General features: G+C 38.1%; 119 protein-coding genes and 2 tRNA genes (2 of these 121 running past the window's edge). 54 read left to right on the top strand and 67 right to left on the bottom strand.

All coding sequences use genetic code 11. The features are described 5' to 3' along the window. The 5 genes from IW16_RS02880 to IW16_RS02900 all read right to left on the bottom strand — a co-directional run. Nucleotides 1-382 carry the start of an efflux transporter outer membrane subunit gene (locus IW16_RS02880; RefSeq protein WP_034740520.1) on the bottom strand. Its footprint begins 1,034 nt before the window's first position, so only the first 382 of its 1,416 coding nucleotides appear in the window; it begins with the start codon at nt 380-382; its stop codon lies beyond the left edge, outside the window. Continuing rightward, the gene (locus IW16_RS02885) at nt 369-3,527 is read right to left on the bottom strand and encodes an efflux RND transporter permease subunit (RefSeq protein WP_034739501.1); all 3,159 of its coding nucleotides are present in this window, start codon (nt 3,525-3,527) and stop codon (nt 369-371) included. The genes IW16_RS02880 and IW16_RS02885 overlap by 14 nt, the downstream gene beginning before the upstream one ends. Before the next feature lie 32 nt (nt 3,528-3,559). Continuing rightward, on the bottom strand, nt 3,560-4,666 hold the full coding sequence (locus IW16_RS02890; protein WP_034739503.1) for an efflux RND transporter periplasmic adaptor subunit: 1,107 nt from the start codon (nt 4,664-4,666) through the stop codon (nt 3,560-3,562). Between the two features lie 261 nt (nt 4,667-4,927). After that, complete coding sequence (locus IW16_RS02895; protein ID WP_034739505.1) at nt 4,928-5,695, bottom strand: LytR/AlgR family response regulator transcription factor; 768 nt, start codon at nt 5,693-5,695, stop codon at nt 4,928-4,930. Then, nucleotides 5,692-6,810 carry a sensor histidine kinase gene (locus IW16_RS02900; protein WP_034739506.1) on the bottom strand — a complete coding sequence of 373 codons (1,119 nt, stop codon included), beginning with the start codon at nt 6,808-6,810 and terminating at the stop codon, nt 5,692-5,694. Before IW16_RS02900 ends, IW16_RS02895 begins: the two co-directional genes overlap by 4 nt. A 230-nt stretch (nt 6,811-7,040) precedes the next feature. Here IW16_RS02900 and IW16_RS02905 point away from each other — a divergent pair, with 230 nt between their 5' ends. Beyond that, nucleotides 7,041-7,865, top strand: coding sequence for a universal stress protein (locus IW16_RS02905; protein ID WP_034739507.1), 825 nt, complete (start codon nt 7,041-7,043; stop codon nt 7,863-7,865). A 173-nt stretch (nt 7,866-8,038) separates the two neighbouring features. Here the strand turns inward: IW16_RS02905 and IW16_RS02910 are convergent, their stop codons facing one another. Further along, nucleotides 8,039-9,127: an SMP-30/gluconolactonase/LRE family protein gene (locus IW16_RS02910; protein ID WP_165571948.1), complete on the bottom strand. Its 1,089-nt coding sequence runs from the start codon at nt 9,125-9,127 to the stop codon at nt 8,039-8,041. Nucleotides 9,128-9,229: 102 nt separating this feature from the next. Between IW16_RS02910 and IW16_RS02915 the strand changes: the two genes are divergently transcribed. After that, nucleotides 9,230-10,066: a helix-turn-helix domain-containing protein gene (locus IW16_RS02915; RefSeq protein WP_034739509.1), complete on the top strand. Its 837-nt coding sequence runs from the start codon at nt 9,230-9,232 to the stop codon at nt 10,064-10,066. Between the two features lie 79 nt (nt 10,067-10,145). Here IW16_RS02915 and IW16_RS02920 read toward each other — a convergent pair whose 3' ends face one another. Next, nucleotides 10,146-11,606, bottom strand: a complete 1,461-nt coding sequence (locus tag IW16_RS02920) for a RagB/SusD family nutrient uptake outer membrane protein (protein WP_034739510.1) — start codon at nt 11,604-11,606, stop codon at nt 10,146-10,148. A gap of 9 nt (nt 11,607-11,615) precedes the next feature. Then, entirely contained in the window at nt 11,616-14,570 is a 2,955-nt protein-coding gene (locus IW16_RS02925) for a SusC/RagA family TonB-linked outer membrane protein (RefSeq protein WP_034739511.1), read from the bottom strand. Nucleotides 14,571-15,305: 735 nt separating this feature from the next. Between IW16_RS02925 and IW16_RS02930 the strand changes: the two genes are divergently transcribed. From IW16_RS02930 to IW16_RS02955, 6 genes are all read left to right on the top strand, one after another. Further along, nucleotides 15,306-15,869, top strand: coding sequence for a hypothetical protein (locus IW16_RS02930; RefSeq protein ID WP_131327830.1), 564 nt, complete (start codon nt 15,306-15,308; stop codon nt 15,867-15,869). Between the two features lie 11 nt (nt 15,870-15,880). Continuing rightward, on the top strand, nt 15,881-16,525 hold the full coding sequence (locus tag IW16_RS02935; protein WP_034739513.1) for a hypothetical protein: 645 nt from the start codon (nt 15,881-15,883) through the stop codon (nt 16,523-16,525). Between the two features lie 14 nt (nt 16,526-16,539). Further along, on the top strand, nt 16,540-17,310 hold the full coding sequence (locus IW16_RS02940; protein WP_034739516.1) for a sensor histidine kinase: 771 nt from the start codon (nt 16,540-16,542) through the stop codon (nt 17,308-17,310). Beyond that, nucleotides 17,307-17,951, top strand: a complete 645-nt coding sequence (locus IW16_RS02945; RefSeq protein ID WP_034739518.1) for a response regulator transcription factor — start codon at nt 17,307-17,309, stop codon at nt 17,949-17,951. The genes IW16_RS02940 and IW16_RS02945 overlap by 4 nt, the downstream gene beginning before the upstream one ends. Nucleotides 17,952-18,225: 274 nt before the next feature. Then, nucleotides 18,226-19,071, top strand: a complete 846-nt coding sequence (locus IW16_RS02950) for a caspase family protein (protein WP_034739521.1) — start codon at nt 18,226-18,228, stop codon at nt 19,069-19,071. A gap of 66 nt (nt 19,072-19,137) precedes the next feature. Next, nucleotides 19,138-20,148, top strand: a complete 1,011-nt coding sequence (locus IW16_RS02955; RefSeq protein WP_034739523.1) for a trypsin-like serine peptidase — start codon at nt 19,138-19,140, stop codon at nt 20,146-20,148. 209 nt (nt 20,149-20,357) lie between these two features. Here IW16_RS02955 and IW16_RS02960 read toward each other — a convergent pair whose 3' ends face one another. Then, nucleotides 20,358-20,879, bottom strand: coding sequence for a hypothetical protein (locus tag IW16_RS02960; protein WP_034739526.1), 522 nt, complete (start codon nt 20,877-20,879; stop codon nt 20,358-20,360). Between the two features lie 220 nt (nt 20,880-21,099). Further along, nucleotides 21,100-21,561 (bottom strand): hypothetical protein, encoded by a 462-nt coding sequence (locus tag IW16_RS02965; protein ID WP_034739527.1) that lies wholly within the window; start codon nt 21,559-21,561, stop codon nt 21,100-21,102. Between the two features lie 232 nt (nt 21,562-21,793). On the opposite strand from IW16_RS02965, the gene IW16_RS02970 reads away from it, so the two are divergent. From IW16_RS02970 to IW16_RS02985, 4 genes are read left to right on the top strand one after another with little or no spacing between them, the layout of a single operon-like run. Further along, the gene (locus IW16_RS02970; protein ID WP_034739529.1) at nt 21,794-22,303 is read left to right on the top strand and encodes a hypothetical protein; all 510 of its coding nucleotides are present in this window, start codon (nt 21,794-21,796) and stop codon (nt 22,301-22,303) included. Further along, nucleotides 22,300-22,647 (top strand): tRNA-binding protein, encoded by a 348-nt coding sequence (locus tag IW16_RS02975; protein ID WP_034739531.1) that lies wholly within the window; start codon nt 22,300-22,302, stop codon nt 22,645-22,647. Before IW16_RS02970 ends, IW16_RS02975 begins: the two co-directional genes overlap by 4 nt. Before the next feature lie 12 nt (nt 22,648-22,659). Continuing rightward, nucleotides 22,660-23,361 (top strand): 3'-5' exonuclease, encoded by a 702-nt coding sequence (locus tag IW16_RS02980; protein ID WP_034739533.1) that lies wholly within the window; start codon nt 22,660-22,662, stop codon nt 23,359-23,361. A gap of 3 nt (nt 23,362-23,364) precedes the next feature. After that, on the top strand, nt 23,365-23,691 hold the full coding sequence (locus IW16_RS02985; protein WP_034739534.1) for an SUF system Fe-S cluster assembly protein: 327 nt from the start codon (nt 23,365-23,367) through the stop codon (nt 23,689-23,691). Between the two features lie 52 nt (nt 23,692-23,743). Here IW16_RS02985 and IW16_RS02990 read toward each other — a convergent pair whose 3' ends face one another. From IW16_RS02990 to IW16_RS03050, 13 genes are all read right to left on the bottom strand, one after another. Continuing rightward, nucleotides 23,744-24,580, bottom strand: coding sequence for a sulfurtransferase (locus IW16_RS02990; RefSeq protein ID WP_034739537.1), 837 nt, complete (start codon nt 24,578-24,580; stop codon nt 23,744-23,746). Between the two features lie 188 nt (nt 24,581-24,768). After that, nucleotides 24,769-25,617, bottom strand: coding sequence for a hydroxymethylglutaryl-CoA lyase (locus IW16_RS02995; RefSeq protein ID WP_034739538.1), 849 nt, complete (start codon nt 25,615-25,617; stop codon nt 24,769-24,771). Between the two features lie 191 nt (nt 25,618-25,808). Then, nucleotides 25,809-27,335, bottom strand: coding sequence for a TSUP family transporter (locus IW16_RS03000; RefSeq protein ID WP_034739540.1), 1,527 nt, complete (start codon nt 27,333-27,335; stop codon nt 25,809-25,811). 5 nt (nt 27,336-27,340) lie between these two features. After that, the gene (locus IW16_RS03005; protein ID WP_051889866.1) at nt 27,341-30,217 is read right to left on the bottom strand and encodes a TonB-dependent receptor; all 2,877 of its coding nucleotides are present in this window, start codon (nt 30,215-30,217) and stop codon (nt 27,341-27,343) included. 135 nt (nt 30,218-30,352) lie between these two features. Continuing rightward, a complete protein-coding gene (locus IW16_RS03010; protein ID WP_034739542.1) occupies nt 30,353-32,026 on the bottom strand; it encodes an NADPH-dependent assimilatory sulfite reductase hemoprotein subunit in 1,674 nt (557 codons plus the stop codon). Nucleotides 32,027-32,044: 18 nt separating this feature from the next. Then, nucleotides 32,045-33,754 carry a diflavin oxidoreductase gene (locus tag IW16_RS03015; RefSeq protein WP_034739544.1) on the bottom strand — a complete coding sequence of 570 codons (1,710 nt, stop codon included), beginning with the start codon at nt 33,752-33,754 and terminating at the stop codon, nt 32,045-32,047. Next, nucleotides 33,744-34,589: a uroporphyrinogen-III C-methyltransferase gene (gene cobA / locus IW16_RS03020; protein ID WP_034739546.1), complete on the bottom strand. Its 846-nt coding sequence runs from the start codon at nt 34,587-34,589 to the stop codon at nt 33,744-33,746. Before cobA ends, IW16_RS03015 begins: the two co-directional genes overlap by 11 nt. Nucleotides 34,590-34,612: 23 nt before the next feature. Next, nucleotides 34,613-35,524 (bottom strand): cysteine synthase A, encoded by a 912-nt coding sequence (gene cysK, locus IW16_RS03025; RefSeq protein ID WP_034739548.1) that lies wholly within the window; start codon nt 35,522-35,524, stop codon nt 34,613-34,615. 34 nt (nt 35,525-35,558) lie between these two features. After that, nucleotides 35,559-36,389 carry a serine O-acetyltransferase EpsC gene (gene epsC, locus IW16_RS03030; protein ID WP_034739550.1) on the bottom strand — a complete coding sequence of 277 codons (831 nt, stop codon included), beginning with the start codon at nt 36,387-36,389 and terminating at the stop codon, nt 35,559-35,561. A 3-nt stretch (nt 36,390-36,392) separates the two neighbouring features. Then, nucleotides 36,393-37,631 carry a sulfate adenylyltransferase subunit 1 gene (locus IW16_RS03035; RefSeq protein WP_034739558.1) on the bottom strand — a complete coding sequence of 413 codons (1,239 nt, stop codon included), beginning with the start codon at nt 37,629-37,631 and terminating at the stop codon, nt 36,393-36,395. Between the two features lie 89 nt (nt 37,632-37,720). Then, nucleotides 37,721-38,629 carry a sulfate adenylyltransferase subunit CysD gene (gene cysD, locus IW16_RS03040; protein ID WP_034739561.1) on the bottom strand — a complete coding sequence of 303 codons (909 nt, stop codon included), beginning with the start codon at nt 38,627-38,629 and terminating at the stop codon, nt 37,721-37,723. Nucleotides 38,630-38,641: 12 nt separating this feature from the next. Then, nucleotides 38,642-39,355, bottom strand: coding sequence for a phosphoadenylyl-sulfate reductase (locus tag IW16_RS03045; RefSeq protein ID WP_034739565.1), 714 nt, complete (start codon nt 39,353-39,355; stop codon nt 38,642-38,644). Nucleotides 39,356-39,439: 84 nt separating this feature from the next. Further along, complete coding sequence (locus IW16_RS03050) at nt 39,440-39,856, bottom strand: RrF2 family transcriptional regulator (protein ID WP_072924434.1); 417 nt, start codon at nt 39,854-39,856, stop codon at nt 39,440-39,442. A 146-nt stretch (nt 39,857-40,002) separates the two neighbouring features. On the opposite strand from IW16_RS03050, the gene pepT reads away from it, so the two are divergent. The 6 genes from pepT to IW16_RS03080 all read left to right on the top strand — a co-directional run bounded on the left by pepT (nt 40,003) and on the right by IW16_RS03080 (nt 44,852). Then, entirely contained in the window at nt 40,003-41,250 is a 1,248-nt protein-coding gene (gene pepT / locus IW16_RS03055) for a peptidase T (protein ID WP_034739570.1), read from the top strand. A 5-nt stretch (nt 41,251-41,255) separates the two neighbouring features. Beyond that, nucleotides 41,256-41,825, top strand: a complete 570-nt coding sequence (locus tag IW16_RS03060) for a hypothetical protein (RefSeq protein ID WP_034739572.1) — start codon at nt 41,256-41,258, stop codon at nt 41,823-41,825. Nucleotides 41,826-41,994: 169 nt separating this feature from the next. Next, entirely contained in the window at nt 41,995-42,243 is a 249-nt protein-coding gene (locus IW16_RS03065) for a hypothetical protein (protein WP_034739574.1), read from the top strand. A gap of 148 nt (nt 42,244-42,391) precedes the next feature. Further along, a complete protein-coding gene (locus IW16_RS03070; protein ID WP_034739576.1) occupies nt 42,392-42,988 on the top strand; it encodes a porin family protein in 597 nt (198 codons plus the stop codon). Between the two features lie 78 nt (nt 42,989-43,066). Next, entirely contained in the window at nt 43,067-44,128 is a 1,062-nt protein-coding gene (locus tag IW16_RS03075; protein WP_034739578.1) for a sensor histidine kinase, read from the top strand. Next, nucleotides 44,118-44,852, top strand: a complete 735-nt coding sequence (locus IW16_RS03080; protein ID WP_034739580.1) for a LytR/AlgR family response regulator transcription factor — start codon at nt 44,118-44,120, stop codon at nt 44,850-44,852. Before IW16_RS03075 ends, IW16_RS03080 begins: the two co-directional genes overlap by 11 nt. 183 nt (nt 44,853-45,035) lie before the next feature. On the opposite strand, the gene IW16_RS03085 is transcribed toward IW16_RS03080, so the two are convergent. The 6 genes from IW16_RS03085 to IW16_RS03110 all read right to left on the bottom strand — a co-directional run bounded on the left by IW16_RS03085 (nt 45,036) and on the right by IW16_RS03110 (nt 50,428). Beyond that, nucleotides 45,036-45,938 carry a DUF6268 family outer membrane beta-barrel protein gene (locus IW16_RS03085; protein WP_034739582.1) on the bottom strand — a complete coding sequence of 301 codons (903 nt, stop codon included), beginning with the start codon at nt 45,936-45,938 and terminating at the stop codon, nt 45,036-45,038. A 122-nt stretch (nt 45,939-46,060) separates the two neighbouring features. Beyond that, nucleotides 46,061-47,251, bottom strand: a complete 1,191-nt coding sequence (locus IW16_RS03090; RefSeq protein ID WP_051889868.1) for a multidrug effflux MFS transporter — start codon at nt 47,249-47,251, stop codon at nt 46,061-46,063. A 180-nt stretch (nt 47,252-47,431) separates the two neighbouring features. Then, the gene (locus tag IW16_RS03095) at nt 47,432-48,250 is read right to left on the bottom strand and encodes a helix-turn-helix domain-containing protein (RefSeq protein ID WP_034739584.1); all 819 of its coding nucleotides are present in this window, start codon (nt 48,248-48,250) and stop codon (nt 47,432-47,434) included. Between the two features lie 3 nt (nt 48,251-48,253). After that, entirely contained in the window at nt 48,254-48,700 is a 447-nt protein-coding gene (locus IW16_RS03100; protein ID WP_034739585.1) for a hypothetical protein, read from the bottom strand. Between the two features lie 95 nt (nt 48,701-48,795). Continuing rightward, entirely contained in the window at nt 48,796-49,860 is a 1,065-nt protein-coding gene (thiL, locus tag IW16_RS03105) for a thiamine-phosphate kinase (protein ID WP_034739588.1), read from the bottom strand. 73 nt (nt 49,861-49,933) lie between these two features. Next, nucleotides 49,934-50,428: an acyl-CoA thioesterase gene (locus tag IW16_RS03110; RefSeq protein ID WP_034739589.1), complete on the bottom strand. Its 495-nt coding sequence runs from the start codon at nt 50,426-50,428 to the stop codon at nt 49,934-49,936. A 257-nt stretch (nt 50,429-50,685) separates the two neighbouring features. Between IW16_RS03110 and IW16_RS03115 the strand changes: the two genes are divergently transcribed. From IW16_RS03115 to IW16_RS03130, 4 genes are read left to right on the top strand one after another with little or no spacing between them, the layout of a single operon-like run. Then, entirely contained in the window at nt 50,686-51,888 is a 1,203-nt protein-coding gene (locus tag IW16_RS03115; RefSeq protein WP_034739591.1) for a BaiN/RdsA family NAD(P)/FAD-dependent oxidoreductase, read from the top strand. Nucleotide 51,889: 1 nt separating this feature from the next. Beyond that, a complete protein-coding gene (locus IW16_RS03120; RefSeq protein ID WP_051889876.1) occupies nt 51,890-52,303 on the top strand; it encodes an energy transducer TonB in 414 nt (137 codons plus the stop codon). Nucleotides 52,304-52,308: 5 nt separating this feature from the next. Further along, on the top strand, nt 52,309-52,947 hold the full coding sequence (locus tag IW16_RS03125) for a DUF2306 domain-containing protein (protein ID WP_034739594.1): 639 nt from the start codon (nt 52,309-52,311) through the stop codon (nt 52,945-52,947). Next, entirely contained in the window at nt 52,944-53,861 is a 918-nt protein-coding gene (locus tag IW16_RS03130) for a YARHG domain-containing protein (RefSeq protein WP_034739596.1), read from the top strand. Before IW16_RS03125 ends, IW16_RS03130 begins: the two co-directional genes overlap by 4 nt. 26 nt (nt 53,862-53,887) lie before the next feature. Here IW16_RS03130 and IW16_RS03135 read toward each other — a convergent pair whose 3' ends face one another. The 3 genes from IW16_RS03135 to IW16_RS03145 form a co-directional block, all read right to left on the bottom strand. Beyond that, nucleotides 53,888-54,268 carry a ribosomal maturation YjgA family protein gene (locus tag IW16_RS03135; RefSeq protein ID WP_175550351.1) on the bottom strand — a complete coding sequence of 127 codons (381 nt, stop codon included), beginning with the start codon at nt 54,266-54,268 and terminating at the stop codon, nt 53,888-53,890. A 159-nt stretch (nt 54,269-54,427) separates the two neighbouring features. After that, entirely contained in the window at nt 54,428-55,087 is a 660-nt protein-coding gene (locus tag IW16_RS03140; protein WP_034739600.1) for a redoxin domain-containing protein, read from the bottom strand. 7 nt (nt 55,088-55,094) lie between these two features. Then, nucleotides 55,095-55,583, bottom strand: a complete 489-nt coding sequence (locus IW16_RS03145) for a TlpA family protein disulfide reductase (RefSeq protein ID WP_034739602.1) — start codon at nt 55,581-55,583, stop codon at nt 55,095-55,097. 58 nt (nt 55,584-55,641) lie between these two features. Here IW16_RS03145 and IW16_RS03150 point away from each other — a divergent pair, with 58 nt between their 5' ends. The 4 genes from IW16_RS03150 to IW16_RS26260 all read left to right on the top strand — a co-directional run bounded on the left by IW16_RS03150 (nt 55,642) and on the right by IW16_RS26260 (nt 57,006). After that, nucleotides 55,642-56,142 (top strand): hypothetical protein, encoded by a 501-nt coding sequence (locus tag IW16_RS03150; protein ID WP_034739605.1) that lies wholly within the window; start codon nt 55,642-55,644, stop codon nt 56,140-56,142. A 193-nt stretch (nt 56,143-56,335) separates the two neighbouring features. Then, entirely contained in the window at nt 56,336-56,494 is a 159-nt protein-coding gene (locus IW16_RS26250; protein ID WP_117590617.1) for a bacteriocin, read from the top strand. Nucleotides 56,495-56,655: 161 nt separating this feature from the next. Continuing rightward, entirely contained in the window at nt 56,656-56,820 is a 165-nt protein-coding gene (locus IW16_RS26255) for a bacteriocin (protein WP_117590618.1), read from the top strand. Nucleotides 56,821-56,847: 27 nt separating this feature from the next. Next, nucleotides 56,848-57,006 carry a bacteriocin gene (locus tag IW16_RS26260; protein WP_117590619.1) on the top strand — a complete coding sequence of 53 codons (159 nt, stop codon included), beginning with the start codon at nt 56,848-56,850 and terminating at the stop codon, nt 57,004-57,006. A 93-nt stretch (nt 57,007-57,099) separates the two neighbouring features. Here IW16_RS26260 and mutS read toward each other — a convergent pair whose 3' ends face one another. Beyond that, nucleotides 57,100-59,688, bottom strand: a complete 2,589-nt coding sequence (mutS, locus tag IW16_RS03155) for a DNA mismatch repair protein MutS (RefSeq protein WP_034739607.1) — start codon at nt 59,686-59,688, stop codon at nt 57,100-57,102. Between the two features lie 71 nt (nt 59,689-59,759). Between mutS and IW16_RS03160 the strand changes: the two genes are divergently transcribed. Further along, a complete protein-coding gene (locus tag IW16_RS03160) occupies nt 59,760-60,362 on the top strand; it encodes a GNAT family N-acetyltransferase (protein ID WP_228376900.1) in 603 nt (200 codons plus the stop codon). Nucleotides 60,363-60,368: 6 nt separating this feature from the next. Here the strand turns inward: IW16_RS03160 and IW16_RS03165 are convergent, their stop codons facing one another. After that, nucleotides 60,369-61,247, bottom strand: coding sequence for a cupin-like domain-containing protein (locus tag IW16_RS03165; protein WP_034739610.1), 879 nt, complete (start codon nt 61,245-61,247; stop codon nt 60,369-60,371). Between the two features lie 244 nt (nt 61,248-61,491). Here IW16_RS03165 and IW16_RS03170 point away from each other — a divergent pair, with 244 nt between their 5' ends. Further along, the gene (locus IW16_RS03170; RefSeq protein ID WP_034739612.1) at nt 61,492-62,373 is read left to right on the top strand and encodes a bestrophin family protein; all 882 of its coding nucleotides are present in this window, start codon (nt 61,492-61,494) and stop codon (nt 62,371-62,373) included. 9 nt (nt 62,374-62,382) lie between these two features. Here the strand turns inward: IW16_RS03170 and IW16_RS03175 are convergent, their stop codons facing one another. Next, entirely contained in the window at nt 62,383-62,982 is a 600-nt protein-coding gene (locus IW16_RS03175; protein ID WP_034739615.1) for a hypothetical protein, read from the bottom strand. Nucleotides 62,983-63,052: 70 nt separating this feature from the next. On the opposite strand from IW16_RS03175, the gene IW16_RS03180 reads away from it, so the two are divergent. The 9 genes from IW16_RS03180 to IW16_RS03220 all read left to right on the top strand — a co-directional run bounded on the left by IW16_RS03180 (nt 63,053) and on the right by IW16_RS03220 (nt 70,796). Further along, entirely contained in the window at nt 63,053-63,658 is a 606-nt protein-coding gene (locus IW16_RS03180; RefSeq protein WP_223878106.1) for a toxin-antitoxin system YwqK family antitoxin, read from the top strand. A 5-nt stretch (nt 63,659-63,663) separates the two neighbouring features. After that, nucleotides 63,664-64,194, top strand: a complete 531-nt coding sequence (locus IW16_RS03185) for an RNA methyltransferase (RefSeq protein ID WP_034739619.1) — start codon at nt 63,664-63,666, stop codon at nt 64,192-64,194. 187 nt (nt 64,195-64,381) lie between these two features. Beyond that, a complete protein-coding gene (locus IW16_RS03190; protein ID WP_034739621.1) occupies nt 64,382-65,032 on the top strand; it encodes a CBS domain-containing protein in 651 nt (216 codons plus the stop codon). Nucleotide 65,033: 1 nt separating this feature from the next. Further along, entirely contained in the window at nt 65,034-65,900 is an 867-nt protein-coding gene (locus IW16_RS03195; protein WP_034739623.1) for an NAD kinase, read from the top strand. Nucleotides 65,901-65,971: 71 nt separating this feature from the next. Continuing rightward, the gene (gene fbaA, locus IW16_RS03200) at nt 65,972-67,042 is read left to right on the top strand and encodes a class II fructose-bisphosphate aldolase (RefSeq protein ID WP_034739625.1); all 1,071 of its coding nucleotides are present in this window, start codon (nt 65,972-65,974) and stop codon (nt 67,040-67,042) included. A 90-nt stretch (nt 67,043-67,132) separates the two neighbouring features. Next, nucleotides 67,133-67,987: an acetyl-CoA carboxylase, carboxyltransferase subunit beta gene (gene accD / locus IW16_RS03205; RefSeq protein WP_034739627.1), complete on the top strand. Its 855-nt coding sequence runs from the start codon at nt 67,133-67,135 to the stop codon at nt 67,985-67,987. 54 nt (nt 67,988-68,041) lie between these two features. Beyond that, entirely contained in the window at nt 68,042-68,551 is a 510-nt protein-coding gene (locus IW16_RS03210; protein WP_034739630.1) for a DUF6973 domain-containing protein, read from the top strand. Nucleotides 68,552-68,753: 202 nt separating this feature from the next. Next, nucleotides 68,754-70,157 carry a nucleoside recognition domain-containing protein gene (locus IW16_RS03215; RefSeq protein ID WP_034739633.1) on the top strand — a complete coding sequence of 468 codons (1,404 nt, stop codon included), beginning with the start codon at nt 68,754-68,756 and terminating at the stop codon, nt 70,155-70,157. A 246-nt stretch (nt 70,158-70,403) separates the two neighbouring features. Continuing rightward, on the top strand, nt 70,404-70,796 hold the full coding sequence (locus IW16_RS03220; RefSeq protein WP_034739635.1) for a hypothetical protein: 393 nt from the start codon (nt 70,404-70,406) through the stop codon (nt 70,794-70,796). 14 nt (nt 70,797-70,810) lie between these two features. Here the strand turns inward: IW16_RS03220 and IW16_RS03225 are convergent, their stop codons facing one another. The 4 genes from IW16_RS03225 to IW16_RS03240 all read right to left on the bottom strand — a co-directional run bounded on the left by IW16_RS03225 (nt 70,811) and on the right by IW16_RS03240 (nt 73,562). After that, complete coding sequence (locus IW16_RS03225; RefSeq protein ID WP_034739637.1) at nt 70,811-71,698, bottom strand: energy transducer TonB; 888 nt, start codon at nt 71,696-71,698, stop codon at nt 70,811-70,813. Nucleotides 71,699-71,731: 33 nt separating this feature from the next. Beyond that, complete coding sequence (locus IW16_RS03230; RefSeq protein ID WP_034739639.1) at nt 71,732-72,130, bottom strand: ExbD/TolR family protein; 399 nt, start codon at nt 72,128-72,130, stop codon at nt 71,732-71,734. Nucleotides 72,131-72,225: 95 nt separating this feature from the next. Continuing rightward, nucleotides 72,226-72,930 (bottom strand): MotA/TolQ/ExbB proton channel family protein, encoded by a 705-nt coding sequence (locus tag IW16_RS03235; protein ID WP_034739642.1) that lies wholly within the window; start codon nt 72,928-72,930, stop codon nt 72,226-72,228. Nucleotides 72,931-73,100: 170 nt separating this feature from the next. Next, nucleotides 73,101-73,562, bottom strand: a complete 462-nt coding sequence (locus IW16_RS03240; protein WP_034739645.1) for a hypothetical protein — start codon at nt 73,560-73,562, stop codon at nt 73,101-73,103. Between the two features lie 168 nt (nt 73,563-73,730). On the opposite strand from IW16_RS03240, the gene IW16_RS03245 reads away from it, so the two are divergent. The 3 genes from IW16_RS03245 to IW16_RS03255 all read left to right on the top strand — a co-directional run bounded on the left by IW16_RS03245 (nt 73,731) and on the right by IW16_RS03255 (nt 77,058). Continuing rightward, nucleotides 73,731-75,527: a DUF885 domain-containing protein gene (locus IW16_RS03245; RefSeq protein ID WP_034740528.1), complete on the top strand. Its 1,797-nt coding sequence runs from the start codon at nt 73,731-73,733 to the stop codon at nt 75,525-75,527. A gap of 138 nt (nt 75,528-75,665) precedes the next feature. After that, nucleotides 75,666-76,112, top strand: a complete 447-nt coding sequence (locus IW16_RS03250; protein WP_034739648.1) for a DinB family protein — start codon at nt 75,666-75,668, stop codon at nt 76,110-76,112. A 40-nt stretch (nt 76,113-76,152) separates the two neighbouring features. Then, nucleotides 76,153-77,058 carry a DUF6438 domain-containing protein gene (locus IW16_RS03255; RefSeq protein WP_051889878.1) on the top strand — a complete coding sequence of 302 codons (906 nt, stop codon included), beginning with the start codon at nt 76,153-76,155 and terminating at the stop codon, nt 77,056-77,058. Nucleotides 77,059-77,155: 97 nt separating this feature from the next. On the opposite strand, the gene IW16_RS03260 is transcribed toward IW16_RS03255, so the two are convergent. Next, on the bottom strand, nt 77,156-77,776 hold the full coding sequence (locus IW16_RS03260; protein ID WP_034739650.1) for an endonuclease III domain-containing protein: 621 nt from the start codon (nt 77,774-77,776) through the stop codon (nt 77,156-77,158). A gap of 33 nt (nt 77,777-77,809) precedes the next feature. Here IW16_RS03260 and bcp point away from each other — a divergent pair, with 33 nt between their 5' ends. Then, complete coding sequence (bcp, locus tag IW16_RS03265; protein ID WP_034739653.1) at nt 77,810-78,259, top strand: thioredoxin-dependent thiol peroxidase; 450 nt, start codon at nt 77,810-77,812, stop codon at nt 78,257-78,259. A gap of 90 nt (nt 78,260-78,349) precedes the next feature. On the opposite strand, the gene IW16_RS03270 is transcribed toward bcp, so the two are convergent. Genes IW16_RS03270 through IW16_RS03290 form a run of 5 tightly spaced genes read right to left on the bottom strand, consistent with a single transcriptional unit; the run spans nt 78,350 to nt 82,566 of the window. Continuing rightward, a complete protein-coding gene (locus IW16_RS03270) occupies nt 78,350-78,883 on the bottom strand; it encodes a GNAT family N-acetyltransferase (RefSeq protein WP_051889879.1) in 534 nt (177 codons plus the stop codon). Then, on the bottom strand, nt 78,852-79,514 hold the full coding sequence (locus IW16_RS03275) for a hypothetical protein (protein ID WP_034739655.1): 663 nt from the start codon (nt 79,512-79,514) through the stop codon (nt 78,852-78,854). The genes IW16_RS03270 and IW16_RS03275 overlap by 32 nt, the downstream gene beginning before the upstream one ends. A 34-nt stretch (nt 79,515-79,548) precedes the next feature. Then, entirely contained in the window at nt 79,549-80,631 is a 1,083-nt protein-coding gene (locus IW16_RS03280; RefSeq protein WP_034739657.1) for a mannose-1-phosphate guanylyltransferase, read from the bottom strand. After that, nucleotides 80,625-81,224, bottom strand: coding sequence for a SprT-like domain-containing protein (locus IW16_RS03285; protein WP_034739659.1), 600 nt, complete (start codon nt 81,222-81,224; stop codon nt 80,625-80,627). The genes IW16_RS03280 and IW16_RS03285 overlap by 7 nt, the downstream gene beginning before the upstream one ends. A gap of 1 nt (nt 81,225) precedes the next feature. Next, on the bottom strand, nt 81,226-82,566 hold the full coding sequence (locus tag IW16_RS03290; RefSeq protein WP_034739661.1) for a TolC family protein: 1,341 nt from the start codon (nt 82,564-82,566) through the stop codon (nt 81,226-81,228). 97 nt (nt 82,567-82,663) lie between these two features. On the opposite strand from IW16_RS03290, the gene IW16_RS03295 reads away from it, so the two are divergent. From IW16_RS03295 to IW16_RS03310, 4 genes are all read left to right on the top strand, one after another. Continuing rightward, complete coding sequence (locus IW16_RS03295) at nt 82,664-83,908, top strand: bifunctional folylpolyglutamate synthase/dihydrofolate synthase (RefSeq protein ID WP_034739663.1); 1,245 nt, start codon at nt 82,664-82,666, stop codon at nt 83,906-83,908. Between the two features lie 41 nt (nt 83,909-83,949). After that, a tRNA-Val gene (locus tag IW16_RS03300) sits at nt 83,950-84,024 on the top strand. A 35-nt stretch (nt 84,025-84,059) separates the two neighbouring features. After that, nucleotides 84,060-84,134: transfer RNA gene (locus IW16_RS03305), tRNA-Val, on the top strand. Between the two features lie 95 nt (nt 84,135-84,229). Further along, complete coding sequence (locus IW16_RS03310) at nt 84,230-85,345, top strand: hypothetical protein (protein ID WP_034739664.1); 1,116 nt, start codon at nt 84,230-84,232, stop codon at nt 85,343-85,345. Here IW16_RS03310 and IW16_RS03315 read toward each other — a convergent pair. Genes IW16_RS03315 through IW16_RS03330 form a run of 4 tightly spaced genes read right to left on the bottom strand, consistent with a single transcriptional unit; the run spans nt 85,342 to nt 88,101 of the window. Further along, nucleotides 85,342-86,313, bottom strand: a complete 972-nt coding sequence (locus IW16_RS03315; RefSeq protein WP_034739669.1) for a glycosyltransferase family 9 protein — start codon at nt 86,311-86,313, stop codon at nt 85,342-85,344. The genes IW16_RS03310 and IW16_RS03315 overlap by 4 nt on opposite strands. Nucleotides 86,314-86,315: 2 nt before the next feature. Further along, nucleotides 86,316-86,735: a SufE family protein gene (locus IW16_RS03320; RefSeq protein WP_034739671.1), complete on the bottom strand. Its 420-nt coding sequence runs from the start codon at nt 86,733-86,735 to the stop codon at nt 86,316-86,318. Nucleotides 86,736-86,770: 35 nt separating this feature from the next. After that, nucleotides 86,771-87,877 carry a glycosyltransferase gene (locus tag IW16_RS03325; protein WP_034739674.1) on the bottom strand — a complete coding sequence of 369 codons (1,107 nt, stop codon included), beginning with the start codon at nt 87,875-87,877 and terminating at the stop codon, nt 86,771-86,773. After that, nucleotides 87,877-88,101: a hypothetical protein gene (locus IW16_RS03330; RefSeq protein WP_034739676.1), complete on the bottom strand. Its 225-nt coding sequence runs from the start codon at nt 88,099-88,101 to the stop codon at nt 87,877-87,879. Before IW16_RS03330 ends, IW16_RS03325 begins: the two co-directional genes overlap by 1 nt. A 152-nt stretch (nt 88,102-88,253) precedes the next feature. Here IW16_RS03330 and IW16_RS03335 point away from each other — a divergent pair, with 152 nt between their 5' ends. Beyond that, entirely contained in the window at nt 88,254-90,788 is a 2,535-nt protein-coding gene (locus IW16_RS03335) for an ATP-dependent Clp protease ATP-binding subunit (protein WP_034740533.1), read from the top strand. Nucleotides 90,789-90,899: 111 nt separating this feature from the next. On the opposite strand, the gene IW16_RS03340 is transcribed toward IW16_RS03335, so the two are convergent. Both IW16_RS03340 and IW16_RS03345 read right to left on the bottom strand, forming a co-directional pair. Beyond that, complete coding sequence (locus IW16_RS03340; RefSeq protein WP_034739678.1) at nt 90,900-91,427, bottom strand: hypothetical protein; 528 nt, start codon at nt 91,425-91,427, stop codon at nt 90,900-90,902. Nucleotides 91,428-91,469: 42 nt separating this feature from the next. Then, the gene (locus tag IW16_RS03345) at nt 91,470-92,300 is read right to left on the bottom strand and encodes a hypothetical protein (RefSeq protein ID WP_034739680.1); all 831 of its coding nucleotides are present in this window, start codon (nt 92,298-92,300) and stop codon (nt 91,470-91,472) included. 128 nt (nt 92,301-92,428) lie between these two features. Between IW16_RS03345 and mnmA the strand changes: the two genes are divergently transcribed. Next, the gene (gene mnmA, locus IW16_RS03350; RefSeq protein WP_034739682.1) at nt 92,429-93,616 is read left to right on the top strand and encodes a tRNA 2-thiouridine(34) synthase MnmA; all 1,188 of its coding nucleotides are present in this window, start codon (nt 92,429-92,431) and stop codon (nt 93,614-93,616) included. An 81-nt stretch (nt 93,617-93,697) separates the two neighbouring features. Beyond that, on the top strand, nt 93,698-93,904 hold the full coding sequence (locus IW16_RS03355; protein ID WP_034739684.1) for a hypothetical protein: 207 nt from the start codon (nt 93,698-93,700) through the stop codon (nt 93,902-93,904). A gap of 68 nt (nt 93,905-93,972) precedes the next feature. Here IW16_RS03355 and IW16_RS03360 read toward each other — a convergent pair whose 3' ends face one another. Both IW16_RS03360 and IW16_RS03365 read right to left on the bottom strand, forming a co-directional pair. After that, entirely contained in the window at nt 93,973-94,326 is a 354-nt protein-coding gene (locus IW16_RS03360; RefSeq protein WP_034739687.1) for a hypothetical protein, read from the bottom strand. Nucleotides 94,327-94,337: 11 nt separating this feature from the next. Next, on the bottom strand, nt 94,338-95,096 hold the full coding sequence (locus tag IW16_RS03365) for a glycine-rich domain-containing protein (RefSeq protein ID WP_034739689.1): 759 nt from the start codon (nt 95,094-95,096) through the stop codon (nt 94,338-94,340). 144 nt (nt 95,097-95,240) lie between these two features. On the opposite strand from IW16_RS03365, the gene IW16_RS03370 reads away from it, so the two are divergent. Further along, nucleotides 95,241-96,137, top strand: a complete 897-nt coding sequence (locus IW16_RS03370) for a hypothetical protein (protein ID WP_034739691.1) — start codon at nt 95,241-95,243, stop codon at nt 96,135-96,137. Between the two features lie 173 nt (nt 96,138-96,310). Here IW16_RS03370 and IW16_RS03375 read toward each other — a convergent pair whose 3' ends face one another. The 9 genes from IW16_RS03375 to IW16_RS03415 form a co-directional block, all read right to left on the bottom strand. After that, nucleotides 96,311-97,054 carry a LytR/AlgR family response regulator transcription factor gene (locus IW16_RS03375; protein ID WP_084694485.1) on the bottom strand — a complete coding sequence of 248 codons (744 nt, stop codon included), beginning with the start codon at nt 97,052-97,054 and terminating at the stop codon, nt 96,311-96,313. Nucleotides 97,055-97,109: 55 nt separating this feature from the next. Next, nucleotides 97,110-97,385: a 2TM domain-containing protein gene (locus IW16_RS03380; RefSeq protein ID WP_073170898.1), complete on the bottom strand. Its 276-nt coding sequence runs from the start codon at nt 97,383-97,385 to the stop codon at nt 97,110-97,112. 23 nt (nt 97,386-97,408) lie between these two features. Further along, entirely contained in the window at nt 97,409-97,705 is a 297-nt protein-coding gene (locus IW16_RS03385; RefSeq protein WP_034740537.1) for a 2TM domain-containing protein, read from the bottom strand. A gap of 168 nt (nt 97,706-97,873) precedes the next feature. After that, nucleotides 97,874-98,443 (bottom strand): methyltransferase family protein, encoded by a 570-nt coding sequence (locus IW16_RS03390; RefSeq protein WP_034739695.1) that lies wholly within the window; start codon nt 98,441-98,443, stop codon nt 97,874-97,876. Nucleotides 98,444-98,491: 48 nt separating this feature from the next. Continuing rightward, on the bottom strand, nt 98,492-98,806 hold the full coding sequence (locus IW16_RS03395) for a 2TM domain-containing protein (protein WP_034739698.1): 315 nt from the start codon (nt 98,804-98,806) through the stop codon (nt 98,492-98,494). Continuing rightward, on the bottom strand, nt 98,793-100,124 hold the full coding sequence (locus IW16_RS03400) for a 2TM domain-containing protein (RefSeq protein ID WP_034739701.1): 1,332 nt from the start codon (nt 100,122-100,124) through the stop codon (nt 98,793-98,795). Before IW16_RS03400 ends, IW16_RS03395 begins: the two co-directional genes overlap by 14 nt. Before the next feature lie 128 nt (nt 100,125-100,252). Further along, complete coding sequence (locus IW16_RS03405; RefSeq protein ID WP_034739704.1) at nt 100,253-100,900, bottom strand: hypothetical protein; 648 nt, start codon at nt 100,898-100,900, stop codon at nt 100,253-100,255. An 82-nt stretch (nt 100,901-100,982) separates the two neighbouring features. Next, complete coding sequence (locus IW16_RS03410) at nt 100,983-103,226, bottom strand: TonB-dependent receptor (RefSeq protein ID WP_084694486.1); 2,244 nt, start codon at nt 103,224-103,226, stop codon at nt 100,983-100,985. Between the two features lie 92 nt (nt 103,227-103,318). Beyond that, the gene (locus IW16_RS03415) at nt 103,319-104,221 is read right to left on the bottom strand and encodes an AraC family transcriptional regulator (protein WP_034739706.1); all 903 of its coding nucleotides are present in this window, start codon (nt 104,219-104,221) and stop codon (nt 103,319-103,321) included. 151 nt (nt 104,222-104,372) lie between these two features. On the opposite strand from IW16_RS03415, the gene IW16_RS03420 reads away from it, so the two are divergent. Then, on the top strand, nt 104,373-104,876 hold the full coding sequence (locus tag IW16_RS03420; protein ID WP_034739708.1) for a superoxide dismutase family protein: 504 nt from the start codon (nt 104,373-104,375) through the stop codon (nt 104,874-104,876). Between the two features lie 52 nt (nt 104,877-104,928). Here IW16_RS03420 and IW16_RS03425 read toward each other — a convergent pair whose 3' ends face one another. After that, the gene (locus IW16_RS03425) at nt 104,929-107,058 is read right to left on the bottom strand and encodes a carboxy terminal-processing peptidase (protein ID WP_034739710.1); all 2,130 of its coding nucleotides are present in this window, start codon (nt 107,056-107,058) and stop codon (nt 104,929-104,931) included. Between the two features lie 586 nt (nt 107,059-107,644). Here IW16_RS03425 and surE point away from each other — a divergent pair. From surE to IW16_RS03440, 3 genes are all read left to right on the top strand, one after another. Beyond that, nucleotides 107,645-108,415, top strand: coding sequence for a 5'/3'-nucleotidase SurE (surE, locus tag IW16_RS03430; protein ID WP_034739713.1), 771 nt, complete (start codon nt 107,645-107,647; stop codon nt 108,413-108,415). Continuing rightward, entirely contained in the window at nt 108,415-109,080 is a 666-nt protein-coding gene (locus IW16_RS03435; RefSeq protein WP_034739715.1) for a GNAT family N-acetyltransferase, read from the top strand. Before surE ends, IW16_RS03435 begins: the two co-directional genes overlap by 1 nt. A 227-nt stretch (nt 109,081-109,307) precedes the next feature. After that, nucleotides 109,308-110,348, top strand: a complete 1,041-nt coding sequence (locus tag IW16_RS03440) for a GMP reductase (RefSeq protein WP_034739716.1) — start codon at nt 109,308-109,310, stop codon at nt 110,346-110,348. A 74-nt stretch (nt 110,349-110,422) separates the two neighbouring features. On the opposite strand, the gene fabG is transcribed toward IW16_RS03440, so the two are convergent. The 4 genes from fabG to IW16_RS03460 form a co-directional block, all read right to left on the bottom strand. Next, on the bottom strand, nt 110,423-111,166 hold the full coding sequence (gene fabG, locus IW16_RS03445) for a 3-oxoacyl-[acyl-carrier-protein] reductase (protein ID WP_034740540.1): 744 nt from the start codon (nt 111,164-111,166) through the stop codon (nt 110,423-110,425). A 173-nt stretch (nt 111,167-111,339) separates the two neighbouring features. After that, a complete protein-coding gene (locus IW16_RS03450; RefSeq protein WP_131327831.1) occupies nt 111,340-112,848 on the bottom strand; it encodes a WG repeat-containing protein in 1,509 nt (502 codons plus the stop codon). A gap of 5 nt (nt 112,849-112,853) precedes the next feature. After that, nucleotides 112,854-113,528 carry a 16S rRNA (cytidine(1402)-2'-O)-methyltransferase gene (rsmI, locus tag IW16_RS03455; RefSeq protein ID WP_034739718.1) on the bottom strand — a complete coding sequence of 225 codons (675 nt, stop codon included), beginning with the start codon at nt 113,526-113,528 and terminating at the stop codon, nt 112,854-112,856. A 2-nt stretch (nt 113,529-113,530) separates the two neighbouring features. Further along, on the bottom strand, nt 113,531-115,027 hold the full coding sequence (locus IW16_RS03460; RefSeq protein ID WP_034739725.1) for a hypothetical protein: 1,497 nt from the start codon (nt 115,025-115,027) through the stop codon (nt 113,531-113,533). Between the two features lie 61 nt (nt 115,028-115,088). Here IW16_RS03460 and IW16_RS03465 point away from each other — a divergent pair, with 61 nt between their 5' ends. Beyond that, on the top strand, nt 115,089-115,343 hold the 5' end (the start) of the coding sequence (locus tag IW16_RS03465) for a thymidine kinase (protein ID WP_034739727.1). The gene runs 336 nt beyond the window's last position; 255 of the gene's 591 nt are visible here — the first part of the coding sequence; its start codon is at nt 115,089-115,091; its stop codon lies beyond the right edge, outside the window.

The raw sequence follows: 115,343 nt of genomic DNA on the forward strand, positions 1-115,343 counted from the left end.
CTGTAAACTGTTCGTTAAGTGATCCGTTCAGGCTATTTTTCGAGGCCCAGCTTCTATTGGCTCCTGCACTGAAATCAAGGGTAGGAAGAAGTGCATTTTTTGCCTGTTTATAAGCAAGATCCAGCTGTTCTATATTCTTGATGGCAACGGCTACTTCGTTATTTCTGGTTAAGGCTTTTTCTATTAATTCCTTCAGTTTGGGATCTTTAAAGAAAGTTTTCCAGGGAAGTATGATGGTATCTCCGGTTACCTGCACAGATTCTCTATATGCAGCAGGGGCTTCCATATCAGTTCTTGTATAAGGTTTGCCTACAGTGCAGGACACCATTAAAGTGGCCACTGCTCCTGAAACAAGGATGTTTTTTATATTAAATAGTTTCATTTGATGATTTATTTTCTGGTCCCCCATTGTATTTCTTTGATGAGAACTTTTCATCGAGATATTGAAAAAACATGTACAATACAGGAATTACAAAAACTCCCAGTACGACTCCACTAAGCATTCCCATAGCTGCACTTGTACTGATGGATTTGTTTCCTGAAGCCATTCCGCCTGAAGAGACCATAAGCGGAACCATTCCAACGATGAAAGCGAGTGAGGTCATGATGATTGGCCGCAGCCTTGCTTTAGCTCCATCTAATGCAGACTCTACGATAGACATTCCTGATTTTCGTCTCTGTACTGCAAATTCTACGATAAGAATTGCATTTTTTGCCAGAAGTCCGATAAGCATAATCAGTCCTACCTGCACGTAGATATTATTATCCAGTCCGATTGCTTTTATTCCAAGAAATGCACCTACTACTCCTGTCGGAATGGAAAGCATAACTGCAAGAGGAAGGATGTAGCTCTCATACTGTGCAGCAAGAAGCAGATAAACAAACAGCAGACACAGTCCAAATATGGCAATGGTTTGATTTCCCGCTGATTTTTCTTCAAGACTTAATCCTGTCCATTCGTAACTGTAATCGGAGGGAAGTTTGTCTAATGTTTTTTCAAGTTTCCCCATTAGCTCTCCGTTACTCACACCAGGTTTTGGAGAAACATTAATATTAAGAGAATTATAAAGATTATACCGCTGTACAGATTCTGGTCCGTATACTTTATTCAAAGTGATCATCGTATTGGCAGGAACCATTTCCCCTTTATTATTTTTTACAAAAATGTCATTGAAAGCCTGTTCATCCATTCTGAAAATCCCATCAGCTTTGATATTCACTCTGTAAAATTTTCCAAATCTTGAAAAGTTCTGAGACTGATCTCCTGAAAAATAGGTCTGTACCGTACCCAGCAGATTGGATATGCTTACCCCAAGCTGCTTGGCTTTATCTTCATCCACTTCAAGCTCCATCTGCGGATAATCTGCTCTGAACATAGTATATGCAAATGCTACTTCCGGCACTTTCATCAGCTGTCCAATTACCTCATCGGCTTTTGCCTTCAGTGCCTGAGGATCTCTTCCCATACGGTCCTGAAGTACAATCTCGGCATCATTGGTCATCCCATATCCTTCTACAGGAGGCATTCTGAAGGTCATTACGCTTCCCTCTCTAATGACAGCCAGTTTTTCATTTACTCCATTTAAGATTTCATCAATGTCATGGATCTTTCCTCTTTCTTTTTTAGGTTTCAGCTTTACAAACCCCATGGCATAAGCAGGGCCCGCACTGTTACTTAATAAATTATATCCTGTAATAGATGTATTTTCCTGTATTCCTTCAACCCCTTTTAAAATAGTATTGATCTTAGCGGCAGTTTCCGTTGTTTTTGTCAGTCCCGTTCCCGGAGGCATACTTAGGGTGTACATAAAAAGGCCATCATCTTCCATAGGAACAAAACTTTTGGGTGTTGTAGTCATTAACCATGCTGCAATACCAATCACTCCAATGATCAAACCTCCTGCTATCCATTTTCGCCCGATCAGAAAACGTATACCTTTCACATACCGGTTCGTCATATTATTAAATCCAGCATTGAATGCTACCGCGAATCTCTTTCCAAATCCTTTTGGATGTTCTCCTTCTGCTGAGTGGTTATTTTTCAGGAATACAGCACATAAAGCAGGCGTTAAAGTCAGGGCATTCAGTGCTGAAATAATGATGGCAATAGCCAATGTATAGGCAAACTGCTTATAAAACATTCCTGCTGAACCGGACATAAATCCGATAGGAATAAATACCGCAGACATCACCAGTGTAATAGAAATAACAGCTCCTGTAATTTCGTTCATGGCCTTGTGCGTTGCTTCTCTTCCGGAAAGGTCTGTTCCTTCCATATTGGAGTGAACCGCCTCGACGACTACAATGGCATCATCCACAACAATACCAATGGCCAGTACCAAAGCGAAGAGTGTCAGTACATTAATGGTAAATCCTAATACCAAAAGGAAAAAGAATGTTCCTATAATGGCAACCGGCACCGCTATAGCAGGAATAATGGTAGATCTGAAATCCTGCAGAAAGAGAAAAACCACAATAAAAACGAGAATAAAAGCTTCTATTAAAGTAGACTTCACCTGACCTGTTGCTTCATCCAGCCTCTCTTTTGTACTCATTACCTTGGAATATTTTATTCCGGGAGGAAATGATTTTGAGAGCTGCTCTATGGATTTATTAATACCTACTTCAATAGCGTTGGCATTGGACCCTGTAGTTTGCATAATAGCTACGGTTACGGCATTCTTCCCATTGGAAAGGTTATCTCCACTGTAAGAAAGTGATCCAAATTCTACGCGGGCTACATCTTTAAGACGTATCAGATTGGTTCCGTCATTTTTAATGATGATGTTTTCATACTGCTCCGGTTTATTTTTTTTCCCTTTGTAGCGGATAACATATTCTAATGCCGCATCAGATTCCTCTCCCAGCTTCCCGGGAGCAGATTCTAAACTGTGATCTGCAATTGCATTGGAAACATCGGCAGGTTCAAGACCATACGAAGACATTTTCTGGGGATTCAGCCAGATCCTCATGGAGTAATCTTTGATTCCGAATACCTGGGCCTGCCCTACTCCCTTAACTCTTTTGACCTGCGGAATAAGGTTGATATTGGCATAGTTCTGCAGAAACGTTTCATCGTACTTCCCATTATCATCAGTATAGATGTTGAAAAGCATGACCATGCTGTTCTGTTGTTTTGAGGTTGTAAGTCCCATTCTTACCACTTCCTGAGGAAGTATAGGAGTTGCCTGCTGGACTCTGTTCTGTACATTGACAGCCGCCTGATCTGCATTGACGCCCTGCTTGAAAATGATAGAGATGGAAAAACTTCCGTCATTACTCGCAGTAGATTTCATGTATTCCATATCTTCTACTCCGTTGATCTGCTCTTCCAAAGGGGTCACTACGGAACGTATTACGGTTTCACTGTTTCCGCCGGGATAGGATCCCATCACGGTAATGGTAGGTGGTGAGATGTCCGGGAATCTGGTCACCGCCAGCTGGTTCAGTCCTATGATCCCCAATATGACGATGATCAGAGATATTACCGTTGCCAGTACCGGACGGTCTATTATCTTTTTTAACATGTTAAATTTTCTAAGAATGAATGTTTATCTATTTATTTCACATCTGCGGATACCAATGCTCCATCGGTAAGAACATCGATCCTGTTTACGGCAATTTTGTCCCCGGCTTTCACTCCTGTTTTTACAAAATAATCCTGTGAGGTGCTTCCTGAAATTTCAATCGGGGACATTTTTACTTTATCCTTTCCTTCCAGTTTATAGACGAAAAACTTGTCCTGAATATCTTTTACCGCTGTTTTAGGAAGTTTTACAATCCCATCCAGTGACTGATGCAGTAAAACTCTTGCTGTTCCTCCAGCCCTCAATAATTTATCCGGATTTTGAAATACAGCTTTCATTGGAATACTTCCTGTATTTTTATCAAAATTCCCACTGGCCGTTTCAACTTTTCCGTGGTAGGAATATTTTGATCCATCCGCCAGAATCAGTTCTACGTTGCCTGTATTTTCTCCTGATGCGGCCTTTCTGCTGTAAGCAATAAAATCAGCTTCGTTCATTGAAAAATAGACATTGACCATGTTGATATTGGAAAGCGTTGTCAGTGGTGATGCATCAGAAGGACTGATGAGGTTTCCTACTCTGTTGGGTATTCTTCCGATATAACCACTTACGGGTGCTTTGATGTACGTAAAATTGGCATTGATTTTTGATGAGCCTAATGAAGATCTGGCCTGACCTGCCTGCGCTGCAGCAGCATTATAATTGGCCTGCGCTGTTTTAAGCTGCATATCGGAAACTACTTTTCCTTCTACCAGAGGTTTCAGTTTTTCGACTTCCAGTCTTGCTGTTTCCTGAGCCGCAACGGCTGCTTTTAAGGCTGCTTCATTACTGTTAACCTGTTCGTTGTATACAGAGGGGTTGATTCTGAACAGGGTTTGCCCTTTATTCACATACTGCCCTTCTTTTACATAAACAGCTTCCAGATATCCTGTAACCTGAGCTTTAATATCTACATTGTCCTGTCCTTCCATACTTCCCGGATATCCTGAAGAAACATCCGCATCACCGGATTTCAGCTGAATGAAATCTGTAGGCACCGCCGCCATCTGCTGGACATTTTCCTGACCGTTTCCTGAGCCGCACGAGCTGAGCACGACAGCAGTCAATGACAGCATCCAATATCCTTTTCTATAATTCATAATGATGGATTTTTAAATTTTACACTTGCAAAATAAGCTCACAGAATAAGGATACGGATGAAGAAATCCAGTGAAACGTAATTAATAGCTGATGAAACGTAGACTAAGGAAAATGAAAGGATTTGCTGCTTTTTCATGAGTAAAGCCACCTATTTAAGTATCATAAAATCCCTCATGATAAATATTCATGAGGGGATCTTATGATATGCAACGATATGATTTTTTTCAGATTGAACGGAAGCTTAAGGTTTACTACAGCTTTTAATAATCCATCCACGATTTGAAAATGGAGGCTTTTTCCCTGCTGACGATAACTTCCATATCCGGCTGTTGTTTTCTGAGTTCCAGTTTCAGCTTTCCATTGAAATGATTCAGGACCTGTTTTACAGAATCTATATGGATAATGAACTGCCTGTTTGCGCGGAAAAAGAATTTTGGATCGAGCTGTCTTTCCAATTCTTCAAGGGTTTGCGGAACATTTTCTATGGTCCCTGTATTGAGTACTGCCTTACTCATTCCGAGTTCTGTATAAAAGTATAAAATATCTTCGGCAAGGACTGTTTTATATCCGTCACGATGAGCAAGAAGAAAACGCTTCCTGTAATCTTTAGGCTGGATATAATTCAGCAGTCCTTCAATGGCAGTTCCTACAAAGGGGACGGTTTCTATAAAGGTTTCGTAGCGCCTCAATGCGGTTTCAAGCTCATCTTCTTCTACAGGTTTCAGCAGGTAATCTATGCTGTTATATTTAAAGGCCTGTACAGCATACTCATCATAAGCCGTTGTGAATATCACGGGGCTTCGGATATCAAATTTATTAAAGATCTCAAAGCTGAGACCGTCTGCCAAACGGACATCCATCATGATCATATCAGGAGCCGGATGGTGATTAAGCCATTCCACTGTTGAGGTAATGGAGTCTTCTACGGACACTATTTCCACGTGAGGCCTCAGTTTTAAAAGAAGCCTTTTGAGTCTGTCTGCATTCAATTTTTCATCTTCGATGATTAAAATCTTATTTATCTTCATATCAATGGAAGTTTTACAATGAATTTGTGTTCTGTCTTTTCTATTTCGGGCTTTCCATAGCCTAAGATCTCATATCTTGCTTTAATATTTCTGAGCCCCACTCCTGAAGAATCCGGTTTGTTGATCAATGGCAGAAATGTATTGGCAACCACCAGCTCACCGGCCGGAAGGGTATAGACTTCTATTTCCAGCGGATTTGATTTTGACGTTTGGTTATGTTTAATTGCATTTTCAACCAACAGCTGAAGTGAAAGCGGTACCGTATACATTTTACGGTGTTCTTCACTGATATTAATTTTAAACACGACCCCTCCGCCAATCCTTTTCTCTATCAGGAAGATGTAGGATTCCAAAAATTTAAGTTCCTCTTCTATTGCGATGAGGTCTTTTCGGGAATTGACAAGAAGATAGCGGTATACCCTGGCAAATTTTTCGGAATATTCATAACCCAACTGCTGATCTTCGAGGATCAGTTCAGAAAGCACACTTAGATTATTGAAGATAAAATGTGGATCGATCTGCAGTTTAAGAGCCTGAAGCTCTGCGGCCATGGCGGCCTGCTTATGTTTTGAAGCCCTTAGTTTATGCTGAGCGGCTTCTTCTGCTGTTTTTTTCCAGTTTTCCAGAAGATAATCTACTGTATTGAAGGCGCTGATAATAAGTGATATAATAATATTGGTGGCAACCCATTGCCCTAACAGTGTAAATTCTTTGCGGTAATCGAGTTTGGACAGGTTTTCGGTGGTACTTTCGATAATAAAATTGACTACAATAATGATGAGTACACTTCCTACAATCTGAAGTACACACTGTATGAGCAGTCTTTTGACGGTTCTGTTGCTCCATGGAAGGAGTTTATTAAGCGTTCGGTCTATAAAGATGCTGACTTCTGATAAAAGTATCGAGAAAAGACATACCCACAACAGGTCTTCTGCCATAAGCTGCCAGGGTCCGTTGAGATAATCCATCCAAGCAGGATCAAAGGGATCAATCAGATAGGAAAAAATATAGAAGGTAATGATCGCCACAAGCCAGATCACCAGTCTTCTTTTTGCGGTGGAAATAATCTTCCTGTTTCGGGTTATCTTTTTTTTGAACTTAGCAATCCTGTTCATATTCGGGACTTTGTAAGTGTAAATATAAAAATTGATTCGGTAATACATCTTCCTGTTTTGGACGAGCCCGCGAAAACAGCTGGTGAAACGTAAAATAAGCGGCTTAGAATGCACCTCATCGTTTCATCATCCAAAAAAGACATTTCATCACCCCATTCAGTCAGATCACCCTTTTTTTTATAAAGAAGAGGACCTAGTCTTTATAATTTTGCCGTATTGAATTTGAAAGGATGAAAACAATAATTGTATGTACCGATTTTTCAAGTGAGGCAGAAAACGCTGTACAGTATGCCGCCTCACTTGCTCAGGAAAACAAATACAGACTCATACTTTTTTATCTCCAGCAGATCTCAGTTCATGCATTGAATGCACAGGTTTCAGCTGATTACTTTTACGAACAGACTGTTAAAAATCAGAATAAAATGATTGCTAAGGCTGCAGAACTTTATTCTCAGTATAGCATTGAGTCCGGGTACTATTTAGCGTCAGGAAGCTTTTTTGAAGAACTTGAAAACTGTATTCGTGACCATAGCGGAGACCTTGTGATAATGGGTATGAAGGAAAAGACATTTGAACAAAAACTGTTGGGAGATATTGCTACAAGAGCTATTCACAAAATTAAAAAGCCTTTATTGATTGTTCCTGCACACATACCGTATATGGGAATTAAGAAAATACTATTTGCTTACGACATCCACAAAAATATGACCTGGTCTGCGATGGATGATATTTACAGTTTCATCAACAGGTTTCATGCGGAGATCGAAATTTTTAATGTCAATGACAGACTGGAAGATTTTACACAGGTCATGAATGACATTGATCTCAATTCCGGATATGATATGGAGGATATTAAATACAGTTTTAAGATGATTGAATCTATTGAGGTTATCAAGGCTATAGAAGAGGAGATTATGCTGACCAACCCTGATATCCTGATGATGATTCCTTACCAATACAGCTTTTTAGAAAGTTTATTTCACCAAAGCAAAACAACCAGAATGGCGTCAGAAAATAAGATCCCTTTATTATCAATCCCCCTAAATATAGATTAAGTTCAATAGAAATCTGAAAACATTTGAATTATCCTTTTGCCTTAACCGGCTGAATTTTACACTTAATCTTGTTAGTAAGGCCCGGAAATTTCCGGGCCTTTATTTAATTAAAAACAGTTTTAATGACAGTAGTTTCCTCTCAACGACTCCTATTGATCAAGATTGTATATTAATCATAAAGCTCTTGCCTTAGTTTTGATTCTGAAAATACTTCCCGGTGTAGAAATATACAGTGTACCTTTATCATCATCTCCAAAAACCAAATTGGTACAGGGCTCAGGAACGGCAATCGATCCCAGAACTTTCCCTTCAGGTGATAAAATCCATATTCCACCAGGTCCGGTAGTCCAGATATTTCCTTTACGGTCCACTTTCATTCCATCTGTGATGCCTAACCCTTTTTCTTTACTTAAATCAATTAATAACTTACCATTTTTCACCGTCCCATCAGACTGTATTTCATACCTTCTGATAAAGAGGTCTGAAGATCCATTGGCATATAGATACTTTCCATCCGGAGAAATGGCGACGCCGTTGGTGGATGGAATATCATCAATCACTCTGATCACCTCTCCATTTTCTTTTAGATAGTAAATCCCTTGTTCTTTCAATTCATTGTCCGGGTTATTGTCCGGATTGATCATGCTTCCAAAGGTATCCGAAAAGTAAATCCCTCCTTTTTTATCTATAACCAAATCATTCGGCCCTCCCAATCTTTTCCCTTGGTACCGGTCTGCCAAAATTGTTTTCTTGCCGTCTTTTTCAATTCTCTCTATGGAACGACCTGTCCATGTGGCAATGAGCAGTCTTCCCTGTTTATCTAATGTCATGCCGTCTGAACCTATTAAATTAAATTCTTCATAAGCAGGGTCTTCTTTAGGTTTACTGTTATTAAAGCGCATTCCTACCCTCCATAGATCCTGAAAAGGATAACCTGTATTTTTCATATATGTGGAAACAACCCCATTTTTATCTCTCTTATAAATAACATTGGCCGCCATATCACTAAAGAGAAGATAACTTCCTGCTGACGCATCAATCCAGGTAACCCCTTCGGTAAAACCAAATCCCGAAGCTACCATTTCCAAAGGTTCATCATCATTGATCAGGCTGTTTAAAGAGGAATCTTTTTTAACTACTGCCTGATTAAAATGTTCCAGAAACTTTCCTGTTTCTGCGCTTTTGATTTTAGGGCTTTGCTCTTGCGAAAAAAGACCCGTGAAGCTCAAAGCAAAAGATACTATAAGAATAGATTTTGTCATATTTAATCTGTTGATCATCATTATTTTTTTAATATATCAAAATTAGAACGGTTACGCCTTAAAAATCAGTACAATTTTGATATAATTTTGTACTTTTATGGTATGGTCAAAAAGAATCTCTACAAACCTATAGAAGTTGAATATAAACTGGTGGAGGAGTGCCCGCTTACTAAATCAAACTATACTTTTTTCCAGATCTTATATGTGATTTCAGGAGAAGGATTTGCAATCATCAACGATCATAAAACCACCTATAGGCCGGGAAATCTGCTTTTATTTGTTCCCAATGACCATCATACACTTGATGTTCCGAAGCCATCAGAATTTCTTCTGATAAAATTTAACCGAAATTATCTCAATACCACTAAAACGCCAGAAAATATTAATTCTCTGATTCATTATGCCCCGGATCTTCAGGGATGTATTCTTCAAAATGAAGATGATAAACTGATGGTGAAAAACATATGCAGCCTTATTGTATCGGAGCTAAAAAACGGCACTTATAATCACAACGAACCCATCGTTATGCATTTCCTAAATGCACTGATTTTTATCACCACAAGAAGCATTATCACCAATCAACATGTTCTCCTTACCCAAAACTCAGAAGTCCGTATTCAAAAAATCATCTCCTATGTGCAGGAACATATTCACTTCCCGCAAAAAATAAAGGCTGAAATCATCAGCGAAAAATTTGGCTTATCTAAAAATTATCTGAGTCATTATTTTAAAAATCAAACAGGAGAAACGATAAGCCGTTTCATCATGCAGCATCGGTTAAAACTGATAGAACACAGGCTGATATTCAGCGACATCCGTGTGAATGAGATTGTGGATGAATTTGGATTTGCCGACGAAAGCCACCTTAATAAGTTCTTCAAAAAACATAAGGGCGTCAGCCTCACAGAATTCAGAAAAAAGCAAAACAAGCTTGCTTAAAAATTAAAAACCGGAGCAGACAGGCAACTCCGGTTTTATATTGATCAATCCAATCTAAATTGATCTAGGTATAATTCTATTAATTCTGTATGATCTGCGGATTGTTATTGATCTCCTTGTTTGGGATTTGAAAGATGAACTTATCCGTCGTAAGATTCAGCCTTCCGAAAGTATGATTGGTTCCCGGATATATTCTTTCCAGAGGAGTTCCCAATCTCTTCATATCAAACCACGCATAGCCTTCACCCCAGAGCTCAATTCTTTTCTGAAGGATAATTTCACTGATCAGCTCATTTCCTGTTTTGGCGGATAAAGTATAAGCACTGTTTCTTTTGGAAGTAATTTCATATAAAACCTGTCTGGCTTCAGCTTCTCTTCCCTGTCTCGCAAGTGCTTCCGCTTCTATATAGTACAATGAGGAAGCTCTGATGTAGATGTAATCTCCGTCAAAAAGAGTCGGATCTTTAAATTTCCAGTTCACGTAAGCAGGATAGTTTTTCTTCTTTCCGTTAAAGGTATAAGCAGCAGGCTGACTTCCGTTGAACACTTTTTTTCTGTAATCAGTATCTGCTATTGATTCATACAGACGTTTATCAATCAGCTTATAGATTTTGGCCGCCCCTGCATATCCTTCGTTTGTATTATCAAACATAGAGAAGAATGAAGCATAATAGTTCCCGATACTCATCGTTGATACTGTGTTGTGGAAGCCCCATAACACTTCCGGATTATTGATATTGGAAAATCCGGTTGTGGTATAGTCATTCTCAGTCATCAATGCAATTCCCTGCTTCCCTTCATTGGCATACTTTCCAGCTTTATCGTAATCACCTGTTTCAAGGTATATTTCAGCAGCGATTGCCTTAGCTGTTCGTTGATCAATCTGCGCTCTCGATGGTCGTGCATAGCTATCCAGAAGGACTATTGATTCTTCTATATCTTTGGTAATCTGCTGATAAACATCTGATACCGATGATCTCGAAAGCCCCAGGCTCTGATTACTGGTTGTAAGCACTAATGGCAATCCCGGAGCCGTTTTATTGTCCTTGTAGCTTTTGGCATAAAAACGAACCAAATAAAAATAGGAATACGCTCTCAAAGCAAGTAACTGCCCTTTGATGGCTGTGTTATTTGTTTTTGTATCATTTTTTAAATCATCAAGAAGCTTGTTGATCACAAATATCCTGGCATAAAAAGTTGTCCATACAAATTCTGCTGCCGAATTACTGGCATTGGTTGCTTCATAGTTGTAAAACATACCCAAATGCTGATTGGTGGCCTGTATCACATCATTGGACATCAGATCGGATCCTCCTTTTATGGCCATGATCCCAAAATCTGAGTGTGCCGTTGAACCTCCGGCACCATTGCTGCGCAGATCAAGGTAAATTCCACCTAGAATTTTTTCAGGTTTTGACTGGTCGTTAGCCAGTTGGTCTCCGGATATATCTCCTTCCGGCAGGGTATTTAAATCATTGGCACAACTGCCGGCAATCATACTTATTGATAAAGCAGCTATAAAATATTTTATTGTTTTCATCTGTTCTTTTTAAAAGTTGAATTTAAATCCTAGAGAAACACTGGATAACAGCGAGTATTTGTACGGATCAGACACCCCCGTTAATGAAGCTCGGGGATCATATCCTTTTCTCTTGGACCATAAGTAAAGATTGTTTCCTGTGACATACACTTTCAGCCCTGATAATCCGGCCTGCTGGGCAAAACCATCCGGCAGCTGATAAGACAGGGTAACATCCTGAAGGCTTATATAATCTGACTTGATCAGATAAAGCGTAGAATGTCCATTCTGATTGGTGGAGGTAAGATCTACCCTTGGCAATTCTGCATTTGGGTTTTCCGGTGTCCAGGTTTTACTTAAATCAGTTGAATAATTGGAAGCATAGGTATCTGAATGGAATAAAGATCTGTAGATATCATCATACCCATATCCTCCAAACTGGTAGGCAAAGTTCACCGCAAGGCTGATCCCTTTATACGTGAAATCTGTCCCGAACCCACCATATACCTTCGGAATCGCTGATTTTCCGGTATTGTAATCCGTTGCTTCCTTATAATTAGCTGTAATAGTGGTTTCCTCCTTTTGCGTATCTGGATTGACCGCGGTTCTGTACCATTGTGCATCTCCGTTTTCAGGATTTACTCCTGCAAATTTTTTCAGATAGTAGGTATATCGGTCGCCTCCCTCGGACAGAATAAACAAACCACTCACAAGACCTGTACTTCTTTGCTCGGCAGGCAGCCTGGTAATTTCGTTTTTATAATGGGTTGCATTTCCATACACATTCCACTTGAACTGGTCTGCACGGAGAATCTCTACATTCAGATTAGCCTGAACTCCTTTATTGATCATATCTCCGATATTCCCATATTTTACAAACGAACCGGCGTTGGATGGAGGTAATGGCAGTGCATAGATCATATCTGATACTTTTCTTTCAAAGTAATCTGCATTCAGGTTGATTCTGTTTTGGAAAAGTGCAATTTCGAAACCTGCATTCAGGTTTTTGGAAGTTTCCCATTTCAGGTCTTTATTTCCCTGTTTTTTTAGAGAGAGAACTGGTTTGTCATCTCCAAAATTGTTGATTCCATAGATATCCTGATACGCATAATAGTCTCTTGTAGAGCCATCCAACAGAATATTGTCATTTCCCTGCTGACCGTAAGAAGCTTTTAACCTCAAGGAATTAATGACCGTGTTGTCTTTAAGGAAGTCTTCCTTAGCTACATTCCAGGCCACTCCTAAACCATAAAAATTCCCCCATCTACTCTCCGGAGAAAATACAGAGGAGCCATCTCTCCGGATATTGGCATTAAAGAAATATTTACCGTCGTAGTTATAGAGCAACCTTGTGAAATACCCTTCTACAGCATATTCATAGCCATTTCCTGACAGATCTGTTATTCTCACCGCATTATCAAATGATAAAGAATTGGGGAGTAAAAGCTGCTGCTTGGAGCCGGAAAAACCATCGTTTTTTATCTTGTTCAGTTCATGTCCGGCCAGAATATTGAAGCTGTGGTTACCCAATTTCTTTTGATAAGTCAGCAATTGCTGATGGTTTAAAGTATATTTAAAAATGGACCCCATATTAAGATTCCCTCCAACAGACGAAGAAGTACCTCCCAAAGTATTTCCGAACTGGAGATTTTTTGTATTTTCCAGATAGCCTCCGAAATTATAGGTGAAGTCCAGGCCCTTTATGATTTCATAGTTCAAACCCAGGTTTATATTCGTTATATTATTGACGGTCTGAGATTTATCATATTGAAGATTACCAACCGGATTTTCGAAAACAGCATAAGATCTTGTGGCTCCGTTTGGCCCCTGTCCATCACCATAATCGTACAATATCTGTCCTGTAGTATCATAAAGAAGCTGGAAATTATCATCCCTCAGAAAAACAGGATAAAAAGGTGCTATATTTCTGGCAAACTGAAAAGGATTTGAAAATCCGCCCGATTCTCCAAAATCCTGCTTGCTGTAGGTGTAGGACACACTGCTGGTTAGTTTCAATTTTGGAGTAATCGCATAATCCAGATTTGATCTTATTCCAAATCTTTCAAATCCTGAGGCTATAAGATACCCCTCATCATCAAGATAATTCAATGATGTATACGATTTTACCTGATCACTGTTAGCTGTGATTCCAACACTGGCTTCTCTTCTAAATCCGGGTTTAAAAAGCAGCTTTTTCCAGTTATCTTGATACAAAAGTTTAGCTTCCGGATTAAATACTCCATCCTGCCCGATCATTTTGGCAAAAGGTACGCTGTAAGCATTATATCCCAACTTATTCAGGGCTGTAATTCCGACATCGTGAGGGCTCGTTCCGGAAGATACTGCTCCCGGCTGTTTTAATCTTGCCACTTCACCAATTCTTGCACGGTTATAATATGCTGTATAATAATCCTGTGGCGAAGAATACACCGAATAATCCTGAATAGATCTGAAGTTAACTCCTGTTTTCACATCTGCCTCTATATGCAGACCTTTAGATTTACCTCTTTTGGTATTTACGATAATAACCCCGTTAGCTCCTCTTGAACCATACAAAGCATTGGAAGAAGCATCCTCCAGAAAAGAAATACTTTCGATATCCGTTCCGGGAATGCTGTTAAGGTTTCCGTTATAAGGAATGCCGTCCAATACGATCAGCGGGTCGCTTGATGCATTGATGGAGCCTATCCCTCTCATTCTTATCGTGGGCTGTGAGCCGGGCTGCCCGGAAGATATTACCTGTACTCCGGCAACCTTACCTCCAATCCCCTGAAGTATATTTCCATTTTGAAGATTGGCCAGGTCTTTTGTTTTCAGAGACTGTACAGATCCTGTTATTTCTTCTTTTTTCTGCTTCCCAAAAGCTACAACCACCACTTCCTGTATGGAATGCTCTTTGGAAAGACTGTCCTTTTTCTGTGCAAAGCCAAATTCTGCAAATAAAATCATGGCCAATGCACCAATTTTACATTGTTTTCTCCTCATTATACTAATTTTTGTTTTAAAATTGAATTGTGTATTACCGTGATTCCTCCAGTTAAGACATAAAAATCCCCTCCTCCCTTGTCAGGGAGATTATCAGACAGAAAATTTCGAAACAGTCAGGATGGCTATCTGCCTTAAAAAGAATTTGAACTTATTTTAATTTAATTCCTACAGTAATTTTTTTGTTGTCAGAAGTTTATGCATGCATCATCATTTTGCACATCGGAAAGTCAAAACACAGGTTGCGAACCATAAGATCGTGTTGTGAAAGGCAGCCCTCTGCGCAACAGATTTTCTGGGCAGGGATAGCAGCCATAGGGATGCATAAGTAAGAATTGAATGAATTTTTATTCATGAGAATAAATTTTAACTTTTTTTAACTGTGTCAAAAGTATTTAATTATTCACGAATCCAATCATATGGTCACATGAGATAAATCATATAAGTCCACTAAATTAGTAGACTATTAAAAATACCTGAATTTTTTGTGAATTAAACGGTCATGTATTACTCAAAAAAGCAACGAAAAGTTATTTAACTTCTCCAAAACTGTACCGCTATATCCATCATATCCTTTCTAAAGGTGCATTGCATAAGCATTGTGTTCGGTTCATATATCTTACTGAAAGTCAAAACAAATGTTGTAAATTTATTACACGTAAAAACAGTGTTTTCCCCCTTTCGCAGAGTTGAGCAGTTATCTAATTTTGTTTTATAAAATTAAAAACCATAAAAATGAAAACTACTATCCTGTTTAAAAATCTAAGACCGCTCTTTGCGGTACTTATTTTAAGTTTTTGCATGTTAAGCTGCACCCGCTGCTCTGAACCCCCTAAAGAACCTGTAAGTGACAGTTATAAAAAGAAACTGATCAGCTACCGTGAAGGCCGGGTACTTTATGATGAATATTCAAGAACCAACAATGCAATTCTTACAAAATACAGAAACGGAGAACCTGATTCACGTTGGTACTGGTTTTCTGTAGAAGACATGGAGGGATATCTTCACTATGTAAAAGAAACAGCCAGAAAGCAGAAACTGAAAAACCCGGGAATCAGAATTTATATGGGAAAATACCCGATGAATCATCCTAAAGGTAAAATGGCAAAACCAGAATATGCAGGCTATCAGACAATATTTATAGTCCCAACTGCCCAAAACCGAAAAAGCGAAAGCACAACCACAATATCCAGAACCGTAACCTCAACCGATGAGAATAAAAATGTAACGGAAATGGAAGTTCTGAATATGACCAATCTGGCACCTCCCCCAAAAGTGTCGACCGTAGAGAACCCATAAAAGATAAAGCCATGAACTGGAATATAGAAATCGGGAAACAGATATCCATGGTGGTATCCGTCACGGTAATGGCTCTAATGACGGTCAAATACAAAAAAATAGGGCGAGAGAATTTGTTCTTTATTGTTGGATATATCCTGCTTTCACTGATCGATATTTTTTGCTATTTCTATTTCAACGCTACCAACCGGTCTACTGAAACGTTTTATGTGATTGGCTTTTTAATGATTGCTTTTTTTCTGTATCTGCTGTATTATTTTCAATTACTCTACTGGCCGATTTTAAAAAAGATTCAGTGTGTTCTTTTAATCCTGTTCGTTATCAATATTCTGGTGATGTTTTATATAGAGGACGATTTGCTGCATCATTTTTCTTTTAATATGCTGTACGTTGATATTCTTCTGCTCATGTTTTCCATTATTTTATTTTTATATCAGACTTTTAATTCTGACAAAATACTGGAGCTGAACAATTATCTGCCTTTCTGGATCTCGGTTTCTCTGTTAATACTTTTTATCGGGAGTATTCCCATCCTGTATTTCAGGACGACAGTGTCACAGTCTATCTATTTTTTCATCTTATTTATGTTGAATCTTATCAGTAATGGAATACTCATGCTGGGATTAATTTGGAACAAACAGGAAAGACTTAGATAAAGCACCTTAGCATTATGGAAGAAAATAATTTAGTTATTACTTTTACCATTACTTTACTTATTGTTGTTCTCACAATGATCTTTATCTATGTGGTCTTTATCAAAAAGAAAACAACACTTCTGCTTGAGCAGAAAGAAAAAGATATGCGTTTTGAAAAAGAACTGGCTACTTCACAGGTGGAAATAAAGGAGCAGACCCTGAACTATATCGGACAGGAGCTGCATGATGATGTGGGGCAAAAACTATCGGTAGTCCGATTGCGGCAGAATCAACTTATTTCCAAGCTGAAAAACGCAGAAAAAGAAGAACTCAACGAACTCAGTGAACTGCTCGGCGAATGTATTCAGGATATCAGAAATTTATCCAAAACACTGATCACCGAGCAGATCATTCATTTCGGACTGACGGAATCTATAGAAAGAGAGGTCAAAAGGATTCAGAAATTAAAATTGTTAAAAATAGAATTCATTACCCAAAAACAGGATATTGATATCTCGCCCAAACATGGATTAATTCTCTTCCGGATTATTCAGGAAAGCATTAATAACATTTTAAAACATTCCAGGGCCAAAAATGTATCTATAAGGCTGGAAGATGATCAGAATACTTTACGGATCAACATTTCAGACAATGGTAAAGGATTTATTACCACCAAAATACAGGACGGTTCAGGACTTAAAAACATGGAACTGAGAGCTAAACTTATTCATGCCGAATTTTCTATACAGTCGGAACTTAATAAAGGAACGCAGACCTCAATAACCTATTACAAATACATGATATGAAAACGATTCCCATAGCCATAGTAGATGATCATACTTTAATGTCCAAAGCATTGGAAAATATGATCATGGAAAACCCTCAGTACAGCGTGATTATGAATCATCCCAACGGAGAAGATTTTATAGTCGCTATAGAAAAAGCTTCAGAATTACCCGCAGTAGTCCTGATGGACATCAATATGCCTTATAAAAACGGCATAGAAACTACAGAATGGCTGACTGAGCATCATCCCGATATTAAAGTAATCGCCCTCACCATGGAAGATGACGAAAAAGTGCTGATCAAAATGCTGAAGGCAGGAGCAAAAGGCTATCTTCTGAAAGACATGCAGCCATCCATTCTTTTTCAGGCCATTGACACAGTATTCGAAAAAGGTAGTTTTTATACCGATTTTGTCGCCCAGAAACTGTTAAAAGTAAAAACAGAAGACATTAAAACCGCTTCCCTGCTCTCTGAATTAAAAGAAAGGGAAAAAGAATTTATCAAGTGGGCATGCAGCGAACTTACCTATAAGGAAATAGCCGATAAAATGTTTCTGAGCCCGAAAACGATTGATGGCTACAGGGACTCTGTTTTCACCAAACTGGAAATAAAAAACAGGGTTGGCCTGGTACTTTTTGCACTAAAACATGACTTGTACTGATCTTCAATCATCATCGTCCGAAATCATTCATAACTCAATCATTGATCCGGTAGATTTTACAATCTATCGGATTTTTGTTTTCATACGATCCATTAAATCTTTCAAAAATTCCCCAGTTCTTAAATCAGAAAGGGTGTTTTACCTACCACATAATTAGTCTTTTACCTCTGTTTTGGCTGTCTTTAATAATGGAATTTTGTCCTGTCAAACTAAACCATGAAGGCCGAACCCGAAAAGCCGAAACAGAGTAGGGAAAATTTAAAAACTAATCGAAATGAAAAAAGCACTAGTAGTAGGAATCAATGACTATGCCCCCATCGGATCAGGAGGACCAGACTTAAACGGCTGTGTAAATGATGCCAGAGACATGGCCAACACACTCGTCATTTGTGGTTTTGCTCCGGCAAATATTAAAATTCTCACCAATCAGAATGCCAAAAGAAGCAATATATTAAATTACCTTAAAACACTGGTGAACAGCAGTGTAAAAGGAGATTCCCTGGTCTTCTATTATTCAGGACACGGAACAAGAGTGGCTAACATTGGAGCAGATCTGGAAATAGATGGTTTAGACGAAGCCATTTGCCCACATGATTATGCAAGTGCAGGAGTCATCCGTGATGATGATTTCAAAGCTGTACTCAGCAAGCTGAAAGCAGGGGTGAATCTGGAAGTTATTTTTGACTGCTGTCACTCCGGAACAGGAACAAGAAAATTGGATCTGGGACTTGATTTAGAACTTTCTTATGAAGCACCCCGCTTTATTCCGCCTATGCTCGAAGATGAATTCTATATGACCTACGCCAGCGAAATACAGTCCTCCAAAAGTTCAAAAAAGACTACAACAATGACCAAAGCTTTGGTTCCTGTTGTCGGAATGAATCATACATTATGGGCTGCATCCAAAGACAATCAGGTTTCCATGGAAGGAAATATGAGTGGCCAGATAAGGGGTTACTTCACTTATCATTTCTGTAAAATACTGCGGGCAACCAACGGTAATATCGTAAGAAAAACACTCGACAAACAAATCGCGATGGCATTGGCTGCCATGGGCGCTGCCCAAATCAACCAGACAGAAAGCATCACTACGGAGTTTTCTCAAAAAATATTTTCATAAAAATCACTGGCGGAATCCGAAAAGCCATCCAAAGAGTAGGAAAAACAGATTAAAAACCAAATCATCATGTCTAAAACTGAAACTAACAAACCTATGACGGCTGAAGAAGTATCAAGACTTAAAACCGTTAAAGCAAAATCAGCTGAAAAATTGGCGAACGCCGAAAAACTAACTAACCAGGGACCTGCCATGGAAACCATTGACGGACGGTCTTTCCCTAAAGGAATGAAATCAATCGGAATGCCTGCCAACGAAAAATCTGCAGAAGGTAAAGCAATCGAAACCGATCACTTCTATCCTACCCATTCAGATTTTGAATACCAGCCCAAATTAGAGGCTAAAAAAGACCGCAAACCAAAATTCATTGACAGAGAATCTTTCCTAACCACAGAAGGGGTAAAAACTATATTCGGTCCTGATCAGAGAAAAGTATATAATTCTACAGCATACCCATGGCGATGCGTTGGAAAAGTAGAAAGTGCATTAGGCTCAGGAAGCGGAGTGATGATAGGTCCGAGACACCTTCTTACCTGCGCTCATATCGTAGACTGGAAACCTAATAACAGTACAGGCTGGCTAAAATTTACACCAATGTATTATAACGGAAGTGCGCCGTATGGAAGTGCATGGGGAACTCTGACTTATTATAAATACAAAGTGGCGGGACCTACGATCGATTCAACAGAAATTCAATATGATTATGTGGTTATTGTCTTAGACAGACCTATCGGAAACAGCACAGGCTGGATGGGTGCGAAATCCTACACCGATGCATGGGACGGAAAACCTTATTGGACTCATGCGGGTTATCCGGGGGATTTAACGGGTGGACAGAGACCTACTTATCAAACAGACATTGCCTTAGACGGTGATTTCTGGAGTGCTGATGACAATGAAAGCATGAGCCATAAAGCAGATATCTGGCCGGGACAAAGCGGAGGTCCTTTCTGGGGATACTGGGATGGTGCTCCTTACGCTGTAGCTACCCAAAGCGCCCATAACCCGAGTGAAAACTTTGCGAGTGGCGGTTCAGATCTTGTCAACCTTGTTATAAAAGCACGAAACGAACATCCTTAACCAATTTTTTTTCTTTATCATGAAGGGCCCGGCTTTGTGTTGGGCTCTTTTATTAATCGTTTTTTGAGATTGAGTTTTATCTAACGTTTCGGGGTTTTGTGATGGACTGACATCAAAGAACTAATCTTCAATTTTGCACAAAAACTAACAACTACCGTTGAACGTTGCAGGTTCGCGACATTATTGAAAAGCCCTTGTTAGCGTTAGTTTTAGTCAATCTTGATATTGTTTTCTTGTTCAAAACAATCCACTTTGTCCATTATCTTGTTTGCTATCTCTTCTTTAGAAAATCTTGCAATATTTACAATTTCTTTAATCAAATTATAATAATTTACTGCCATAGCCATTTGTTCGAAAGCAAACTTTGTGGCATATAAATATCTGTCAATCCAATCTTCTGTGAATTGGTCTATACGATTTTCATCATATTTTTTCACTTTAATTTGATAATCATAGTTGCCAATAAATTCAATTTCTGTATCGTTTATTGTGTCTATTGATACTGTATTGTCCAAAAAATATTGTTTAATCTTTAAGCATTCGTTGTTTGCATCATTGGGGTTCTCCATCCATAAAATTAATGATACATTGATGTAGTCATATTGATTTTCTGCTGTATTTCGCAAAATATATTTATCTGCCTGTCTAAAAAATAGTAGAATATTTTGCCCACCAATTACATTAGCAGATTTTAAGTAGAATAATTTGTTAGAATCATTTAAAATTTTCATTTCGTAACCTTTTCAATATTAATTTGGTTTTTACAGATCGTTTTTTGAGATGTATTTGTTGTCTATCATACGTTTTGCAGCTACAAAAAGTTGACAATTTATGATTTATTTATTAGATAAATGTAACGATTAGGGCATTCCATTTCTAATCACTACATATAATTAAGCCATTTATTCTCTCGTCCATGTTATAGTACAATAACATGAGGTTCCTCATTACTCAGGTTGTACTTTTAGGCAATGCAATGATCTCAAGAAATCTCAACGCGTCTTCAATAATGTATGGCCTTATACTTTCTTTTGGTTTCCAACCATTATGAAGAAAATATCGAATTAGCTCGGCTATAACAGCCGGCCGATTCAAATTGATCTCATCAGTTTGCTGCTTATTAACTGGGTATGTTTTATTATTAGGTAAATGAGGTTTATACTTATACAACCAAATTACTCCATCATCGGGATAACCTACGCTCCATTTTTCTTTTTTTACATCTGATTTAAGAGTTAAATTATCCTCTTCTCTAAACGAAAGTTGAAGCGGAGATTTTTTATATCCTTCAAGATAAATCACAACCTTTTCAACGCATTTTGAGTATTCATAATTTGTTAAATGAAGATGCAACCTTTTCCATAAGTAAGTCTCATTATCTATTTTAATTTTCCGTAATATATTTTTTCTCATTAACTGTCTTTTTAAAATGCATTATGACTTTCAAATTTAGACATTGCGTCAATCTGATTTATATAACTTTCGTAAAGTTATTTATCCTACTAATATAAAAATTTACTTTGATCGTTTTTTGAGATTATCTGCTTCTTTTGTAATTATAGACAGAATAATCCTATCTAAAATTCTATTTTTAAGAAAGTAGCAGTCCAAATATTTTAATACATTTGTTTTAAACATATTCTGAATGAATTTCGAGCAGATCAATTTACACCTTGAAGCTTACAAAGAACACGACCAGATCCTGGATGCCGCTAAATTTTTAATCCATTCTTTTGAACTGGAACATGAAAACTTTGCCGGCTTTGGTTTTAGGGAAGAACTTTCGCCTAATTCTATGCTTTTAACGGCAGAAGGAGAATTGGGAGGACCTCAAAAAGTAATGATCCCTAGAAATTTATTTGATTTTGATCTGAACCTCGTCCTGAATATGGTTGCCCACGAAATGCTTCATGTACGGCAGAAAGCCCCGGGGCAGGTCGTTGAAGATAAAAACGAACGGGAATTCCAGGCGTACTATGAAATGCTTTTCCATAAAGTTTTTCCGCAGGTGCCGGAAGTTTCGGATTTTCACAAAAAATTCTTTGGAAACAAAGCGCTGGAATATTACAGAAGGATGGGCGAAGGATCAGAACTGCAAAACAAATATGCGGAAGGAAAAACAGAAATAGAACATTTAATCAATTCATTATCATGACCATAAAACCGGAAATATCCTGGACAGACTTTGAAAAAATAGATATAAGATGCGGAACAATAGTCTCCGTAAATGATTTTGAGAAGGCTAGAAATCCTTCTTATCAGCTGGAAATAGACTTCGGAGATCTTGGAATAAAAAAATCTTCTGCACAGATTACTTCCCTTTATACGAAAGAGGAACTGGTAGGAAAACAGATCATGGCAGTCGTTAATTTCCCAAGAAAGCAGATCGCTAATTTTTTCAGCGAATGTCTGGTATTGGGCGTTTATGGAGAAGACCAAAAAGACGTTACCCTTTTAGCACCATCACTTCCCGTAAAAAACGGAATGCAGGTCGGATAAAATACAACACATATGATACAACACATTCCATTAGAAAAAGTTTTATTTATTGATATTGAGACTGTTCCGGGATCAGGATCATGGGAAGAGCTCCCGGAAGCCGAACAGAAGCTTTGGGACAAGAAAACCAGATTTCAGAGAAAAGAAGAAGTGACCGCTGCAGAGTTTTATGAGCGTGCCGGTATTATGGCTGAGTTTGGAAAGATCATCTGCATCACCATTGGAATGGTCGAAAAAAATGATACCTTAAAAATTAAAAGTTTTTCAGGTCATGACGAGAAAAAGATGCTGCAGGAATTTGGAGAGATCTTCAACAGTCCCAGACTGAACAATGTTATATTGTGTGCTCACAACGGAAAAGAATTTGATTTCCCGTGGATTGCCAGACGTTTCCTGATTAATGGTATACAGCCTCCGGTTCCGTTTCAGATGTTTGGGAAAAAGCCCTGGGAAATCCCACATATTGACACCATGGAGCTTTGGAAATTCGGGGACTATAAAAGTTTTGTCTCTCTGGAGCTGCTGGCTCATGTCTTCGGAATTCCCACTCCGAAAGATGATATAGACGGTTCAATGGTTTCATCAATCTACTACATAGAAAAAGACTTGGAGCGAATAGTGACCTATTGTGAAAAAGATGTCTTAACTTTGGCAAATGTTTTCCGGCGTATGCGTCAGGAAGATTTGTTGAAAAGGAATATCAATCTAGATTAAAAAATGAAATTTACAGACGATCAAATTGCTGACATTGGTGAGGAAATCATCAAGGTCTTAAAATCCGTATATGACCCGGAAATTCCGGTAGATATTTACGAGTTAGGGCTGATATATGATGTACAGATTTCCGAAGAAGGCGATGTAAAAATTATAATGACCCTTACTACCCCAAACTGTCCGGTTGCAGAAACACTGCCACAGGAAGTAAAAGACAAGGTAGGAGAAGTAGAAGGTGTAAAAAGCGTAGACCTTGAGCTTACTTTTGAACCAAGCTGGAACAAAGATATGATGAGCGAAGAGGCCAAATTTGAATTGGGAATGCTTTAGTTCTGCATCGAGAAAAAATATAAAACCCGGAGATTTTCCGGGTTTTTTGCATTTAGATTTCTTTGGCTATTTCTTTTCCTTCTCTCCTGCTCCATTCGCTCCATGATCCCACATACAGATCAGCGATAGGGAAGCCTGCATACTCCAGAGCCAAAATAGTGTGACACGCAGTAACACCCGATCCACAATGGATAATAAGGTGTTGAGGCTTATCTTTTAAAAGTTCTGTATACTTTTGTTTTAAAACTTCAGGCTTCAGGAAATTTCCGTTCTCATCGAGGTTCTCCGAAAAAGGAATATTGATCGCTCCCGGAATATGTCCTGCTACCAGATCAATGGGCTCAGACTCTCCCCTGTATCGGTAGGCATCTCTTACATCTACAACCGTCGAAGAATGGTTTATTAATTCATTTTCAACAACTTCCAGCGCCTTAACCGGAAGAAGCCAATTTTCTTTTTTAATGACAGAAGCTTTTTCAAAAGTCTCTTCACCGGAAGAAAATTCTACACCTTCTTTCTCTGCAGACTGAATTCCTCCATCCAGAACCTGAACGTTTTCCAATCCAAAAGATTTCAACATCCACCAGGCTCTTGCTGCTGCATTGGCCCCATTTTTATCATCATATACGACTACATGAGAATTCTCTGAAATTCCAAGATTTGACAATGTTTCTGCAAATTTTTCAATAGCGGGAAGAGGATGTCTTCCACCAAAAGCAGCGTCTGCTCCAAGGTCAGCCAGATCTTTATCCAGATCTATAAAACGGGCTCCTTTGATATGCTTCTCAAGATAATTCTGACGAATATCCTTTCCTGCTCTGGCATCAAGGATAATAAGGTTTTCTCCTGAAAGTTTTTTAAAATCTGATGGTGAAATTATTGGTGACATTTTTTGTGATTTTGGGATTAAATGATCAGTTTTGGCTAAAGCCGAATGAGTACTTAATATAGGAAAGCGGGCTAAAACCCGCTCTTCTTAATTTATTTTGTCCCGGAGATTGCACAGATTTTTTTTGATGCTTCAAAAAAAATTCTATCTGCTTTATCTGTCCGATCTGCGCGAGCTTTATTTTTTATTTAAAAATGAAAAATATCCTTTGCTTTATTGTAGGAACTTTCAAAATTCAGCAGATTCAGTTTATGCTCCACTTTTTCTACGCTCATAAAGTTGATCACCTGTTCTGTAGGCATATTTCCTACAAGATCGTCTTTGGCCATAGGACATCCTCCGATTCCTTTAATGGCACTGTCGAATCTTCTGCAGCCATTATCATAAGCTGCTTTCAGTTTTGAATAGGAATCCTCATAACGGTTATGGAAATGTCCTCCAAAATTGATTTCAGGATATTTTGCAGGGATTTTTTCGAATAAAAGCGCAATGGTTTCAGGTGTTGCAACCCCTGTCGTATCAGAAAGCAGAACATCTTTAATTCCGATTTCAGAAAACCTCTTAGCCCAGAAATCGACATCCTCCCATTTCCACATTTCGCCGTATGGGTTTCCGAAAGCCATTGAAAAATAAATATTCAGCTGTCTGCCTTCACTTTTTACCAGTTCGAGCATTCTAATGATCTCGGCAAAAGCTTCTTCCTGACTTTTATTGGTATTTCTGTGTTGAAAAGTCTCAGAAATAGAAAATGGAAATCCAAGAATATCTACCGACTGATGTTTTAATGCTTTTTCGGCACCTCTGTAATTGGCGATAATTGCAGAAACTTTGGTATTGGATAAAGATTTATCTATATTTTTGGCAACCTCATCAGAATCAGCAAGCTGAGGAATTGACTTTGGAGATACGAAGCTCAGACAATCCAGTATATCATACCCAACTTCCATTAAAGAGTTGATGTAATCTATTTTTTTGTCAGTAGGGATAAATTCTCCCCAACCCTGCATTGCATCTCTCGGACATTCGGTTAGAAACATTGGTACTTTGATTTTCTCAAATATAATAAAAGTTAACAAGTTTATGTTAACCTGTTACAAAGCTAACATATTTTTGATTTTCAACCTTTTATATATAATTTAAAATTTCAATAACTAATATGCAGCTCCAGATAAACTATTCAAGACATGGAAACCTTTGGTTTATGCATTATATTCTTCACCAATATTATTTATATTAATGATTTTACAATCGTGATCAGGCTCATGACAATAACCACCACACCTACGACAGCAAACATTTTTTTCGCAGGAAGACGTGACGCAAACATCGCTGAAAAAGGAGCGGTAAAAACACCTCCCAAAAGAAGCCCCAGCACAATGTTCCAGTGATGAATTCCTATGGTGAAAATAAATGTCAGAGCACTTACAACAGTCAGTAAAAATTTAGCCATCGTGGAACTGCCTACCACATACCGCGGTGTCCTCCCGTCTTTAATCAAAGTTCCGGTCACTAAAGGTCCCCATCCTCCTCCCGCAAAAGAATCAATAAATCCTCCCGCTAATCCTAATATTCTGAGATTGGTTCTCTTTTTCCGTATATTTTTTCCTGATTTCTTATCTTTTCCTTTAAAAGCATTTCTAAGAATATTGAATCCGAGATACAGCGTGTAACAGGCGATTACAGGTTTTACAATATGCGCATAATATTCTCCAAAATAAGACAACGCAAATGCTCCGATAAAAGCACCAGCGGCAGCCACAGGAAATAACACCCAGACCATCTTTTTGTTGATATTTCCTAATTTATAATGGCTGATACTTCCTGCCGCCGAGGTAAATGATTCTGCTGAATGAATGCTTGCACTTACAACCGGTGGTGGAATATTAAGCAGCAGCAGGATGGTCGTACAGATCACTCCATATCCCATACCCATTGATCCTGCAACAATTTCAGCCAAAAAACCAGCCAACAGCATCCAGTAAAAAATATAACCGTCTTTGCTGAGAAAATGATGAATATCTCCAGACAGGTTGAACTGGAAAATGATCATTGCCAGCACGCCAAACAGGATCAGTACCCCCATGATTCCCAGGTAAATATTGGCTCTTCTTTGTGCTGTTTTGGCAATACTGATCAGTTTTTCCATCTCTAGTTTTGCTTCAGCAGGCTGTCTGCTTTTCTCATCCAGATAACTGGTAGTCAATCTGTTCAATTCCTTTACTTTATGGGTAAAATCACCTTTTAACTGATTTCGGATGTTCTGCATATTATCCAGAAGCCCTTCCATTTCCTCATCAGGAATTGTTTCTGTTAAGATCTCCCGTAATCTTTTGGCTACCGTCGGAGATTTTCCATTGGTTGACACTGCAATTTTAAGATTTCCCTTCCGGACAATAGAACCCAAATAAAAATCACAAAGCCCCGGTTTGTCCGCAATATTGACCAGAATATTATGCTGGTGCGCCCGGTTTCGGATCCGCTCTGCCAGACATATGTCATTCACTGCTACAATCGCAAGATCAGCGCTGTTAAAATCATTATCAGTATAGGACCGTTCATGCAGGGTAAGATTGGGATAATTCTGCTTGAGTTCTTTAACCTGGTCGCTGATTTCTTTTGCCACCAGCTTAATACGCGCTCCAGGGGAATTCGCCAGAACAGACTGCAGTTTTTCCAGTGCAATATTTCCGCCGCCAATGATAAGCAATGATAATTCCTCGAGCTTTAAGAATATGGGATATAAAGAGTTACTCATTGTATTTAAAGTTTTAGATCATAGGTAAATGCTACGTAGTACAGCCCTCCGACCTCTGGCCCTGCCGCATACTGGAAGTACCTGCGGTTAAGAAGATTGGTCGCTCCAATTTTTACACTTGCTTTTATTTCCGGAATCCTCCATGTTGCCTGTGCATCAATGGTGTAGTATGAAGGAATGGTTCCGGAAGCTAACGGACTTTCCCATAAGAAACTATCCTGCCATCTTGCGGCTACTGTAAATCCGATATTTTTGATAATCTCTCTGTTTCCAACACTTAGATTGACCGCCCATTTAGGCGTATTAAAAGCTGTAATAAAAAGATCTGAAGTATGGGTTGAGATAAGATCGTTATAAGACACGTTTACATTGACATTATAATTTCTCACGAGGTTGTAGCGTATACCCAAAGAAGTACCAAAGCTTTTGTACTTACTGGTACTGTTGGTATACACTCTATATCGGTCCTGCTTACTTCTGTCCAGCATCGCTAAAACAGCATTGTCGCTTCCGATATTTTCATTTTTAGGCACTGCAACTTCTACCTGTCCCAGGAAGCCTTCATAAACATTGTAATAAAAATCCCAGTCGATAACGAGTCTGCTGTTAAATAAAGCTGATTTATACCCTATTTCAAAAGAAGTCACCTTTTCGGGTTGCAGTTTCGGCAGATTTGCTGGCGTCAAAAGAGCTCTGTTTTTCAATGCTGCCTGATTCTGGTTCGATCCACCATCTACCTCTTTATTTACGGCAGAAATAAACTGGTCTATAGAAGCCAGCGTATAGGAATTTTCAAGATAACCCAGCCCATCATTAGCCTTTGAGAGCCCACCTACTCTTCTTACATTCCCATTATTAACGAATGATAATGCTTCAAATAAAGAAGGAAAACGGTATCCATTTTGGAAAGAGGCTCTGAAATTATGCTCGTTAACAGGAGAATAAACTATGCTCAGCCTAGGGTTCAATTTTGTTTCAAACTCGGGATTTCTGTCTGCACGAAGTGCCAGATTCACTTTTAATTTATCCTGGAAAAAAAGCTTGGTAAGCTGAACAAATGCACCATACTTCTGATAAATGACATTGTTCCCGAAAGTCCCATCGGATAAAGGGATATTTCTTTCGCTGACCGGTCTGTTAAAATCAACAAAGTTATTTCCGTCAGGCGTGATGCTGTAAAGACGGTAATCTGCTCCCGCAAGAAGATTAAAAATCTTTACAAATCGTGTAAAATCATAAGTTATTTCGCCCTGATAAAAACGGGATTTCTGTTCAAGCTTTGCTCCTCCTGTGGCAGGTGCTCCTGCAATTCCGGAATTGGCTGAATCCCAGTTATTAATCCCGATAATGGTATTTTTTAACTGTTCAAACGCTGCTGTGCCCGGAATCACCCGGTTTTTATCTGCTTGCTGTCTGGCTAAAATAAAAGCATCATTCAGATTAACTCCCGAATTGAGCCTGTCCTGCAAAGTAGTCTGAAAAATATTTTTCCAGTTGGTATTGGAAAGATTTGTAAGGTCCAGATTATCAGCCAAAGGCTTCAGATTATAAGAGTCTCCGGTATTCTCTATGGACATATACGCTCTGAATGTCAATTCTTTACCTGTAAGTTCCACTTTATGGTTCTGAACCGTTGCATTCTGAAGACGGATCTTGTTTCCCCGCTGAAAAGTACCATCCAGTAATCCATAGCGGTAGACATACGAGGTTTTCCACTGATCTCCAAAACGGTAGTATAATCCGGCATCAAATTTTATATTCTTCACTTCAGGGCTTATGAGATCCTTTTCATAGTACCCTGTTCTTGCAACATTAAAAGTGGTGGGTTTTCCATTATAATTCACTTTTACCGATGTCCTGTTGTTTCTTTCATCTCCGTATTTGTTCCAGAGATCTTCGGCCGGGTTATCGGAAAGTGAAAAATTGGGATTGGCGGTAATCAGTGAATTGGGATTCTGATCTGTTCGGTTATCCGAGATCCAGTCTACCCCACTGAAATAAGAGGCATTGACTTTCACCGCAAAGTTTTTATTGAGGACTTTGGCAACTCTGAATGCACTTTCGCCAAGGGCAGCCGTTTTGTGATTAACATGATCTACATGATTCACTCCTCCTCTGAAGTAAAGGCTTATCCCTTCCGAAGTAAACGGATCTTTGGTCTGAAGACTCGCCAATCCATTGACAGCATTCATTCCATACAGCGCAGAAGCCGCTCCGGGGGTAATTTCCATAGACTGAATATCCAATTCTGTAGGACCAATGGCATTTCCCAACGGAACTCCCAGCGTGGCAGACTGTACATCTACACCATCCACCAGCTGCATGAAGCGGAAGTTATTCGGAGAATTGAATCCTCTGGAATTGGGAACTTTTAAAGTAAGACTTGAGGTTAAAAGTTGTAATCCCTTCACATTCTCTAATGTTTCATAGAATGAGGCAGCGGGGCTTTCCCGGATGGTTTTAATATCAATTTTTTCAATCGCTATCGGTGATCTCAGAATTTTTTCCGGAACACGCGAAGCGGAAATAACAACCTCATTGATGATGGTGTTCTGAGGATTTAATTCGATAGCTATTTTACTGGACAATGAAAGTATCTCGGCAGTATGGGCCGCGAACCCTTCTTTGGTTACCACTATTCTGAAAGGTATTTTAACCCTTGTTCTCAGGTTGAAATTCCCTTCCTGATCGGTTACTGCAATATCCTGAGTATGTTCTACCCGGATCTGTGCTCCGGCAATGCCTTTATGGCTATCTGTATGTTTGATTATTCCGCTTAGTTCGATAAGCTGCTGTGCCTGTAAAACGGCAGTAAAGGAAAATGTCAGGAATAAGATCAGACTTATTTTCTGTTTAAGATATTTGTGGGATATGGATTTCACTTGTTTAAAATTTTAGGGTTAAAAATGATTTATGCGTCGTCAATTAATGAACAGCACATACACATTCGGATCCCTAAAAGATGATGGTAGTGTTTTCTGGCATTTTTCTGCCGGTAAAGAAGGTTGATCATATTCTTATTTTTGGGTTTGTAAATAGCGGTAAGAGAAATCACCAAATGTTTCTTCCGAATATCTTCCTTTCAGGTAGATTCCGAAAAGTTCATCCAGAGTCTCAAGAATTTCTCCTTCGCCGATGTTTTCTTTAAATTTTGTATTAAGACGCATTCCCAGCCTATCGCCTCCGATATGAAGATTGTATTTTCCGTAAGCCGTTCCTACAAATCCTATTTCGGCATTGGGTGATCTTCCGCATCCATTCGGACAGCCCGTCATTCTGATGGTGATATCTTCGTTTTGAAGTCCGTATTTTTGAAGGAGAGGTTCTATTTTTGTGACTAAAACAGGGAGATAACGCTGACCTTCCGCCAAAGCCAGTGAACAAGTGTTCAGTGCAACACAAGCCACGGAATTTTTACGCAACGCGCTGGCTTCTTCCGTATAAACTGAAATCCCATGTTCTTGAAGGATATTTTCAATTTCCGTTTTATCCTCTTCCCGGATATCGGAAAGAATCAGATTCTGATTACAGGTAAACCGGAAATTCACGTTTCCTGTTTGGGCAATTTTAAACAGCCCGGATTTTAAAGGATAATCTTCTGTATCCAGAACTCTCCCGTGCTCTACAAACAAAGTGTAAAACCATTTTCCTTCGTGATTTCGGGTCCAGCCGTAGCGGTCTTTTCTCTGTTCAAAATTAAATTCTCTGGCAGGTTCTAAACTAAATCCACATCTTTTTTCAACTTCCCTTCTATAGCCTTCGATGCCCAGCTTATCTATTGTATATTTTAATCTTGATAATTTTCTGTCGCTTCTGTTCCCGAAATCACGCTGTACCGTAATAATTTCATAGACTGCTCTCAGTAGTTTTTCTTCCGTGTCTACAAAACCTAAAAGGGAAGCCAGACGTGCATAGGTAGCATCATTTCCGTGGGTAGCACCAAGCCCTCCGCCTGCCGCAATATTGTAACCTACGATTCTGTCATCTTCAACGATGGCAATCAGCGCAATATCATTGATAAAAACATCGACATCATTGTTGGGAGGAATGGCAATTCCTATTTTCAGTTTTCTCGGCAGATATCTCTCCTGATACAATGGATCTTCCTCTGTTTTCCTGTCGATTACCAGCTCATCATCGATCCACAGATCATAATAGGATTTTGTTTTCGGAAGACACATTTCACTGATTTTTCCGGCCAGTTCAAAAACCTCATGATGTAATGGTGATTCGGAAGGATTTGAAGTACAGGTTACATTTCGGTTCACATCACCGCACGCTGCGATAGAATCCAGATGCTGTAAATTGAAATTCTGAATGGTCGGCTTCACATGAGATTTTAAAATTCCATGCAGCTGAATGGTCTGGCGGGTGGTAATTTTGATCACCCCTGTGGAATAGTTTTCTGCGATTTCATGAAGTCCCGCCCACTGTTCAGACGTTAAAAATCCTCCCGGAAGCCTCAATCTGATCATATACGAATACAGCCATTCCAATTTTTTTCCCACTCTTTCTTCGCGTCTGTCCCTGTCATCCTGCTGGTACATTCCATGGAATTTGATGAGGGTTTGGTCATCTTCTCTGATGGCTCCGGTAAAATCGTCCAAAAGGCTTTCCTTTAAGGTTCCCCTGAGTCCATTACTGCCGGTTTTTATCCTTTCTACCGGCGAAAGGTTATTCTTATCTGTCATATCGTATCCATTTATGATTTAATACACATCTTTAACATATCTCCCGTTGAGTTCCAGTTCTTCGAGATAATTCTGAGCCTCTTCCAGGCTGTGTTTTCCCTTATCCTGAATGATATTCAGAATGGTTTTTTCAACGTCTTTACTCATGGGTTCTCTGGCTCCGCAAACGTAAAGAGATGCTCCTGCCTCAAGCCAATGGAAGACTTCCTGTGCTTTTTGCTCCAGTTTGTGCTGAACATATACTTTTTCGGCGGTGTCTCTGGAAAAGGCAAGATCGAGATGGGTCAAAGTCCCTGTTTTTAGAAAATCCTGAAGTTCGGCCTGGTAAAGAAAGTCTGAAACGAAAGTCCGGTCTCCGAAAAAGAGCCAGTTTCTGCCCTCTCCTCCCAGAGCATCTCTTTCGTAGAGAAAAGACCTGAAAGGCGCAATACCCGTTCCCGGACCAATCATTATGACATCTTTTTCCGGCTTGGGAAGTCTGAAATGTTTGGCTTCCTGAATATAAAATTCGATGTCTTCACCTTCTTTAAATTCTGCCAGAAAACCACTGCACAGTCCGTTCTGCTTTTTATCATTGATGAAAAATTCTGATTTAGCGACGGTGATATGAATTACGCTGTCTCCATGGGCTTCCAGTGAGGAAGAAACAGAATACAAACGTGGTGACTGACCTGTTAGAGCAGGGATAAACTGTTCAAATTCATCCGCCCTTTTTACAGGATAAATTCTCAGCAAATCGAGAAGACTTAATCGTACTTCGGGAATAGCGTGGCCTGTGATCTGCGCATATTGAGCGACTGTTGTTTTAAGCAGATAGCTGATATTAAGATGTTTATAAAGCAGTTCTTCTGCTCCGGCCGTCAATTTCACTGTTTTAATCTGCTTTTCGGGATCAATTCCGGTTAAGCTAATAATTTCTTCTACTTCCTCTTTTTTATTAAAAGCTATCACTCCCAATGCATCACCGGGGCTGTACACAAGAGGCTCTTCTGTTTCTATTTCTATATGGTAGGTTTCTTTGTCTGAATCTCTATCATTGAGATTGATGATGGTTGAAATTTTTCCCTGGTATTTTTTTCTCGCTGTTGATGTTTTTAGGGTAACCACGCTTTTCTGGCTGCCTTCTGCTGTTTTATTAACCGTATCAAGAATGTGTTCTGTCCAGCTATACGCATCCTGTTCATAATCGACATCACATTTTTTAAGAGGAATTATTCTCTGAGCTCCCAGTACTTCAAAACGGGAATCGATGTCCTCGCCTGTTTTGCAGAACAGGGGATAACTACTATCTCCCAAGGCAAGTATTCCAAATTTCAGATGACTGATATCCAAATCATTTTCGTGAAGATGATCATAAAATTTTTTGGCAAGAATCGGTGGATCCCCTTCTCCCTGAGTACTGATAATAATGAAGAACAAATCTTCTTTGGCAAGATCTTTCGGCTTGTACTGGGAAAGGTCTGCCAGTTTTACCTGCACGGCTTTTTTCTTGAGAATTCCCGCAAGTTCTACTGCGAGTTTCTTACTGTTTCCGGTTTCAGTGCCATAGGCAAGGGTAATTTTCTTTGGAGAAACGGCGTTGGTATCAGCGCCCGAGGTAATCGGATGCTGTCCCACCGCAGATATTCCGGCAATTCCTGCCAGAAAACCACTGGCCCAAACGGCTTCATCTCTTGAAAAATCTCCTGATATTTCTTTAAGAGCTTTTAATTTAGTTTCAGACAGCATATTCCAGGATATTTTGATGGTTTGAGACTAAGGTTCCGTTGGTTACAGATTTAAAATAAATCCCTTCCTGTATAGGTGATTCCAGCCAGGAAAACTCTTCATGCAGATTCACCACCTTCCCGATCACCACCAGTGATGGAGATACAAAGTCTTTATTTCCAAAGTTTTGCTGAAAATCTTCCAGAGAAGAGGTGTAGACTTTCTGATAAGGTGTCGTTGCCTGTTCTATGATGGCTATTTTCTTACCCTCCGTTTTCCCCAAGGTCAGAAACTTTTCTATCAGGCTGTTCAGATTTCCTTTAGACATATAAAAGACAAGCGTGTCATCGGATGCTCCAAGTTCTTTCCAGTAGGCATCGCTGAGGATTTCTTTTTTATAATAGGTCAGAAAGCGCACAGATGTGGCATATCCTCTGGCTGTTAGCGGTATTCCTGCATAGGCCGCTGCTCCGGATGCTGCTGTGATTCCCGGGATGATTTCAAATGCGATATGATGTTCTTTCAAAGCTTTCAGTTCATCCAAAACATTGGAAAAAAAAGAGATGTCCCCACCTTTGAGTCTTACCACAGTTTTGCCTAGTAAAGCAAACTCTACAATCAGGGTATTGATATGGGACTGTGGGGTAGAAGCTTTTTTACTGCATTCTTTTCCCACGTAGATGATTTCGGAATTCTTATTTGCGTAACGGTCTATAATCTCAGGACTTACGAGACGATCACACAGGATGACATCGGCTGAAGCAATGGCTTTTACGGCCTTTACAGTGATCAGATCAGGGTCGCCGGGTCCTGCACCGACAAGGTAAACCTTTGGTGTGCTGTTGTTTTTTTTCATTTTAAATCTTCTTTTGGATGTGTCTAGAAAAGTCCTTCGATGGACAGATATCTTTCGCCCGTGTCGTAATTCACGGTGAGTACAGTAGATCCTACAGGGATCTGAGGAAGTTTTTTGGCCACTGCTGCTAAGGCGGCTCCAGTAGAAATTCCTACGAAGAGTCCTTCTTTTTTGGCAGCTTCCTTAGTAAACTCAAAAGCTTCATCTTTATTGATCTGTACAATTTCATCCAGCAGTTCTGCATCAAGGATTGAAGGAACAAATCCTGCTCCCAGGCCCTGAAGCGGGTGTGGTGCCGGAGCTCCTCCACTAAGAACAGGGGACAATTCAGGTTCTACAGCAATCACTTTGATGTTGGGAAATTTTTGTTTCAATACCTGGGCAAGTCCGGTGATGTGTCCTCCGGTTCCTACCCCGGTGATCAGGTAATCCAGTCCTTCCGGAAAGTCTTTCAGAATTTCCTGGGCAGTGGTTTCAACATGTACTTTCACATTTGCTGGATTGTCAAACTGTCTTGGAATCCATGAATTTGCAGTTTCATTCGCCAGTTCTTCCGCTTTCTCAATGGCTCCCTTCATTCCTTGCTCTCTTGGAGTCAGAACGAATTGAGCTCCGTAAGATTCCATAATTTTCCGGCGTTCCAAACTCATGCTTTCGGGCATCACTAGAATAAGCTTATAGTTTTTTACCGCAGCAACCAGAGCAAGTCCGATGCCTGTATTTCCGCTTGTAGGTTCTATAATGACACTGTTTTCGTTCAGCAGTCCTTTAGCTTCTGCATCTTCGATCATTGATAAAGCAATCCTGTCTTTGATGCTTCCTCCGGGATTGGCTTTTTCCAGTTTGATCCAGACTTCATGTCCTGTATCGAAGAGCTTATTAATTTTTACGACCGGGGTATTTCCGATGGTTTCTAATGTGTTTTGGAACTTCATACCGATTCAATTTTATGTTGTTTTGTTGTTGATGTTATATCACAAATGTTAAAGATTCAGGAAGTGTTCCGTTATCTTTTATCTTTATTTCACTTTTATTATAAACCAGAGAGCTGGAAGGAACGTTTTGTGTAATCCATACATTTCCTCCGATAATACTGTCTCTGCCGATGGTTGTATTCCCTCCTAAAATGGTGGCTCCGGAATATATAATAACATGGTCTTCAATATTGGGATGCCTTTTCTCATTGGCCTTGTCCTTTGAAACATTTAAAGCTCCCAGTGTTACCCCCTGATACAGCTTTACATGATTTCCAATCTCTGTGGTCTCTCCGATCACGATTCCTGTTCCATGGTCGATAAAGAAATATTTTCCAATAACCGCACCCGGATGGATGTCTATCCCGGTCCTGCTATGCGCATATTCCGAGATCACCCGGGGCAGGATTTTTACCTTTTGAATCCAGAGCTGATGGGAGATCCTGTACACATACGTGGCAAAAAAGCCCGGATATGAGAGGAGTATTTCTTCCAAAGACTCTGTTGCGGGATCAAATTCTAAAATAGATTCAGCGTCCAAAACCAATGTGCTGTAGATATCAGGTAATGCGAAAAAGAACCGGTCTGTCTGCTTTATGGCAAAAACCTCATCCTCTGATGCGTTTATTATCAGATCAAAAAGAATTTTCCGCAAGTTTTTAAATCCGTCATGAAGCTGATCTTCAGTATTTGTTTTTTGTGGAAGAAACATGAGAATATACAGGCCTCTGACAAAATTTTCCATTTTGTTCTTATCAAAGAATCCCTGAGAACTACTCTTTTTCTTTTCAAGGATCTGCTTAATAAAATGTTCTGAAACTTTCATTTTTTACTGAATTATACATGCTGCAACGGTAGCATTAGAGGTTTCATCTACCAGAATAGCCGATCCCGTCTTTTTATTGCTTATAAAATCATCAAAAACCAAAGGCTGCGCTGTCTTAATGACTACTTTTGCGATCTCATTGAGCTTTATTTCTCCTTCTACAGTTTCCTGTTCCAGGGTATTGACATTGATCTTGTAATCTACCTGTTTTACCACGGCCCTGAGCTGTCTGCTGTGATGCTGTATCAGATATTTATTACCCGGCTGCAGGCTTTTATGGTCGAGCCAGCACAGCAGTACCTCTACTTCTTTCTCAACGCTGGGAAGTTCTTCTGCTGATGCAAAGAGGTCTCCTCTGCTGATATCGATGTCTTCTTTAATCTGAATGACAGCAGGCTGTCCTTCAGAGGTTTCCTGAACCTCAGTTCCATTCACTTCTATGGAAGATATTTCAGTAATGATCCCTGCAGGAAGTATTGCGATTTTATCTCCTTTCTGAAAACTTCCGCTGATGATCTGCCCTGCATACCCCCGATAATCATGGAGTTCCTCTGTCTGAGGACGGATCACATACTGTACCTGGAAACGGCTGCCACTGTTGTGCACTTCATCAAGCTGTACTTCTTCCAGATAATCCAGCAGCGAACTTCCCTGATACCAGCCTGTGGTGGATGACAGAGAAACAATATTATCTCCTTTCAGTGCAGAAATCGGAAAATAGGTGACATCATTCAAGCCCAGACCTTCTGCCATCTTTGAATAATCTGCTTTAATGGTTTCAAAAACGTCTTCTGAATAATCCACCATATCCATTTTGTTGATCGCAACCGCCACTTTTTTCAGTTGAAGCAGTGAAGCGATAATAGAATGTCTTCTAGTTTGTTCAATAACTCCTTTCCTTGCATCAATCAGAATCACCATAAGATCTGAATTGGAAGCTCCAGTAATCATATTCCGTGTGTACTGGACATGTCCCGGAGCATCCGCAATGATAAATTTTCTTTTTGACGTCGAAAAATACCGGTAGGCAACATCAATGGTAATTCCCTGTTCTCTTTCTGCACGGAGACCGTCCGTTAAAAGGGCTAGATCTACTCCGTCTTCATTTTTATTTTTGGAATGTTTTTCAAGGACTTCCAGCTGATCCTGCAAAATACTTTTGCTATCGTACAGCAGTCTTCCGATGAGGGTGCTTTTCCCGTCATCTACGCTTCCTGCTGTTATAAATCTTAATATATCCACGTTTGTCTTTTTAAAAATGATTAATGATGAGCGATACATTCGCTGTAGATTATTTTTACTGCGCTATAATACTTATTACTTATAGCTCATTAAAAGTATCCACCCTTCTTTCGGTCTTCCATGGCTGCTTCTGTCACCCGGTCGTCAATTCTGGTTTCTCCTCTTTCTGAAATTCGGGTAGCAGTAATCTCCTCAATGACTTTATCTATTGTCACCGCGTCGGATTCTACAGCTGCTGTACAGGTCATATCCCCAACAGTACGGTAGCGTATCCGTTTTGTAATCACCCTATCATTTTCTTCCAACACAGCAAATTCTGAATTCGCGATCCAGTGTCCGTTAAGGTCCACCACTTCCCTTTCGTGCGAAAAGTAAATAGAAGGCAGATCTATATGCTCTCTCCTGATATAATTCCAGACATCCAGTTCTGTCCAGTTGCTTATCGGGAATACCCTTACGTTTTCTCCTTTATGAATTTTTCCATTGAAAATATTCCACAGCTCAGGTCTTTGAAGTTTGGGATCCCATTGTCCAAACTCATCCCGAACAGAGAATATTCTTTCTTTAGCCCTGGCTTTTTCCTCATCTCTACGGGCTCCGCCGATGCATGCATCAAATTCGAATTCTTCAATTGCATCAAGGAGGGTAAAGGTTTGCAGCCAGTTCCGGCTTGGAAATTTCCCTTTGGGTTCTGTCAGTTTTCTTTTATGAATGGTATCTTCCACTTTTCGTACAACAAGATCTACATTCATCTCTGCCGCCAGGTGATCCCTGAAGTCCAGAACCTCCTGGAAGTTGTGTCCGGTATCTACATGAACAAAGGTAAAAGGTATTTTCCCGTGAGGAAAAGCCTTTGCGGCAAGATGGGCCAGTACAATACTGTCTTTTCCGCCGCTGAACAGTAAAGCAGGACGTTCAAACTGTCCCGCCACCTCCCGTAAAATATAGATGGACTCAGCTTCTAACTGATCTAAATAATTCAAATGATATAATGACATATTTTATTTTTTTTATTGATGAACATGCAGGCCGCATTCTTTCTTATCGGCATCCTCCCACCACCATCGGCCGGCTCTGAAATCTTCTCCTTCCTTAATTGCTCTGGTACAGGGTTCACATCCAATGCTTACAAATCCTTTTTTGTGAAGCTGGTTATAAGGAAGGTGATAGGCTTTTACATAGTCTTGCACCTGTTCTGTGGTCCAGTGCAGGATAGGATGAAACTTAATGACCTGATGATCCGGATCCCATTCCAGCTGTGGCATTTCTTTTCTTCCTGCCGAATGTTCCGACCTTAAGCCTGTGATCCAGACCTTGTATCCCTGAAGTGCCTTTTTTAAAGGAATAACCTTTCGGATATTACAGCAGGCTTTTCTCTTTTCTACCGATTGATAAAAAGAATCCGGTCCGTTTTCTGACACCAACTGCTGCAGAGATTCAGGATCCGGATAATATGCTTTAATTTTTTTTTTGAAGAATGCTCTGGAGGAAGTCCAGGTTTCATAGGTCTGCTCAAAAAGTCTTCCCGTATCCAGCGTAAAAATATCAATATTCAAGTTTTTTATCAGATGAGTTACTACCTGATCTTCATAACTGAAGCTGGTAGAAAAGATGACTTCTCCAGGAAACCTGTTGGCAAGAACTTCTAAAAAACCATCATTGAAAGCACCTACAGAGGCCTTTTCCAGTAATTGATTGAATTCTATTTTCAGGGGATTTTCCATTTTGAATTGAAATTAACTCCTGCAAATATATATAAATCCTATTTATCCTACCAAATTAGTAGGATATAAAAATTAAAAAAAATTTCAGCTGTTTTTTATAAAGGAAGTCAAAGTCGCTTCCATCATGCTTTTCCTTGTTTTTTCTCTTACAATCATCAATTCATTTCTCAGATAACAGGTTGCCTCATCGACACAGTCATCACAAGGTTCGTAAAAGTTCAATGAAATACAGGGTGTTAAGGCAATGGGGCCTTCGAAAATACGATAGATATCCGCCAACGAAACATCGTCAGGAGACTTCAGGAGATAATACCCTCCGGCATTTCCCTGTTTGCTGTTGACTAACTTGGCTCTTTTCAATTCGAGAAGAATCTGCTCTAAAAACTTTTTGGAAATATTCTCATCCTGTGCAATAATAGCAGTCGATAAAAATCCCTGATTGTAGTTTCTTGCCAACCTAACCATTGCTTTCAAAGCATATTTGCAACGTTTGGACATCATAATTGATGCAAGTTATAACAATTTATTTAATTTCCGAAATTGCGGATTGAGATTAGAAAAATCAATTCCTGCTACCCTCTGAAAATATCCCTCAAAGTTCAGATTTGAAAAATTTACATTGTATATTTGTTGGAAATTTATGATCGATGAGTATAATAGAATTCAACCCATTGTGGAAAGAGAAATTACTGAACCGTTTTCTCGCGTATGTAAAAATATATTCAACCAGTGATGCGGAAAGCGAAGCAACCCCTTCTACACCGCGACAGTGGGACATTGCAAAGTATATTGCAGAGGAACTGAAAACGATCGGCCTGGCAGATGTTTCCATTGATGACAACGGGTATATTATGGGATATGTTCCTTCTAACCTGGAGAATGACAACACCCCTACAATAGGATTTATTTCACATTATGATACATCTCCTGATTTCAGCGGAGAAAATGTAAAACCACAAATCTGGGAAAACTATGACGGAGGAGATCTTCTTTTGAATGAAACTACAGGATTCACCCTGTCTTCTTCAAAATTTGAGAGCTTAAAAAAATATATCGGACAAACACTTATCACTACAGACGGGAATACCCTTCTTGGAGCTGATGATAAAGCGGGATGTGCAGAAATTGTAACGGCTGCCGAATACCTTATCGCTCATCCGGAAATCAAACACGGAAGAATTGCTGTAGGATTTACCCCTGATGAAGAAATCGGAAGAGGAGCGCATAAGTTTGATGTTGCCAAATTCGGTGCAGAATGGGCTTATACTATGGATGGAAGTGAAGTTGGAGAATTGGAATATGAAAATTTCAATGCTGCAGGAGCTGTAGTGAAAATCCACGGATTGAGTGTTCACCCAGGTTATGCTTACGGAAAGATGATCAATGCTGCCCTTTTAGCCGCTGAATTTATACAGTTGCTTCCAGCTAATGAAACTCCGGCTACCACTAAAGGTTTTGACGGATTTTATCATTTAATGGATGTTACAGCTGATATTTCTGAAGCTAAGCTTCAATATATTATTCGTGACCATGATGAGGAAAAATATGAAGCCAGAAAAAAATTCATGGAGGAAAAAGTGGCTGAATTCAACCAAAAGCATGGTGAAGGAACCGCTGAAGTTGAAATCAAAGAACAGTACCGTAACATGAAGCAGCAGTTTGAAGGAAAAATGCACATCATCGACCTTGCTGCAAAAGCTATGAAAGAAGCTGATATTGAACCCAAAATCAAAGCCATCAGAGGTGGTACAGACGGCGCTCAGCTATCCTATATGGGACTCCCTTGCCCAAACATTTTTGCCGGAGGAATGAACTTCCACGGTCCTTACGAATATGTAGCTTTGGAAAGCATGGAGAAAGCAGTTGAAGTGATCATTAATATTGTAAAAGCTTAATACTGATGAAAAAACTTTCAGCATTAGCATTTATTTTGATCTTTGCTTTCAGCAGCGCTCAGGTATCTGAATTTCAGAAAGCTGACTCCCGGTATGAAAGAAAAATAAAGTCTCTGTACAAGAAATATCCGAAGCCTAATGATGAAAGAACCAAGCAGGAGTGGCTCCTTACGGAAGCAAAAATATCAGCCTATAAAAATGCTTTAGAAAAGATCTCTGAAGAAGAGAAGAAAATAGCGGCTGATGTCACGTCCCCCGTGACCCCAAAGATTACTAAGGAAGCTGAATATGAATCTGGAAAGGCCTCTTTTCAAAAGTTTTTGAACGAAGCTGTGGATCTTACTTTCCTGAATTTTGCAGTCAATCCTTATAAAATAAATTTAAAATTTACTTTAGACTCTAAGGGAAATATCTATCACGTAAAAGTAAAAGGCAATAACCAGGATGTTAACGCATTTATAGAAGCAGGCTTTTACCGCATCAAAGATAAGGGCAGATGGAAACCGGCAGAATCCAATGGAAAACCGGTATCGTCTGTAGTCAATCTTCCATTACAGTTAAATTTCAGTAAATAAGATAAGTAAACCCGTTACCTGTGTAGCGGGTTTGTTTTTTCCCACCGTCAATTAAACAACCGATATACCAAAATTCCTATCCTTTATTTCCCTTAATGATGAAAACTGTTCGATTTTTTTATTATATTTACTTTAACATCAGACTATTAACTTTAAAAATTAAATCATCATGAGAACAATTAAAAAAATTTCAAGAAAAGATCTGTCAACCATACTTGGTGGCGGAATAGATACCTGCCATATGAATGGCGATTCTGCCTATTGCTATACTGACTGTGAATGTGCTTTCGGAAGAGGATGCGAAATGTATGATGACGGAAATCCAGGAAGATGTATTAGTGTAGGAGGAGGAAATCCTGGTGGAGGCGGTACGGGCGGATGCACTCCTCCAACCATTTGTGTGGAAGAACCTTTTTAAAAGATCCATGTCGGAAGTCATCACTTCCGATTTTTTTGCTTTTTCAGGTAAAAACAGGTCCTTGTCACAGGATTTCTGCCATTCATCAAATAAAGTTTTATTCCGTGACCCATAGTTGTTGTTTTGCATCAAATTATTACAGCAATTTATGAAACAGACGTTTTTAGCACTAAGCACATTTTTATTATGCATGATGGGTTTTATTGAAACCCGTGCGCAGCAGACTCCCGCATTCCACATCGGAATCAAAGGCGGGGCAAATTTTACAAAAACCTCTTCGGAGTCCTCCACCTTGGAAGGGAAATACGGCTTCGGCTATCAGGGAGGAGTCATGACAAGAATGGATATAGGAAGCCTTTATGTACAAGGAGAAGCTTTATTCAACAAAAGAAAAACCTCCTTCGAAAGCAATGACGGAAGCTCAGCAAAATTAAGCTGGAATTCTATTGACATACCTGTCGTAGTTGGTTATAAGATCATCAACACGAAGGATTTTAATGTAAGAGCATTCGCCGGAGGAGTTTACAGCTATGCTTTTAAGAACAATTTATCAACTTCCAAAGCATTGCAGGACGGTTTTAAAAACTTTGACAAATCCAACATAGGAATCACCGGAGGTGTAGGTGTAGACTATAAAAATTTCACGGCAGACCTCAGATATGAAACAGGGCTTTCAAGCATCAGCAAAGATTTCAAATCCAAGCCACATAGCTTTACGCTCGGAATAGGATATTTCTTATTCTAAGAACTTCAATTATCTTTACGCATTAGAAACTGCACCCTGCAGTTTCTAATTTTTTATAAACCTGCTTTATTTTCCTGTATGACAAAACCTTTTATTTTAAGAGAATATATTTTTGTTACGCTGTTCTGGCTGGTTTTTGCAGCTGCTGTGTATATTAACTTTCAGGCCACTTCTGATAAGCAATCCGCTGTATTACAGACCATCGTCCTTGTCATTGTTTCATTTATTTTCACTCACTTTCTCACAACGAGGCTTCTTCCTAATGCACTGCGGGCCAAAAAGATGAAGTTATTTCTGATTCATGCAACCGGAGTGATCCTTTTATTGAGCTTTATCTACTCTTTGATTTTCACTTATATTGAAGTCAACGCAAAAAACATGCTTCCTGAACATTTTTCGGGCCATCTTCCTTTTTTATGGAAAGGGTTTTATCTTGCCCTTCCCGCTTCTTTTCTGATTAACGGATCTGCATGCGGTATCAAGTTTTATCAGGAACACGGCAGAATAGAACGTGATCATATCCTTCTTCAACAGGCCCATTTAGAGAATCAACTGAAATTATTACAGGATCAGATCAATCCTCATGTCGTCTTTAATATTCTGAACCACATCCATATTCTGATGAAAACGGATACTCAGCTTGCGGATTATCTACTGCTGAAGTTTTCAGATATTTTGCGCTATCAGCTTTATCACTGCAGCCAAAATCTCGTCCCTCTGCCCCAGGATATTGAACATCTTCAAAATCTGGTAGAGGTCGAAAAATTAAGGTGGGGTAATGAGCTTGAAGTGAATACAGACTGGAATATCGGAAATAAGAAATCATTCATTGCGCCTCTCCTGCTTGTTCCATTTATTGAAAATGCATTTAAATATGTCTGCAGGCTTCCGGGACATAAAGGCTATGTAAAGATATCCTGTATGGAGAAAGGCGGTTTTCTTTCCTTTTATGTTGAAAACTGCTATTCTGATATTGCAAGCTATAAAAAGAAAGAAGGCTCCGGCGGAATAGGTCTTCAAAATGTACAGAAGCGTTTAAAATTACAATATCCAAACGCTCATGAGCTTAAAATCGAGTCTGCCAATAATGTGTACAAAATAACTTTAACCTTAGAATTGTCTGATAATAATGAGCAGTAATATCCCAAAAATGAAATGTCTGATTATAGATGATGAGCCCCTGGCAAGATTTCACCTTAAAGCACTGGCAGACCAAATTGATTTTTTATCTGTTGAGGGTACCTGTGCCACGGCACTTGAAGCAGATGCAATCGTGAAGGAAAGAGAAATCGATCTTCTTTTTCTGGATATCAATATGCCTTATTTAACGGGTCTTGAATTTTTGGAACAGCTGGAAAATCCACCTTTATGTATTCTCACAACCGCCTATTCGGAATATGCTCTGGAAGGGTACAGGCTTCAGGTGGTGGATTATCTTCTGAAGCCTATTGCGTTCAACCGCTTTTATCAGGCTGTCAATAAAGCGCAGCAGCAATTTATTGTCTCTGAAAAACTGAAAAAGAACTCTCCTTTTGACGATCCCTTTCTTTATGTAAGACAGTCTGACAGTTTTATAAAGGTTTCATGGGTAGATATTTTATATATCGAAAGTATGCAGAATTACACCAAACTTCATTTTAAAGATAAATCTCTGGTGATCCATCAGACGATGAAGGCAATCGAAGAATCGCTGCCTTCAGAACATTTTTTCAGAATTCACAAATCATTCCTGATCAATATTACCCATATTGATATGATCTCAGGCGGACGTCTGTTTATCAATAAAACAGAACTTCCTATTTCACGTACAAGAAAGGAAGAACTGCTTAATCAGGTAGTTTATAAGAAACTTATTAGTAAATAAATTGATAAGAAAATCGGGACTGAAAAATAAATAGCTTTTTTAAAATATAAAAAACGAAGAAAGAAGGGAGACGGAGCGTTGAAAGTGAGCAACAATCATATCTGTTTCTCTTCTTTTTCATTTAAATCTGTGCAAATTGAAAATCACACAGGACCGGCATCTCTCCTCTCCCATCTAACATCTTTATGGCAAATTCCACCTCAGCGACACGGCTACATACAATGTACTGGCAAATTTGGGATCGTCCATTTTTTTCTCTTTGAAAATATTCTTGATCTTCCTGTCGTTTTCACTGAAACTTCTCAGCAAAGCAGTTCCTCCTGTAAGTCGGAGGCTCAGTTTGTCATTCAGCTTCAGCTCCGGCCTGATCCCGGCTGTTATCTGCTGGTAACCTAGCAGCATTGATTTTCCATCTTTATTTCTTTCTACGGTCATACCGCTAAGATTAACAACTGCCTTCAAAGCAAATTTATCGGTAAATAGATAACCGGCTTCCATTCCTTCAGGGAAATTGATGTTCAATTTGATTTTTCCATTTGTTTTCCAGTCGAAATAAATCCATGGCAAGATCATAGGAACCCCGAAAGCTGTTGTAAGTACAGGTCCTGCTCCCAGTGCCAGATTAGGATTAAAATGTCTGATAAACAAAACTCCACCCTGTCCCAGAATATCATCGGAACTTATTTGTTCAAGATCGGTATAAACTCCCACCGAAGCGGTCATCATCAGACTCCATTTCTTTCCCAAAGGCCTGATATGCTGGATTCCGGTCTGAGCATTCAGCATCTGATCTGGAAACAGTTGTTTTTCATAGTCTTTGTGAGTCATTTTTGCATAAGAGCCACTAAGCAAAAGGGACCACGCCTTTACCCTTCCACTGCTGTCTTTTTTCATTGACAATGGAATACTGAGGTTAAGATCCGCTCTTTTAAAGTCACTCTTCGAGTTGGTTTTCACACTGTCCTCCGGACGGATATAACTGGAAAAAGGAATATATTCGGTTTTAAGTTCTCCGGATATTCCCGATTGACCACTGGCCCAATATCCCAACAGGCAGCTGGCAGCGGCCAAAAGATTTCTCTTCATAATTTAAATTTTATGCAAAGAGATATCTTTAGAGACGGTTTACAAAAATTACTTGATTAAGTGCCGGAATTATATGACCAAGCGGGAAAATGGCAGGATAAGAGTTTGATAATATTCAGTTTCTATAAAGAAATTTTTTTACTCTTAAATGAACGGTAGGCAAACCAAACTGCAATGAGCGCGATTCCTGCACGCATCATAACCATCGGCATTATGGAATCTGCTTCTAAAAAGCCCGCAAGTCCTGAAAGTAAAAAAGTAACCATCAGCTGCATAAATCCCATCACCGCAGCAGCGGTTCCTCTTCCTTCCTTAAAAGGTGACAAGGCATGGGCAGAAGTAATAGGAAAAAGAATCCCTATGGCCAGCAAGGAAAGATACAACATCATAATTTCCAGGACTACGGACAGATCTTCAGCTGCTATCAGGATATGGAGGCTGCATACTGTCAACAAAATAAGTGTTGCTGTTAATAATAGTTTTGTATCACCCACTCTCTTTATCAGTTTTGGGGTAAGATAGGCTGCTGTTATCAGAGCTAAGGAATTAAAACCAAATATAAAGCTGAATACACCACTGGAAAAACCATGAATCTTCATAAATAAGAACGGCGCATTCGAAATATAAATGATCAGAGAGGCAAAGGCAATACTTCCAATCATCGTACTATTGATAAACTCTTTATTAGAAAGAATTGTTTTCAAATGGTCTCTTAATCCTTTTTCATCTTCTGCGTGATCCGAAGAAATAGTCTTTGAATTGGTCTCAGGAACATATTTGTATACCATGAACAGGGTTATCAACCCAAGAATCGTTAAAAAAGCAAAAGAGCTGTTCCATCCCCAAAATTTAAGAAATACACTTCCCAAAAGCGGTGCAACAATGGGTGCAATACCACTGATCTGAGATTGCTGTGAAAAAATAGCTACAGATTTCTGCCTGTCATAAAGGTCAATAACAATAGCTCTTCCAATGACAATTCCCGCACTTCCACCAAATGCCTGCAGAAAACGCATTGCCCAAAGGACGTAAATATTCTCTGTAAAAAATATCGCTGTAGCTCCTATGATAAAGAGTAAAAGTCCGCAATACAACATGGGCTTACGTCCGGTCTTATCAGATAAAGGTCCCCAAAGCAGCTGCCCGAAAGCAAATCCCGCAAAGAAAACAGAAATAGAAATCTGAATATGTCCGATATCAGTCTGAAAAATCTCAGCCATATTTGGAAAAGCTGGCAGATAAAGGTCTATACTTAATGATTCGAGGGTGTTGAGCAGTGCCAGAATAAACACTACAATACTTAAGTTTCTCATAAAAGGGTTTAGTCATTAAACCATCCAAAAAGGTGGTTTTTTCTTCCTGCAAAATTCCTTTAAAAAACCAGAGATTTCAATACATGAACTGAAGGAAGACCAGCACAAACTGAAGATTAAATTTTATGCCCTTTAGAAATATCCTTTATTTTAAAACAAACAAAAAGAACTTTCTGAAGATTAGTGATTCCCCATCTTAAACCCATCCGGGCTCAGACCGGTCTGTTTTTTGAAAAATCGCGAGAAGTAAGAAGCATCACTAAATCCCAGCTTAAAAGCAATTTCTTTCACCGTTAAAGCTCCGAATCTAAGCTCTCTTTTGGCCTCGAGTAAGAGCCGTTGGGCAATCATTTTTTTGACTGTCGTTCCCCTTGAAAGACGCACAATGTCATTGAGATGGTGTGTACTTATTTTTATTTGATCAGCATAGAAACCGCTCTCTTTTTCTGTCGTATAGTGTTCTTCTATCAGGCGGACCAATTCCTGAATCCGCTGCCTGTCGTTAATTAAAGGATCCTGTATATTAATCTGTTCTGTGATAATAATGCAGAAGGCTCTCAGATAGGTTTTTAATAAGTCAATCCTTGATGCATTCTTATATTCCTCTTCCATCAGCGAAACAATAATACTGCAGGTTTCAGCGCTTTGAGGATCTAATGAAAAAGGGCACGTCCCTCCTGTCAGGATCGTTTCTACATCACAAGCTTCCTTAAATATCTCCCGGCTTATGGCCAGCACATATCCTTTTTCACCCCTCAGCTTCATATTGAAAACCTGTCCCGGTGCAATGATACAAATCTGGCTGTTTTTTAAGATATGGTTTTCAAAATCCAATTCCATCCTGCTGTTTTCGTTCACCTGCAGAAACCAGATGATCTCAAAGAAGTTGTGCCGGTGAACATCATTGAAATTCTCCGGATGCCCCGTATCCAATGTCATCAGCTGGAATGGCTCTGAGGTCAGATGGTGGACAGGTATGTTTTTTTCCGACAGGTTCATTTATTAGTGCTTATTAAATGTTGAATTTTCTCTAACAAAATTTACATCTGAAGGATTTGTAATTATGTAAACTTCTCCTTTATCTTCGGTATTTTTCCCTTTGTAATAAATAATTTGTTTGTCAGAAACTAATTGTACATGATCTCCAATCTGTCTTTCAATATATATTGGAAGATAGATTTCAGCCTTTTTATGCCTTATTTGGTATGGATATATTCCGTGTTTCAATTTTTGAGAAAATTCTTCAACAGTAGACTGGAGCACATCGATGGTCAAAATACCAAAGCTGTGATTACCAGACCTTTTTATATCAGAGACCGTTCCTTCCAGAACCACACCATTGCTTAAAACTTTATTTTCTTCCGTGTACTCTTTTGCTCCCGTTTTCGTTATAAAAACGACAATTCCGATCAAAAGAATCAATAAAACGATCAATTTCACATATTTCATGTCTATTTTAAATTAAAGGTTACAACAACAGGTAAAATAAAAACCACAGCAAAAAAAGTGCTGCGGTTTTCTACAATATTCAAAATTAAATAAGTTTATCCATTTTGCTGGTTGTTCAGGAATGCGTCCCAACCCTGTGCAGTAAGCGGAACCAATTGATTGGAGCCTCTTGCCACCATATAATTGCCTTCTTCATTGTCTACAGCATGACCAATGATTGTAAAATCAGGATGGTTTTTAATTTTATCAAAATCATTTGGAGAAATAGTGAACAGCAACTCATAGTCTTCCCCACCGCTCAAGGCGGTCATAACTGGGTTAAGGTTCATTTCATCCGCTGTAGAGATCGTAAGATTATCCATCGGGATCTTTTCTTCGTACAGCCTGAAACCTGTTTTTGACTGGTCAGAAAGATGCAGGATCTCAGAGGCTAAACCATCAGAAATATCAATCATTGAAGTTGGCTTGATATCTAATTCTTCCAGAATAGTTTTAACATCTGTTCTTGCTTCAGGCTTAAGCTGTCTTTCAAGGATATAATCGTAACCTTCCATTTCCGGCTGCATATTTGGATCAGCAAGGAAAACAGCATGTTCTCTTTCCAGGATCTGAAGTCCCATATAAGCGCCACCAAGATCCCCGCTTACAACCAAAAGATCATTTGGTTTTGCACCGCTTCTCTTTACTATATTTTCATCATCCTCTATTCCTACGGCCGTAATGCTCATAACCAGTCCTGAATTGGAACTCGTAGTATCTCCGCCTATCAGATCCACCTTATATCTTGCACATGCCGCCTGAATTCCAGAATAAATCTCTTCCAATGCTTCTACCGGAAAACGGCTGGACACAGCCAGAGAAACTAAAATCTGTGTAGGAACTGCGTTCATTGCAGCAATATCGCTCAGATTCACGACTACAGCCTTGTATCCTAAATGCTTTAGAGGAACATAGCCTAAGTTAAAATGAACTCCTTCTGCAAGAACATCGGTGGTAAGAACTACTTTTTTATTTCCGGGATTAATAACGGCACCGTCATCTCCCACTCCAAGTTCCGAAGACTCATTGGTCAGCGGAAAATGTTCCGTCAAATGCTTTATAAGACCGAATTCTCCTAATTTGGAAATAGGGGTCAGTTCCTGTGATTTATCTTCAAACATAAAATTTATTTTTAGTGAAATGTCTAATGCAACCTGTAATCATTACATTACACCTTGGGTTTTAAGCCTTTGACTATTTAGTGAATTCTGCCGGATCCACATTATCAGGACGGAACGGAAGCTTTTTAAAATCTTCTCGGGTCATCACAATCGTTTCAGGGCTTTTGTATTTATTCATTGCTTCTACCACATCATCCGGAGGAGTTGTCATTTTTCTCAGCATCATATCGATCCATACTCCTGTAGCTTCTGCGGTAGCACAGTGCACTCCGTCGGGGGTGTAGAATTTATGGACAAATCTGTAGATAGAAGAATCTTCTGAACATCCATCGATTTCAAGGCTTACAATCACCGTCTGGTCTGCATAGATTTCTTTGAAGAAAGAATATCTTTCATTCATGATTACAGGACCGATTCCCCATCTGCTCAGCTGGGTAACTCCCATTTTTTCTTTGGTCATAAAGGCCATTCTGGATTGTGCACAGTACTGTACATATGATGAATTGGCTAAGTGCTTGTTCGCATCAAGATCACTCCAGCGTACTTCGAATTTATGGTAAAAAATCATTTAAATAAGTTTTAAATATGCTCTTATAAAGTTTTGTTTCTTTTCAGCCATAGAATAAAATCAAAAGTTTTCAGGAACTTAGGTGTTCTTTAAACTTTTCAATTAGCCTTAAGCATTGCAAAAGTTTTTATGCCTTTTGTGGTTGAAAATTTAAACTTTAAAGTTCAAAAATTATATTCTTCAAAATTACTCAAATAAGATGGTTTATAAAAATTGTACTTTTGAAAAAATAATCTTCAGCATAGGATTACAATTACATGAAACAGATCATTATTATCGGAGGTGGTGCAGCAGGCTTTTTCTGCGCATCAAATCTTGACGAAAAAAAATACAATATCACCATCCTGGAGCAGAACTCGGATGTACTTCAGAAGGTTAAAATTTCAGGGGGCGGCCGCTGCAATGTAACGCATGCCTGTTTTGATCCCAGAGAACTGGTTCAGTTTTACCCGCGAGGCAACAAAGAATTGCTAAGTGTCTTCACAAAATTTCAGCCCGGCGATACCATGGACTGGTTTGACCAGCGCAATGTCCCTTTGAAAATAGAGAATGATAACCGGGTTTTTCCGGAAAGCAATTCTTCACAGACCATTATCAATACCTTAATGAATGAAATTCAAAATAAAAAGGTAGAGGTTAAAACCAAATGCTCGGTAAAGGAAATTGAAAAACTTGAAGAAAAATATCTGGTCAAAACAAGTTTAGGTGACTTTGAGGCAGATTATATCGTTTATACAACAGGAAGTTCTCCTAAATCATTGAAGATTGTTGAAAATCTGGGTCATAAGATCATCGATCTTGTTCCCTCCCTTTTTACATTTAATATAAAAGATGATTTGTTGAAGGATCTTCCCGGAACCAGTTTTGAAAATGCTGAGATTACCATACCTGCCTTAAAAACAGAAGAAAGCGGACCTTTACTGATCACCCATTGGGGGCTTTCGGGACCTGCTGTTCTAAAGATTTCAGCATGGGAAGCATTAAGCCTGGCCAGATCAAAATATAATTTTGAAATTGAGGTCAACTTTATTTCAACTGCTATGGACGACGCTGAAGAAGCCTTTCAGAATTTCAGACAGGCCAATCCTAAGAAGACCATCGGACAGGCCAAGATCTTTGACATCACCAACAGATTCTGGCAGAAGATCGTAGAGGTCTCAATGGTTGATCTGAATAAACAGATCTCAAATATTTCAGCTAAAGAAATGCAGAAGATTCTTGAAAATCTTTGCAGGAAGAAGCTTAAAGTTACCGGAAAATCTACTTTTAAGGATGAGTTTGTAACTGCCGGAGGTGTTGATTTAAAAGAAATTAACTTCAAAAACATGTCATCAAAGCTCCTACCCAATTTTCACATTGCCGGCGAAGTTCTGAACATCGATGCAGTAACCGGCGGCTTCAATTTCCAGGCATGCTGGAGTGAGGGGTGGCTGATTTCACAACATTTAAACAATCTATAAAATGAAAAAAATAACTTTCTTTTTTCTGGTTTTAGGCTCAGTGGTCCTTTTCTCACAGACCAAGGAACCCGCCAATGCATCTCCGAAAGAGCATTCCGAAGGGCAATCTGTACAAATGGTAGATAAACAGGCAGATTATCCCGGAGGAATCGATGGATTTAGACAAACTGCTGCCAGAAAAGTAAGAGTAAGCCACATCAAAGGCGTGAGAGGAAAAGTGCAGGCGTACGCAAAATTTTCGATCAACGTGAATGGTGAAATAGAAGATCTTACGGTCACAGGTGAAAATAAACAATTCAACAGAGAAGTTGAAATCGCTGTCAAATCAATGAAAACAAAATGGACTCCCGGAGAATATAAAGGAACTCCTGTGAAGACAATGTTTACGCTGCCTTTTGTCGTTGATTTTGAATAAGTAAAATGCTTACCGCCAAAAAACATATTCCCCTTTTATTAAAAACCCTTTTGATTTTAGGGTTTGGATATTTTTTTTGGCTGATGCTTAACATTACGCTGGAATATATTCCCTTTGATCCGAATGTAAGTTTTCTGATGATCAAACAGACGGAAGTTCAGGACAGACCGGAATATCTTCCTTTTTTTTACACGCACGTCTATACCAGTATTTTTGTGCTGTTTTCCGGATTTTTGGCTATTCTCAGAAAGGATTTCGGGATCAAAAACTTTCACAGGAATATTGGAAAAGTCTATATTTTTTTAATTCTTATCCTGGCCGCTCCTTCCGGAATCTACATGGGATTCTTTGCCAATGGAGGTTTTTTTTCCAAGATGTCGTTCGTTATTTTAGGCTCTCTATGGTGGTTTAGCACCTGTAAAGCCTATCTGTGTGCAAGGCAAAAACGATTTAAAGAACACAAACAGTGGATGTGGCGAAGTTTTGCTCTTACCTTATCTGCACTCACCTTACGGATCTGGAAAGTAATTATTGTATATTTATTCCACCCAAATCCTATGGATGTCTATCAGATTATCGCATGGCTGGGATGGATTCCCAATATCCTTTTAATAGAATATCTAATTGCAAAAAAACATATATGAAAATTTTAAATTACACCCTGGTCTCTTTGCTGGCTGTTTCTCTGCTAAGCTGTAAGAAAGATGGAAAAATAGGCGAAAAAGGAAAAGATTCTGTGATCGCAAAAAAAGACTCTGCAGTCGTTCCTGAAATCCATAAAGAATATTATGGTATTTATATGGGGGATTTTGCAGGAAAAGAAATGATTACTTCTGAAGATGGCGAGCAATATGAGGATTTCGTTAATAAGAAAATTTCGCTGAAGATCAATAGAATAACCAACGACAGTGTTTACGGACAAAGTATCGTCAACGGAAATCAGCGTCCGTTCAGAGGTATTTTTAATGAAGGAACAAAATCTTTTGTACTGGATGAACCCGGCAACGACAAAACAGACGGAAGGTTCGAAGTGAAATTAAGCGGAGACAGCATCACCGGAAAATGGAATGCTTTTAATAAAACCTCGGTTAAAGCTCCTTTAAAAACCATTAAACTATCCAAGAAAGAGTTTGTCTACAATCCGAATTTTATGTTGGATGAAGATTCTGACCTCGTAGACTGGTCGAATCCGAAAAGTTTTGTTGAAAAATACAAAGATGAAGAAACCGGGAAAACCGAAAGCTATACTACTTCAAAAAACAGAGCCGCATCCGATGCCATTTTTAAAATCAATGCCTCTAAACAAAAACTCGCAGAAAAGGATCTTAAAAACTTAAGAAAACTTGATCTTGAAATCATTAAAAATGCTGTTTTTGCAAGACATGGTTATTCATTCAAAAAGGAAACGTACCGGTATTTCTTTGAACAGACAGATTGGTATATTCCTGTTTCCAATAATGTGGACAAGGAACTTTCTCCAATGGAAAAAGATAATGTAGCGCTGCTTAACCGATTCATTAAATATGCGGAAGATAAATACGACAGTTTCGGAAGATAAAATACACTAATCAAAATAGAAAGCCTTCAATTTTTTGAAGGCTTTATTTGTACAAAAAGATAGAGCAACAGGCATCCCGCAGCATAGCACAAAATATCAATCCACGAGAAAGAATTTCCTATGACGATATACATAATGCTTCCCGGTTGGAAACCCAATTTTTCTGCAATCGTAAAGTATTGTGCAAATTCAACCAGGCATGAAAAAATTAAGATTCCAATGATCAGTTTTTCATCATTTATTTTGACAAAGCTTTTAACAAAAGTATACAGAAGCATCACAACTATTACATCTCCAAGATAAGCTCTTACGAAAAAGATATCGGACAGTTTCGTAGCAATTAAAACTTCGATCAGGAAAATGAACACGGTCAGAAGAAGGTATTTCAGGTTGAATTTTAATTTCATTTCTATACTTATGTATTGGCTAAAGCCCTTTTGATGATTTTTTTAAAGCGGGCTAAAGACCACTCCTATTGAATTGAAAGGCAAAATTACGTTTTTATACCATAAAAAATCGGTATTCAAAGAATACCGATCTTATCATAAACTGCTGAAGCAAATATATTATTTCTTTACTTTAATTGTGCATCCTATAGCTACGGTTTTTGTCATTTTTACAGGCTCACTTTTGATCAGGGCATTGACTGCATCCTGAACATAGTATTCTGATACATCATTGGGGTTCTCGTAGTTATTGTCTATAGCACCAATGTATTTTACGATATTCTTTCCGTTTTCTTTCTGCAGGACAAACACATGAGGTGTTTTGGTCGCTCCGTAAAGCGGATACACTTTCTGTCCTTCATCCACCAGATAAGGAAAGGTAAATCCTTTCTGTTTTGCTCTTTCAATCATCTGTTGGTAACCGTCTTCAGGCTGTACATTCGGATCATTTGGATTAACAGCAATCAAAGGATAGCCCTGGTTTTTGAATTTTTTATCCAGTTCGACGATCCTGTCTTCATACTTTTTGGCGTATGGACAATGGTTGCAGGTAAAAACGACTATAAATCCTTTTGCTCTTTTATAATCACTTAGAGAAACCATCTTTCCATCAATATTCTTCAGCTTAAAATCAGCGGCTTCATCTCCTACCTCGTACCCTTTTACTGAAGCAGAAGTATTTGTTTTTTGAGATCCTTCTTTCTCATGGTCTGTTGTTGTAAAGCTCAACAGGCCTATCCCGGCAATGAGTGCTGCCATTAAAATTTTCAGATGTTTCATATCTATTTTATTGTAAATTGTTATTAATAGTTTTTTCCAGGTCTTCCTTGCTCATCTCTCCATCATTGAAATATACTTTTTGTCCGTTTTTATAAAAAATCGTTACGGGAATATTCCCATCCCAGTCTTTTTCAAATCGTGGGATCCAGGTATTCATTCTTTTGATGTCGTCCAGCAGGATCACTTCCGCGGTGAGGTTTTTATTTTTAATAAACTTTAAGACCCTTTCCTTATCCACAAGCCGGTCCAGCGAAACCAGGATCATTTTAAATTTTGGATTATCCCTGAACTTAATATTGATTTCCATAAAATGAGGAAGTTCTTTTACACACGGCGCACAGGTCGTCGCCCAGAAATTAACGACTAAAAGCTTATCATTCTCTTTTTGGATCCGCTTTTCAATATCTTCGTATTTCATTGAAGACACCTCTGTCTGCTGAGCTTTGAAAGAAACAATGCATACCAATAAGGTGAATATATATAGTAAATTCTTCATACCCGAAATTACTAAAATAATATTCTAATCATTATTATATATTTGTCAAAAACTTAAAATGAATAATTTTTTTCTTCTTTTCTTCCTCTATTTTGGTATTTTTACCAATGCCCAATCCAAATCTGATTCTGGTAATTACCCTCCAGCTCCGGGTTACAATAAGTCCTATCCCAGTCCGTACGACAAAAAAAAGACATCTGATCCTGTGGCACCGCCTGAAGCTATTGTCGGGAAAATGGATTTAAAAGATGTATTTACCCAGGCTGATCAGCCCGCCGAGTTCCCCGGAAGTTATAATGGGTTTCGAAAAAAAATTATTGAAAATTTTAACCGTAAAGGATATGACGGAACCGAAAAGCCCTTTTCTGCAATGATCTATTTAATTATAGATCAAAAAGGATTGATTTCGGACATTTATATAGCAGGTCCTGAAAGCCATTTTAATCAATCCTTAAAAGAAGCCATCAAAAAAATAGATACCCCTTGGAAACCTGCTGTACACGAACAAAAAGAAGTGAAATTTCTTATGCAAATTCCCTTAAAGCTTTACTTTGATTAATCGTTGTTATCAATAAAACAGGGAGACTGTTTTTTTCGGCCTGTTTCATGCTTTTCCTTCTAACTTGCTTATCTGCTAATCGAAAACAGAAATTTATTTTCAAATCAACAATTTTAACAATATTTTATTAATCCCTAGTTATTGATTTATTTAAAAATTATGTAAATTAGCTCATAATCAAATTAAAAATATCATGAAAAAATCAAATCTTCAAAAAAGAAAACTGACTAAAAAAGAATTAAAAGAAATTAATGGTGGTCAAAATGGACCATGCTGGGAAGGATTTTGCAAAAGAGGAGACTTTGAAGAATGGCAATTAGGTCCTGGTGATAAAAATGGATACTGCTGTTAATCTGACAAAACATACGACAATAAAGAAATGACCGGTTTATCCGGTCATTTTTTGATAAAAGGTTATCTGTAATTTACAATTTTAACATTTATTTTTAATCACAACCTATTGAATTAAAAGAAATTAAATGTAAATTAGCGTACAATCAAAACAAAAATATTATGAAAAAATCAAATTTTCAGCTTAAAAAGCTGACCAAAAAAGAGCTTAAGAAAATTAGTGGTGGAGCAAGACCAATTTGTCCACTGGTGGTAAGTTGCTTTGATCCTGCAACCGGGGATGAGTTATACGGAGTATATGGAATCCAGAATGGCCCGTGCTGCTAAATATTGATCACCATTAATCCAAAATCTATGAAAAATTCAAACATCCAAAGTAGAAAGCTCACGAAAAAAGAGCTAAAGGAAATCAACGGAGGCGCTTCATGTGCTGAAGGTCTGTGTAAACTCAGAGGGGTACCCAGCCACTTCATGATTATCGGACCGAGAGGTAAAGACGGATACTGCTGTTAATGATCTCCCGTATACAAATATGAAATGACTGGAATTTGTCCAGTCATTTCTTTATTTTAGCATTGTTTTGATTCCTGGATCACCTTTCATTTCTTATCCTCCAATCATTTTTTTTATCGAATTCAGTTTCATTAACGCTTCGATAGGTGTCAAAGTATTGATGTCTATTTTAGTGAGTTCTTCACGGATATTTTCCAAAACAGGATCATCGAGCTGGAAAAAAGAAAGCTGCATATTTTGTTCTGTGACTCTCTTGATACTGTCAGAAGTATTATTGCTTTGTGAACGGCTTGCTTCGAGGGTTTTCAGGATCTCATTGGCTCTGTTCACCACCTTTGCGGGCATTCCTGCCAGCTTAGCAACATGAATACCGAAACTGTGTTCACTGCCTCCCGGAACCAGCTTTCTCAGGAAGATGATATTTCCTTTGTTTTCCTGAATAGAAACGTGGAAATTTTTCACTCTTTCAAAATTTACAGTCATTTCATTTAACTCATGATAATGCGTTGCGAATAAGGTTTTTGCCTGTGTGGTATGCTGATGAAGATATTCCGCGATAGCCCAGGCAATGGATACCCCGTCATAGGTAGAGGTTCCACGTCCGATCTCATCTAAAAGGATCAGACTACGTTCTGAGATATTATTCAGAATATTGGCCGCTTCATTCATTTCCACCATGAAAGTTGATTCTCCTGCAGAAATATTATCGGTCGCTCCTACCCTTGTAAATATTTTATCCAAAACCCCGATCTCAGCATGCTTTGCAGGCACAAAACTCCCGATCTGAGCCAAAAGACAAACGATCGCAGTCTGACGTAGGATCGCTGATTTACCGGCCATGTTCGGACCTGTAACCATGATGATCTGCTGCGAGTCCTTGTCCAAAAAGATATCGTTCGGAATATATTTTTCTCCTAAAGGAAGTGCATTTTCAATAATCGGATGCCTGGCTTCTTTGAGATCAATAGCATAGCCCTGATTCAGAACGGGTTTTGTATAACTCTCTGATACTGCTAATTCTGAAAGTCCTGCTGCCACATCAATCTGTGCTATGATATTGGAGTTCCCCTGGATCTGATCCATGTACACCATTGTTTCAGCGCAAACATTCCTGTACAGTTCGTTTTCAAGGACGCCAATTTTTTCTTCGGCTCCAAGGATCTGACTTTCATATTCTTTCAGTTCTTCAGTGATATAACGTTCGGCATTCACAAGTGTCTGCTTTCTTAGCCAGTCTCCCGGAACTTTATCTTTATGGGCATTCCTTACTTCGATATAATACCCGAAAACATTATTAAAATCTATTTTAAGGCTTGATATCCCTGTTCTTTCAATTTCTCTCTGACACATTTCGTCCAGAAATCCACGTCCTTTGCTTTGAAGATTTCTGAGCCTGTCGAGCTCTTCCGATATGCTCGCCTTAATAATGTTTCCTTTTGAAATATTAACCGGAAGCTCTTCATTCAAATGATTCTGTAAAAACTTGATCAGCTCTTCCATATCAAACAGAGGTTCCAGCCAGGCCAGAACATCGGCATGTGGATGCAGCAAAGCTTTTATCTGATGAATATTGATCAGACTTTGGCGCAGGTAGCCCAGTTCTTTAGGGGATATCTTTTCTGCAGCCAGTTTTCCCATCAATCGGTCAAGATCCGAAATGGACTTTAACAGCTGGCAGATTTCATATTTAAGAAGATCATTTTCATTAAGAAAATCAATCAGAGAAAGCCTTCTCATGATCTCATCTACAGATTTTAAGGGAAGAATAATCCTTCTTCTCAATAATCTTCCTCCCATAGGAGTAGATGTTTTATCGATAATATCCAGCAGTGATTTTCCCTGAGGATTGCTTGGATAGACTATTTCAAGGTTTCTCAGGGTAAAATTATCCATCATCAGATAATCTTCCTGCGGAATGATCTGAAGTTTCGTAATATGGGCAAGCAGATTATGATGGGTATCTTCTACCAGGTATGCGAAAATAGCTCCAGCTGCTGTAATCGCGAGCGGAAGATTTTCAATTCCAAAACCTTTTAAGGAATTAGTTTTAAAGTGGGAAGTCAGTTTCTCGTAGGCAAAATTATACTGAAAAGCCCAGTCTTCGAGCTTAAAGGCACTTTTGTTTTTAAGCTGTTCAGGCAACTGAACACTTCTCTGAAAGACGATTTCACTCGGATCAAAAGTATTGACGATGTGGAGGATCTTATCCAAATTCCCTTCACTCACCAAAAATTCTCCGGTAGAAACGTCTACCATGGCAATTCCATACTTTTCCTTTTCTTTATGGAGAGAAAGCAGGAAATTGTTCTTTTTTGAATTCAAAACCTGATCATTGAACGTAACTCCGGGTGTTACAAGCTCTGTAACTCCTCTTTTAACGATTCCTTTGACTGTTTTAGGATCTTCCAGCTGATCGCAGATAGCCACTCTCATTCCGGCTCTTACCAACTTTGGAAGGTAAGAATCTACTGAGTGATGTGGAAATCCCGCCAGCTCTATATGTCCGTCACCATTAGCTCTTTTGGTAAGGACAATTCCTAAAATCTGAGATGTTCTCACGGCATCCTGCCCGAAAGTTTCATAAAAGTCTCCAACCCGGAACAAAAGCAGTGCATCAGGGTATTTTGCCTTAATGGTATTGTACTGCGTCATTAACGGGGTTTCCTTCTTCGTCTTTGCCATAATAAAAAATGAGCCCCAAATTTAATTAAAATAAATTCAGGGTTTGAAATTGTGATGAAATTAATCTCGCTATGGAGATCAAAAATCACACTTATGTATTTCAGAACAAAATAATTATTGTATTTTTCAGTAAAATAAATACGATGACTTATCCGGTTTTAGAAACTGAAAGACTTATTTTAAGACAGCTTACCTCTAATGATGCAGAAGATCTGTTTGAATATTTTTCGTTGGATGAAGTCATGGAATATTATGATTTGGAAACTTTCAGGACATTGGAAGATGCCCAAAAGATCATCCGCCATTTTAATACTGAATTCGAGAAAGGAAAGGGATTCCGATGGGCACTGGAATTAAAATCTGAAAAAAAAGTTATCGGCACATGCGGTTATCACAACTGGTTTCCGGACCATTCCCGTGCAGAAATCGGCTATGAGCTTAACCCTAAATTCTGGAGAAATTCTTATATGAAAGAAGCGATTCTCCCTATTCTTATCTATGGATTCGAAAGTATGAGGCTTCACCGTGTAGATGCCTTTATCGATCCCTCAAATATTTCTTCAGAAAAACTTTTGCAGTCTTTAAATTTTAAAGAGGAAGGAACCCTCCGCGACTACTTTTTTGAAAAAGGAAAATTTGTGGATGCCAAAATATTCGGACTGATCAATGAATAAGAACATTTATTTCACCGAACGTTTCTTCTTTTCAAAAGCTTCTGTCCCTTTTTCATAAGCCCATTTCTGTTTGTAATTCACCCATTTAGCTTTAAATAGCTTACGAAGAATTTTGTCCGTATACCTCATGATAAAAACATGATAGAGCATATTGCCAAAAACCCCAGGTTTATTGGGCAGAGCTCTGAGTGACATAGAAAAACCCGGCTCCAGATACCTGTTGAAATGCCAGAACGCTCCAGGAATGAACAGCGCATCACCATGTTCCATGAAAATCTCATATCCTTTAGCATACTGCAAAGCTGGAAACTTTTCATAATCAGGATTTTCATAATCTATATCGTAAACGGTATGTACGGAGAGCGGCACCTTGTATAAAAAAGCAGATTGTTTCTGGTCAAATAGCAGAATCCTCTTTTTACCTTCGAAATGAATGTGAAGAAAATCTCCGAGATCTACGTCATAATGCATCAGAACATGAGCATCACTTCCTCCGAAGAAAAGCGTTGGGAGTCTTTTAAAAAACTTAATTCCCAAATCAGGATAGGTGAAATTTTTCAGCAATTCCGGAAGCCTGTCGGTGATGATGTAAAAGAAGATGCGCAAATCAGAAGGTCCGCTTTTTATCCTGTCGATATAATCCATCATTTTCATATGGGTAACCGGCGCATCTGAACTTTTTGAAGCATCAGAAGGTTTATTGTCATACAGCGGAACTTCCTGATCACCTGCTTTTTCACGGATATATTCCAGGTTCCACCGATCAAAAGCCTCCCACCTTGCTGCAAAATTTTTGATCAAAAGCGGCTTGTGTGTTTTGAAATAATTCTTCTGAAAATCTTCTTTACTGATATCGCTGACTGTATCTACGTTTTCGAGGATCATCTTATGATTTTATTATTTAGTGCGGAATAAAAATAGTGTTTTTTCAAAATCTGAGAAAATTAAAAATGCAGGCAGGAGATCATTTATTTCCGGCAGGTTGCTTTATCTTTTAAATAATCTGTATCCATTTGATCAATCAGTCCGGGAAAATTCGCCGAACGTTTTCATTTTTAAACTTATTTTAAGGTACCTGATCAGCGAGAGATAAAATGAAAAAATTATATTTGTAAGACTAACCTGATTTATGAGAGCCTACAACACAAAGCATTTCCTGAAGATCCTTTTCAGTATGCACAAAAGCGATACGATGAAGATCCTTTTTCCGACAATGATCCTTATAGGACTCTATTCATGGGGAATTCAGTATCTGGAAGTGGAATACCTCCACCTTACCACCAAATCAGGAATCAGTAATGTCGGAATGATCCATTCCCTGCTCGGCTTTGTCCTTTCTTTACTTCTCGTTTTTAGAACAAACACCGCCTACGACAGATGGTGGGAAGGCAGAAAACTTTGGGGAAAACTGGTGAATGACACTAGAAATTTTGCAGTGAAGATCAATGCTATTTTAGGCGATGACAGGCAAAACGCAGAACAGATCGCAAGGTATTTAAAATACTTCCCCCATTTTCTTGCTAAACATCTTTCTCAGGAATCAACCAGGCTGGCCTTGGATGAAGATTATTCTGAAATTGAAAAATCCCTGAAACATCATGGTCCCAGCGAAATTGTAATTTTGCTAACTTATAAGCTAACCCAGCTGAAAAAGGAGGGAAAGATTTCAGATATTGAAATGTTGTATCTGGATACTCAGTTATCGGGGTTTCTGGATGTCTGCGGGGGTTGCGAAAGAATTAAAAACACACCGATTCCCTATTCTTATTCTTCGTTTATCAAGAAGTTTATTATTCTTTACGTTTTTGCTTTGCCGATTGCTTATGTCATCAACATCGGGCTCTTCATGATTCCCTTAACGGTTTTTGTTTATTACGTATTGATGAGTCTGGAAATGATCGCGGAAGAAATTGAAGATCCATTTAATAATGATGAAAATGATATCCCAATGGAAGCACTGGCACAGAATATTGAGAAGAACGTTCACCAGATTATGGGCTTGAAAAAGTAAAAATCAACCTTAAAGGTTGATTTCTTTGATTTCTCCGTCTTGTTTTACTTCAACAAATTCACTTTCCCTGTTTGCAGCAGAATAACCATAGAAAAACGTCTGGTATATGGGCGAAGAATACAGATAACCTCCATATACATTGTAAGAATCTGTCCTTCCGGTCTGTTCCTGATAGCTGCCGGTTGCGGTAAAATTCACGATAGTTTCCAGGTAGTATTTTCCGGGTTTTAGTTTTTCAAACTTAAATCTTCCGTAATCATCTGTCAGCGCTTCAAGTTTATATTTAAAAGCATCTTCAGACATATATACGGTTGTTTTTTTATTTTCATATTTCCTTCTCATACTGTAAAACTCTTCAAAATAAGGTGTTACAGGGAAAAGCATCACCACGGTTCCTTTTGGTGCATAGTGCCTGCCTCCAATAAGAGGTTTTATCCCGAATTTTCCTTTCTGTTTTGTGGAAGCTACTCCTTCGATGGTAGAATTTCCAAAGCTCAGCATCTCTCTGGCCAGTTTTTTATCAAAAAATGCCTGCGGGTAATACGTATTCTGGGCCTGTGTTAATATAAAAGTGAATACCAACAGCAGTAAAGTGGATATTTTTTTCATACTATATTTTTATTTCAAATATAAGTATTTTGCTATTTTTGAAATAAAAAAATCTATGAAATACATATTTATGCTAATAATTACCGCATCATCTTGGGCAATAGCACAAAAACCATGCGGATTCAAAGACGGATTGCAGGAAGGATCCTGTAAAGCATTCTATGACAACGGGCAGGTAAAACAAATCCTTGAATGGAAAAAGGGAAAAGTTGAAGGTGATGCCGTTTATTATCATGAAAACGGAAAACTTCAGGCTAAAGGAGAGTATAAAAAAGACTTTAAGGTAAAAGAATGGGTATATTATGACAAAAATGGTGTTCTTACCTCTAAAGAAAATTTCAGAAATGGAGACAAAAACATTTATGACAACAGCTTTACAGCTACTTTTTATACCCCTTCCGGTGTAGTTTCGGAAATTTCTAATTATAAATTTGCTAAATTACATGGGGAAAGTAAAGTCTTTTATGAAAACGGGAAGTCGGTGAAGCAGATCGGACTGTACGAAAACGGATTGGCAACCGGAAAATGGAAGTCACTTTACCCGTCAGGAAAGGTACAGCGTGAAACAGAATTTGCCAACGATAAATGGAATGGAACGAGGGTTCATTACCGTGAAGACGGAAGCGTTGAAAAGACGGAGGTATACCGAGACGGAAAATTAATCTCAACAAAATAAAACAATTGGTACAGAAATTAAAACTGGAAGAACTTAACAGAATAGATGTAGAAACATTCAAAAAGGTTGAGAAAATTCCATTGGTCATTATTTTAGACAATCTTAGAAGCATGCACAACGTGGGTGCCTCTTTCAGAACCGCAGATGCTTTTCTGATCGAAAAAATTATTCTTTGCGGGATTACCCCACAACCTCCGCACCGTGAAATTCACAAAGCTGCGTTGGGAGCTACTGAAAGCGTAGACTGGGGGCATGAAAGTGATATCAATACAGCAATCAGCGATTATAAAAGCCGTGGTTACGAGATCATAGGAATCGAGCAGACCACAGACAGTATGATGATTACAGATTTCAGCATTGATAAGTCAAAAAAATATGCATTGATCTTAGGAAATGAAGTGGAAGGAATAAGCGATGAAGCTCTTCCTAATATCGATATATTTTTGGAGATTCCTCAGTTGGGAACCAAGCACTCTCTGAATGTAAGTGTATGCGGTGGAATTGTGATGTGGGAATTTGCAAAAGCCCTAAAATAAAAAAACTGCATATGTCCTTAAAAGACAGTGCAGTTTGAAATAAATCTAATAAAAAGTAAAAATGAAAGGCGACAAAGATACCTTTTTTTTATTTACGAACAAACTTTAACATCATTTTTTTTATTTTTCTCTAAAAAAAATGATGTTTTGAGAAAAAGTTTCATTTAATTTTTTATAAATTAGCACAATGTTTATCAAGGATTATATCTCAAAAGACTTTCCGTGTTTTAGCCTTACTGACTCAATAGAATCAGCAAGGAACACATTAGAGGATTTCGGATATTCCCATATTTTCATTAAAAAGTCCCACCACTTCTACGGAGCCATCGCAGAAGATTTTCTGTATGAAGGCGAAGGGACACTGAAAGATCTTGAACATCAGATTGAGCGTTTTGCTATTCTGGAAGACAATAATATTATGGACAGCATCCGTCTGTTCTATACCTTCAGTGCCAATGTAATCCCGGTGATCAACAAAAATGAAAAATATCTTGGGTATATTACCTGTGAAGATATTTTCCAGAATCTTTCCCGTTATCCCCTATTTTCAGAAAGCGGAGCTATCCTTACGATAGAAACACCGGCCAGAAAATACTCAATGACGGAGATCGCCAATATTGTGGAAAGCAACAACTCGAAATTCTACGGAGGGTTTATCACCTTTATGTCCGATGAAGTAATTCATGTGACCATAAAGATCAGTAACGAAAATCTTTCCTCGATAGACGCTACTTTTGACCGGTACGATTACAGAATTGTTGAAAAATACTATTCTGATGAAAAATCAGACCTCTTTAAGGACCGGTTCGGATTTTTCCAAAAATTCATAGAAATATAATATGAAGGCAGCCATATATTCTCAGAAAAAAGACCTCGATACTTTTTTATATTTAAGTAAGTTTATTTCAGAACTTGAAACCAGAGGCGTAAAATCTGTTCTGTACGATGAAATGGCTGAAGCGCTTCAGTTCTCAAAAATATTTGAAACATTCAACAACAAGCAGGATCTTCTCGATAAGGAAGTAGATCTTTTCTTTACTTTTGGAGGAGATGGAACAATTGTGAATTCTCTGACCTTTATCGAAGATCTGGAGATTCCTATTGTGGGGGTCAACACAGGACGATTAGGATTTTTAGCAAGCTTTACGAAAGAAGAAGCTTTCAAAGAACTGGATGCTATTTTAAAAGGTGATGTGAAAACAAGCCGACGTGCAGTTATTGAAATAGTTTCTCCAAGATCCGATGACTTTTTTCCGTATGCACTGAATGATGTTACGGTATCCAGAAAAGAAACCACATCAATGATTACGGTAGACTCTTACATCAATGATGAGTTTTTAAATGTATTCTGGGGAGATGGCGTTATCGTTTCCACTCCTACAGGATCTACAGCGTACTCACTAAGCTGTGGAGGACCTATCATTTCACCTAACAACGAAAATTTTGTCATTACACCTATTGCGCCACACAATCTGAATGTACGACCGTTAGTCGTGAATGACAGGGTAGAAATCAAATTTAAAGTGGAAAGCAGGGTACCTCAGTATTCTCTTTCACTGGATTCAAGATTGATCCATATAGAAACAGACAAAGAAATTATCATCAAAAAGGCAGATTTCCAGATCCTTCTGGTACAGCCCAACCATTTAAGTTTCTACGAAACGATTCGTCAGAAGCTCCTTTGGGGCAGGGACAAAAGAAATTAGTAATTCCTCAAAAATGATTACCTTTACAGGAATTTTAAAAAAGCCTAATAATTTAAAATAAAAAGTAAAACATGAGCAGAATTTTTCCGGCAGGAGTTGCCACAGGTCAATTAGTTACTGATATTTTTCAGTACGCTAAAGAAAACAAATTTGCACTGCCTGCAGTAAACGTAATTGGTTCAAGCAATGTAAATGCTGTTATGGAAACCGCAGCGAAATTAAACTCTCCTGTAATCATCCAGTTTTCAAACGGTGGAGCAGCTTTCAACGCAGGAAAAGGATTAAGCAATGACGGTCAGAAAGCAGCAATTTTAGGATCTATCGCTGGAGCAAAACATATTCATACTCTTGCAGAAGCTTACGGAGCAACTGTTATTTTACATACCGACCACTGTGCTAAGAAATTATTACCTTGGATCGATGGATTATTGGATGCAAGTGAAGAGCACTACAAGCAGACAGGAAAATCTCTTTATTCTTCTCACATGCTAGACCTTTCTGAAGAGTCTTTGGAAGAGAATCTGGAAATTTCAGCTCAATATTTCGAAAGAATGGCTAAAATGCAGATGACTTTAGAGGTTGAAATCGGTGTTACAGGTGGAGAAGAAGATGGTGTGGACAATTCTGATGTGGATAATTCTAAATTATATACTCAACCGGAAGATATCGCGTATACGTATGAAAAATTAAAAGCGATTTCTGACAACTTTACCATTGCAGCAGCATTCGGTAATGTACACGGAGTTTACAAGCCAGGAAACGTGGTTCTTACCCCAAAAATCCTTGACAACTCACAGAAATATGTTCAGGAGAAATTCGGAACAGCAGACAAACCTGTTAATTTCGTATTCCACGGTGGTTCAGGATCTTCTTTAGAAGAGATCAGAGAAGCCATCGACTACGGGGTTATCAAAATGAATATCGACACTGACCTTCAGTTTGCTTATACGGAAGGCGTGAGAGATTATATGGTGAACAACATTGATTATTTAAGAGCACAAATCGGAAACCCTGAAGGAGCAGAAAAACCAAACAAGAAATTCTATGACCCAAGAGTTTGGGTGAGAAAAGGTGAAGAAACTTTCTCTACAAGACTGGTTAAAGCGTTTGAAGACTTAAATAACGTAAATACTTTAAAATAAGAACTGTACATTTGTATTAATGTAAAAAGTATTCATAACGGATATTGTTTACATTAATACATTTTACATTTATACCCTAATACAAAGAAAATGGCATTCGACTGGTTTAAAAGAAAAGCAAAAAACATTACCACCTCTACTGATGAAAAAAAGGATGTTCCCAAAGGCCTTTGGCATCAGACTCCATCAGGAAAAATAGTGGAGCATGATGAATTGAGAAGAAACAGCTACGTTTCTCCTGAAGACGGATTTCACGTAAGAATAGGAAGTGCAGAATTTTTTGAGATCCTTTTTGACGAAGGTAAGTTCACTGAACTGGATGCCAATGTGGAAAGTATTGATATCTTAAACTTCAAGGATACGAAACCTTACAAAGACCGTCTAAAAGAAGTAAGAGCAAAAACAAAACTTACAGACTCTATCAGAAATGCTGTAGGAACCGTAAAAGGAACTGAGATGGTAGTTTCATGTATGGATTTCGCTTTTATCGGTGGATCTTTAGGTTCTGTAATGGGTGAAAAAATCAGAAGAGCAGTGGATTACTGTATCGCCAACAAACTTCCGTACATGATTATCTGTCAGTCCGGAGGAGCGAGAATGCAGGAGGCAACCTACTCTCTGATGCAGCTTGCAAAAGTACAGGCTAAGCTTGCTCAGCTTTCTGAAGCTGGACTTCTATATATCGCCTACCTTTGTGACCCTACATTTGGAGGAATTACAGCTTCTTTTGCGATGACCGCTGATATTATCATGGCTGAGCCAGGAGCATTAATCGGTTTTGCAGGTCCTAGAGTTATCCGTGAAACGATCGGAAGAGATCTTCCTGAAGGTTTCCAGACCTCTGAATTCCTACAGGAAAAAGGATTTGTAGATTTCATCGTAAAAAGAACTGAAATTAAAGATACCGTAGCCAAAACAGTAAATTTATTGGCTGTAAACGCTTAAGATTTGTAACAAACACTATACAGTCTCTCTCTAATTAGGGAGAGATTTTTATTTATGAGGACTTTTAAGATATTTTTTAATACCATCCGAAGCATGAGCCTGAAAAAGATCATGCGTCTTTTATCACTGCTCCTTCCCCATCCTCTTTTTGCATTATTAAGTTTTCATGCAACGGTTCAGGCTTTTGCTATTGCACAGAAAAAATTTCCTAAAACAGCCTCCAATAACGGGATAGGAAATGCATTCCGACATGCACTGTGGTGCTGTTTCATCATGATGTACTGCTGCAAGGTTTCCTCACCGGAAAAAGCACTGAGCTTCTGCAAAAGAATTACGGATATGCATGAAGAACTGTTTCCTAACCAACCTCTGGAAACCAAAATGGATCTTCACAACAACAAAATTGGTATGGATTATTTCATGGAACTCCTTCCGGGCATTCACCGTCAGTTTTTTGAGAAAAGCTTTTTTATCGACAGCCTGGTCAAGAAAATGGATGATGCAAAGGTGTTAAAAAATCTGGATGATCATTTTGAGGGACATCTCGTTTATCTGGAAGAGTAATTTCTTTTATTCTCACTGTAAAATCATAAAATTCTTATTCAAAATAACATTTTAGACTGCTTAATTGAGTTTAATATAATTCTGTATTGAAATATACATGAGATGAAAATCAACGATTTTCACAAACTTAAGGGTTTAAAAAACTTTGTCTCTTTGTGGTTTAAAGTTTTTTTGATAAGTTTAACAATCTTAATTCAATTAAATGGTCCTCAGCAGAATTTGGTCGGCTTTCATTATCATTGCCATTGCCATTGCCAGTATTAAATACGTTTCGTCAGGCCACTACAAAACCATCTTCAATGATATGGTCGTAGGGAAAGGCGGTGACACGGTTCAGATCGCCTCACAGCCGATAAGCTCACTTACTCCAATGGTAAGGGACAGTCTGATGAAAAACAATGATTTTGCAGACCGCAGAATCCATTACAAAACAGATTCTTTAAAACAGAATGTTAAAGTCTACAGAGTTCAGGAAGCGGACGGTGTGATCGGAACCTCTGAAACAGCTGTAAAAATATGCATTGGCCTGATTGGAATCATGACTCTTTTTATGGGATTCATGAGTATTGCTGAGAAAGCAGGCGGGATTAATCTTTTAAGCCGTTTAATCCAACCATTCTTCTCAAAATTATTTCCTGACATTCCTAAAAACCACCCGGCTTTCGGACATATGCTGATGAATTTCAGTGCTAATCTATTAGGACTGGATAACGCAGCCACTCCGTTTGGTCTAAAAGCTATGGAAAGTCTTCAGACTTTAAACCCCAATAAAGATACCGCAAGCAATTCGCAGATCATGTTTCTGTGTCTTCATGCAGGGGGAATGACATTAATTCCTGTTTCTATTATTGCTTTGAGGGCTTCTGCCGGATCCAAAAATCCCACAGATATTTTTCTATACTGCATGATTGCCACTTTTGCGGCAACTTTAGCAGCGATGATCATTGTTTCCATTTATCAGAAAATCAATTTATTAAAACCTGCTGTTCTTGCTTATGTAGGTGGAGTCTCGGTACTTATCGGCCTTCTTGTATGGTATTTGACAGGGCTGAACAAAACCGACCTGGATACTTTCAGCCAGGTTTTAAGTAATGGGTTGATTCTTTTCATCTTCCTTGCGATCGTTCTGGGAGCTGTTTATAAAAAAATCAATGTTTTTGATGCTTTTATCGAGGGTGCTAAGGAAGGATTTACAACCTGTGTTAAAATTATTCCCTATTTAGTAGGAATGCTGATTGCCATTTCTTTATTGAGAACTTCAGGTGTTTTTGATGTGGTTATTGATGGAATGAAATGGGTCGCCAATACTCTGGGAACAGATCCAAGATTTGTAGACGGCCTTCCAACTGCGTTAATCAAACCACTTTCCGGTTCCGGAGCCAGAGGAATGATGGTGGATACAATGGCTACATTCGGACCGGATAGTTTTCAGGGGAAATTAGCAGCCGTTCTTCAGGGAAGCTCAGATACGACGTTTTACGTCATTGCGGTTTACTTCGGAGCAGTAGCCGTCAAGAACACAAGATATACGGTAATTGCTATGCTTCTGGCGGATTTGGTGGGGGTTATTACCTCTATTGTGCTGGCGTATTTATTTTTCGCATAATTTGTTGTCAAAGGAGATTTCATTGGATTTCTGATTTATTCTCAGGCACGTTGTGATGAAACTGTAAGCCAGTTATCAAAAATCGTAAAGGTCTATCCTGAGCAAGATGAAAAATTCCAGGAAAAACTAAATTAATATCAGCTTTTAGGAAGAAAAAAAATAATTTATTAAAATATGTCCAATTAAACTGGCGCACCCAGGCTACAAAACAAGCAACAAGAAACCAGCAACTAAAAAAAGTCAACTATGATCACAGATAAAGAATTCACATTAAGATTAATACGTCAGTTAACACAAGCATTGGAAAAACTGATCTTAGACAAACCTGAGGAAAGTCTGATGCAGAAAGAACTGGATTTTGATACTTTAATGAAAGATATTTTCAAGATAGATTTCACTGCTATTTCTTCAAAAACCAAAGAAGAGATCATTGCGATTGTCAGCGAAAGACAGGAAAGAGATCACAAAGATTATTATGAAATGCTGGGGAATCTTTTCTACTTCAAAGGGAAACAGGATGATAATAAGGACTTTTTAGACAAGTCAAAAACATTTTATGAACTTTATCTTCAGACCAGCGGAATTTTTGCCCTCCCGGTAATCAACAGAATTAATGAAATAAAAAAAGCACTTGAATAAAGTGCTTTTGTATTTTAGAATGTGATTTTATAACTTCCGGTTGAGGAGGTACTTGCTTTTTCAGCTTTTACATATTTCTTGACCCACGCTACCCCGGTAGAAGAGATACAGGGATCTGATGTGCCTCCTGTCCTTCTGGCAGAAACAACATTTCCAGCTTTATCTACGGTATAAGCTATTGTAATAGTTCCACTTGCAGTACAGCTGTTGCTGGGCTGGGCTCCTCCTCTTCCCATCGTTCCCGGTATATATCCTATCAGTTTTCGGTCTATTCCTACTTTACTGTCTCCATTGCCGTCACCTCCTAAAGGATCTCCGGCATTTCCTATACCTTCACCCGTTCCCTGGCTTCCTGCTTTGGTTCCTCTCCCTCTGATCAGGTTTCCGATGGCTGCTGTTCCCTTTCCGTCACCATTTCCGGTTTTAGAGTTCGCTGTAGTTGCACCCGTTTTTTTTGTATTTTTTGAAGCACTTGCACTTGTTGCGGTCTTCTTATCTGTTTTTTTAGATTCTTCTTTCTTAGGAACGCTAACTTTAGAATTGGTTCCGGTAATTACTTTTTCCTTTACCTCTGCTTTCTTTGGTTCTGCTGCCGGCTCAGGTTTTATCACCGTTTTCGTTTCCGGCACAGGAGTTTCAGCGGGTTCAGGAGTTACTTCTTCCGTAGCTGCAGCTAAACTTCCCGGTTGATCTGCGGGCTCTTCAATGCCATTTCCATTTCTGTTATCACCGAAATTAACCAGCATTGTCGTAATCACTTCATCCGGCTGCTTATCTATTTCAGGCTTTAATTTATATAGGAAAACAAAAAGCAGAATCCCGCACCAGATAAGAATAGAAAGTATTGCACTTTTTATCCTGTCCTTGTTTTGCTCGTTTTTGTCTACGGTGTAACTTTTCATTTTAAATGATTCTTTCCGGATGTTCCGGACAGGTTATTTATCTTTAACTGTTGCAATAGCAATATTAAATTTATTCTTTTCAGCGATTTCCATGGCAAAAACAACATCTTTATGCATGGTATTTTCATCGGCTCTGATGGTAAAAGATTTATTCGTCTGACCCGTTAATTTACTGACAATAACAGACTCCAACTGCTCTCTCGCCACTGGATTATCATCTACAAAATAAGATCCGTCCGGTTTAATACTTACCGTCAGAGGGTTGGGAATATTATCTTCAACTGCTCCCGCTTTTGGTAACTTCACATCAATAGCGCTTTGATTGGCTGCTGATGAAGTGATCATAAAGAATATCAGCATAAGCAAGATAACATCGGTCATCGCTGCCAAACTGAATTCGGGATTCGCTTTATTTCTTCTCTGAATTTTCATCTGTTTCTTTTTACTTTTTTAATGGTCAGATGGAATCGCTTTATCTACTTCTGTCTGAAAGAAAATATCTTTGTAAGCGATTTCATAAGAAAGATTTATAAAGGTTTGTTGATAAGGTCTAAAAATTCTCCGGACATATTCTGTGCTTTCAGTACAAATCTGTCTATTCTTGTTAAAAGAATATTGTAGAAAAAGTTAGCAGGAATCGCCACAGCCAAACCTACTGCCGTCTGTCCTAATGCTGTATAAATACCCTCAGACAATGTTTTCGGCGAGAAAGAACCTGTAGCATGAGACAGATTGAAGAATGCAATGATCATCCCGATAACGGTCCCAAGAAGTCCCAGCATCGGAGCGATACTCGGTACTACAGCCAAGAGGTTAAGGTTTTTTTCCATATTGGCTACTTCTATCTGTGCCTGAGATTCCATAGCACTTACAATATCCGAAACAGGTCGCCCCAGTCTTGAAATTCCTTTTTCCAAAATTCTTCCTTCCGGAGAGTTCTGTTTTTTAGCATAATCTGCTGCCGCTTCCATCTTTCCTTCTTTGATAAAATCTTCAATATTCTCCATGAAATTGGTATCTGTTTTTGAAGTCAGCCTTTTGATAAAGAAAAAACGTTCAAAAAAAAGATACAGAGAAAATACACCCAAAGCCAAAACGATAAACATCACTATTTTAGCGAAAGCCCCACCATGGAACATAATTTTCCAAAATGAAAATTCTAAATCGTCTGTTGCCACTGCCGGAGCAGTAATCTGTGCAAATAAAATCTGAGTAAGTTCCGTTAACAGCATTAATGTGAATTTTTATAAAATTTTAACGACAAATGTAGTGGAATATTATGAATTGCTCTCTTAAAAAATGCTTAAAAACAACTTAAAGTTTGTTATGATTTAAAGACAGCAAATTTCTTTCCAAAAGAAATTTTGAAAAGAAATTCGATATAAAAAGGATGAAAAAGAGGCTATTCGTCGCCTACATCGATGTCATCCTGCCCAAATTCGCATTTTAAACGGAATGGGATCGGCGTATCTGATCCCGTATAGAAATCGTCGATAGTACCCTTCCAAATGACCTGAAGCTCACCTTCTTCATTTTTCTCAAACAGGAGCTCATTATCATAGATAAAAGCATCCTCGTCGTCGAATAAATCCACTTCCGTGTAAGTTTCCTCTTCCGTATCATTAATGTTAAACGCTTTCCCTTCTATTTCCTTCGATTCGATAGGAAAATCAAAAATTTCAAGTGAAAGCTGCGGAAAGTTGTACTGTAATGAATCATCATCTACATGATCCAAACTGTCATCCGTTATAATTTCAACCTCTAATAAATGTTGCTGGTTGCTGTAGACCGCTTTACAATAAGTGTTTCTAATATTGTATTTTAGGGTCTCCTCCGGATGGTAAATTTTTAAAATCCCTTTCATTATTTCTTAAAAAAGAGCTGTAATAATATGATTGTTAAACGTTACCGACAAAGATAAAAAATTGATTCAAAGTTGAAAATATTTTGAAAATTATTTTTTTAAATCATTATGATTGATCATTCCGTATATGCCAATAATACTTACTTTTGCTATATAAAGATTCTGAAAATGAAAAACATTTTATCAAAAGGTATTTTAGGGCTGGGACTGATTATCTGCCTTGCATCCTGCAAAAAATCCGATTCTCCACTGACGAAGGTAACGCCTACGAATATGGATTCTATTGCGTCCAACTACTATGAGCAGTATCTTAAATTATATCCTTTACAGGCTACTTCCCAGGGAGATACAAGATACAACGACCAACTTCCCATCAATATTGACAGGGACTTTATTTCCGGTGAGATTGCTTTTTATAATTCTGTGCAAAAACAGCTGGAAAGCGTTGATTATAAAGCTCTTTCCGATGATGAAAAAGTCGTTTATGATGTATTGGACTATACATTAAAAGATAAAATTGAAGCTTACGCATACCACCCCGAATATATTCCTTTTACCCAATTTGGAGGCCTTCCTCTGGAATTTCCGCTGTATGGAAGTGGAGAAGGAAGCCAGCCATTTAAAACTGAAAAAGATTACAGCGACTGGCTGAAAAGGATGGAAAAATTTCCGGAATGGATGAATGCAGCAGCCGATAATTTCCGTGAAGGAATCAACAATAAAGTGGTTCTTCCTAAAAAACTGGTTGTGAAAATGATCCCACAAATGAAAGCAGAAGAGATGACCACTGCTGACATGCAAAAAAATATTTTCTACGGACCCATTAAAAATTTCCCAAAAAACTTTACACAAGCTCAAAAAGATAAATATTCTGCCCTGTATGCGGAAGCGATCACTAAGAAGATCATTCCTGCCTATGCAAAAATGGGACTATTTCTGGAGAAGGAATATCTTCCGAAAGCAAGAGATACGGATGGATACAACAGCCTTCCAAACGGAAATGAAATTTATAGATATTACGCTAAAAGCTGGACTACAACGAAGAAAACACCTGAGGAAATCAACAAAATAGGATTACAGCAGGTAGCGATGCTGCGTGCAGAAATGGAAAAAGTAAAACAACAGGTTGGTTTTTCCGGAACTCTCGAAGAGTTTATCAACTTTGTAAAAACAGACCCTAAGGCAATGCCTTACAAGACTTCAAAAGAGGTTCTGAATGGTTTTAACAGCATTTTGGCAAAGATCACTCCTAAACTGAAAACCATGTTCAGCGTAACTCCGAAGACCAAGTTTGAGATCAGACAGACAGAGAAATTCAGAGAAGCCAGTGCCAGCGCAGAGTATATCCAGGGAACTCCAGATGGAAAAAGACCGGGAATATTCTATATGCCGCTTCCTGATCCTTCCAAATTCAATGTCACTTCGGGGATGGAATCTCTTTTCCTTCACGAGGCTATACCGGGACACCATTATCAGGTTTCTCTTCAGCAGGAAAATACTAAACTTCCGAAGTTTATGAGATTCGGATGGTTCGGAGCATACGGCGAAGGCTGGGCACATTATTGTGAAACATTGGGACCCGAGTTTGGTCTTTATACAGATCCTTATCAGAAGATGGGTTATCTGAGTGATCAGATGCTGAGAGCAGTAAGATTGGTCGTGGATACAGGAATCCATACCGGAACTATGAGCAGAGAAGAAGCCATCAAGTATTTCCTGAGCAACATTTCTTATGACGAAGCCAGTGCTACCGCAGAAGTAGAAAGATATATGGCGATGCCGGGACAGGCACTCGGCTACAAAATAGGTTCTTTAAGAATTCGTGAACTTAGAGAGCAGTACCAGAAACAGCTTGGGAAAAAATTTAATCTAGCCAGCTTCCATGATGAGATCTTAAGTCAGGGATGTCTTCCTCTTGATGTTCTGAACAGAAAGATGGAGCTTTGGGCGAATAAGCAGAAATAGAATTAATTATAGAATCAAAGCAATAGAAATGGGACCATTAATTTAATGTCCCATTTTTTATTAATTTTAAAATTGACTCTGTGAAAGCTTCACAGGTTCAGTATGTGATAAACCTTAACTAATTTCAATCCATCAAAAATGATCATAGAATCTCTAAGGTCTCTTTATACAAGAGATTTAACCAAATTAAAAGCAGAAATAGAGTCCTATCAAAACGAAAGCTCCATCTGGAAAACCGATAAAAACATTACCAACTCTGCAGGAAATCTATGTCTGCATCTGATCGGGAATCTCAATACTTATTTTGGTGCAGAGCTGGGAAAAACAGGCTATATCAGAAACAGAGAGCTGGAATTTTCATTAAAAGATATCCCCAGAGCCGAACTTATTGAAAAGGTTGTTGCAACCCAAAATATGGTAGATGATGTCCTTAGCCAATTAACCCCTGAAGATCTCGAAAAAGAATACCCTATTGTTGTATTTGAAGATACAATGACCACTGGCTTTTTTTTGATTCACCTGATCATGCATCTGGATTATCATCTTGGACAGATCAATTATCACAGAAGACTGCTGGATATTTAACCCCCTTTTTTAATTAATTTCGGTAATCCATCATATCAATATGCTTCCAAAATTTTCGTTTATTCTCTTTTTTTTCTGTCTTGTGGGTTTACATTCCCAAAGCTTAAAAAGATCCAACGCAATCGATTCTTTACAAACCGCAGAGGATGTTCAGCAATTTATCGGCAGAAAAGAAATATCTCATTTTGTTTCTGTCACCGACAGGATTAAATATGGTTCCGATTGCAGCCATATCTCCGACAGTCTTAAGCTGACGCCCTGGGAAAAAGGCGATTTTGATGGAAACGGTCTAACAGATATCATTATAACCGGCAATACACGAGAAGGTCCTGGTACAATTTGTATACTAGACAAAGGAAATGGTTTTGAAACCGAGAAAATAAGCAAGGGCGATTTATATGAAATATGTGCTTTTGCCAATGTAAAAGGCAATAAAATAGAATATAAAAGCATTAAATTACATAAATATGGCCCAGACAATCAAGTAGAAACCACCCTTCTTGTTTATAAATTTGGGGAATTCATAGAGGAGAATATCCAACCTAAAAGACATCATATTTTAGAGATCGAATTTGAGGCCACCGGATGTTATGGAAGATGTCCCTCTTTTACATTTAAGATCGTTTCCAACCGGAATATCGAATGGAACGCTGGCCAATACAATAACATTGGTTTCCGGGATTATTCAGGTGTATATGAATCAAGGCTATCTGAAAATCAATTTAAAGAACTCATAGAAGTACTGAATTATACTGATTTTGAGAACCTGAATGAAGAGTACGACGTAGCCTATACAGATAGCACGACAGGATATCTGAAAATAACTTATGATGATATGAAAGTCAAAACCATCAGAGATTATGGCATGATGGGAACAAGAGGTCTTCAAAAGTTCTATAGCCTATTGTTCAATCTAAGAAGTTGCGTGATCTGGACGAAACAATAGTGTTTTTTATAAATTTGAATGTATAACGAGCCTATTTCTTGGGTACACAAAATCCACTCCCTCACCTTAGAAAAATGCTAATAGCTCAAATTCATCCTTATTTATCAAACATCATTTTCGTAAGAAAATCCTTCTCCCCTTTTCCTCTTGCCGGCGAATATTCTCTTCCATAGAAAATAATCTGAAGGTGAAGTTTGTTCCACGACTCTTCCGGAAATATAGCCTTAGCATCTTTCTCCGTTTCTACTACGTTTTTTCCTGAAGTAAGTTTCCACTGCGTCATCAGTCTGTGGATGTGTGTATCCACCGGAAAAGCAGGAAATCCAAAGGCCTGGCTCATTACTACAGAAGCCGTTTTATGCCCTACTCCAGGAAGGGCTTCCAGTTCTTCGTAGGTCTGAGGAACAATACCATTGTGTCTTTCCAGTAAAAGCTCGGCCATTCTTTTCAGATTTTTTGCTTTGGTATTGGACAATCCTATTTCTTTAATAAGTTCTTTAATTTCAAATTCTTCCAGCCTGGCCATCCTCTGTGGAGTTCCCGCCACCTCAAAAAGGTAAGGAGTTACCTGGTTCACTTTTTTGTCGGTCGTCTGTGCAGAAAGTGCTACAGCAACCATTAATGTATAAGGATCGGTGTGGTCTAAGGGAACAGGCGTGGTAGGGTATAATTTCTCCAGTTCTATCTGAACGAGCTCAGCTCTTTGCTTTTTTGTCATTTAACCATTAAATTTGAACAAAAATAATTCATTATGCTGAAAGTTGGAGATAAATTACCTGAATTTGAAGGAACAAATCAGGATGGTGAAACAGTAACCTCATCAAAACTGATTGGAAAGAAACTGGTCGTTTTCTTTTATCCTCAGGCCAGTACGCCGACGTGTACCGTGGAGGCCTGCAATCTGAGCGACAATTACTCAAAGCTTAAAAAAGCGGGATTTCAATTGCTGGGCATCAGTGGTGACAGTGTAAAGAAGCAGAAGAATTTCCATAGTAAATTTGCTTTTCCCTATGATCTTATTGCCGATGAGAATCACGATGCTATCGAAAAATTCGGTGTCTGGCAGGAGAAGAAAACATTTGGAAAAACGTATATGGGGATCGTAAGAACGACATTCATTTTTGATGAAAACGGAATCTGTACAAGAGTGATCGAGAAAGTTACTTCTAAAACTGCTGCTGACCAGATTCTTGAAGGATAATTTAATTCTAAATCTTAATCATCTTACTGCTGCAACGAGCTTTTAATGATTTAAAAATCAAATTATTAAAACAATTAAGATGATTAAGGTTTATTCTGTTTCGTAGTACATCAGCTCTTCGTTATCGTCCGGAAGAGTGACATAGTTCCTGAATTGAAGTCCTAATTTTTCAATCAGTTTTTGGGAAGAATAATTATCTTTTGTTGTAATGGCGGAAATCTTCTTCAGCCCGAATAAGTCCATCCCAATAGATTTAACCTGCAAGGCTGCCTCATATGCATATCCTTTCCCTTCAAATTCTTCCAGCAGAGAAAATCCAATATCGACCACATCAAGACCTTCACGTTCAAAGATTCCTACCGCCCCTATTTTCTCACCCTTATCTTTTGTAACCACCAGATAGTTTCCGAAACCAGATTTGTCAAACTGGGGAAGAAACCTGTTTTTGATATACTTTTCAGCGTCTGCAACGGTATTTATGCCACGGTTACCAATGTATTGAATGAACTTTGGTCTGTTGTAAAGATCAAAAATAAACTTACTGTCATCCACAGATATACGCTGGATGATCAACCTTTCCGTTTCGTAAACGTTATTTTCTTTTGGTAGATTTTTTAGGCTCATCTTTAGGTTCTTCTTTTTTCTGAATTTTTAAAAGCCTTGGATTGTTCGCGCACTTTTTATTGTAAAGTTCAATGTAAGTTCCGTTATCCTTTGCATTAGAAACAACTCCTGAAGACTTGTTTATGGTCACTGTGTAATGCGTTTTCTGATATGGACATTCTTTTGAAGTAAGCTTGCCCAGATCCAGATAGTAGTTTGAAGCATCTTCATAATAATTGCCTGCAATATCTTTAAACTCCTCATCTATCATATATCCTTCAGCTGTAAGAGCAATAGCAGCTTCTTCTGCATTGTCTATTTTTCCTACGAATTTCCGTAGCCCTTCAAGATCTGTTATATAATTCATTTTTCCAGCCGCAGAATAAGCAATGTAATAAAAGCTGTCATCGTTGGGGAACAAATTAAATCCGGAAAACTGCGGAGCATAGTCTTTCTTTCCACCTGAAGTTTTTATCTCCTGATCTTTCCCATAGCTGTTGTACATCAAAACCCATGAATCTATTTTATCATTCGGTATGATTTGCTGTAAAATGTTGGGGATACTGGAAAAATTTTTCTTGCTTTGGGAATGTCCAAAAAATCCCAAAAACATAAACAGAAAAACAGTTGATCGTATTGCAGTTTTTATCATAATTCAAAAATCAGCAGAAAGATACCAATAATTTTTACATGAATTTATCTCCTTTCTTGAAACTTTTCAGGTCAAGAACGTAGTCTTTAATCAACTGATCATTGTCTCTGGGGCAGATCAGAAGTGCTTTATCTGTGTCTACAACAATAAAATCTTCCAGACCGTCAATAATCACCGCTTTGTTATTATTCTTTAAACGAATAATATTTCCTTTGGAATTATAGTTCAGAAAATGCTTTAGTTTAACAGCATTTCCATCTTTGTCTTTCTCGGTATTATCATATACAGAAGTCCATGTTCCAAGATCACTCCAGCCTAAATCTGAAGGGATTACATAAACATTTTTTGCTTTCTCAAGGATTCCGTTGTCAATGGAAATTTTCTGAACCTTTGGGTAAATGGTTTCAATACAGCTGTCTTCTTTTTCAGAATTATATTCACAAGCCATAAAATGCTGCATCATTTCGGGAAGATAGAGTTCAAATGCATGATGAATACTTTTCACATTCCAGATGAATATCCCTGCGTTCCACAGGAAGTCTCCACTCTCTAAAAAGCTCTGTGCAATCTCTAAAATAGGTTTTTCCGTAAAGGTTTTTACCTTAAAATAGTCTGAATTTTTCTTTTCTACAAACTGAATGTATCCATATCCGGTATCGGGTCTCGTAGGCGTAATTCCCAGAGTTACAAGATAATCATGTTTTGCGGCAAGGTCAAAAGCAAGTTCTACTTTTTCAAGGAATACATCTTCTTTTAAAATCAGATGGTCTGCCGGAAGTACGATCATCGTTGCATCAGGATTAATCTCAGCAATCTTGTTCGCCATGTACAGATTACATGCGGCAGTATTTTTCATCAGAGGTTCTCCCACGATATTTTCTTCAGGAATTTCCGGAAGCTGCTGATGGGAAAGCGCGACATATTCTTTATTCGTGATAACGAATATCTGTTCTTTAGGAATAATCCGGCTGATTCTGTCATACGTCTGCTGAATCATAGTACGCCCGATTCCTAAAATATCCTGAAACTGTTTTGGAAATTTCTGTGTACTCATTGGCCAGAACCGGCTCCCGATTCCTCCCGCCATGATAACACAGTATCTATCTGATTTTAACATTCTTGCCTACATTTTTCAACCCTTGCCAAAGGCTTGAAAGAATACTTCCTTCCCGTAGCCAGGTTCTTACAAAGATAGTTTTTTTTAATCAGACCTTCTAATAAATACTTTTCGTTCCTGTATATAAAAAAATCTCCTTTTTGAAGTTCTTCAATAAAGTGCAGCCTATCATCTTGTTTTTCAGTATGAAAATATCTTACAAGATCCGGGCTGGCCATAAAATTAGCTTTTGGAGATTTTGAAAATCTAACGATAATTGGCCTCAGGTCTTCATCGTAGACCTCCAGACTTTCTATAAGCATATTTCTAAACGTTTCTTTCCACTCAATTCCATGAGGTGATATTCTGCGTCCGTATTTTTCGAAAGCAATCAAATGGGCCAGCTCATGGGTCAAAACAAAGAAAAAAAGCGGCGGCGTCAATGTTGAATTGACTGTTATTTCATGGGAGTGATCAGGAAGTTTTCTGTAATCTCCCAATTTAGAATTTCTGCTGCGCGTCACTTTTATATGAATAAAGTGATCTGCAAACCAAATCCTTAAGTATTTAAGTGTATTTTGAGGTAAATATTTTTCTAATGACTGGATAGACATTTTACAAAGCTAATGGAATTCCCGCATAGAAGTTCAGTAATTTAAGACTGAAAAGATAATTGTATTTCGCCTGCGCTACTGATCCCTGTGCATTTGCATAATTATTTCTGGCAACGTTAACATCATAAATCGTCGTTCTTCCGGCTGCATAACTTTTATCGGCAAACTCTAAAGCCAGTTTTGTGCTTTTCTCCGTTTCCACTGCAGAGAGGAAGGTTTCGTAATTGGCATCTACATCAAACTGTGCCTTCTGCACATTCTGTCTTACGGTCTGTTTCTGCTGCTCAAGGGTGATCTTGGCTACACTTTCATTGATTTTAGCCTGCTCTACCTGCAGCTTGGTTATTCCTTTATTGAAAATAGGAACATTAAGCGAAATACTGCCCTGCTGTCCAAAATTGTCTTTATACTGCTCGAAAAACTTTTTTTCTTTTACATAAATAAGTTCATTTCCTATATTATTCGTATTCAAAAGATTATTGTAAAAACTCCCTATTCCCACACTGGCTGTAAGGGTCGGCCAGAAAGCTGTTTTACTTACTTCTGTCTGTGCTAAGGCTGAATTGATTCTGCTTTCTGCCGCTTTTACCTGTGGCTGATTCTCAAATGCTGTAGTAAGAACTTCATCAACTGATTTTAACTGGGGTTCCAATTGGTCCGGCACCTCTACATATTCAACATCAAAATCCTTATAGTCGGGAAGCTGTAAGAGCTGTGCCATGGCAAAAAGACTTCTGCCAACATTAATTTCAGCAGTTTTCTTATTTTGCTTCTCTCTTGCCAATGCTGCTTCTGCTTCAGCCAGAATAGTTTGAGCTGTTGTTCCAACCTGTGTGGTTATTTTTGCTCTGTCATACTGCTTCTGAGCATTTTCCACCGCGCTCTCTGAGATCTTTACGATTTCTTTATTCAACAGCGTTGTAAGATACTGTTGTGCAATTTGCAGGGAAATATCATTTTTAATTGTTTCTACATCATATTGGCTGGCCTCTACATCAAATTGGCTTTTTCTGATATTTTTTTCCAGTCTCCCATTGTTGTACAGTAAAATATCTGCTCCCAAATTAGCACTGTTGCTGAATCTGTCATTCCTCAAACTTCCTGTTCCAAATGAAGTCTGTCCAAAACTTACACTATTCGACATCGTTCCGGATACTGAGGGCAGATACTGATTTTTTGCCATTTTGAGGTTGGAATCCTGGATCTGTTTAGAGTATTGATTTTGGATAACCTGAAGATTATGCTCCACAGCATAGTCTACACATTCTCTTAAGGACCATTTCTTCTGAGCACTTAGCCCCAGACAACTTAATCCAAAAACGATAATCCAAACTTTTTTCATATTAATAATTTTCAATATTAGACGAGCCAAATATAAAAAAGTTACAGTTTTAATAATTAATATTTTATTTTAAAAAAACTTTTGTGAATTTTGCATCATGACAAACGGACAATATCAGGAAGCTGTAGACTGGCTTTTCGTACAGGCTCCCAACTATCAGATAGACGGCCTTAAGGCTTATAAACCTGGGTTAGAAAATATTACAAAGTTGTGTGATTTTTTTGGAAATCCCCAGGAAAAAATAAAATGCATCCATATCGGAGGTACTAACGGAAAAGGTTCTTCGAGTAATATGCTGGCTTCTGTTTTACAGGACGCCGGTTATAAAGTAGGTTTATACAACTCTCCGCACCTCATCGATTTCACAGAACGCATCAAGGTAAACGGGAAAAACTGTAATAAAGAGTTTGTTTTTAATTTTATTAAAAAGCTTCAGACTCTTCCTGAAGACATCCTCCCCTCCTTCTTTGAATTCACTACAATCATGGCATTTGAATATTTTTACCAGCAGGAGGTAGATTTTGCTATTATTGAAGTGGGACTTGGAGGAAGACTGGACTCAACGAATATCATTACCCCTTTGGTAGCCGCTATCACGAATGTACAATTGGACCACCAGAATATTTTAGGAGATACGATTGAAGAAATCGCTGCAGAAAAAGCAGGAATCATCAAGCACAATATTCCTATTGTTTTCGGAGGCGAAAATGATACCGTTAAAAAGATTGTCCAACAAAAGGCAGACAGCGAAAATGCCCCTTTCATAGATGCAACGCTTATACAATCCAACCTTGATTCTGATCTTAAAGGGAATTATCAGAAGAAAAACATCCGTATTGTCCTTGCCTTAATCGAAGAATTAAAAAAAATAAACATTCCTGTTTCTGACGAAAATATTGAAAAGGGATTGCTGAATGTTCACCAAAACACAGGCTTTATCGGCCGATGGTTCGAGTTTTCCAAAGAACCTCTTACTATTTGCGATACCGGACACAATCAGGCAGGTTTAGAGTATGTATTTTCGCAGTTGAATTCTATTAACAAGCATAAACATGTTATTTTAGGCTTTGTGAATGACAAAAAAATAGATGAAGTAATGGCTCTTCTTCCGGAAAATTCTGAATTTTATTTTGCAAAACCTTCCATCAACAGGGGAAGACACCCGGAAGATTATGAAAATCTACTGCAGGAAGCAAAAATTTTTTATAAAATTTTCAATTCTGTACAGGAAGCGTATCTTTCTGCAAAAGAGCGCTGTACAAATGAAGAAATGATTTTTATCGGCGGAAGTAATTTTGTTGTTGGAGAATTTTTAGAAAAAAATTTGGAGATTTCTGAATAAGTCGTATATTTGCACCACTCTAAACGAGGAAACAAGTATAGGGGCTCTTAGCTCAGTTGGTTCAGAGCATCTGGTTTACACCCAGAGGGTCGGGGGTTCGAATCCCTCAGGGCCCACACAAAGGTAACTGAAGCCTTTCAAAAAAAGTTCAGGGCTCTTAGCTCAGTTGGTTCAGAGCATCTGGTTTACACCCAGAGGGTCGGGGGTTCGAATCCCTCAGGGCCCACAAAATCTCTCAGGAAACTGGGAGATTTTTTTTATTTTACAGCATTAAGGGATATTCTTTACCTTTGCGGTCTCACACCATAAATACAGTGTTTTTTGAAGCAACTTCATTTAATATCGTTCAACTATCCCTACCCTCCTTCATACGGTGGTATTATTGATGTTTATTATAAGATCAAAGCACTGTCTGATATCGGTATTAAAATCAATCTGCACTGTTTTACAGACACTATTCCTGAAACCGTGGACCCGGAGATTAAAAGCATAACAGAAAACGTTTTCTTTTATAAAAAAAAGAAAAATCCACTTCATTATTTTTCTACAGTTCCATTTGCTGCGGTCATAAGAAACTCTGACGAGCTATTTAAAAATCTAATGGCCATACAGGCTCCCATTTTGTTTGAAGGACTTCAGACCACTCCGATCATAAGCAGGCTTAAAAATAAAGGCTATAAGCTCTATCTGCGTTTCCATAATAATGAAGCCGAGTATTACAAAGGACTGTCCTCTTCAGAAAAAAATATTTTTAAAAAGATCATTTTCAAAGTTGAATCCTTAAAATACACCCATTATCAGAAAAAACTTTTGAAAGAATTTGAAGGGGTATTCTGTCTTTCTGAGAAAGAATTTAATGAAGTACACTCCTATTCAAACAATGCCAGACTTATTCATATTTTCCACGGCAATGTATCTGTAAAATCTCTTGGCCAGAAAGGAGATTACTTTCTCTTTCATGGAGACTTAAGTATATCGGACAATAAAAAAGCGCTGGAAGAAACGATCAGTATGTTTAAGAAACTACCTCAGCATCAACTTGTGGTGGCATCTGACCGTGCCGGTGAGGACTTAAAAAAGAAAATCAACCAAATCGCAAATATCAGTCTTGTTCCCATTGAAACAACTGAAAATTTACATCACCTTTTTGAAAATGCTCATGCCAACATTCTTCTTTCCTATCAGAATTCCGGGACAAAGGTGAAGCTTTTTAACGCATTATATAACAGCAGGTTCGTTATTATCAATCAGAATATTACCGATGACAGCGCTTTAATGGGTTTATGCCATTTTGGTTCAAATTCAGATGAAATACTTCAGCGGATCACTGAAACAGCAACAAGAAGCTACCATGAAAATGAAAGCAGAAAAGAAGTTCTGGAAAGGAATTATTCTGATTCGGCTAAAGCTGAAGAAATGGCTAAAGTAATTTTTTAAAGACTTACTGCCTTTACTATTTTCTGTACATTAAGCTCTTCAAGACAGGCCCAATCTCCACGATAGCATTCTTTGTCTCCGAAAACAGAACATGGTCTGCAGGTAAGATCCTTCACCTGAACAACATCCTCTTCTTTCTGTCCGAAACCTAAAAACCCGGCATAAGGGTGTGTTGCCCCCCATATAGACACACATCTGGTTCCCATAAGACTCGCAAGGTGCATATTGGCCGAATCCATAGATATCATCAATTCAAGTCCGGAGATCTTATGAAGTTCTTCTGACAGGTTTAGTTTTCCTGAAAGGCTTTGGGTATTCGGAATTTCACTTTCCCACTTTTCAAGAGTCTCAGTTTCTTTTTTTCCGCCACCAAAGAAATATACTGTGTGCTTCTGAGCTAAAATTCTTGCCAGCTCATAGGATTTTTCCAAAGGAAGCATCTTCCCTTTGTGCTGTGCGAAAGGAGCCAGACCTATTCCTGATTTTTCTCCCGGTGCAGGTCTCAGTTTATGGGAAAGTTCTACACTAAAGCCCATGGCACGGAAAACGTCAGCATACCTTTCTACGGTCTTTTTTAACTGTACTTTATTAAGATTCCATACATCGGTCAGTTCTTCCTTTTCTTCTTTTCCTTTGTTTATTTTAAAGACTTTAAAGCCTTTTCTTCTGTAGATCTTATCCAGAATCTTGGTTCGGATCACATCATGAAGATTGGCTATAAAATCTGGATTAAATTCTTTGATCAGCTCATTAGCCAGTCTTCTCAGGCCAAAAAAACCTTTGTACTCATCAAGATTAATCCCTTTAAAAGTAACGTTTGGAATATCGGTAAATAAGCTTTCGAAATTCTTTCTGGAAACCATAATAATTTCCACGTCAGGATTTTGCTCCAGAAACTCCCTGAAGACAGGTGCTGTCATCGCGACATCACCGAAAGCGGAAAAACGATATGCTAGAATTCTGGTCACGGCTAAGATTTTAGCTGATAGGCAACTGCGTAAAATTTAATCTGTTTGGTCATCGCCATTAATCCGTTTGCTCTGGACGGTGAGAGAAATTCCTGAAGTCCTATCTCTGCAATAAATTCAAAATCAGAATCGAGGATCTCCTGTGTAGAATGACCGCTGTAAATACTTACCAACAGGGAAACAATTCCCTTAGGAAGAATTCCGTCTGAGTCAGCATCAAAAAAAAGCTTGCCTTCTTTGAATTCAGCATCGATCCAAACCTTACTCTGGCATCCTTTGATAAGATTATCATCGGTTTTTCTGTCTTCGGGCAGACCTTTTAGCTCTTTTCCAAGATCAATAATGTATTCGTATTTCTGTTCCCAGTCTTCAAGAAACGCAAATTCGTCAATTATTTCCTGCTGTTTTTCTTTAATGGTCATTTTTTAACAATTATCTTTTGCAAAGATAACCAATTTTATAAAGATAATTTATGGGAGGCTTTTTCAAAAAGCTGTAAAATTTTCATTTCTTCATTTTCCCAGCAAAATACATCAGCAGCTTTATCGAGCTCATTGCGATAATTTTTCCTTCCCCTTTTAAGCACCTTGTTTATTGCTGTTTCAATAGTCTGAGGCTTGTGGTCAGTAATAATTTCGCCTATATCAAACTGATTTTTAATACGCTGCATTTCAGGGAAATTAATCATCACAAGGGGTACTCTTGATTGAATATAGTCACAAACTTTATTGGGAAGAGAGTAGAAATAGCTCACGCCATTATTCTCTTCAAGACTGAAGCCGGCATCTGCTGTTTTTGTTACTTCCCTAAGGTTTTCAGGCTTTAGTTTCCCTAAAAAAAACACTTTATCCTGTAGTCCTTCCTGAATGACCAGATTTTCATATGTTTTCTTAAGAGGTCCGTCTCCCGCGATTTTCAAAACTGCATTTTTGATGGAATGCATTGCTATGATCGCTTTATCAATTCCTCTGGACTGGTTTACCGCGCCCTGATAAAGTATTACTTTAGGGTGGTTATCGGGAAATTCGGCCACGGACTGTATTTTCCTGGGTATATTTCTTACCACTACCGGATCCACTTTATATTTTTCGTGAAACCATTCCGCATAACTCTGACTTTCCGTCATCATGAATTCTACTTTGGGAAGTATATTTCCTTCGAGCAATCTCCAGAATTTCTGGGAAAATCTGTTTTGTACAGAAGGCATTTCTGTAAAAATTTCATGGCTGTCAAAAACCAGTGGAATATTCAGTTTTTTTGCGATCAGGTAATTGGGAAGCAGTGCATCAATATCATTGGCATGAAGGATTGTGTCTTTATCTGCTTTTTTCTTCAGCTGCTTATAAAGTTTCCAGTTGAACTCAAAATAAGCTGTTTTTAAACTTGTAGATTTTAATTCTATCCTGGAAAAAGGATAAGGTCTTTCCATTTTTTCATTTCCCCCCCAGTCATTTCCGATAAGTTCTATAGGATATCCATTGTCATAAAGAGTCTTACATACTTTCTCTATTCTTTGGTCTGTATACAGATTACTAAAAGCAGAAGTTATTATTTTCTTCTTCATTATTTTTTTCCTCCAAATATTAAATGATAGATCTGAATAAAACAAATAAGTCCGTTTGGAATGATCACCGGCCACAGCATACCATTGAAAATACCATAAATGACAAAACAAAAGCATCCTATCATATTAACAATTCTAATTTTTCTTACATCTTTCAGTATGAAACTCAATACAATGAAAATTGATGCAGAATATCCGATATAAGTAGTAAATTCGGGATTCATGGGGAAATTTTAAAGGATAACAAACTTAATCATTTTCAATAAGATAATAAAATTTTTTCTGCCATAAAGTCATTAATTGATTTTTGGTAAAATATTTGTAATTTAGATAATGAATAAATGGCACTGTTGCCATTATTCTAATGAGATATATTATGGATTATAAGTTTTCACAAGGTTTGAGCCAAGTGTTCAAACAAAGCAAAAGCGAAGCTAAACGGCTGAAAAGTGAATTTCTTAATACAGAACATCTACTTTTAGGTATTATAAAAACGGAAAACTCTGCAAAAGAAATCCTTCAAAACCTTAATGCGGATTTAACACAAATCAGAAGAAAAATTGAAACTTTAAATACAGCAAGTCTTAATCCTATTTCTGAAGAGGTTACCAATATTTCTTTCACTAAGATGGCAGATCATGCGATCAAACGTGCAGAGTTAGAATGCAGACAGTATAAAAGCAATGAAATTAATACCGTTCATCTGCTTTTAGGCATTCTTTATAAATATGAGGACCCTACTTCAAATATTCTAGGAGCTTATGACATCGACTATGAAGGAGTTTCAAAAGAATACCAGACGATGCTTAAAAATTCCGGTCAGGCACCACAAATGAGTGCTTATGATGACGATGACGACAGAGAGGAATTTGAGCAGATGAGGAAGCCTTCAGGAAATTTAGGTTCTGCTAAAAGTAAAACTCCAACATTGGATAACTTTGGTAGAGACTTAACTTCTTTGGCAAGAGACGGAAAATTGGATCCTGTAATTGGTCGTGAAAAGGAAATTGAGAGGGTTTCTCAGATCCTATCACGAAGAAAGAAAAACAACCCTCTTCTTATTGGTGAACCGGGAGTTGGTAAATCTGCAATTGCAGAAGGACTGGCTTTAAGAATTCAACAGAAGAAAGTGTCAAGAGTTCTTTACGGGAAACGTGTTATTACTTTGGATCTGGCGAGTTTAGTGGCCGGAACAAAATACCGTGGTCAGTTTGAAGAAAGAATGAAAGCAATCATGACTGAGCTTGAAAAGAACAGAGATGTCATCTTATTCATCGATGAGCTTCACACTATTGTAGGTGCAGGAAGTTCTACGGGAAGTCTTGATGCATCCAATATGTTCAAACCGGCTTTGGCAAGAGGTGAAATTCAATGTATTGGTGCTACAACTCTTGATGAGTACCGTCAGTATATTGAGAAAGATGGTGCTTTGGAAAGAAGATTCCAGAAAGTTATGGTAGAACCTACCAATATTGAGGAAACTATCCAGATCCTGAATCAGATTAAAGATAAATACGAAGAACATCATAATGTAGTGTATACTCCGGAAGCGATTCTGGCTTGTGTCAATTTGACAGCAAGATATATTACAGACCGTTTCTTACCGGATAAAGCTATTGATGCATTGGATGAAGCTGGTTCACGTGTTTATATTAAAAACATGAAAGTTCCGACTGAAATCATTGATTTTGAAAAGAAAATCGAGGATATCAAAGAAATGAAGCAGAAAGCTGTAAAAGCTCAGGATTATCTTGAAGCAAGAAAGCTTAAAGATGAGGAAGAACGTCTCCAGATGGAATTGAATGCCGCTCAGGATAAATGGGACAAAGATGTAAAAGAGAAAAAAGAAACCGTAACAGAAGAAAATGTTGCTGAAGTGGTTTCTATGATGAGTGGTGTTCCTGTAACGAAAGTCGGTAAAAATGAGCTTGACAAACTAGCTCAGATGGATGACAAACTGAACGGAAAAGTGATAGGCCAGGAAGATGCTGTGAAAAAAGTTGTTAAGGCAATTCAGAGAAACAGAGCTGGTCTTAAAGATCCAAACCGTCCAATCGGTACATTTATCTTCCTTGGAACAACAGGTGTTGGTAAAACTGAGCTTGCTAAAGTAATGGCAAGAGAGCTTTTCGAATCAGATGAATCTCTGATCCGTATTGACATGAGTGAATACATGGAAAAATTTGCGGTTTCAAGATTGGTTGGAGCCCCTCCGGGATACGTTGGATACGAAGAAGGTGGACAATTGACTGAAGCTGTAAGAAGAAAACCTTATGCTGTGATTCTTCTGGATGAGATTGAAAAAGCTCACCCTGATGTATTCAATATTCTTTTACAGATTCTGGACGAAGGTCATGTTACGGATAGTTTAGGACGAAAAATTGATTTTAGAAATACGATCATTATCCTTACTTCAAACATCGGAACGAGAGATCTAAAAGATTTCGGAGACGGTGTAGGATTCGGAACATCAGCTAAAAAGACAGGTTCTGATACAAGAGCAAGAAGCACGATTGAAAATGCCCTTAAGAAAGCATTTGCTCCGGAATTCTTAAACAGAATTGATGACATTGTAATCTTCAACTCTCTGGTACAGGATGATATCAAGAAAATTATTGATATTGAACTGAATAAGCTTTATGGCAGACTTGAAAAATTAGGTTATAAAGTGGAGCTGACAGAAGAAGCAAAAGACTTTATATCTGAGAAAGGATGGGATAAAGATTTCGGTGCAAGACCATTAAAACGCGCAATTCAGAAATATATTGAGGACTTATTGGCAGAAATGCTGGTCAACAAACAATTGAATGAAGGCGAAACTGTGGTTCTTGACGTTAATGAAGCTAAAGACGCATTGACAGGAAAGACTTCAAAGCCGAAAAAGACGACTGAAAAGTCTTCTCAACCGTAAGCAAATACTATCATCATAACGAAAAAGCACCGGAAATTCCGGTGCTTTTTTATTGTAAATATATTTTAACTAAAACCCATTCTATAATGGATTAGATCATATAGATCATCTCTAAAGCCCCACGACAAAGCCGATATTTGGGACAAGACCATTGGAGAATATACTTGAATTTTCTTTCCAAAGTACATTATACATCAAACCCAGCTGCATAAAAGAGTTCCCTCCTATCCTCTGCATATATCCTCCACCAAGATATAAGGCCGTTTCCTGTTCGTTCACTTTATAATCATAGTATTTATCTTTATAATTGATAAAGTAATGCTGGAGATTGGCTCCTACATAAAATGATCTTGCAAAATAGTAATTGGCAAAAGGTCCTACTCCAAACATGGTAGATTTATAATAATTAGAAGTCTGCCAGGAAACACTTCCCACCACTCCGGCCTCAAGATCATCAGTAAGCCTGTATCCTACTCTGGGAGAAGCCTGAAGGTAAAATGCACTGTTGCTTCCAAATCCTAAACCAATTCCTCCTCCAAAGGTCCATCGGTTGACTTCGGATGTAGGTGTTCCCGTGGTTATCTGAGAAAATACGGACAGTGAACATAGCATGGACAATACAAGAAATGTTTTTTTCATAGTGATATCGTTTGGTGTCACAAATTACTAAAATTTAAACAATCAGCTTTTCTTTTTATTTTTCATTTTAAACAGATACCAGCCTTCACCAATTTCTCTGATGAAAAGCATTCCGCCCGGATCAATTGCTGTAACAGGATTCTTTCCTGCATAGAAATATCCCACCGCATTATTCTCCATATTGCAGATCACAAATGCAAGGGTATTTCTGGTAAAAGGAAGGTATTCATTAATTTCAGAAATGGTAAGTTTCTGACAGTCATTTTCAAACCGCTGATTCTTTTCGGAATTGGTGTAATCACTGTGTAAAGTCCTGAATTTTATAAATTCATTTTTCAGCGCATTGAATTGGTATTTAAACTTCGTAAAGTGTTCTATCAGTTCATCGTCAGAGCTGTTCCCCAGATCGTAGATGCTTTTGATATAATTAAACTGTGCTCTGCTGGTAAAGGGTTTCTGTTCTTCTTTACTTTTCAGTACTGCATCAATCTGTTCTTCGGTAAGACCTTTTGTAAAAGCCACATAAGCAAATGTAATGTCGGGCAGTTTTTGAGCATCCAACATTTTCCATTCATTTTTAACCTTGACAAAGTATAAATAGAAATCATATTTGCCTTTGTTTTTATCCATGGCTGTTACATCAACCACTTTATAATTTTCTCCGCCATTAAATTCCCTGTATTCTAAACGGTAATCTGTATTTTTTTCTCTTTCATATTTCAAGTCTATATCGCGGTTTTCAAAAATATATTGCTGGTATTTTTCTCTATGATCCCGGTTGGAGAGAACCAGTTTTGAAATTTCCAAAGGTGTTTTCTGAGCAAAAACAGAGATGGATATACTACAAAGGATGGAAATTATTATATTTTTCATGGAAAGTTTCAGAAACTATCGTTTTTATCAATGTTTAAAATTATGGTTTTTTTACGAATTTTTTTAATTGTATTTTTGCCACGTCAAACTAAGAACTCCCGTTAAGAGTTTCGTAAAATTGAAATAAAATGAAAGTAGTAGTAGGATTATCTGGAGGTGTAGATTCCAGTGTTACAGCGTATTTGTTGCAACAGCAAGGCCATGAAGTGGTCGCTTTGTTTATGAGAAACTGGAATGATGCTTCAGTAACGCTGGAGGATGAATGTCCATGGATTGAAGACAGTAATGATGCCCTGATGGTCGCTCAGAAATTAGGAATCCCTTTTCAGGTGATTGATATGAGTGAACTTTACAAAGAACGTATCGTAGATTATATGTTTGATGAATATCAGAAAGGAAGAACTCCCAACCCTGATGTTTTATGCAACAGAGAAGTAAAGTTTGATGTTTTTATGAAGACCGCGATGTCTTTAGGTGCAGATAAAGTGGCAACCGGACATTATGCCCAGGTTAATTCCACTTTTGACGAAAACGGTAAGGAAATATTCCATCTTTTAGCAGGAAAGGATAATAATAAAGACCAATCTTATTTTCTGTGTCAGCTGAGTCAGGATCAGCTGTCTAAAGCGCTTTTCCCTATTGGAGAGCTGACTAAACCGGAGGTGAGAGAAATTGCCAAAGAGATTGGACTTGTGACTGCCGACAAAAAAGATTCTCAGGGATTATGTTTTATCGGAAAAGTAAGCCTTCCTCAGTTTTTGCAACAGCAACTGGTTCCTAAAGAAGGAGAAATTGTAGAAATTTTTAAAGATTCCCCATTATTTTCTGGAGAAAAACCGGAATTTTCTTCAAAGGAGGAAGAGCTGGAGTTTTTATCTCAGAAGATCAACTATAAAAAAGCTGACGGAAAAGTAATTGGTAAACACCAGGGTGCTCAGTTTTTCACAATCGGACAAAGTAAAGGACTTGGTATCGGCGGTCATAAAGAAAGCTGTTTTATCATCTCCAGAGACATGGAAAACAATATCATTTTTGTGGGCGAAGGACATAGTTCACCAGGGCTTCACAAAAAAGCTTTAAAGATTGACAATGCAGAATTGCATTGGGTACGTGAAGATATGAAGCTGGAAAAAGGAAGTTCTATGGAGGTAATGGCCAGATTCAGATACAGACAGACATTACAGAAAGCTGTTCTTTATCAGTTTGAGAATGCTTCTTATCTTGAATTTGAAGAACCTCAGTCGGCTATTGCTGAAGGTCAGTTTGCTGCATGGTATATCGGTGAAGAGCTGATTGGAAGCGGGGTTATTTCATAAAGTATAATTTTTTTGATTTTTTTTTGTAACGAATTTAAAGTTGTTAGACTTACTCAGTAAATAACAATAAAAAATATCACTATGAAAACGACTTCAAAAATCCAATATGCTTTTGCCAACTTCATTTTAATTCCTGTTGTAAGTGCTGTATTTGGCTACAATCTTTACCAAGTTATTGCACATCAGGAAACGTCCAATGTTGCAGCCACACTTTTACTTGCGGTCTTTACCTCAGTACTGGTCCGCAAATACGGAAGCAAACCTGTCAATGAAAAACAAAAAAATTAAATCATTTTAGTTGATATCTATACAATCCCGAAGCATTTCTGTTTCGGGGTTCTTTTTTATGTATTATTTTACTGCTTCATCTTTTGCTTGAACTCCATTGATATAAAAATCATATCAATAAGAATTTCGGCTGCCAGAATACTGAACAAAATCCCCACTGGGCGGTCCAGACTTAATCCTCTGAATAATTTGATGGCCCCAAGGATGAAAATAATAACCATAAAGTAAAAAGAAGTTCCGGACAGGTTTTCTCTGAAAAATCTTAAACAGAAAACAGAGAGATAAAATCCAATGGTCAGGCTAATATAGAATTTTAAAAACTCCGGGCCCCTTACGATAATGGGATTGAGTGTATGACAAAATATTTCAAGTCCCAGAAAGCTTACCATGACCGGTATGGAATGAATGATGATCTTTTTCATAATACTTTATTTTAACCACCACATCCTCCTCCACAACCTCCACAACCCCCGCCGCAGCCACTTCCACAACCTCCGCCTCCTCCATCCCCGCCGCTGCAGCTTGAACCACCTCCATCGCTGCTTCCGCCTATGCTGCCATCATCTTTCTTTTTAGCGTCGGTATTTTCGATGTTAACCTGAAATGCGCCGACAATATGAAAGAAAATGAAAAAGCCTATGATTGGTAATGCGATTAATGTTAATGATCCTAAAACTTCTCCCAGACAGGATGACAGCATAAGAAGAGCAGCCAATAAAGGAATGATTTTTAACCTTTTAAGCCAAATTTTCTTACGCTCTGTCTTCTCTCTCTCATACCAAATATCTGTTGGGGCTTCCTGCTGAAAGATCTCCTGATAACTTTTCAAGGTATCTGAAAACCAGTTCCGGTGTTTGCTGTTTTCTTTAGATCCTCCTTTTGACGGATGATGATGAAGTTTTCTTTTTAAAATATTCGGACAGAAATCTTCCCAGTAACTCTGGGTGTAAATCAGGTGCATGTGCCATACTTTATCTACCGTTTCACTTGGAGAAGCGCCATTAGGAAGAATACAGCAGAGGTAAACAAATTTTTTATACTCCTGAATCGCTTTCTGAGTAAAATCCACAGTCCAGCGCTCTTCTTTCGCCAGCTTTTTCGAAAAAGGGAAATCAGCATCAGAAGCATCCAGTGAAAAGTTTTGAATCCTGTTCCAAAGGGTTTCGTCTTTTAATAAGATTGTTGTTTCCATTGTGTTAACTTTTATTTTTCTACTCAAATATCATTTGATTGTAAAATATAAAAGTCTTTCATAAATCTTATTTGGTTGTATAAAAATCTTATATTAGTCTTATTAAAAAATGGCGATCTTTTCACTTATAACTAAAACAGACTAATGAAAAAAGAAGATATACAGCATCTGGAGAAATTAATGAATTTCTTAAGCCTTCATTTTTTGAAGAAGAATAATTGGGAAGATGTTACAAAGACTGAATGGTCTTACATCGGAGCGGAAATCAACGACTTGATTATCAGCGATTATTCGGAAAAAAGAATAAGCAAAAAACCGGATATTCTGGGTTCCAATTACCTGTATGAACATCTCATCATCAATAAACTAAGGAAATTCCAACACAACAGCAATGCTGTATTAAGCAGGCCCAACCTGGCAAAATTAAGCCAGATTGTCAAAGTTCTGGGGTATTCGAACTATATTGACTTTATTAATTCCAATACAGAATCATTTAATTTCAATGATCTTAGGATAGACATGAACAATGTCAAGCAGAATACAGCGCTTTTAGACCGTTTAGCAGGCTGTTGGTATTCGTATAACAGAAATCTTCCGGAGAATCCTTTACAGGCAAAAGACGAGCGTATATGGCGCTCTGCTATGGAGATCTACAAATCCGAAACTACCGGTGAATATTTCCTTGAGCGCAGCGGCGGCGATCATCATAAATATTTCGGCAAAGTGACGGCTTACTCCGATTACGTATTCATCATCATGAACAGTAATACCTTCATCCGTCAGAGACACTTTATCTCAAGGATAAAAGATATCAAGGAAAAGCTTAAAAATCCAGAATACAAGCTCCATGAGTTACATTTTATTAGTACATGTATCAGTTTTAATCAAGAGCCAATAGCTCTTTTCGAAATTTTCCAGAAAGCAGACCGTAAAACCTTTATTTCAGACTCTATCAGCTTTCCGATCGACAGTGATGAAATCCCTCCTTCTATCTTAAAACAGCTTGAAGATACTGAATCTAACAGAATAGATTACAGGTAATAGAAGTGCAGGTTTGCAAGTTTTACAGTGGAAGAATTGTGTGTTCCGGATTCAGATTCTGCAGTTACCGGATAGCATTTCAAATATTTTACACTTCCAGCAAAGGTCCATCATATTCTTCTCCTTAATCTAAAATCTGATGTCTGATGTCTGATGTCTGAAATCTAATCAACCTATCCCACCAGCCACTCTTTAAAATCTTTAACCCTGTCACGGCTGACTGTGATTTCCTCCTGAGGCTGAAATTGCATATCAACTTTGTAATAAGGCGACGTATGGATGTTTTTTATAAAATCGGAATTAATGATAAACTGTCTGTTTACCCTGAAAAACTTTTTATCTTCCAGAATATCTTCAAGTTCGTCGAGTGTGAAGTCGGAAGGATAAACCCGTTCTTCCGTCTGTAGATAGACAATTTTGTTTTCACTGAAAAAGCAGCTTATCTCCTGAGTCTGAACAATTTTAAGATTATATCCAATCTTGACCAGGACTCTGGAAAGGGTTGATTTTTCTTTTCTGATCAATTGCTTAATATCTTCAGAACCAGCCGTATTGTTGGAGGGAATAAATGATTTAAACTTCTCTACCGCGCCTGAAAGGTCTTCTTCCAGAATAGGTTTTAAAAGATAATCAATGCTGTTCAGTTTAAATGCTTTCAGCGTGTACTGATCAAATGCTGTCGTATAAATGATGAACCCTTTTGTAGGCACCTTTTCAAAAATATCAAAAGAAAGCCCATCTCCAAGAACGATATCCGAAAAGATGAGCTGCGGATGCTCATTTTCAGAAAACCAGACGACTCCTTCTTCTACCGATTCAATTTTAGCAACTACTTCTATTTCAGGAAAATTACTCAGCATTCTTTCTAATTTCCTTGAAGCAGGTTTTTCATCTTCAATAATGACAGTTTTAATCATTGAGCTACAGTTTTTAGTTTAAATCGGGAATAAAAGTAGATAAAAAATGAACAGTTTAAAAATCTATATTCTTTTTGCTTTTCCTCATTTCTCTTTCAATAAGATCGTTTTCCCATTCTGCATCTAAAAGAAATAATTTTACAGCTTTAACAGTAAGAATAATCCCCCAAATGACCAGGATAATTGATCCATCGAATAAAGAAAAATTAATTCTTCCGTTTTCAAATATATCGTCGAAAAATATGATTCCTGCCACTATCCCAAACCAGAGAAGGCTCTTATAAAATTTTTTCAGCTTAGTGACTCTCTCGTATGCAGTCTCGTAATTCATGGTTCTAAAATTTTTGTGATTAATTATAAAGTTTTTATATTTCTGCTGTCTTCCTTCATCAATTCTCGAATCTTTTTTTCTTCCCATTCTTTTCCAATTCCGTAAACACTTACAGCATGGGCTACAATTCCTACTCCCCATCCCAACATTGGCCAGTAGAACCATAAATGATCTGGAGATGTAATCAGATTCAACACCAGTAAGAACGGAATAACCAGACAGTATGAGGTAAGGTTCCCGTAAAATCCTTTCAGTTCTTTTACCCGTCTGGCCGCTTTCTTATAAGCCCTTGTTTCTTTTGTTTGCTCTATAGTTTCCATAATTTTCATTTTAAAAAGGTTTGTTTCTCTTTTTGCTGAATCAAAGGTAGGTCAGAAATCAGGCGTCAATCAACTTTATATGACCGAGTGGTAGAATATACTTCCTGAATCGTAAAAAAACCGTTTTATCTGTTGTTTTTATTTCTATACAAATCGTTAACATCAGCCTCAGTAGATAAACGGGATCAGTTTTTTTGTTTTTTTTACATAGTTCAGATACTCGTCTCCAAACTGTTCGACAAGAGCCTTTTCCTCAATTTTGATCCGGTATATGAATGCAAAAAATGGAGGAAGAAATGCCAGAATCAAAGAAAGCCAGTTATTGAGATAGAGACCTAAGCCTAAAGAAGTAAGCAGTGAAAATGCATATGAAGGATGTCTCAGGTATTTGTAGAAGCCTTCTTTTTTGATTTTATGATTCTGTTTAATGGTCACATCTACTGTAAAATACTTTCCCAATGATCTGATGATTATAAACCTCAAAACAATTCCAGTCAAGATAAGAGCTTCCCCAACATACAAGATCCAGTTGTCTTGAGTGATCGGGAATCTGGTTAGATATGAAATTGATACTGAAGCTAAAATAGAAAATGGAATTGCCATCCACAAGATATTCAGCGTAGATTTATCTTTATCTTTCCGGTCATCTTTACCTGACTTCAGCATGTTTTTATACAGGAACTCGGTCACAAACCATGCGGCCATTGAGATAGAAAATAAAATTTGTAGAGGATGCATATGTTTAGGTTAATAGTAGAAATCAAAGCTTTTTTGATGCTCACTGTTTCAGAGATTTCTTTTTTTCTCTTTCTTTTCCATCAGTTTCCTGATTTGCTTTTCTTCCCAGTTCCTAACAAACCCAATATTGGGTACATAAACTGCTGCTGCATGAGCTACCAGCCCAATGCCCCAAAAGGTCGCTGTAAAGAAGTTTTTGAACTGGAAATAGCTCTCTCCCGGTTCTAAATGCCTGATATTATAAACAACAATCATAGCATTCACCGCGATATACGCGAATAAGTGTCCGTAAAAACCTCTTAAGCGTTCAACCTGCCTTCTGGCCTGTTCATACCGGACATTATTTTCATCATAGATTTCCATTATGTCTGTTTTTTTGTTTATCCATTATTTCCCGGATCTTCTTTTCTTTCCAGGATTCTCCAACCCCAAAGACCTGAAACGCATGTGATGCCACCCCAATTCCCCAGCCTAACATAGGAAAATAGAACCACAGGTTTTTCGGTGAAACAATCAGGTTTATGATGATCAAAAAAGGGATTATTGTACAATAGGAAATAAGATTTCCATAAAAGCCTTTCAATTCCTTCACCCGTTTCTTTGCCTTTTCATAAGATCCGTTTTCATCATCTGTTTTTACACTGATATTGTTTGGTTTATTAGACAGGATCGGAACTTTTACTTTAAAATAATCCTCCGACTTTTCAATGAAAACATTCTTCCTGGTAAGCAGGGCATACCGCTGAACAATATTCGCCAGTCCAATTCCTGCACTCTCCTTCATCTGCTCCCGTGCCTGAAGATTATTTTCAATACAGAGAGTATCATTGTCTGAAAATATTTTGATGACTAAAGGTCTTGCAGAAGTAGCAAAATTGTGCTTGATACAGTTTTCAAGTAAGAGCTGCAGCGACAGTGGTACTACATATCTTCTGTAATCTTCTTTTTTAACATCAAAAATAAAATCGACACTATCCTCAAACCTGGTTTTTAAAAGATCGCAGTATGTTTTTGCAAATTCTATTTCATCTTCTACCGTCACCAGTTCTTTATCCTTCTGTTCAAGTACATACCGGTAAATCTTTGACATTGAAGCGGTAAACTTCTGTGCCTGATTGGGATTTTCATCGATCAGAGAACTCAAAACATTTAAAGAATTAAAAAGGAAATGTGGATCCAGCTGGTTTTTTAAGCTTTCAAACTGTGCATTGGCAGACTTTGCGATCAGCTTCTGTTCCACCACTTCTTTTCTGGAGTTTTTCTTCAGTTCTTCCATGAAGCTTTTGGCATGAAGGAACGCGGAAATAAGAAGTGCAATATTGATCATAAACCAATTGGTTGTTGCATACTCCTTGGAAAAGAAAGCTTCCGTTGAGGCAACTTTCTGAATCAGTACATAATTGACATAATTACAGAAATAGACCAGAATAAAATTACCGATAATGATAGAAATGATACTTAACGCTGTTCTTATACGGGTTGTTTCAGACCATGGGAATTTTCTGTTAAGAAAATCATTGATGAACGCATTTCCAAATCCCAGAATAAAGGAATACATCGTGGAGATCATCATCGTAATCAGAAAATTGTGGAAATTCTTCTCTTTTGTAAAAAATAAGAAGAAGAAGAGCGCAGTACCCAGCGATACCCAAAATAAAATGATAAATCCTTTACGCTTCATGAGCTGTTTTTCTGGTTCAAAATTAGTCTTTAATAAAGGTATCAAAAATTATTATTTACTGAAGGGCCGATTTTTCGTGCTGAATGGAAGAAAAAAACCTTCCGTATAAGGAAGGTTTACTGTTGTTCTTATTTCGCCTGCATGCTGAGAAAATATTCTGCTTCTGTCTTGCCCCAGTTTGGATCCAATGCTGTTTTTGGTTTATAGGCATTAAATTTTGCCAAAGCATCTTTAAACAGTTCCATGCCCTTCGTTTTGCTTCCTCCATACTGCTCAGGAGTGAAATAGACATCTTCTGCTTTGATAAGAGCAATTCTTGGATTGGATGGATCCAGCTTTTCTGCAATAGCAAGTTCTTCAGTCGCTTTCGCCCCATCAGTCATGTACCTTTGTGCAGGATTGACCATCATTCTTAAAGAGGCGGCCATTTTCCTCAACAAATGGATTTCTGCGTTGTCTGCACCTGCCAGATTCTGTGCCATAGCCAGGTATTTGTCAGCCTGCGCAGCAGTCTCGTCCAGATCCATATTTCCGTTTCTCATCATCAGTCTTCCCTTTTGAATCTGTGAAAATGCTGCATAGTAAGGAGGAAGCCATTTTGAGCTTTCTTTACTTCCGATTCTCTGGAAATCATTCGCCAAAGTCTGAAATTCTTCCGCTGTTTTACACGTCTCGGTTTTCGCGATTTTTTCAGTCATTATTTTTTCATAATCTGCCTGTGCAAAAGCCGTTAAACTCATAAAAGCTAAAGCAAAACTTAATAGGTATTTTTTCATTGTATCAATTTTTTTATGTTAGTTAATGATATATCCGAAGTTATGTTTTTTCATGTAATTGTAATATCTCCCACTTTTAATTTTATAAATTATTATTGATTGCATCCTGCGTTTTGTCCACTCCAAAACTGATAAAGGCGCCTATGAATACAAAGGTATTAACCGGAGGAACGACTGAAGAACTTCTTGCCCCATCAAAAGAGAAATTGTAACCGTAGACATTTTTTGACCCCAACACATTGGAAACACTTAATACCAATACAGTAAAAGCTTTAGCATCTTTCTTTCCCAAATTCGGAAGGTAATTAAAACTGATATTAAGGGCATTGTAGTCTTTCAGCTTTCCTTCATTCCTGATGTAATTGATCACATTGCTGTTTTCTGTTTTCGTTGTGATGTCATAATAAGGACGTCCTTTGGCATAGGTGTATGATAAGTTAACTCCAAGTTTCCATTCCGGAATAAATCTTTTAGCCACGGCAGAAAGAGTGTGCGCAGAGGCGAAATTGGGTTTTAAACTCACTGGATAATTGATGAAGTCTCTCTGTGAGTCAAGAAAGGAGTAACTGAGCCAGTAATCAATGTTCTTGAAAGTCTTTTTATCTCTCCAGAAAAGTTCCAATCCTTTTGCGTAACCGTCTCCGTTATTGTTTAAAGCGGTCTGTACTTGCTGATTCTGCTCTTTGTCCGGTGTAATATTGAAAGTCTTGATTAGCTGATCATATTTTTTATAAAAGGCCTCAAAACGCAGACTCCTCCCTTCTGACGTTCTCTGAACCTGAAAAATATAATGCTGCGATTTCTGAAAATCCAGATCTGCCGGTCCGTTGATGTATCTGCTTTCAGGATTCTGATAAAACAGTCCATATGCAAAGGAAGTTGTCCAGTCTTTTGCAAGACGGCAAGCCAGGGCAAAACGTGGCGCGATATTGCTTTTGCCTAAAAAAGAAGAGCTTTCTGCCCTCACTCCTATCTTTGCCGACAAGGCATTACTGAATCCAAGATCTGTTTCTGCAAAAGCTGCGGATATCAGGTCTCTGTAATGCTTCTGTACTTCTGAAAAATTCAGCTTTTCATCCGTATTATTCAATTCAAAACCAGCTCGTACGGCACTGATTTTATTAATTTTTCTTTCGAGGACTGCTTTGAAATTGATGTAATTTCCGTCGGTTAAAAGCTTTGATCTCCCTGATTCTATATCATTGGTTTCTGTGGAGAAATTAAGATCGGATCTGTTGTAGGAATAAGAAGTTCCGGCATTAAGAAGATATTTTCCAAATTTTTGTTTAAAAGACAGGTTATGATAGGTATTTCTTCCTTTCAGTCTTACCAGAGCAAAGTCGTATTCCGGTTCTAAGCTCTCTGTCCTTACACCCATTTTATTGGAATCATACATTCCGTAATATTTAAAAAAACCACCGGATTTTGTTTTGATTCTAAAGTTAAAATCACCATTTAATCCCTGTGGAGCATCAATAAAATCAGTATTAAAGTTAAAAACCTTCTGCATCACACTCAAGAGTGAATAGCCTAAAGTTGCGCCAAAAGAATGGTTTTTATCTGCTCCCAGTTTCTGAAATCCTGCGCTTAAAAAGATGGGTGAAACCCCAAAGTCAAAGGAACTCTGATCTGGAAGATCTACACTTTCCAGCATCAGTGCCCCCGAAAGAGCCTGACCATATAAGGCAGAATAGCCTCCGCTTGAAAACACATTCCCTTTGAAAAGAGAGGTGTTGAAACGGTCCCTCCCTGCGATTCCCGGAACGGAATTGGAGAAATAATTGTTGATGAGACTGCCATCCATAAAGATTTTCGATTCTGTTCCTGTTCCGCCCCTGATGAAAAGACCTTCCGTCTCCCCCACCTTCTGAACTCCGGGGAGGTAATTTAATGCAGAAGAAATCTGTCCGTCTGCTCCTGCTGTAGTATAGATGTCAATGGGTGTCAGAAGTGCTGTAGCTCTCTTTTTGTCACTTGCTTCTATAGAACCTGCTGAAACGACCACCGCATCAATCTCACTGATCTGTTCCTTAAGTTCTGCGTTGACTGAAAGATCTTGATTATCAATTACAATCGTCTTTTCTACATCCTGATATTTTGTATGCGTAAATGTGAGGATATGATTCCCCTTCTCCGAGGTCTCAAAAGAAAAGTTTCCCTGGGTGTCGGTGGTAGCACCATCATAGGTGTCTTTTAATGTAACATTAATTTCACTGACACCTTTATTTTTAAAAGTGACTTTTCCTGAGATCCTGATCTGCGAATATCCTGCAATAAAGGACAGAAAGGCAATCATTAACAGCAGTTTTTTTACTTGTGTTTTCATGGGGTTAATTTTCGGATCAAAAATAATACGCAAAATGCCTTTCTTTAAAATAAATTTTACTGAAAGGCATAGTTTGGCTGCTGAATGGGAAATTAGTAAACCGGGATGCAGAAATCAACGATCATTTTACCCTCCGGATGTTCTTTAAAATTGGTATGATAAATTTCAAACGGGAATGCTTTTCTCATGGAATAATGATGTTCATTCATCCATAGAAAAAGGGATACCCAACACTTCTCAAAGTCATCAAGGGTCAATTCTCCGCTTCCCACAATACATTTACCCTTCTCAATCGTTTCTGAGAAAACCACTTCGTTCTGCTCCTTCAGTCTCTCATCCAGAAGCATACACGAATGGATTCTGACTTTATCTAAAGGGGTCACTTTGCAGCTGTCATGATACACGGAGATCATTTTGACATTGTCCCTGGGAAATAACTGCCTTTTCTTTGCCCATTCTATAAGCACATTAAAAGAAGGCTCCACATTGATAATTCCTAAGCTCATGACAGAAGCCAGATTCATTTCCGGCAGTTCTTTTACTCCAACTTTTAAATTCATATCTGTCCAGTTTAACAGGTTGTCTATATGGCAAATGTACTGGCTGAAAACAGTATTCACTTGTCCATTCTTGCTGGCTTTCTGTAAAACCCTGTGGAAGAATTCAGGAGCAGAATTCCGAAAAGAAGAAGGGGCGATTCCGTAATGTTTTTTAAACGTTTTACTGAAAACAGAATGATTGGAAAATCCCAAGTCAAGATAAATTTCTTTTATTTCTATATCCTTTTTTACAGACAGATAAAAGGCACTTTTTTCTATTTTCTTTCTGATGATATAATTCTGGAGTGTCTCTCCGGTAATGAGCTTAAATATCCTGTGGAAATGAAAAGAAGAATACATCCCGACTTCGGCAATTTTTTCCAAAGAAAGATCTTCATGAAGGTGGCTGTCAATATATTGTATCGCTTTGATGATCCTTTTTTTGTGTTCTTCCATTTCAAAAAGTGCTGATGAACAAAGGTATTAAGATACACTGAATTTCATTTGTCATATATTGCGGTTTTTGAAAAAAGGACTGAAATCATAAAGTGTTTCGGAAAATGTTTTATAAATTTAACGGTATAATCACTATAAAAATCATTTAAAAATGAAAGTACAGACATTAGCATTATTGGCAGGCTGCGCATTTTTTGCCGCTTCGTGCTGCACAACGAAAACATACAGCGTCAACGCTAAAAGCGGAACACAGACGGGTGGAACAGCAAAGTTTACTCAAAAAGGAGAAGAGGTGGTCATGAAACTTGAAGTAACGAATCTTACTCCCGGTATCCATGCGGTACATATCCACGAAAAAGGCGACTGTTCTGCTGCCGACGGAACCTCTACCGGAGGACACTGGAACCCAGCTAAAGATGATCATGGAAAATGGGGTGCTGATCACTTCCATATGGGAGATATAGGAAATTTAACTGCTGACCAAAGTGGAAAAGCAGTCCTTACATTCAAGACCAATAAATGGTGTCTGGGATGTACAGATGAATCCAAGAATATCATTGGAAAAGGTCTTATCGTACATGCTGCTGCGGATGATTTTCATACTCAGCCTACAGGAAATGCAGGCGGAAGAGTGGGATGTGTAGAAATTAAATAATTCTCAATTTTCAATAAAAAAAGCCGCTGATCGTTGATCAGCGGCTTTTATTTTATGATTTAGCTCCCATATCAGAAACAATGTTCATTGCTTCCTGCAGATATGGATCTTTTTTCAGATTCTTAATCCACATTTCAGATTTTTTCTTGAAAGCTTCATCTTTTTTCTCTCTTTCAATTTCTTTTGGATACATCATGAATTTAAGACCATTCTCAAATTTGCTTAAAGCTTTGAATTTTTCGATCTGAGCTTTTCTCTGCTTCATCAGTTCATTAAACTTGTTAATGTTTAGCGTGATGTTTTCCTCCTTATCCAGTTTTTCTCTCCATTGAGCGGATTCAAGCAGAAGCTGATAGTTGCTGTTTTTAGCCATTCTATCGGCACTTGCTTTTTCAAGAGCCTGGATGTTGAAATAATTCAGTTTCTCAAATTTAGTTCCCGGAATTTTATCCCATGCTAAAGCATAATCGTCATATCGCTCTCCTACTTCAGCGTAGGTAAAGAAATCTTTCATCTGGATATCAGAAACAATTCCTTTTCTCTGTGTAGATTCTCCTGTAATTCTGTAGAACTTCTGAATCGTAAGTTTTAAAGATCCAAAATCATCTTCTGTATTTAAGAATCTGTTCAGATCTACAAAAGTCTGTACAGTACCTTTTCCAAAAGACTGTGGAGATCCGATGATCATCGCTCTTCCATAATCCTGCATAACACCGGCAAGGATCTCAGAAGCAGAAGCTGAAAGTTCGTTTTGCATGATCACCAAAGGTCCTGTCCATATTGGCGTTTCATTTTTATTCTTTAAAGTCTGGATTTTTCCGTTTCCGTCTTTCACCTGAACATAAGGTCCGGCATCCATGAAAAGTCCCATAATATCACCTACTTCCGTCAATGATCCTCCTCCATTATTTCTGAGGTCAAGAACAATTCCTTCTATATTCTGCTCTTTTAATTTAATGATTTCATTCTTGATGTCATCAGAAGCATTTCTTCCTTTTGAATCTTCAAAATCAGCATTAAAACTTGGCAGGTTAATGAATCCGTATTTTTTCCCATTTGGAGAGTTCACTACAATACTTCTTGCAAAGGTATCTTCGATCGCCACTTCTTCACGGATCATAGTAACATCTTTGGTTGTTCCGTCTTTTTTCTGAACGGTAAGTGTTACCGGTGTTCCTTTTTCTCCTCTGATCAGTCTTACTGCTTCATCAGAAAGCATCCCTACTACATTAACAGCGTCATCCTTTGGTTTGGATTTTACTTTTAAGATCTTGTCACCTTCAGAAAGCTGCTTGGATTTCCATGCCGGTGCACCTATTGTTAAAGCTCCCAGGTAAAGATTTCCTTTTTTCTCCTGGATGATCGCTCCAATACCTATTACTTTTCCAGTAAATTGAGTGTCAAAGTCTTCTTTGTCTTTTGGAGAATAATAATTGGTGTGTGGATCGAATACCTCTGTATATGCGTTCATGTACACGGTAAACCAATCCATTTTCTTTCTTTTTTTGAACCTCGTAAAAGTATCTTTTACCAGATCTTTTACTTCATCAGTTGCTTTTTTGATCTTCTGATCCTGATTAAGCGGCTGATATTTGATCGTATCTTTCAACTTATACTTCTGAACAGAGTCTTTTTTCTCTTTCTGAGCCTCTTCTTTGCTGTTCATAGATTCGATCTCTTGAAGAATATTGTATTTGATATACTTTTTCCACTCATTATACTGTTCCTGCTTGTTGGCAGGTACTTTTTTAAGCTTCGGCTCCAAAGTCAGAGCATCATCCTCTTCAAGGCTGATCGGCTTGCTAAAGATATCCTGAGTAATCTTATCGATCTCATCTACACGCTGATAAAGCCTGTCAATCGTCAGTTTATAAAATATTAAATCCCCCTGGCCGATATAGTCATCAAGCTTTGTTTCATGCTTTCCGAATTCATCCATATCAGACTGTAGAAAATATCTTTTCGCAGGATCTACCAGTTCGAAATAATGTTTATAGACATCCTTTGAATAAGCATCATTGATGGCTTTTGGACTGTAATGTAAATAAGAAAGAGTGTTCTTTACGCTCACCATAATCGTCTGCATCTTTTCATCGTCATTCTTTGGCGAGTTGAAACAAAACATTAGACTTGTCAATGGAATTAGGAGTAAAAATTTATTCAGTTTGAAATTTTTCCACATAAACTGTCTTTATTTATTAATTTTTTTAAAATATATACTACAATTAGTAGCAGCAATTAATTCGCTGTTACAAACTATCAAATTTAATACCTTATTTACAATTATCGGATAGTTTTGAATGTTTTTTACTAAAAGCATGATTGAGTATCTTTTCACCTTTTCACAAAATCCAAATATCACCCTAATAATCAATCGATTAAATTATTTTTGATAAAAATAATTCTCTCTCCCTCAAAAGCTATTCTCACATTGTTAAAATAACCCGACATCTGAAATATTCTCATTTTCACGATCATTGACATTTCTTATTTATCAACCGTTCCGTCATCATCATTCTTTGTCGAAAAGCCTGAATTACTGAATAATTCTAGTATTCTTTTCAAACCATATTCATTTACTAACTGATTTTCAATAAATCTGTATGAGCCTATCAGGGTACTACTTATATTTATGGAATTGCCTTTATCTTAAAAAGTTTTTAGCTAAATTTGAAGAGTGGGAACTTCTTTTCTGTCAAAAATGATAAAATAAAAGTTTTCATATTAGCAATTTATGCTAATTTACAATCTTAAATTAAACTGATTTTATGGAAAGACCGCTTATTCTGGTTACTAATGATGATGGAATTACCGCACCTGGTATCAGAAATCTTATACAATTTATGAACGAAATCGGAGACGTCATTGTCGTTGCCCCGAATTCTCCCCAAAGTGGAAAAGGCCACGCTATTACCATCAATTCTACCTTAAGTTACGAAGAAGTAAAGCTTGAAGGACCACAGACAGACTTTTCTTGTAGCGGAACGCCTGTTGACTGCGTAAAAATGGCTCTTGATAAAATTTTGACAAGAAGACCGGATATCGTTGTTTCAGGAATCAACCATGGCGCGAATTCTTCGATTAATGTAATCTATTCCGGAACGATGTCTGCAGCGGTAGAAGCAGGAGTAGAAGGAATTCCTGCAATCGGATTTTCACTTATGGATTTCAGCTGGGAGGCTGACTTTTCGCAGGCAAAAGAATATATTCAGAATATCGTCAGAAGAACTCTTGAAAACCCAATGCCTAAAGGAATTGTACTAAACGTCAATATTCCGAAACTGACTGCCGGAGAAATCAAAGGAGTAAAGGTCTGCAAACAGGCGAATGCAAAATGGGAAGAAAGCTTTGACGAAAGAGTAAATCCCCACGGAAAAAAATACTATTGGTTAACCGGATATTTCAACAATATGGACGATTCTGAAGATGCTGATGAAACAGCATTAGCCAACGGATATATTTCAATTGTTCCTGTAAAGTTTGACCTTACGGCCTATGAATACATGAAGACGCTGGAGGAAGTAATGAATTTTGACTAATGTACGAAAAGCTAGACAATCCTGTTTATCATTCACTTAATGAATATCATAAAAAGTTCTGCTTCAATCTTGGGGACACGAAATTTTATAATCCTGAGGTAGCCTCTTTTGGTGGAGCAGCAGAGCTTTCCGGAGAAAAAGACATCGCAGAATATGCAAAAATATGTGATGATTTTCTGATTTTCGGAGCCCGTCCTGACCTGGGAAATCTAAAAACAGAACTTTCACAGCTTGTATGTGATCAGTATGTATTGGAGAACCCTGTTCCATTTGATCTTACAGAGGACATTACTGAACTAAAGGAGGAAAACTACGAAGAACTTTTGGCCTTTGTCATGAAATTCTATCCTTATTATTTTAAAGCAAGAACTCCTGAATTGGGCCGTTATTTTGGCATTTTTAAGGAAAATAAATTAGTTGCAGTCACTGGTGAAAGAATGCAGATGAATGATATGACGGAGGTAAGTGCTGTCATCACCCATACGGATTATCTGGGAAAAGGTTTAGCCAGGCAACTGGTAGCTTTTGTTTCCGGAAAGATCTTTGCAGATGGAAAGACGCCATTTCTGCATGTTGCAGAAACTAATACAGGAGCCAAAAAACTTTATGAAAAGCTTGGCTTTATGCACAGAGGAACGATCAACTTATGGGGCGTGAAAAGATAATTTTTCGCCCTTTTTTTTAAGTATCTGTAGAATTCTTTTATATGATCTTATAACAGATTTCATAAATAAAAACTACTGATTCCTACCTTCAAAAATTTCTTTTTTCTACTTCACTATTCCTGACCTTAAACCAAAGTCTTCAGGTTAAAAAATCTATAAAACCATCCCTTTTCAATGTTCGCTTAAAAGTTTTCCCTACATTTATTCTTATTAATTTTTTCCAGATTATGAGAATAGAATATGATATAAAGCTTGGATTCAAGGATGTAATGTTCCGCCCAAAACGCTCTACATTAAAATCCCGTTCAGAAGTTAACCTCGAAAGAGAATTTACATTCAAGCATACTAAAAAGAAATGGAGAGGTGTTCCCCTGATCGCAGCTAATATGGATACGGTAGGAACTTTTGAAATGGCTGTAGAACTGGCCAAAGACAAAATTATAACGGCTGTACACAAGCATTATACGCCTGAGGAATGGAGTGAGTTTCTGGACAGCCAGCCTGAAAGCATTCACCAATATATTGCTTTAAGCACCGGTACCGGAAAAGCTGATGAAGAAAAACTAAGGCTGATCCTCGAAAAGCATCCGAAAATCGAATTTCTCTGCATAGATGTAGCTAACGGTTATTCTGAGCATTTCGTTGGGTTTGTGAAGAAGGCAAGAGCTAATTTTCCAGACAAGATTATTATGGCGGGTAATGTGGTGACCGGAGAAATGGTAGAAGAACTTCTCCTGGTAGGCGCAGATATTATCAAAGTAGGTATCGGGCCTGGCTCGGTATGCACAACACGAGTGAAGACAGGCGTTGGTTATCCTCAACTTTCTGCCATCATAGAATGTTCCGATGCAGCCCACGGTCTTGGAGGTCATATCATTGCTGACGGAGGCTGTAAAGTTCCGGGAGATGTAGCAAAAGCTTTTGGAGGAGGTGCCGATTTTGTGATGCTGGGTGGCATGTTTGCCGGCCATGATGAAAGTGGCGGCGAAATCATCGAAGAGAATGGTAAAAAATACCGTCTTTTTTATGGAATGAGTTCCAAAACTGCGATGGATAAACATTCCGGAGGAGTGGCAGAATACCGTGCTTCAGAAGGAAAAACCGTAAAAGCAGCCTATAAAGGTCCTGTTTCGGAAACAGTAAAGGATATTTTGGGAGGCGTGCGTTCTACATGTACTTATGTAGGAGCTTCCCAGCTTAAAGAACTATCTAAAAGAACCACTTTTATCAGGGTTCAGGAGCAGGAGAATCAGATTTTTAAAGATTAACCGATTTTCTTTAAATCTATTAAAAGATAAAAACGGGCTGTACATTATTTGTACAGCCCGTTTTATTTTTATTATTAAGTCAGCATTCCGCCGTCTACGTTAAGGGTTTGACCAGTGATGTAAGAAGCCATATCGCTTCCTAAGAATACACATGCATTTCCAACGTTTTCAGTCTGTCCCAGTCTTTTCAATGGGATTTGATCTCTCCACCCCTGAATAACTTTTTCGTCCAGTACTGAAGTCATTTCCGTTTCAATGAATCCCGGAGCCACTGCATTACATCTGATGTTTCTTGATCCCAATTCCAGGGCGATAGATTTTGTAAATCCAATCACTCCGGCTTTAGAAGCTGCATAATTGGATTGTCCTGCGTTTCCGCTAATCCCTACTACAGAAGTCATATTGATAATAGATCCTGATTTAGCTTTCATCATTGGTTTAATCACCGCTTTTGTAAGGTTAAATACTGAATCCAAATTGATTCTCATTACTTTATCCCAGTCCTCTTTAGACATTCTCAACAACAGATTATCTTTTGTGATTCCTGCGTTATTGATCAGAATATCAATCTTTCCAAACTCTTCCATTACATCATCGATTAATTTTTGAGCTGCATCATAATCTGATGCGTCAGACTGATATCCTTTGATCTGGGTTACAGAACTTAAAGCTGCTTCTAATTCTTGAGCTTTTTCTACAGAGCCGGCATAAGTAAATGCTACTTTTGCACCCTGTTCAGCGTACATTTCAGCAATTTTCTTTCCGATTCCTCTTGTAGCTCCGGTAATTAGTGCTACCTTTCCTTCTAATAGTTTCATCATATCTCTTGATAATTATATTCTTAGTAAATTCTTCCGTCTTTGAAAAAACGGCAATTTAGCATATTTAAATCTATACGAATTAAACAGTCCGCAAAGATATTATAAATTGTTATTCAATGCATTCCAAATCATCAAATTAGTGATTTTTTTTCACTGTTTTTTATCATATCTCAAAGGCGGCTGCCAATATTTTTAAATCTGGTAAAGTAAAGAATATCCGTTTTTTTGTCTTTATCCAGTTTCAAAACCTCTTTCTGCCAGTAAAACTTATCATAAACTATATCCTTTAAAGGTTCGTTCTGAAAATTCACGACACCATACTTATCTTGCTTTTTCACCACAAATTCATTCTCAGAATTTTCAAATGCAATGATATCGTCATAGATAAAAGGAATAATTTCCTTCCCTTTTTCATCAATTATTCCATATAAATTATTGTTTTTCTTACAGACAACCGGTTTAGAATACATATTAAAAATATTAAAAAAGTCGGCCCCCTGCTCTTTGATTGAAATAACATCCTTCAACACAGAAACCGAATGATCAACTACTGAAAACGTATAATAGCTCTCTTCTTTTTTAATGATGAGATGATCAGGATAGAAGGCAATAATCTGCATGTTTTCCTCTAAAATGTTCTTCAGATCTTTATCCAGAAACTGTTCTTCCCGTCCTTTTTTAAGGTAAACAAATTCTTTTCCTGAAATGCTGAAATTTTGAATAAAATCGTAATCCTGCGGAACAATCATTTCTCCCTGGAGATTCACGACTCCTGTTTTCTTTGATTTTTCACTGTAGACAGTAAACATATCGTTAAAAAGGGGCGTTAGGTATTTAAAATTGTTTGGATAAAGCTTTTTATCTTTTTTATTAAAAACGGTTACTTTACCCTTTTTTCTGAGATAAACATATTGCTTTTCCCCAAAATATTCAGGTGCAGCATCATCAAAAATCTCGTCAGCTATGATATTTTCTTCCGCATCAACAAGCCCGTATTTTCCCGTCGTCCTGTTTTTGGTAATCAGATAAGGATAAGAGGCTAAACTGTAAATCTGGGCCGAAAATTTGTGTAAAGTCTGGCCATTTTTCCCTATGATTTCGCTCTGATTATCTTCATTAATGACCAAAGCTCTGCCCTTTTCGAAATGATTATCCTCATTAAATTCCCGGTTGGTGATCTGTTGCCCGTCCAGATCATATAAAAACCATTTTTTATCTTTCAGTACAAAAAATCGTTCTTCCCCGGCAAAAATAATTCTGTCACAATAAGGAATGATCTGCTTTCCATTATAATCGTAAACGGCTTCCTTTCCTTCCTTTGAGGAAATGATGCGTTTTTCGCTGAGCCAGGGGGTGTTAAAGCTCTGATCATCTATCGGAAGCAATTGATTTCCTTTTTCGTCAATGACGGCAGATTTTGTCCTATAATTGGATTCCTCAGAGGTAAGAATAAACCTTTTTTTAAATATATGTGAGATATTGTAATTTGATTCAAAGGTGATATTTCCTAATGAATCTACAATACTTCTGGTTTTTGTTCTGGCATCATATACCATTCCATAACCGCCTGAATAGGAATAAACCTCCTTTCCGATCTTTTTTGATAAAAGAATTTTTGTATACTGATTGGTCTGGGCCATACACACTGACGAACACAGTGCGAAAACTAAGTTTCTCAATGAATTTAAATAGAATTATTGACAATAAGAACGATCTCTCCTTTTAAAGTTTTGCTTTTGGAAAATTCAATTAATTCATTGATTGTTCCCCGTTTGGTCTCTTCAAACTTTTTAGAAATTTCCCTGCTCAGACTTGCTTTTGTTTCTTCTCCAAAAAATTCTTTGATTTGCTCCAGCGTTGTGTTGATCTTATGTGGACTTTCGTATAACACAATTGTTTTTTTCTCTTCTGCAAGCTGCTTAAGCTTCGTTTGTCTTCCTTTTTTCTGTGGCAGGAATCCCGCAAAGAGAAACTCATTGTTTGGAAGTCCGGATACTACAAGTGCAGGAATTAAAGCTGTTGCTCCCGGAAGGCATATCATTTCAATATTATTCTCTGATCCTGCCCTTGCCAGGAGATAGCCAGGATCTGAAATCCCAGGGGTTCCGGCGTCGGTTATGATCGCTATATTCTGTCCGCTTTTAAGATCATTAATTACCTTTTCTGTGGCCTGATGCTCGTTGTGAAGGTGGTATGATTTTAATGGTTTGGAGATCTCGTAATGCTTTAAAAGTATTCCTGATGTCCTTGTGTCTTCACATAAAATATAGTCAACTTCCTTGAGAACTTTTACAGCCCTAAAGGTCATATCTTCAAGGTTCCCAACAGGTGTGGGAACAAAATATAAGATTCCGCTCAAAATTATAAGAATTTATTTTCTACCAATATCCAGAGTCTCTGGGCATATTCATCTACTTTACTCCACTTTCTCTCGTAATAAAGATCGCTAAGATACTCTTTTGCTTCTTCCAGGTTTCTGAATCCGTTCAGACGGGCTACCGTTTCGTTCAGATCAGACTGGCTTCCGTCGAAAAGCATTTTTGAAAAGGCAATTCTGTCATTCAGATCCAGTCTGAATTCAGGTTTTACCTTATCAGCCTCCATAAAGTTGGTAGGAATATTCGTTTTCAGAATACCTCCATGATCTTCTTTTACTTCAGGTAGTGGCTTTTGCTGGGGTGTTTCTCTTTCGAGAGGATCATCATCAAAAAGAGTTTGTACAGCCTTCAATCCTTTGATATTGGCCAATTTTATTTTTTTCTCCTGCTGATAAGCATCTAAATCTTCGAAGCTTTCATCAGAAGGATGTTTTTCTGTTTCATTGGAAGGTTTGTCTATATCGACAATTTTTCTTCTGTCGTATACTTCTGCCAGTATTGAATCTTCCCTTTCCTCTAAGGGAAAATCATTTTTTATTTCGCTCAGAATACCCTCTACATTAGAAGTGTCCGTAAGCATTTCTCCCTGTTCAATCGTTACATTAGATGCTATAAACTGCTCTTCACTTTCCTCGATCAGTATTTCATCTTCCAGTGTTTCCGTATCAAAGATACTTGGAATTCTTTCTGTCGGTGCCTTAGCATGATCAGCAGTTTTATCGTCTGATCCTTTTTCTTTAAGATCATCTGAAGCAACTGTTTCATGTGAAACACTGTCTTCATCTTCGTCAATTTCGTTTAGTTGATTATTGAAAACTACTTCTTCTGCAGTAGTTTCAGCAATAAATAAATCTTCATTGAGATCCTCATCATTATCAGGCTTCGCATCAGCAAGAACTCTCTCTTCATCAATGAAACTGAAAACCTTTTCGTTGGCATTGAAGGATTCATTCTCTTCTATATCCTTCAGCTGCTGATTGAAAACATCTTCATCTTCTGCAACTGCATTACCGGAATTTTCTTCCTGAGTGTCTTGAGTTGTTGTCTGTCTGTAGTCCCCGTCTGCAAAACCTACGATATTTTCGTGAAACTCATTTTCTACGATTTCATCAAGTTGATGGTTAAATTTTTCCTCTTCATCATCAGATGCAGATGTATAATTTTCACCTTCGTTTTCGTCTATTTCATTAAACTCATTGTTGAAGATGGCTTCTTCTTCAGTCACATCATTATTGGACTCATGAACTTCATCCGAATTTAATGTAACATATTTGTTCTGTGAGTTTTGCGCAGGATTTTCTGTAACGAAATACTCAATATTCTTTTCAAGCAGCCTTAAAAAAGAAATCCTGTTCGCAAGCTCATCTACAAGATCCTGCTTGGAAAGTAATTCGTCTACGTTGTTTATTTTATCCAGAATATCAATGATATTCTTGGATTCAAAAAAAATTTTTTCCTTTAAATCTTGGATGTTCTGCATAATAAGAATCTTATTAAAATTGCTTACTTTTGATCTTAAAAATATACGGCTAATTTAACAAATGTTTTTAGAAAATACAATTAATCATTCCAAACAAAGTGGTTGGATGGAAGTTATTTGTGGCTCTATGTTTTCGGGAAAAACCGAGGAGCTGATCCGAAGATTGCGCAGAGCAGAAATGGCGGGACAGAACGTGGAAATTTTTAAACCGAGACTGGATACACGATATTCTGAAGAGGACGTTGTTTCTCATAATCAGAATAAAATCCGCAGTACAGCAGTAGATAATCCCAATGAAATACTTCTGCTGGCATCC

The sequence above is a fragment of the Chryseobacterium vrystaatense genome (assembly GCF_000737765.1).
GTDB lineage: Bacteria > Bacteroidota > Bacteroidia > Flavobacteriales > Weeksellaceae > Chryseobacterium > Chryseobacterium vrystaatense.

Bases quoted from the DNA above. Each gene is read 5' to 3' on its own strand.
- IW16_RS02885 (WP_034739501.1), bottom strand. From the start codon at position 3,527: ATGTTAAAAAAGATAATAGACCGTCCGGTACTGGCAACGGTAATATCT.
- IW16_RS02890 (WP_034739503.1), bottom strand. From the start codon at position 4,666: ATGAATTATAGAAAAGGATATTGGATGCTGTCATTGACTGCTGTCGTG.
- IW16_RS02895 (WP_034739505.1), bottom strand. From the start codon at position 5,695: ATGAAGATAAATAAGATTTTAATCATCGAAGATGAAAAATTGAATGCA.
- IW16_RS02900 (WP_034739506.1), bottom strand. From the start codon at position 6,810: ATGAACAGGATTGCTAAGTTCAAAAAAAAGATAACCCGAAACAGGAAG.
- IW16_RS02905 (WP_034739507.1), top strand. From the start codon at position 7,041: ATGAAAACAATAATTGTATGTACCGATTTTTCAAGTGAGGCAGAAAAC.
- IW16_RS02910 (WP_165571948.1), bottom strand. From the start codon at position 9,127: ATGACAAAATCTATTCTTATAGTATCTTTTGCTTTGAGCTTCACGGGT.
- IW16_RS02915 (WP_034739509.1), top strand. From the start codon at position 9,230: ATGGTCAAAAAGAATCTCTACAAACCTATAGAAGTTGAATATAAACTG.
- IW16_RS02920 (WP_034739510.1), bottom strand. From the start codon at position 11,606: ATGAAAACAATAAAATATTTTATAGCTGCTTTATCAATAAGTATGATT.
- IW16_RS02925 (WP_034739511.1), bottom strand. From the start codon at position 14,570: ATGAGGAGAAAACAATGTAAAATTGGTGCATTGGCCATGATTTTATTT.
- IW16_RS02930 (WP_131327830.1), top strand. From the start codon at position 15,306: ATGAAAACTACTATCCTGTTTAAAAATCTAAGACCGCTCTTTGCGGTA.
- IW16_RS02935 (WP_034739513.1), top strand. From the start codon at position 15,881: ATGAACTGGAATATAGAAATCGGGAAACAGATATCCATGGTGGTATCC.
- IW16_RS02940 (WP_034739516.1), top strand. From the start codon at position 16,540: ATGGAAGAAAATAATTTAGTTATTACTTTTACCATTACTTTACTTATT.
- IW16_RS02945 (WP_034739518.1), top strand. From the start codon at position 17,307: ATGAAAACGATTCCCATAGCCATAGTAGATGATCATACTTTAATGTCC.
- IW16_RS02950 (WP_034739521.1), top strand. From the start codon at position 18,226: ATGAAAAAAGCACTAGTAGTAGGAATCAATGACTATGCCCCCATCGGA.
- IW16_RS02955 (WP_034739523.1), top strand. From the start codon at position 19,138: ATGTCTAAAACTGAAACTAACAAACCTATGACGGCTGAAGAAGTATCA.
- IW16_RS02960 (WP_034739526.1), bottom strand. From the start codon at position 20,879: ATGAAAATTTTAAATGATTCTAACAAATTATTCTACTTAAAATCTGCT.
- IW16_RS02965 (WP_034739527.1), bottom strand. From the start codon at position 21,561: ATGAGAAAAAATATATTACGGAAAATTAAAATAGATAATGAGACTTAC.
- IW16_RS02970 (WP_034739529.1), top strand. From the start codon at position 21,794: ATGAATTTCGAGCAGATCAATTTACACCTTGAAGCTTACAAAGAACAC.
- IW16_RS02975 (WP_034739531.1), top strand. From the start codon at position 22,300: ATGACCATAAAACCGGAAATATCCTGGACAGACTTTGAAAAAATAGAT.
- IW16_RS02980 (WP_034739533.1), top strand. From the start codon at position 22,660: ATGATACAACACATTCCATTAGAAAAAGTTTTATTTATTGATATTGAG.
- IW16_RS02985 (WP_034739534.1), top strand. From the start codon at position 23,365: ATGAAATTTACAGACGATCAAATTGCTGACATTGGTGAGGAAATCATC.
- IW16_RS02990 (WP_034739537.1), bottom strand. From the start codon at position 24,580: ATGTCACCAATAATTTCACCATCAGATTTTAAAAAACTTTCAGGAGAA.
- IW16_RS02995 (WP_034739538.1), bottom strand. From the start codon at position 25,617: ATGTTTCTAACCGAATGTCCGAGAGATGCAATGCAGGGTTGGGGAGAA.
- IW16_RS03000 (WP_034739540.1), bottom strand. From the start codon at position 27,335: ATGAGTAACTCTTTATATCCCATATTCTTAAAGCTCGAGGAATTATCA.
- IW16_RS03010 (WP_034739542.1), bottom strand. From the start codon at position 32,026: ATGACAGATAAGAATAACCTTTCGCCGGTAGAAAGGATAAAAACCGGC.
- IW16_RS03015 (WP_034739544.1), bottom strand. From the start codon at position 33,754: ATGCTGTCTGAAACTAAATTAAAAGCTCTTAAAGAAATATCAGGAGAT.
- cobA (WP_034739546.1), bottom strand. From the start codon at position 34,589: ATGAAAAAAAACAACAGCACACCAAAGGTTTACCTTGTCGGTGCAGGA.
- cysK (WP_034739548.1), bottom strand. From the start codon at position 35,524: ATGAAGTTCCAAAACACATTAGAAACCATCGGAAATACCCCGGTCGTA.
- epsC (WP_034739550.1), bottom strand. From the start codon at position 36,389: ATGAAAGTTTCAGAACATTTTATTAAGCAGATCCTTGAAAAGAAAAAG.
- cysD (WP_034739561.1), bottom strand. From the start codon at position 38,629: ATGTCATTATATCATTTGAATTATTTAGATCAGTTAGAAGCTGAGTCC.
- IW16_RS03045 (WP_034739565.1), bottom strand. From the start codon at position 39,355: ATGGAAAATCCCCTGAAAATAGAATTCAATCAATTACTGGAAAAGGCC.
- IW16_RS03050 (WP_072924434.1), bottom strand. From the start codon at position 39,856: ATGATGTCCAAACGTTGCAAATATGCTTTGAAAGCAATGGTTAGGTTG.
- pepT (WP_034739570.1), top strand. From the start codon at position 40,003: ATGAGTATAATAGAATTCAACCCATTGTGGAAAGAGAAATTACTGAAC.
- IW16_RS03060 (WP_034739572.1), top strand. From the start codon at position 41,256: ATGAAAAAACTTTCAGCATTAGCATTTATTTTGATCTTTGCTTTCAGC.
- IW16_RS03065 (WP_034739574.1), top strand. From the start codon at position 41,995: ATGAGAACAATTAAAAAAATTTCAAGAAAAGATCTGTCAACCATACTT.
- IW16_RS03070 (WP_034739576.1), top strand. From the start codon at position 42,392: ATGAAACAGACGTTTTTAGCACTAAGCACATTTTTATTATGCATGATG.
- IW16_RS03075 (WP_034739578.1), top strand. From the start codon at position 43,067: ATGACAAAACCTTTTATTTTAAGAGAATATATTTTTGTTACGCTGTTC.
- IW16_RS03080 (WP_034739580.1), top strand. From the start codon at position 44,118: ATGAGCAGTAATATCCCAAAAATGAAATGTCTGATTATAGATGATGAG.
- IW16_RS03085 (WP_034739582.1), bottom strand. From the start codon at position 45,938: ATGAAGAGAAATCTTTTGGCCGCTGCCAGCTGCCTGTTGGGATATTGG.
- IW16_RS03090 (WP_051889868.1), bottom strand. From the start codon at position 47,251: ATGAGAAACTTAAGTATTGTAGTGTTTATTCTGGCACTGCTCAACACC.
- IW16_RS03095 (WP_034739584.1), bottom strand. From the start codon at position 48,250: ATGAACCTGTCGGAAAAAAACATACCTGTCCACCATCTGACCTCAGAG.
- IW16_RS03100 (WP_034739585.1), bottom strand. From the start codon at position 48,700: ATGAAATATGTGAAATTGATCGTTTTATTGATTCTTTTGATCGGAATT.
- thiL (WP_034739588.1), bottom strand. From the start codon at position 49,860: ATGTTTGAAGATAAATCACAGGAACTGACCCCTATTTCCAAATTAGGA.
- IW16_RS03110 (WP_034739589.1), bottom strand. From the start codon at position 50,428: ATGATTTTTTACCATAAATTCGAAGTACGCTGGAGTGATCTTGATGCG.
- IW16_RS03115 (WP_034739591.1), top strand. From the start codon at position 50,686: ATGAAACAGATCATTATTATCGGAGGTGGTGCAGCAGGCTTTTTCTGC.
- IW16_RS03120 (WP_051889876.1), top strand. From the start codon at position 51,890: ATGAAAAAAATAACTTTCTTTTTTCTGGTTTTAGGCTCAGTGGTCCTT.
- IW16_RS03125 (WP_034739594.1), top strand. From the start codon at position 52,309: ATGCTTACCGCCAAAAAACATATTCCCCTTTTATTAAAAACCCTTTTG.
- IW16_RS03130 (WP_034739596.1), top strand. From the start codon at position 52,944: ATGAAAATTTTAAATTACACCCTGGTCTCTTTGCTGGCTGTTTCTCTG.
- IW16_RS03135 (WP_175550351.1), bottom strand. From the start codon at position 54,268: ATGAAATTAAAATTCAACCTGAAATACCTTCTTCTGACCGTGTTCATT.
- IW16_RS03140 (WP_034739600.1), bottom strand. From the start codon at position 55,087: ATGAAACATCTGAAAATTTTAATGGCAGCACTCATTGCCGGGATAGGC.
- IW16_RS03145 (WP_034739602.1), bottom strand. From the start codon at position 55,583: ATGAAGAATTTACTATATATATTCACCTTATTGGTATGCATTGTTTCT.
- IW16_RS03150 (WP_034739605.1), top strand. From the start codon at position 55,642: ATGAATAATTTTTTTCTTCTTTTCTTCCTCTATTTTGGTATTTTTACC.
- IW16_RS26250 (WP_117590617.1), top strand. From the start codon at position 56,336: ATGAAAAAATCAAATCTTCAAAAAAGAAAACTGACTAAAAAAGAATTA.
- IW16_RS26255 (WP_117590618.1), top strand. From the start codon at position 56,656: ATGAAAAAATCAAATTTTCAGCTTAAAAAGCTGACCAAAAAAGAGCTT.
- IW16_RS26260 (WP_117590619.1), top strand. From the start codon at position 56,848: ATGAAAAATTCAAACATCCAAAGTAGAAAGCTCACGAAAAAAGAGCTA.
- mutS (WP_034739607.1), bottom strand. From the start codon at position 59,688: ATGGCAAAGACGAAGAAGGAAACCCCGTTAATGACGCAGTACAATACC.
- IW16_RS03160 (WP_228376900.1), top strand. From the start codon at position 59,760: ATGGAGATCAAAAATCACACTTATGTATTTCAGAACAAAATAATTATT.
- IW16_RS03165 (WP_034739610.1), bottom strand. From the start codon at position 61,247: ATGATCCTCGAAAACGTAGATACAGTCAGCGATATCAGTAAAGAAGAT.
- IW16_RS03170 (WP_034739612.1), top strand. From the start codon at position 61,492: ATGAGAGCCTACAACACAAAGCATTTCCTGAAGATCCTTTTCAGTATG.
- IW16_RS03175 (WP_034739615.1), bottom strand. From the start codon at position 62,982: ATGAAAAAAATATCCACTTTACTGCTGTTGGTATTCACTTTTATATTA.
- IW16_RS03180 (WP_223878106.1), top strand. From the start codon at position 63,053: ATGCTAATAATTACCGCATCATCTTGGGCAATAGCACAAAAACCATGC.
- IW16_RS03190 (WP_034739621.1), top strand. From the start codon at position 64,382: ATGTTTATCAAGGATTATATCTCAAAAGACTTTCCGTGTTTTAGCCTT.
- IW16_RS03195 (WP_034739623.1), top strand. From the start codon at position 65,034: ATGAAGGCAGCCATATATTCTCAGAAAAAAGACCTCGATACTTTTTTA.
- fbaA (WP_034739625.1), top strand. From the start codon at position 65,972: ATGAGCAGAATTTTTCCGGCAGGAGTTGCCACAGGTCAATTAGTTACT.
- accD (WP_034739627.1), top strand. From the start codon at position 67,133: ATGGCATTCGACTGGTTTAAAAGAAAAGCAAAAAACATTACCACCTCT.
- IW16_RS03210 (WP_034739630.1), top strand. From the start codon at position 68,042: ATGAGGACTTTTAAGATATTTTTTAATACCATCCGAAGCATGAGCCTG.
- IW16_RS03215 (WP_034739633.1), top strand. From the start codon at position 68,754: ATGGTCCTCAGCAGAATTTGGTCGGCTTTCATTATCATTGCCATTGCC.
- IW16_RS03220 (WP_034739635.1), top strand. From the start codon at position 70,404: ATGATCACAGATAAAGAATTCACATTAAGATTAATACGTCAGTTAACA.
- IW16_RS03225 (WP_034739637.1), bottom strand. From the start codon at position 71,698: ATGAAAAGTTACACCGTAGACAAAAACGAGCAAAACAAGGACAGGATA.
- IW16_RS03230 (WP_034739639.1), bottom strand. From the start codon at position 72,130: ATGAAAATTCAGAGAAGAAATAAAGCGAATCCCGAATTCAGTTTGGCA.
- IW16_RS03235 (WP_034739642.1), bottom strand. From the start codon at position 72,930: ATGCTGTTAACGGAACTTACTCAGATTTTATTTGCACAGATTACTGCT.
- IW16_RS03240 (WP_034739645.1), bottom strand. From the start codon at position 73,562: ATGAAAGGGATTTTAAAAATTTACCATCCGGAGGAGACCCTAAAATAC.
- IW16_RS03245 (WP_034740528.1), top strand. From the start codon at position 73,731: ATGAAAAACATTTTATCAAAAGGTATTTTAGGGCTGGGACTGATTATC.
- IW16_RS03250 (WP_034739648.1), top strand. From the start codon at position 75,666: ATGATCATAGAATCTCTAAGGTCTCTTTATACAAGAGATTTAACCAAA.
- IW16_RS03255 (WP_051889878.1), top strand. From the start codon at position 76,153: ATGCTTCCAAAATTTTCGTTTATTCTCTTTTTTTTCTGTCTTGTGGGT.
- IW16_RS03260 (WP_034739650.1), bottom strand. From the start codon at position 77,776: ATGACAAAAAAGCAAAGAGCTGAGCTCGTTCAGATAGAACTGGAGAAA.
- bcp (WP_034739653.1), top strand. From the start codon at position 77,810: ATGCTGAAAGTTGGAGATAAATTACCTGAATTTGAAGGAACAAATCAG.
- IW16_RS03270 (WP_051889879.1), bottom strand. From the start codon at position 78,883: ATGAGCCTAAAAAATCTACCAAAAGAAAATAACGTTTACGAAACGGAA.
- IW16_RS03275 (WP_034739655.1), bottom strand. From the start codon at position 79,514: ATGATAAAAACTGCAATACGATCAACTGTTTTTCTGTTTATGTTTTTG.
- IW16_RS03280 (WP_034739657.1), bottom strand. From the start codon at position 80,631: ATGTTAAAATCAGATAGATACTGTGTTATCATGGCGGGAGGAATCGGG.
- IW16_RS03285 (WP_034739659.1), bottom strand. From the start codon at position 81,224: ATGTCTATCCAGTCATTAGAAAAATATTTACCTCAAAATACACTTAAA.
- IW16_RS03290 (WP_034739661.1), bottom strand. From the start codon at position 82,566: ATGAAAAAAGTTTGGATTATCGTTTTTGGATTAAGTTGTCTGGGGCTA.
- IW16_RS03295 (WP_034739663.1), top strand. From the start codon at position 82,664: ATGACAAACGGACAATATCAGGAAGCTGTAGACTGGCTTTTCGTACAG.
- IW16_RS03320 (WP_034739671.1), bottom strand. From the start codon at position 86,735: ATGACCATTAAAGAAAAACAGCAGGAAATAATTGACGAATTTGCGTTT.
- IW16_RS03325 (WP_034739674.1), bottom strand. From the start codon at position 87,877: ATGAAGAAGAAAATAATAACTTCTGCTTTTAGTAATCTGTATACAGAC.
- IW16_RS03330 (WP_034739676.1), bottom strand. From the start codon at position 88,101: ATGAATCCCGAATTTACTACTTATATCGGATATTCTGCATCAATTTTC.
- IW16_RS03335 (WP_034740533.1), top strand. From the start codon at position 88,254: ATGGATTATAAGTTTTCACAAGGTTTGAGCCAAGTGTTCAAACAAAGC.
- IW16_RS03340 (WP_034739678.1), bottom strand. From the start codon at position 91,427: ATGAAAAAAACATTTCTTGTATTGTCCATGCTATGTTCACTGTCCGTA.
- IW16_RS03345 (WP_034739680.1), bottom strand. From the start codon at position 92,300: ATGAAAAATATAATAATTTCCATCCTTTGTAGTATATCCATCTCTGTT.
- mnmA (WP_034739682.1), top strand. From the start codon at position 92,429: ATGAAAGTAGTAGTAGGATTATCTGGAGGTGTAGATTCCAGTGTTACA.
- IW16_RS03355 (WP_034739684.1), top strand. From the start codon at position 93,698: ATGAAAACGACTTCAAAAATCCAATATGCTTTTGCCAACTTCATTTTA.
- IW16_RS03360 (WP_034739687.1), bottom strand. From the start codon at position 94,326: ATGAAAAAGATCATCATTCATTCCATACCGGTCATGGTAAGCTTTCTG.
- IW16_RS03365 (WP_034739689.1), bottom strand. From the start codon at position 95,096: ATGGAAACAACAATCTTATTAAAAGACGAAACCCTTTGGAACAGGATT.
- IW16_RS03370 (WP_034739691.1), top strand. From the start codon at position 95,241: ATGAAAAAAGAAGATATACAGCATCTGGAGAAATTAATGAATTTCTTA.
- IW16_RS03375 (WP_084694485.1), bottom strand. From the start codon at position 97,054: ATGATTAAAACTGTCATTATTGAAGATGAAAAACCTGCTTCAAGGAAA.
- IW16_RS03380 (WP_073170898.1), bottom strand. From the start codon at position 97,385: ATGAATTACGAGACTGCATACGAGAGAGTCACTAAGCTGAAAAAATTT.
- IW16_RS03385 (WP_034740537.1), bottom strand. From the start codon at position 97,705: ATGGAAACTATAGAGCAAACAAAAGAAACAAGGGCTTATAAGAAAGCG.
- IW16_RS03390 (WP_034739695.1), bottom strand. From the start codon at position 98,443: ATGCATCCTCTACAAATTTTATTTTCTATCTCAATGGCCGCATGGTTT.
- IW16_RS03395 (WP_034739698.1), bottom strand. From the start codon at position 98,806: ATGGAAATCTATGATGAAAATAATGTCCGGTATGAACAGGCCAGAAGG.
- IW16_RS03400 (WP_034739701.1), bottom strand. From the start codon at position 100,124: ATGAAGCGTAAAGGATTTATCATTTTATTTTGGGTATCGCTGGGTACT.
- IW16_RS03405 (WP_034739704.1), bottom strand. From the start codon at position 100,900: ATGAAAAAATACCTATTAAGTTTTGCTTTAGCTTTTATGAGTTTAACG.
- IW16_RS03410 (WP_084694486.1), bottom strand. From the start codon at position 103,226: ATGAAAACACAAGTAAAAAAACTGCTGTTAATGATTGCCTTTCTGTCC.
- IW16_RS03415 (WP_034739706.1), bottom strand. From the start codon at position 104,221: ATGGAAGAACACAAAAAAAGGATCATCAAAGCGATACAATATATTGAC.
- IW16_RS03420 (WP_034739708.1), top strand. From the start codon at position 104,373: ATGAAAGTACAGACATTAGCATTATTGGCAGGCTGCGCATTTTTTGCC.
- IW16_RS03425 (WP_034739710.1), bottom strand. From the start codon at position 107,058: ATGTGGAAAAATTTCAAACTGAATAAATTTTTACTCCTAATTCCATTG.
- surE (WP_034739713.1), top strand. From the start codon at position 107,645: ATGGAAAGACCGCTTATTCTGGTTACTAATGATGATGGAATTACCGCA.
- IW16_RS03435 (WP_034739715.1), top strand. From the start codon at position 108,415: ATGTACGAAAAGCTAGACAATCCTGTTTATCATTCACTTAATGAATAT.
- IW16_RS03440 (WP_034739716.1), top strand. From the start codon at position 109,308: ATGAGAATAGAATATGATATAAAGCTTGGATTCAAGGATGTAATGTTC.
- fabG (WP_034740540.1), bottom strand. From the start codon at position 111,166: ATGAAACTATTAGAAGGAAAGGTAGCACTAATTACCGGAGCTACAAGA.
- IW16_RS03460 (WP_034739725.1), bottom strand. From the start codon at position 115,027: ATGCAGAACATCCAAGATTTAAAGGAAAAAATTTTTTTTGAATCCAAG.